Genomic DNA, 111,420 nt, shown 5'->3' with positions numbered 1-111,420 from the left:
CAGCCGGCCGGCTGGTCCCGGTGAAACGTTACGACCTGCTCATCGAGGCCTTCGCAGTCGTGTCTGCAGAACACCCGGACTGGCATCTGCGCATCTACGGCAAGGGCCAGGAGCACGCTCGGCTGCGGCAGCTCATCGCAGATCTCGGTCTGTGGAACAACGTTTTCCTGATGGGGGCGGCGACCCCAATGGAGGCAGAGTGGGTCAAGGGCTCCATCGGCGCGGCTGCCTCCAACTTCGAGCCGTTCGGCATGACGATCGTCGAGGCGATGCGTTGCGGCCTGCCAGTGGTGAGCACCGACTGCCCCTATGGACCCGGTGAAATCATCGAAGACGGCGTCGACGGCCGACTGGTGCCGGTCGGGGACCGTGACGCGCTGGGCGCTGCCCTGCTGGACCTGGTCCGTGATGACGAGTTGCGCCGTCGTGCGGGCCGTTCGGCCTTGGAGAACGCGCGGCGGTTCGCTCCCGGCCCTGTGGTCGAGCAGGCCGAGCGGCTGTTCGCCGAGGCGGTCTCGGCGAGAAGGGCAGGGCGACCGATCGCGCAAGAACGCGCCCGCGTTCACCGCGTCCTGGCCGGCCAGGGCTTCGCCGCCCGCGATGCCGCATTCACCGCGGCCGGCCACGCACTGCGCATGGTTCGGAGGGGACAGCGGTGAGCACGGAACACAATGGGCAACCACGCGTTGGCTGCGCCGTCGATGCGAACGGCCGGATCACCTTCGACCTGCCGCCGGGGCCGGCCGACGGACAGCAGCTGCTGCTGCGCTGGCGCCCGAAGAAAGGACAGTCCGAAAAGGCCTTCCTTACCCTCGACCTGGAGCCCGCCGCCGACGGTCGCCGACGCGCCGCCCTTGGCCCGCAACCCGTTCTCCCGGAGGGCCGGTGGGATGTCTACCTGCTCCGGGACCCGAGTTCCGAGCGGCAGCGTGTGCGCCCAGGCCTTCGCGATCTGCGGGCACTCGTTGTGGGACACCTCCGTGATTGGCCCTCACCACTGGCCGTCCGGATCCCGTACGTCACCAAGGACGGATACCTCGCCGTGCGAGCCTGGCTGCGCCCCGCCCACGCGGAGGTCGACGTCATCAATGTCACGGACCGGTCGATGACGGTCGGCGCACGCCTGCACGGCACCCCGCTCCTGGAGGGAGCCGTTGTGCGCCTGCGCCGACGGGACGGCGGCACGGTACGCGCACTGGAGCCACGGGCCGGAAACGACGACCGAAGCTTCTCCTTCACGGTCGACTACGAGGAGTTGGCCGCCGAGGTGAGCGCCGGGAGCGGCGTCTGGGACGTCTTCATCCAGCCGGCATCGGAAGCACCTCTCATCCGGGTCGCTCGTCTCCTCGACGACGTGGCGGACCGCAAGGAGGTGTTCGTCTACCCACCGGTCACAGTCGGCGGTGCCATCCTGCGCCCCTACTACACAGTCGACAACGACCTGGCCGTAGAGGCAGGGAGGGCTGGCTGAGGCTGCGGGGAGGGCAGAGTGGTGTCGCCGTGGATCGTGCCCGCCGGCGACGACGGCACCATCCGCTGCCCCGGCGACACCGGACGCGCCCCAGTTGTGGCCCATGACGACATCGCCGCCACGCCGGCCGACCCGTCCGGGCGCGGCACTCCCGAGTGCATGACCGGCGTCATCACGGGCTGCACCAATGGCGTTCCCGGGGCGAGGACGGGCCGTTGCAGTCCATCAGAGAAGACCTCATCGACGAACAGAGCGAGCACGCGCGCACGAAGCCCGCGTACGTCGCTTCAGGCAGGCAGCTCTCCGCCTACGCCGCGTTCGCCATCGGGGCGGCCGAAGCCGGCGATCACGATCAGGCACGGTGGGCCCTCGACGCCCTGGAGCGGCTCCATGACACAGCTCCTCGGAGGCGCACACGGGGCGCGGGGATAAACACACCGACGATCACGGGTGTGATGGACCAGACCTCCATAGCGAGTGGTCGGACCGTGCGTATGAGCGTCCCGTTCGCCGACTGGCGGATCGACATCGACTCGCCTGGACCACGGAATCGCGCGCATGGCCGAGGAGGAGTCCCGCCGCCGCAACCGACGTCAGTGGGGCCCGACCCACCTGGAGGGATACAAGTCCGTCAATCACCATTACGGCCTGGCCGAGGCGCTCGGCGGGCCGTACAGTCTGGCCCAACTCCGCGCCGGGCACCTGGAGAACCGGGTGATCCGTTGCATCGCCCACGCTCGGTGCGCGCTGGCACTCCACCGCGTCGGCGCCTCGGACCAGGCGTCCGCCCGCTTCGCCCGCGCCCTGCACGAGGTCTCCGGTCTGCCCGCCGAGCGCGGCGCGGCCGTCGCCGCGTTGCTGTCGGCAGCCGGTGAACTGGACGCCACCCAGGACGCGAACGCCTCCCTCACCACCTACATAGCGGACCAACTTCAGTTGGAGTGGGCCAAGGCACTGGACCTTTCGCTGGATGGGGCCCATGGCGCCTTCGAACTGGCAACCACAGCCGCGTCACTGCGCAGTAGGGCCGGTGACATCGAGGGCCTCAAGCTCATCCGTTCCCGACTGAGGGGGCACGCGAGTCCGCCTGTCGTTCGCGCGAGTCTCGCCTGCCATCTGGCCTGTGCCGGGCTCGCCCGCCGGGCACGGAGTCTGGCCTACTCGGTCCGGCGTCTTCCGCCCCGGTTCAACACCGTCGACTTCGAGAGCCCCGCCGCCCTGGCCCTGGCTGCGGACGCGCTGCGAGCCGCCGGGCGGCCCCGCGCCGCTCGGCGCAGACTGCGGTGGGCCGGCGAGGCGACCAATCTGCGCCTCCTATTACCAGAGGAACTCGCCCACGCCTGCACGTTGATGATGCGGCCCGCCCTCCTGTACGACGACCAAACGTTCCTCCGCCGCATCCTCGGTTGGCTTACCGACGTCGAACGCCCGGACCTCGAGGTCGCCGCACTCTCCTCAGGGATTCGCCAATGGCACACCACCCAATGCGACGACGGCACGCCACAGCTGTCCGACGGGATGCGCCGGCTGGTCCACGAGGCCGCTCTGACCGCCTTCGGACGTTACGACGCCACCCGGCCCGGCCCCGGCCAACGCACCGCCACGGCACGGCTGTTCTTCCGACTGCTGGAAGAGATCAACGATCCGCGCGGGGTGGAACTGCTCGCTACCGCACTTGGCACGGACCGCGACGACTGCGACACCACCATCCGGTTCAGCGCGACACTCGCTGCGATCGCCACCGGGCGGCCCGAACTGATCGACGCGGCCCTGACCGCCGCCGAGTCCCACACTGCCTCGCCCGATCACCCATGGATGGTGGACAGACTCACCTCGCACATGGCTCAGCACCCAGGTCGACTGTCACCCGGACACATCACCCGCCTGCTCACGCTGATCAGCACCAACCCCACGGCGTCTCAAGTCAGAGACCTCATTGATCTCGGCGCGGCCCTCCCCTCCGGACCCGACCGGCAGAGGATCGTCGACGCCGCCACCCAGCGCGAGCAGTTCCACCGTTTCCGCCGGGGCCCGCCGCTGCAGAAACAGCAGGCATCGGCGCCCAGTTCCGGCGCACGACAACCTTCTCGTCCTACCTGCTGGCCGCGGCACCCGCCCTGCGTGCGCTGGACCCCTCCGGCGCGCTGGTGAGAACCGTCTGGCGCGAGATACACCTCCTGCGTGACTTCCGTCCCGACCAACCACGCCGCTACCGGATGCCCTACCGGGTGATCGCCCAGTACGTCGGCGAGTTCGCCGCCTCCGCGGCGGCATGGATGGCGACTATCTACCTCCTTCAGGTCCTTCTGGCCTGGGCGGGTATCTGGTTCATCAGCTGGCTCGGCAACGGTTCCTTCGGCCCGTGGTGGCTCGGCCTCGGCACCGCGGGGGAGATAACGGCGATCCGCGGGTTTCGGACCACTGCCCGAGATCTGCTCACGCCCACCAAGTGGGTCGCACCGATCGTCGGCACCGCGCTCTGGCTCCTGTGCCTGCCCGGTGCATGGTGCTCCTCGAAGGGCCTGACCACCTACTGGGTCCCCTCCCTGCTCGGCCCTTCCACGTTCCCGATCGTCCTGATCTGCCAGGTCGTCACCAGGGCCTTGGTCGCCGTGGACTTCTCCCGACGACTCTGGTTCAGCGATCCCACTCGCTACCTGGGCGCAGCCGCGTAGATGTGATGAGAACTCCTGAAAAATTTCAAGAATCGCCATCATTGATCCCTCTCCGTGTAGATCTGCATCCGGGCACGCTGCTCCTGGTTGAAGGCTGACCTCGCCGAGCGATATGACCAGCTCGTTACAGTGCGGCTTGAGCAGCCCAGAACCTCGTCGATCAGCATGCCCACACATCCGTGCAACGACTGATGAGGCTCAGGCGAAGTCGAACAGTTGCGTGGGAGCGGATGGGGGCTGCGGCGCGAACGTATCGGACCGTCGAGGAGTCCGTGGATCAGAGCTCAAGGGCCAAGATCCTGAGACAGGATGGCGCGGCCCGAGAATGAGACAATTCGGCGAAGCCCAGGTCACCGGACCGGAAAATCTGGCTCACGAAGATGCGGTCCGTGAGGGCATCCGCGATTGCTGGGTCCCGTAATGTCGTGGGCACGCTGGGTCCAGAGCGTCGGTGCAGGGCCTCGTCGTCGCCGTGCGCCGGTCGGCACGGGAGCCGGTCGTGAGTCAGTCGGTGTCTTTGGTGAAACAGCCGCGCCAGACTTCAAGGGAGCCGCCTGCTAGGGCGGTGGCGTAGTTGATGACGCGGGTATAGCCGTCGTCGAGGAGCATCGGTAGTGCGGGTCCGGCGGGCAGGCCGTTCGCGAAGGTCTTGGCGATCCAGTCCTGGACCCATGTCGACTCGTTCGTCCATTCGACCGTGGCGAACCCCGCGCCCTTGACGCAGGCGAGCAGTGTTTCGGCGGACACGACGTAGCTGTCGGCGCCGTCGAGTGACCAGGGCATGGGCCAGGGCAGGTCAGCCTGGTGTGGTTGGCAGACTTCCCAGACGGCCAGGCGCGCGCCGGGGGCGATGCGTTCGGCGATGTGACGGAACCAGGCGGTCTTGTCCCGCACGTTCATCTGGACGTGCATGGTCAGCGCGGCATCGAAGGCCGGATCGGGCTGGAAGCCGGCGATGTCCCCCGCGTGGAACTCGACGATGTCGCCGAGTCCGGCCCTGGCGGTGAGGTCGCGTGCGGCGTCGACGTAGGCCGGGGTGATGTCGATGCCGACAACGTGATTGCCGGTGCGGCGGGCGATCTGGCGCGCGGGTCCGCCGAATCCGGAGCCGACATCCAGGACGACACCACCGTGCGCGAGGGCGAGGGTGGGGATGAGCCGTTCGACCGCGTCGGCGCCACCGATGTGGAACTGGTCGAGGTTGTCCAGGGCTCCGTCGGCCGAGGCGTCGAGATCGCGATGGTCGCTCAGGAGTCGGTCGATGGTCTGGCGGACGGCAGCTTCTCCGTAGGTCATAGCACCGGGTCCTTTCGGTTGCTGGGGGTGTCGGCGAGCTCCGCTGGCTGGTGTTCCGGTCCGGGTTGCTGCGGGGGTTGAGCGGGCAGGAAGACGCCGGCGAGCAGCGCACCGGCGACCGCGACGACTCCGGCCACGACGCACCCGACACTGAGACCGTGGTCGAAGGCGCCGGTCGCGGCCTGACGTACGACGTCGGCCGCGGCGGCCTGGCCGTGGGCGGCGAGCTGGCTGGAGACGCCGACCGCTGCCCCGACGGACTGATGGGCGAGGTCCGTCAGCGCGGGGGGCAGTGTCGCTGGGAGCGTGGTGTTGAGCCGCGCGTCGTACAGCGAGGCGTACACGCTGCCGATGACCGCGACACCGAGGGTTCCGCCGAGCAGGCGGGTGGAGTCATTGACGGCGGATCCCACGCCGGCCTGGTCAGCTGCGACTGCTCCCATGATGGACTCGGTCGCGGGGGCGGAGGTCAGGCCCATGCCCAGGCCGTAGACGACCATCTGGATGGCGATGATCCCGTAGCTGAGTGTCGGGGAAATGTCGCTGGCGACCCAGAAGTAGAAGATCGCCTGGAGGGCCAGCCCGGCGGTGACGATCGCCTTGGTGCCGGCACGGACCGCCAGCCGCGTCCCGAGGGTGGATCCGACAGCAACGGAGACCGCGACCGGTAGCAGGTGGACGCCGGTGGACAGGGGGCTGTACGTCCGGACGAACTGGAAGAACTGCGTCATCAGGAAGATGAACCCGAACAGGGTGAAGAACGCGACCGTGACCGCGGCGCTGGCGGCGCTGAAGCGCATGTCCTTGAAGAGCTGCACGTCGAGCATCGGGTCGTCGGTGCGGCGCTCGGCGACGATGAACGCGATCAGCAGGACCACGGCACCGGCGAAGCCGACGAGCGACGCCGCTGATGCCCAGCCACGCTCCGGGGCCTCGATGATGGTGTAGACGAGCAGCCCCATGAAACCGCCGGACAGGCCAAGGCCCAGGAAGTCCAGGCGGTGCGGGACAGGGTTCTGCGACCTGGGGACGAACCGTGCCGCCAGGGCGATGACGGCCAGTGACACCGGGCCGAGGGTGTAGAAGATGCTCGACCAGCTGTAGTGCTCGAGCAGGAAGCCGCCCACGATCGGCCCCAGCGCGATGGCCATACCGGCGGTCGCGCCCCACAGGCCGATGGACAACGCCCGCTCCTTGCGGCTGGTGAAGACGCCGGTGAGCAGCGAGAGCGTGGCCGGGAACGTCATTGCGGCCCCCAGGCCCATCACGGCCCGGGCCCCGATCAGCTCCGCCGAGGTGTTGGCGTACCCCCCGACGAAGCTGGCCACGCCGAACACCAGCAGACCGGCCATGAGTATGCCCTTGCGGCCGAAGCGGTCGGACAGGCTCCCCGAGGTCATCAGCAGAGCGGCGAACACGAGGTTGTAGGCATCCACAACCCATTGCAGCTGCGCGGTGGAGGTACCCAGCTCACGCGTCAGCGTCGGCAGTGCCACGTTGACCAGAGTGGTGTCGAGGTTGATCACGAACGAGGCCATCAATAGCGCGACGAGGACGAGCGGTTTCGATGGTGTACCAGCCATGGTGGAAGATTACTCACATGTAGTTGATTTTTTCTACTGCATGATTTGGAAAATAAACTAATCACGGGCTAGGCTTGGCGTATGCGGAGCTATGGCCAGTACTGTTCGATCGCCCGGGCCCTCGACGTCGTGGGGGACCGCTGGACGCTGCTGGTCGTCCGGGAGCTGCTGCTGCGGGGCCCGTGCCGGTTCACGGACGTGAAGAACGGGCTGCCGGGCGTCGCGGCGAACCTGCTGTCGAGTCGCCTCAAGGAACTCGAGGCCGCCGGACTGATCACTCGCGAGGACGCGCCGCCGCCGGTCGCCACCGTCCTCTACTCCCTGAGCGAGACGGGTCTGGAGCTGGAGCCTGTGTTGAAGGCGCTCGGGCTGTGGGGTCTGCGGTTCATGGCCGTCGAACGGCCGGACGACGCGTTCCAAGCACAGTGGCTGGCCTACGCCCCGGCGTGGTTCACCACCGACGCCGACCCCGACGCCCCACCCGCAGTCATTCAACTCATCGCGTCCGACGAGTTGGCGGTCATCGAGCTGCGAAGCGGTCAGATCCACACCCGGCTCGGTCGTGCCACCGACCCGGACCTCGTCCTGGACGGACCGCCCCGTGCCGTCCTCGGATTGCTCAACGGCATGATCGATCTCAAACGCGCAGGCCAACTCGGTCTGTCCGTCCGTGGCAGACGCGACCTGCTCGCCCGTCTCCGCCCAATCGCGCAAGACCGGGCGCCCACTCAGGACGAGGTCCGCCCATGAGCAGCGACGCCGACCTGTCGGCGATGACCGTCGACTGCAAGAGCCCGCACGCGCACGTGTGTCACCGCGGGCCCAACCCGAACCGGGCGTCGGCCAAAAGGATTGGCAACTGCAGGACGGTGTGATGACCAGCGGGGAGATCTACCGGGTCAGCCCGGCGATGATCAGCAGCTACTTCACCTCTCGTCATTGCCACCCTGATCGCTACCGGGGTGCCGGAGGAACGTGCGAGTGTCGTGGTCGTCGACGTCTCTTCTGTGATCAATGCCAAGCCCAGCTTTGGTGATGGCACCTGATTCCGGTCGCTGCGCCTCCATCGAGCCGAGCCGCGCCGCGGCCACGAGGTGGGAGGCTGCTCCTGCTCGCAGACTCCGGCCTCGGGTGACTGCTGTCATGGCACACCGGGTCGAGAGACATCAGAGCTGTGGGTGACTTTGCCGCGACCCACCTCGGTGAGCTGTAGCTTCAGGCGCAACCCTGGATGGCTTGCTCGGACCAGATCGTCTTGCCGTTCTGGCCATGGCGGCAGCCCCATCGTCCGCCGAGTCGAGCAACGAGGAACAGGCCGCGTCCCCCCTCGTCGGTTGTGCGGGCACGCCGCAGGCGGGGCTGGGTGCTGCTGGAGTCGGTGACCTCGCACACCAGGACGTTGTGGCGGATCAGACGGAGATCCATCGGCGGACGACCGTAGCGGATGGCGTTCGTCACCAGTTCGCTGACGATGAGTTCGGTGGCGAAGAGGAGGTCGTCCAGGCCCCACATCGTGAGTTGGCGGGTTGCCCATTCTCGGGCCTTGGAGACGGCGGCCGGGTCGGCCGGGATCTCCCAGTGAGCGGTGTCCGCCGCTGGGACGGCGCGGGTGCGGGCCAGCAGCAGGGTCGCGTCGTCGCGCGGCACTTGGTCTGCCAGGTCGGCGAGGAGAGCCCGGCCGGTTTCGTCCAGGGCACGATCCGGACGGCAGGACGCGGCAAGGGCATCCGTCAGGTGCCGCAGACCCTGGCCGAGATCGCGGTCGCCCCGTTCGACCAGGCCGTCGGTGTAGAGAGCGAGGACGCTGCCCGGCTCAACGTCGATCATGGTGGTCTCGTACGGCATGCCGCTGAGGGCGAGTGGTGGCCCCGGGGAGATCCCGACGACTTCGGCGGTCCCGTCGGGCCGGACCAGGACGGGTGGCGGGTGCCCGGCACTGGCTATGGCGCAGCGCCTGGTGACCGGGTCGTAGACCGCGTACAGGCATGTGCCGCCGACGATGTCGTGGTCGCCGGGTGGGGCTTCGGCCGCGAGGCGCTGGATCAGGTCCGCGATCCGGGTGAGCAACTCGTCCGGTTCGAGTTCCAGGTCCGCGAGCGTCTGGATGGCGGCGCGCAGGCGGCCCATGGTGGCGCTTGCGGGCATGCCGTGGCCGACCACGTCTCCGGCGACAAGGGCCAGCCGGAGAGAGGGCAGAGCAATGGCGTCGTACCAGTCGCCGCTGCTGCCCGCTCCGCCGCCTGCGGGCAAGTAGACGCCGGCGGTCTCGGCTGCCGGAGTGTCGGTCGTGGCCGGGGGAAGGAGGCGTCGCTGCATTGCCACGGCCGCCCTGTGCTCGCGCGTGTAACGGCGGGCGTTGTCGATGGCGAGCGCACCCCGTGAGGCGATCTGCTTCATGAGATCCGCCTCGTCCTCGGTGAAGCGGTCGGATCGGCCGCAGCGCCAGGCCGATATGGCGCCGAGCGTGAGCCCTCGGGCATGCAACGGTGCCACCATCACCGAATGGGCGTCCTTCGGGACGAGATACTCGACCAGCTGCGGGTCGCTGACCATGGCGATGAAGTCGTCAAGGCCGAAGACGACTGTCTCGCCGTGTCGGACGCTGCGCATGAGCGGGTGGTCGGGAAGGGGCGGGATGGGGTCGCCGCGCTTGATGCCGGACGGCCACACTGCGGTGGCCGGTGCCATGGCCGCGTTGCTCATCTCTCCACCGCCCAGCTGCTTCGAGGGTTCTTCCCCGTCGAAAACGGAGTGCGCAAGGTCGACTGCGGCGAGATCCCCGAACGCGGGTGCGAGAACGTCCGCAAGGTCCTGAGCAGTGCGCACGACATCCAGGGATCCTCCTACTCGCTCGGCCACCTCGCGGGCGAGATCCAGATGACGGCGGGCACGCAGCTGGTCGGCGCTGTCGATGTACAGGGCAGCGACCCCCGTGGGGCGTCCTCGCGCGTCCTCCAGACGGAAGGCGGACAGCGACAGCGTGTGCTGCTGCGCCGGATCGTGCCGCCAGCTCACTTGCTGGTCTCTGCGGACCACCGGGACACCCGTCTCGAGCACCTGACGCAGTACTGCCTCGAGGTTCTCGGCGTCCTCGGCGCACAGCACGTCGCACAGCCGAGCGCCGGGCTGTACTGGACGGCCGTCGAGAGTGCCCGGCATGGCGTTCGTTTGCACAGTGGTGAGATCCGTGTCGTGCAGGGCGATCGTGATCCGGTTCTGTGCGGACAGTGCGCGCAGGAGCGCTGCGCCCTGCTCGTGGTCGGCGACGTGGTGTGTGGGTGCCGCCAGGACGAGGACCTCCGCGGAGCCCTCCACCTTTGTGGTCCGGAAAGTGACATCGATGGTGTCGCCGCACTGGTGCCACAGCCGTACCCGGCCGGATTCCGGCATCTCCGCGGCGCCACGCAGTTCGTCCGGGAGGTCGGCCACCAGTTCCCGCACGGGCCGGCCGCAGACCTTCTCCGCGGGGAATCCCGTCAGGTCCGCCGCTGTTCCGGTCCACCGCACCACCGCACCTCGTTTGTCGAGCACGGCGGCTGCCAGGCCGTCGAAGGTGTGCAACCTGCCGCTGGGACCGGAACCGGAGACGCCCGTCGATCCTTGGGAGGCGCCTGGCGAGTTGGCGTTTCTGACATTCTCTATATCCATGTCTGGCTTCCTTTACGAGAACGTGCGGCTCTGAGATATCGGCATGCGGTGGCGGCCGTCGGCCGCCCGCCCGGTCGGCAGCTCGTCACACCGCAACGGCTGTGGAGAGCAGGTCTTGTTCGGCCCAGACGACCTTGCCGTCCGTCGCTGAGCGCGAGCCCCACCTGCGGGACAGCTGAGCGACGAGGAAAAGACCGCGGCCGTTCTCGTCGAGGATGTGGGGATGACGGGGGCGTGGCTGGCTGGTGTTGCCGTCGGAGACTTCGCACGTCAAAACCTGGTGCTGGATGAGCCGTAGGCGGCTCGGTCCCGCGCTGTGGCGGATGGCGTTGGTGACCAGTTCACTGACGATCAGCTCCACCGTGGTCACCAGATGCTCAAGCCCCCATTCGCCGAGCTGACGGGCAGCCGCCTGCCGGGCGGTACAGACGGCGTTCGGCTCGTTCGGCAGGTCCCAGGAGGCGACCTGGGCTGGTTCGAGGACTCGAGTCCGTGCAAGGAGCAGGGTGACGTCGTCGGCCGGGGCCTGAGTCGGCAAGGCCTCGATCACCTGCGAGCACAGGTCTTCCAGGGACGAACCGGTCTGTGCCAGGGCGGCGCTCAGGCGATCCAGGCCCGCGTCGATGTCGTCGTTGCGGGACTCGACCAGGCCGTCGGTGTAGAGCGCGAGCAGAGTTCCCTCGGGCAGTTCCAGTTCCACGGACTCGAAGGGGACCAGACCGAGGCCGAGGCCGAGCGGGGCTCCGGCGGGCATGTCGGGGAAAGTGGCATGGCCCTGCGGGTCGATGATCGCGGGCGGGGGGTGCCCGGCCCGCGCCATCGTGCACCGCCGGGTGACCGGGTCGTAGACGGCATACAGACAGGTGGCGCCCACCGCCGCGGGGACCTGGTCCGGAGCGTCGGCATCTTCCTCGCTCAGCCGCCTGACCGTGTCATCGAGGTGCGTCAGCAGTTCGTGGGGAGGCAATTCCATGTCCGCGAGCGTGCGGACGGCGGTGCGCAATCGGCCCATCGTCGCCGCGGCGTTGATGCCGTGTCCGACCACATCTCCGACGACGAGGGCCACCCTGGCGCCAGACAGCTTGATCACGTCGAACCAGTCGCCCCCCACGCCATGGTCCGTGTCAGCCGGCACATAGCGCGAGGCCACATCGACGGCGGCGCCTCCTCCCACATGCTTGGGGAGCAGGTCGCGTTGGAGCGTGAGGGCCGCGGTACGTTGGCGGGCGTACTGGAGAGCGTTGTCCAGGCTGAGCGCGGCCCGGGTGACGAGCTCCTCGGCGAGGAGCAGGTCATCGTCCTGGAACGGCGTCAGTTCCTCGGAGCGGCCGAACAGCGCCAATCCCAGCACGCAACGCCGCGCACGGATGGGTACGACCATCAACGAGTGGATCCCGCTTTCACGGACCTTCTGCGCCCGCGTCGGATCGTGGTCGACCCAGGGGCCGGCATAGGGGTCCAGCACCGGTTCCAGGTGAGACCTGCCCGTGCGCAGGGCGGCGGCGAATGACGAGGCCGGGGGGACGTGGATCACCTCTTCGCGCACAGCCGGCAACTCCAGGACACCCAGGTCGATGGAGGCCACCCCGGCGCGGCGCAACACAGGGCGGCGGCCGCTCGTCGTGCCGATCCGTGTGGAGGGCTCGAGTCCGAGCGGAACCGACTCCAACAGGTCGACGACGGCGATGTCGGCCAGCAGGGGCACGGCAAGGTCGGCCAGTTCCTGACCGGTCTGCATGAAATCGAGGGTGCTGCCGATGCGCGTGCTGGCTTCGCTGAGGATGGCCAGGCGCTCCCGGGCCCGCCGGTTGCCGGTGACGTCCACGCTCATGGAGCACACCCCCATCGCCTGGCCACCTGCGTCCTGGAGGCAGAAGAATGAGGCCGAGAACGCGTGTTCCCGGCGCCTGTCCGCCGACGACCACGCCCGGTACTCGTGGACCATGGTGGTGCCACTCGCCAGCACCTGCCGCATCACCACCTCGAGGGCTTCGGCCTCGACGGCGGGCAGTGAGTCCCGCAGGCGGCGTCCGAACCGTCGCTCACGAGGAGCGCCGTCGTGGCGCTCCATGGCGTCGTTCACCCAGGTGCAGCGCAGCTGCGGGTCATAGACGGCGATGCCGATCGGTGCGTGGGCCAGGAGCGACTCCCGCACGGGTCCGTTGGACGCCCCCGAGGACAGGGTGCCTATGTCGGTCACGGACACCAGCCACCGGGTGCCGGCGTCCTGTCCCCACAGGAGCGAGATCCGCAGCGTCAATTTGATGGCGTGGCCGTCGCGGTGGCGGACCGTCACGGTGCCGGACCAGCCATCCTGGGCACGATACTGCTCGGCGAACGCCGAAGCCCTCAGGGTGTCCTCGGCGGGCGGCAGCACGTGTACGGCGGAGCGGCCGACCACTTCCCCGGCCGAGTACCCGACAAGCTGCTCAGCAGCTTGCGTCCACCCCACCACGGTCCCCTCCGCATCGATCATGGCTATCGCCGCGTCGGGTATCTCGCGGGGGCTCACCGGCTCGGCGAGTGGCGTGTGGTCGGTGTTCATCCTTGCGATTCCTTCTATGGGGGTGCGGAGTAAGTGCGCGACGGCCGAGCGGTTGAGCGGCCACAAGCGCGGCACCTCGCAGATCGAGGCCGCTTTGTCCCAAATTCTGATGAAAGCATCACCGACGATTGCTTAATCGTCAAGACCGCCAAGATTGATCGAACAATCAGGCGTGAGTCACGCGGGACCGGCAGCCCGGACGCCCCGGCACCTCGACCGGAGCAAGGTGCAAACCCGGGCGGCACTGGTCGGCATCGCCGCGCCCTGTAAGTGCCCCTGCAGCGGTTACCGGCCCGTCGAGGGTGGTGTCCCGGGGTGGACAGCCGAGGCTGGCGGTGTGATGATGAATTCATCAGAACTGCTGCTCTTATTTACGGAGCATGCCGATGCCAGCCTCACGCAGAAACCGATTCGAACGCCGTCGTGCCGAGACCCGGCAGGCACTCGTCCGCGCCGCGCGGCAGATCCTGGCTGAGTCGGGCGACACCAGCGCCAGCATCCGGGCCATCGCGGAGCGCGCGGACGTGGGCTTCGGCTCCTTCTACAACCACTTCACGTGCAAGCCGGACCTGTTCGACGCGGCCGTGGCCGACGCAATAGAGGAGTACGCCCAAGCCGTCGACGAACGCCTGCACGGCGTCGACGATCCCGCCGAGCGTCTCGCTCAGGGCCTGCGGCTCAGCGCACGCATGGCCGAGTCACACCCGGAGATCATGCGGATCCTGTGCCACAGCGAGCTCGGTCGCATATGCGCCGGCCACGGACTGGCTCCGTGCGCGAAGCGCGACGTGGAGCAGGGCATGGCCTCGGGCCGCTTCACCGTGGTCGACCCGATCATTGCCCTGACCGCGCTGAACGGCAGCCTGCTGGCGCTCCTGGAGCTGTGGTTCAACCGGCCCGGGACCGACAGCGACCAGGCCGCAGGCAAAATGGCCGAGATGCTCCTGCACATGCTCGGCCTCTCCCCGGATGAGGCCCGCGACCTCGCCCGACAGCCTCTTCCCGCTGCAGCGTGAAGAGAACCCTGTCGCGCACCAGCCGACTGGCGCTGGCGACGACTGCGCTTGCCTGCTGTCTGCCGCCCCGCAGCCTCAGAACTGGATCGGCAGGTGGCGGGGTCCGCGAAGCATGGCGTTCTGCCGGTAGGGCGGCGGGTTCTGGACCAGGCGTGCCGTGCCGAGGTGGGGGAGCAGCGCGCCCAGCGCGGCCTGGGCTTCGATGCGGGCGAGGGGGGCGCCGTAGCAGAGGTGGATGCCGCTGCCGAAGCCGAGGTGCTCGTTGTCCGGGCGGGTGGGGTCGAACCGGTCGGGATCGTGGAACCGCCTGGGGTCGCGGTTGCCCGAGGCCAGCACCAGAACGACGGGGGTACCTTGGGCGATCGGTGTACCGGCGACGTCGATGTCGGCGCGCGGGAGGCGCTCACGGATGTGGACCGGAGGTTCGTAGCGCAGCAGTTCCTCCACCGCTTGCGGCAGCAGGCCGGGGTTGCGGCGCAGCTGGTCCAGGCGCTCGGGTTGGCGCAGCAGGGTGAGCACCCCGTTGGTGATCAGGTTGACCGTGGTCTCGTGTCCCGCGATGAGGAGCAGCACGGCGGTTTCCGCGAGTTCCTCCTGGGTGAGCCGCAGGTCCGGGTCCGGCTCGTTGACGAAGGCGGAGAGCATGTCGTCGCTCGGGTTGCCACGACGCTGCTCGGCGAGGTTCACCAGGTATCCGCCCATCTCGATGCGCGCCTGGTCGCCCGCCTTGTCCGTCTCGGTCGTGTCCGCTTCGGGCCTGACGTCGGCGGATGCGACCAAAGCGTCGGACCAGGCCCGGAACAGCGGCTCGTCCTCGCGCGGTACCCCGAGCAGGCGGCAGATCACCGTGACGGGCAGTGGGTAGGCGAAATCGTCGACGACGTCGATCTGCCGACCCGCCTCGAAGGGCTCCATCAGTTCCTTGGTGATCTGGTCGATCTCGTCGCGCATGGCATCGACCCGGCCAGGGCTGTGCGGCGGGCCGAACGGCCGCATGGCCAGGGTGCGCAGCCTGTGGTGCTCCGGGTCGTCGAGCCGTAGGAACGGCGGCTTGTGTGTCACTTCGCCACGGCTGCGGGGGTCGACACTCATCCGTGGGTCGTGCAGCAGAGCCGCAATCTCGTGGTAGGTGCCGACCAGATAGCTGCCGTCCGCCTGCCGCACCACGGGGCCGGACTCGCGGAGTTCCGCGTACAGCGGCCAGGGGTCGGGACGGTTCGCGTAGTCGGTGATCCGTGCCAGCAGGGTCTCGGAGTCCATGGTGGCTCCTCGTCGTTGGACGGGACGTGGGTCAGCCCCCGGGCTGCACCACGGTCAGTCGGCGGTCAGGCAGGTACCCGGTCAGCGCCACGGTGGGGCCGTGGGACAGCCCCTTCGGATCCGGCACGTCGGACGGAATCGCGATGTCGGCCGCGATCGCACGGTCCTGGGCGCCGGGCGGGGGCGGGAACGGAGCAGCCGTCTCGATCAGGTGCCGGTAGTAGTCGAGCGACTTGGCCATGTCGACGGTGACCGCGGCGGTGACCCGCCCCTGGTAGCCGTAGACCATTGCCAGACGGCGCGCCTCCAGGGAGCCCTGCGCGATGACCACGTGGTCGGAGTAGGTGGGCACGCCCACCGATTTGATGTTCAGCCCGAACTGGGTCGACCAGAACGACGGGACGGCCAGGTGCGGGCGCTGCAGGGGCCCCGGATTGACCATGTTGTGTGCCGCCACCTCGGCCTGCTCGACCGCGTTTCCCCAATGCTCCAGGGAGAGCATCTGGTAGCCGAACAGCGGGTGGGGGAAGCGGGAGACGTCACCGGCCACGAAGACGTCGTCGGTGACGATTCCGTACATGTTGAAGGCCCGGCATCCGGCGTCGCAGGCGATCCCGCGCGGGCCCGCCGCCAGCCCGGACTCCGCCAGCCACTCGACGTTGCGTACCGCACCGAGCGCCACGACGCAGACGTCGGCGTCGACGCGGCTGCCGTCGGACAGCTCCGCACCGGTGAAGCTGCCGTTCCCGCGCAGGGCGGTGACCGTCACCCCGGTGCGCAGGTCCACGCCGTGGTTGCGCTGCATGACGGCCGCGAGCTTCGACAGGGTGCCGCCGAGCGCGCCCACAAGGGGTGCGGGGCCGCGTTCGGCGACCGTGACCTCCAGCCCTCGTTCCCGGCAGGCCGAGGCGATCTCCGAGCCGGTGAAACCCCCGCCGATCACCAGCACCCGCTCCGGCCCGGCGGCCAGCCGCTGGGCCAGCCCCCCGGCGTCCTCGCGGGTCCGCAGCGTGAACACCCCGTCCAGGGCGGCTTCCTCCGGGTTGGGCCAGGGCCGCGCGCGGGTCCCGGTGGCGATCAGCAGCCGGTCGTACGGCAGTGACTCGCCGTCCTCCAGCAGCACCTGTTTCGCGAGCAGATCCACGCCCGTGGCGCGTACGCCCAGCCGCCAGTCGGCGTCCGGATCCCGGTGCATCGGCAGCCCGGTGGTGTCCGCCGTCGCCTGGCCGAGCAGCACCTGCTTGGACAGCGGCGGCCGGTCGTAGGGCGGGTGGGGCTCGTCCCCGACCACGGTCAGTGAGCCGGTGAAGCCCTCCTCGCGCAGCGCCTCCGCGGCCCTGAGCCCCGCGAGCGATGCTCCGACAATGACGATACGGCCGTCCTTGAGGTCACCGGGCACCGGCGCTCACCTCCTCACCGAGGAGGATCGCCTGCACCGGGCACGCCGCCGCGGCCTGGCGCACGCGCTCGACCTGGTCGTCGGGGACGGCGGTGGCGTACAGCAGCCCCTCCTCCCCGTGCAGCTGAAACACCTCCGGCGCGAGGAACACGCACTGCGCATAGCCCTGGCAGCGCGTGAGATCCACAACGGTCTGCATCCCCACCACTCCCTCCGTTGTCTCACCCCCTCGTTTCCAGCATGGGGCCGGACCCGGGCGCCCGCACGTCACGGCTCCGGAGACGGAAATCCCGGGCAGCTCGTCCTCCGGGGCGACGGCTCAGCCCAGACGTGGTGGAGTCCGAAGGCCGCGCCGATGAGGGAAGGGAGGGTGAATGCCCGGGAATTGCTGCCCAGTTGCCCGCCGGTCTGGCTGATCTCCTCGGTGTAGAGCCCGAGATGGTCGGTGCAGGTGAGCATCTTCTCGAAGGCCAGGCGGACTTCGGCCAGGCGGCCGACGCGGTCTGGGCGAGGACGTCGAGCTGTTCATGCCGCTGCCGGCCGTGCGGGCCATTTTCGCCGCCTCGACATTTCCATACGTCGTATGGTAATCGTGGTAGGGCTCTTCCATGCGCCGTATGGAAGAGGAGTTTGCTCTGGCCACGCCAGGCGTCGCACATCGCCTGCATGCAGCCGATGGCGCACGTCGACCCAATCGGGAAGGAGAGACCATGAACAAGCTCACGAGGCTCGTTGCCGTCACTGCTTCTTCCATGGCGGTCGCGGGTGTCGCCGTTCTCGGTGCCGGGGGCACCGCTTCGGCCGCGACTTCTGCATCCGCGCACGTCCAGCGCCCGGCCGTCATCGTCAACGCCGGCGACTACCGCTGGGATCACGGTATCGGCCACCTGCTCGAGCTGGGCTACAGCTGGGATGAGATCCGTGGCTGGCACCACGACGGCCGGGAGGAGATCAGTGGTCGCTGACCGCCGCCCAGGCGGCCGTCGCGCGGCGCCAGGGCCCTGCTGTAACTCCTCTCCCTTCGTTGCCTTTTCGCTGCCGGCCCAGCGGCGGTCCGGCGGCGCAGCGCAGCCGAGGCAGAGACACCTTGGAGGGAAAGTCGATGGAGTCTTTGAAGACCGTGATGCAGGGGGTGGCTGTGCAGCTTGTCATCTCGCGCACCTACTCGCTGTCCACGTGCATGAGCCTGCGTTACGAGCCCACTGATCCCTATGTCGTCCGTGCCGTCTTTTTCACCGACACCGACGAGCCGGCCGAATGGGTCCTGGGACGTGATCTTCTGGCCGATGGCCTGAGGAGTTCCGCAGGCTCTGGGGACATCCGGATCTGGCCGGCCGTCGGCCGTGGCGACCAAGCGATGTACATCGTCCTCGGGTCTCCCGCGGGCACCGCCTTGCTCGAGGTTCCCGTGCAGGACGTCAGGACCTTCCTGGACAACACGGAGGCGCTGGTGCCACGGGGTACCGAGTCCGGACACATCGACTGGAACCTCGAACTGCCGAACTTGCTCGCGAAAGGCTGAGAGAAGTCTCCCCACCGCCGTGCGGATGGGGATCTTTGTCCCGGCCGCAGAAGAGAAGGGAAGATAGTTCATGTCCCAGTACCAGCTTCGTGTCTACACACTGTGCAGCCCTGAGGCGCTCGTCGCCTACGAGAGCATCTGGTCCAAGCACATTCCCGGTCTGGCCAAGCACTGGATCACCACACACGGCGTCTGGACGGTGCCAGCAGCTCCCGGGAGTGAGGCGCCCCAGCTGTACGCCCTCGTTTCCTACAGCGACGCCGACGACGTGCAGGAGCGGCTGGAGGCGTACCTGTCCAGCCCTGAGTTCCGCGCCGACATGGAGGGCTTCGACATCAGCCAGATCATCGACGTCACCGAGTCCGCGCTGACGCCCACCGCCGACTCACCCTTGCGGTGAGAGCGAGCAGCACGGCAGTGTCCTGGCCACCGCCAGGCGCTGCGGCTCCTGGGACCGTACGAGACCGGGGGCCGTGCAGACCATTCAGTCGAGCGAACCAGCGGCAAGGGTGAGCACGAGGTGGCCTGGGATGTCGGCGAAGCGCTGCGGAAAGAAGGCGCAGCCGGCGGAGACGAACGTGCCGACGACGTGCCCGGAGCGCTGATCCGGGTGGCCTCGCGCACGAGTCTGTGAGCAGTGGTAAGGAGGGCCGCCACGGCGCCCCGGACCGCGGTGCTGCGGGTGGACGGCCGCGGTTGCCAGCCCACCCGCCCACGATATAGCGAGCACCACACAGGCCAGGGCGCGGGCAGCGTAGGGCAGGCTGTGCCCGTAGAGCGCGCACATGGATCCGCCGACGGTGTACATCATCAGATCGATTCGGCCCAGGGTCAGCGGGACCGGACTGGGCCCGGCTATCGCGTGCTGGGCACTGATTGTTGTCTTGGGACGAAGATCGGCTCGTCCGACCGCGGGCCTGCCTCAGGCACACCGCCTCGGTCGGCGCCCTGGCCGTCACCATCGGCGGTGAGCCGACCCTCCAGGCCCGTGATGATCGTGTCCAGCACCAGGCGGAACATGCGGTCCTCCTCAGGGCCTGCGTCCGCGGGCCCGTCGTTGCCTGCGGCGGGCGCGGTGGGCTCGAGGTTCGACCACTGGTGAAGCGCGCCGTTGAGTTCGGCGGTGAGGACACCGATGACGACCGCGCACATGAGAGCGGCGATCGGCCGGATCTCTGAGTGCGGTACCCCTGCGGCGTCCAGTGTCGCGGTGAGCGCGGCCCAGAACGGGTCTTCGGGCTGGATGAAGTCCGGCTGGCTGAACGAGTAGGCCATGAGGTTGGGGTGGCGGTGCGCCAGCGTCCGGAAATCTGTGGCGAGCAGGCGGATGCGCTCCTGCCAGGGAGCGTCTTCCAGCGTCACGGTGCGGAACTGGGCGCCGACCATCCTCGCCACACCGCGCAGCAGAGCGTCCTTGTTCGGTACGTGGTGGTACAGCGACATCGGGTTCGCATCCAGCGCGGTCGCGAGTTTGCGCATGGTGAGCGCCTCGACCCCGTCCGCGTCGATGAGCCGCAGGGCGGCGGCATAGATCCCGGTCTCGGTCAGAGGTACGTCTCTCTTCCTTGTTCCCCGCGGGGGAGGCTTCGCCTTTGTCATACGCCGTACGGTAGCGGTTTCGTACGGCGTATGGAAATGAACTCGATCACACGGTGACGGAGCAGTCGCTCCCGCGGCCCGGGTTGCGCTCGATGTTCCATACGGCGTATGGTTCTTTTCCATACGACGTATGTTTCTAGTGCACTGCGGCATCGACCGGCGCCCTTGCCCATCCCTCCTCTCCGCACAAAGGAGCAAGCCATGACCACGCCATCTGCGAACGACCTTCGCCCCATTCGGTCCCCGCGCGGGATACCCCTGCTCGGCCACACGCCGCAGATCCCCAGCACCAACCCGGTGGAGTACTTCGGCGAGCTGTCCAAGCAGTTCCCCGAGGGCATCTATGGCATGGACATCGCCGGCATCGAGCAGGTCTTCGTCTATGACCCGGACCTGGTGGCCGAGGTCTGCGACGAGACACGGTTCTTCAAGCAGATCGAGAAGACGCCGCTGCACCACGTCCGGGACTTCACGGGGGCGGGTCTGTTCACGGCCCACCAGCACGAAGAGGAATGGGGCATGGCGCACCGTGTCCTCCTGCCGGCCTTCAGCCAGCGGGCCATGAAGGCCTACTTCGGGCAGATGCTGGAGGTCGCCCAGAACCTGGCGGGCAAGTGGGAGCGCAGGGAGGGCCAGCCGGTCAACATCACCGACGACTACACCCGCCTGACGCTGGACACCATCGCCCTGTCGGGGTTCGGCTACCGGTTCCAGTCCTTCGACAAGGAGGAGCTGCACCCCTTCCTCAACGCGCTGCTGGAGGCGCTGATCGAGTCGATGCGGCGCTCCCAGGAGCTGCCGATGATGACCAAGCTCCGTAAGGCCGACGACAAGAAGTACCGCGAGAACATCCAGCTGATGCGCGACCTGGTCGAGAGCGTGATCAAGGAGCGCCGTCAGGGCAAGGGCAGCGGTGAGGAGGACCTGCTCGGCCTGATGCTGGAGGCCACCGACCCGGAGACCGGCAAGCTGCTGGCGGACGACAACGTCCGCGACCAGGTGGTGACGTTCCTGATCGCAGGTCATGAGACCACCAGTGGTCTGCTGTCGTTCGCCACGTACTCGCTGATGCGCAACCCGCACGTGCTGGCCCAGGCCTACGCCGAGGTGGACCGCCTGCTGCCCGGCGACACGGTCCCGGACTACGACACGATCATGCAGCTGGACGTCATCCCGCGGATCCTGGAGGAGACCCTGCGCCTGTGGGCTCCCATCCCGCTGATTGCCAAGGCGCCGCTGGAGGACACCGTCATCGGCGGCCGGTATGAGATGAAGAAGGGAACCAGGGCCAACATCCTCATGGGCGCGCTGCACTCCCACCCCAAGGCATGGGAGCGACCGCACGAGTTCGACATCGACCGGTGGCTGCCGGAGAACCGCGCCCAGCAGCACCCGCACGCCTACAAGCCGTTCGGCAACGGCGTGCGTGCCTGCATCGGCCGGCAGTTCGCACTCACCGAGGCCCGTCTGGCCCTGGCGCTGGTGCTGCAGAAGTTCAAGTTCTCCGACACCGGCGACTACAAGATGGACGTTCGAGAGGCGCTGACGCGCAAGCCCGGCGACTTCCAGCTGGTCGTCCGTCGCCGTCAGGAACACCAGCGGACCGTTTTCGGCGCCGCGGACCTGCAGACCGACGACACGCAGGCGCAGGCCGCGGTCAGCGGTGTCGGAGTGAACCTGACCGTCGCCTACGGCTCCAGCCTTGGCTCGTGTGAGGACCTGGCGCGTACCATCGCCGACCGCGGCGAGCGCTCCGGCTTCGGCACCACGCTGACGAGCCTGGACGAGCTGGGCGACAATCTGCCCACCGAGGGCCTGCTCGCCGTCGTCGCCGCCAGCTACAACGGCAAGGCCCCCGACAACGCCCAGCGCTTCGACGACCTGATCGCCGCCGGCCTGCCCGAGGGCTCGCTGTCGAACGTGCGGTACGCGCTGCTGGGCGCCGGTAACACCCAGTGGGTGGCCACCTACCAGGCCTTCCCCAAGCGGATCGACGAAGCACTGCTGGCCGCCGGCGCCACCCCCGTCATCGAGCGCGGCATAGCCGACGCCGCCGGTGACTTCGACGGCATGGCCACTCGCTGGATGGACACCCTGTGGACCACCCTGGCCGAGGAGTACGCCGCCGACACCTCCGACGCGAGCGGCCCGCGCTACCAGGTCCAGCTGCTCACCGAGGCGGACGTGCGCCCCGCCATCGTCTCCGAGCAGGCCTACCCCCTCACGGTGGTGGCCAACGACGAACTCGTGGCCGACGCGACCGGCCTGTGGGACTTCAGCATCGAGCCGCCGCGCCCGTCGGCGAAGTCCATCACCATCGAGCTCCCCGAGGGTGTCACCTACGACACCGGCAACCACCTGGCCGCCTTCGCCAAGAACGAGCCGGCCCTGGTCAACCGCGCGCTGACGCGGCTCGGCGTCGACCGCGACCAGGTCCTGCGCCTGGACCAGCCGGCCGGCGGCCGCACCCACCTGCCGGTGGGCACCCCCGTCACCGCAGGCCTGCTCCTCACCGAGTTCCTGGAATTGCAGGACGTGGCCACCCGCACCCAGGTGCGCATCCTGGCGGAGTACACCGAGTGCCCGTGGACCCGGCCGCAACTGCAGGCCTACACCGCCGACACCGAGGAAGCCGAAGAGCGCTACCAGAACGAGATCCTCGGCAAGCGCGTCTCCGTGCTGGGCCTGCTGGAGCGCTTCCCCGCGGTCGAACTGCCGCTGGCGGTCTTCCTGGAGATGATGGGGCCGATCCGTCCCCGCTTCTACTCCATCTCCTCCGCCCCGCTGGCCAACCCGCGCCACGTGCGCCTGACCGTGGGCCTGCTGGAAGGCCCGGCCCTGTCCGGTGACGGCCAGTACCGCGGCACCTGCTCGTCCTACATCGCCGGCCTCGAGCCCGGAGACGTCTTCTACGGCTACGTGCGCGTGCCCTCCCCGACCTTCGCCCCGCCGGCCGACCCCGCCACGCCGCTGATCCTCATCGGCCCCGGCACCGGCATCGCGCCGCTGCGCGGATTCCTGGAGGAGCGCGCCTCGCAGCACGCGAACGGCACGCAGGTCGGCGTGTCGCAGGTCTTCATGGGCTGCCGCCACCCGGAGCACGACTACTTCTACCGGGACGAGATGGAGATGTGGGCGCTGTCCGGCATCGCCCAGGTCCACACCGCCTTCTCCGCGGTGACCGGCCACCCGGCCCGGTTCGTGCAGAACGCCATCGCCAACGCCGCCGACACGGTGTGGCAGGCCATCGAAGACGGCGCGTACATCTACGTCTGCGGTGACGGCCGCCGCATGGCGCCCGCCGTCCGTGAGGCCCTCGCCGCGATTCACCGCCAGCAGACCGGCAGCGACGACGAAACCGCCCAGCAGTGGCTCGCCCAGCTCGAGGCCGACGAGCGCTACCAGCAGGACGTCTTCGCCTGACCCCAGACGCCGGGAGGCCTGCGGCCGACCTGCCACCCGCACGCCTCCCGGCCACCACAAGCCCCCCAGACACCACACGGCACCGACCGGCTCGAATCGCCGGGAGTGCCACTCACCGAAGGAAGAGCACCATGGACACCATGCTCGCCGGACGCTTCCACCTGGACAGCAAGAAGTTCGTCGTGGAGGAGGTCCCCGTCCCCGTGCCGGGTCCGGGCGAGGTCCTCATCGAGGTGAAGGCCGCCGGCGTCTGTCTTTCGGACGTCCACCTGATCGACGGCTCCCTCGTTCCGCTGTTCGCCACCTCCGACGTGGTCACCGTCGGCCACGAGGTTTCGGGCGTGATCCACACCCTCGGCCCCGACCTCAAGCGCGGCCTGACCGTCGGCGCCCGCGTCACCCTGGAGGCCGGCAAGACCTGCGGCCAGTGCGCCGGCTGCGTGCGCCGCCGCCCCTGCACCCAGATGCTCACCGCCGGCATCGACTACGACGGCGGCTGGGCCCAGTACACCCTCGCCCGCGAGGACACCCTCATCCCCATCCCCGACAGCCTCCCCTTCGACCAGGCCGCGATCATCCCCGACGCGGTCTCGACCCCCTACGCCGCCGTCGTCACCACCGCCGGAGTACGCCCCGCCCAGTCTGTCGGCGTGTGGGGCGCGGGCGGAGTCGGTGCGCACAACGTACGCCTCGCCCGCCTGGTCGGCGCCGCACCGATCATCGCCGTCGACCCGCTGCCCAGTGCCCGGGAACGCGCCCTGGCCTTCGGCGCGGACATCGCACTCGACCCGACCGCCGACGACTTCGCCGACCAAGTCCGCGCGGCCACCGCCGGGAAGGGCCTGGACTTTGCCTTCGACTGCGCCGGCGTGCCCGCCGTCCGCGAGCAGGCCGCCTCCGTACTCGGTCTGGGCGGCTCCCTCATCCTGGTCGGCATCACACCCAGGCCCCTCACCATCACCGAGGGCCTGACCTTCAACTACCTGCAGAAGCAGGTGCGCGGTCACTACGGCGGCACCCCCGAGTCCGTCACCGAGCTCGTGCAGCTGACCGCGGCCGGCCGCCTGGACCTCGCCCCCTCCATCACGGACCACATCCCGCTCGCCGAGGCTGCCGACGCCGTCCACCGGCTGGAGAACAAGATCGGCGACCCGATCCGCCTCATCCTCGTCCCCTGACACGTCCAGCGGGACTTCAAAGCCACCTCGGGCAGGGGTGAGTGGGCGCCGGTGCTTGAGGGAGCACCGGCGCCCACGGCTTTCGGGTATCTGCTGGCCGGGCATGTGCCGTGGAACCCCGCTGCCGCCGACTCGTTGTCGGGCGCCAGAACCCGGCGTCCTCCGTAGCCGCGCACATGATCCGGAAGTGGAGAGGGGAGTCATGCAGATGACCGACGTTCTGGGCCGCACTCCGCAGCGCAGTGATGCTCGCTCAAACCGCACACGTATTCTCGCGACCGCTCGGCAGAAACTGGGGGACGATCCCGATGCGAGTCTCGACAGCATCGCTCAGGCGGCCGGCGTCGCGCGGCGCACCCTCTACGGACACTTCTCCAGCCGGCAAGCGCTGGTCACCGCCCTGACGCAGGAAGCAGGCCAAGCGCTTCAACAGGCGTTCGCCACGGCCCGCATTCCAGGTGCCGACCCGCTGGAGGCGATGGCGCGGATGGCACTGGCGGCATGGGCGGTGGGCGACCAGTACCGCATGCTCATCTCCTTGGGGCGCCGCGATCTGGGAGACGAGGTGATCCGAGCCACCCTGGCACCGGCGCGCGCAGAGGCCACCGCGACCGTGCGACGTGGTCAGGACGAAGGCGTGTTCGCGGATCATGTCCCCGCGCCTGTCCTCGCCCTGACGCTGGAAGCACTGATACTGGCCCTCGCCGAGGAGAACGCCACGTCCACCTGGGCGGATCCCACGGGTGAAGCTGCGGCGACCGCGCTCCTCGTCGCGGCCGGCGTAGCACCACAGGTTGCTGCGCTCCGCGTGCGGGACGTTCTGTCTGAGTCAGAGCGGCAGGAACGCCTTCCGACAACGGCGCGGCCTGCTTGAACATGTCGACAGCCTCCACCCCCGATGGCTGCCACCAGATCGGAAGGCGGACCTCTGTCCCACCGTGGCCTGGAGACGCGCGGCCCAGCCGTACGGCAGCCAACATCGCTCTCCGAAAGGGCAGTTGACGCTGAGTGAGGCCGACGAGGCCCGAGTGCGATCACCCCTCCCGCCTAATCGACCTGGACGCCCGCACGGCCCTGGCAGGGAGGACGGAGGCCGCGTGCAGCTCCCTCCACCGGAGGCGGCGGTCAGCCCAGGGCGCGGTCGAGGTTGAAGGCGGCGCTGATGAGGGCGAGGTGCGTGAACGCCTGGGGAACATTCCCCAGTTGCTCTCCGGTGTGGCTGATCTCCTCTGCGTACAGGCCGAGATGGCTGGCGTAGGTGACCATCTCCTCGAAGGCCAGACGGGCTTCGCCCAGGCTTCCGGCCCGGGTGAGGGCCTCGACGTACCAGAAGGAGCAAATGGAGAAGGTGCCTTCGTCGCCTTCCAGGCCGTCGGGGCTGGCCTTGGGGTCGTAGCGCCAGACCAGGGAGTCGGAGACCCTGGTCAGTCACCTGCCGCTCGACCGCACCGCGGTCGGCAGCGAAGAAGTGTGCGTCAGCCGAGCCCGCGACAGCCGCTCCGCTCCGTCACGGCTCCTCGCGGGTTCGTGCGATGTGGCTCTCCAAGCCGACGATCGTCGCGTCCAGCGCACAGTTGAACATCGCGTCGATCACGTCCTTCGCGGGTGCGGGGGCGTCTTCTCCGCCGGGGCCGGCTGGTGCCGGCGGCAGGGTGGTCCACCGCTGCAGCGCTCCGGTCAGTTCGCTGACCAGCAGGCCCGTGAAAACCGCGCACAGGGAGGCAGCGACGCGCGGGATCTCCGAGGCCGGCACTTCCGCGGCGGACAGGATGTCGATGAGCCCCTGCCAAAAGGGGTCCTCCGGCTGGACGTAGTCGGCTCGCGCGAAGGAGTACGCCATCAGTTTCGGGTGGCGGTGCGACAGTTTACGGAAGTCCAGAGCCAGTTGGCGCAGGCGGTCCTGCCAGGGGAGGTCCTCCCACTCCCTCGCGCGGAACTGCGAGCCGACGCGCTCGGCCACGCCATGCAGCACGGCGTCCTTGTTCGGCACGTGGTGGTACAGCGACATCGGATTCGCATCCAGCTCGGTCGCGAGTTTGCGCATGGTGAGCGCCTCGACACCGTCGGCGTCGATGAGCTGCAGCGCCATGGCGTAGATGCCGTCCTTGGTGAGCGGGACGTCCCTCTTCCTGGTCCCCCGGGGGGCCTTCCTCTGCTTTTCCATACATAGTATGGTACAGCGGCACTCCCGAGGAGTCCGTCACCGAGCTCGTGCAGCTGACCGCAGCCGGCCGCCTCGACCTCGCCCCCTCCATCACCGACCACACCCCGCTCGCCGACGCCGCCTACGCAATGCGCCGGCCGGCAAACAAGATCGGTGACCCGGTCCGCCGCAGCCTCGCTCTGACGAGTCGTCCAGAGGTCGCCTCGGGCGGGGGGTGGGGGATCAGGTGAGGTCGGGCAGGGCGCGCCGGGTGACCTCATGGGCGTCGTCAGCGGGGACACCCAGCATGCGCAGGACCATCTCGGCCAGGTCCGAGGCGGCCTCGTCGCCGTCGAGATCGGGGCGGGCCAGCCTCAGCGCCACGAGGGACAGCAGGGTCCCGCCGAGGGCGGACAGGGCGATGGTCGGGTTGGTGCAGGTGAAGCGGCCCGTGGCGATGCCGATCTCCAGGTCGCGGAGCGCTCGTGGGGACAGGCCGATCTCGGCGTGAATGTGGGCCAGACCGCGATCACGCAGGATCCGCATGAGTTCCGGGTGGGAGTCGGCCATCCGGGCGGTGAGCCGGAAGCCCGCCGCGACGAGTTCGGCCGGGTCCTCGATCCCTTCGACACGCTCGTCGATGGCCTGACCGAACTCCTCCAGGGCGTCCGTCACCGCGGCGTCGAACAGCTCCGTCTTGGACTCGAAGTGGTTGTAGAAGGAGCCGAAACCGACGTCCGCGCGCTCGGCGATTGCCTGGATGCTGGCGCTGGTGTCCCCGGTCTCGGCGAGGATCTGCCGGGCCGCACGGACGAGCGCCTGACGGGTCTCGGCGCGGCGCCGTTCGAATCGGTTGCGGGGCGGGGCTGACGTCGGCATACGCCGAGTGTAACAACCATCGCGATGAGTCTGCCATTACTGATGAGATCCTCAATTATTTGGCCTCATCCTATTGACGATGGGTTACGGCAAAGTTGATGATTTCCTCATTACAGCAGTGTTGCTTGGAGGACACCATGTCCCACACCCCCGTTAACAGGGCCGATCCTCAGACGCCCCACCAAGACCTCCACAGTGAGCAGGGCGCCCTGCGCGGAGAGCACCCCGGACGTTCCCGGAATCCCGTGATCAAGGTGGTGGATCTGGCCTGGCTGGAGTTCGAGAAGCCGGACCTGGACCGGGCCGAGGTGTTCGCGCGTGACTTCGGGTTCGCGATCGCCGCCCGCACCGAGGGAGAGCTGTGGCTGCGCGGCACCTTCGCCGGCTCACCTTGCATGGTCATCCGGCGGGGGCGTACGTCCCGGTTCATCGGGCCGGCGTTCCGCGCGGCCGAGCGGACCGACCTCGACCGGCTGGCCCGCGCCACCGGCACTACCGTCCGGGACATCGGCGTACCGGGCGGTGGGCAGTCGGTCGCCCTGCTCGATCCCTCGGGCCTGCCGGTCCGGGTCGTGCACTGCGCCGAGCAGCTGCCCGCGCTGCCCGAGCAGCAGCCTCTCCTCCTCAACTTCGGCACGGACCACCGTCGTACGAACGCCACCCAGCGTCCGTCCCGTGAGCCGTCCCGTATTCAGCGGCTGGGCCATGTGGTGCTGGAGACACGGGTGTTCGCCCGCACCCTGGACTGGTATCTGGACACCCTCGGGTTGATCGTTTCCGACTTCCTGTTCCTGGACGGGCAGCGCGGGCGCGGGCCGACGATGGCGTTCATTAGGTGCGACCAGGGGAGCGTGGCCGTCGATCACCACACGCTGGCCCTGCACCTGGGGCCCGGAACCGGCTACGTCCACTCGGCCTACCAGGTCACCGACCTCGACGCGATCGCCGCTGGCGGGGAGTACCTGGCCGAGCGCGGCTACAAGCGCAGCTGGGGCATCGGCCGGCACATCCAGGGCAGCCAGCTGTTCGACTACTGGCGCGACCCCGACCACTTCATGCTGGAGCACTTCGCCGACGGCGACCTCTTCTCCTGCGACCTGAAGCCCGGCTGGGCGCCGATGTCGGCGAGCGGCCTGGCCCAGTGGGGCCCGCCGGTCACCCGCGACTTCCTGGGCGCCAGCCCGTCCTCCGCCAAGCTACGCGAGGTCATGTCGGCCCTGCGCGGCGACAACGAACTCGACCCCGCACGCCTGCTGGGCCTGATGAAAGCGATGAGCTCATGAGTACCAATGTTCTGCGCACCGCCGACGGCTGGTGGGTCGTCCGGGACGAGCGCGCCGTCCGCATCGAGACCAAGGCCGTCACCACCGCCGAGCTGCTCGCCGACCGGGACACGGTCCGCGAAGCCGCCGCCTCCGCCGAGAGCGGGACGCCCGTCGCCGGCCTGGTGGCGCTGCCTCCGGTCACCACCCCCTGCCGGGTGGTCGCCCAGATGGTCAACTACCGCAGCCACGCTCGCGATTCGGGCTTCACCGGCGACATCCCGCCCGCCTTCTTCCGCAAGGCGTCCGGCTCGGTCAGCGGTCCGCACGAGAAGATCGTCCGCCCCGCGCATGTGAAGTTCCTCGACTACGAGGTGGAACTCGGCCTCGTCATGGGCGCCCCGCTGCCCGTGGGCACTGTCGTCGAGGAGCGGGACCTGCCGCGCTACGTCGCCGGGCTCGTCCTGACCAACGACGTCAGCGCCCGCGACGTCCAGTTGACCAAGACCCAGTTCTACGAGAGCAAGTCCTATCCGACCTTCACGCCGACGGGGCCGTACCTGGCCCTGTTGGAGCCCGGGGACTTCGACCAACTGCTCAACCTACGGCTGCGGCTGTCGGTCAACGGCGCCCCGCGTCAGGACCGCACGCTGGCCGACATGATCGTACGACCCGCACAGGCGCTCACCCTGCTCGCCCGCTTCCAGACGCTCGATCCGGGCGACCTGCTGCTGACCGGCACGCCCGGCGGCACCGCCCTGAAGGCCCCGCCCAAGCCTGTCGAGAAGATCGCCGCCCTGCTGCCGCCCGCGCTGAAGTGGAAGGCGTTCTTCAAGGGCCAGGCCAAGAACCCCCTTTACCTGCGCGACGGTGACCTCATCACCGCCACGATCGCCACCCCCGACGGGCAGATCGACCTTGGCGAGCAGCGGACCCCCGTTACGGACGCACCATGAAGGACGCATCCCGGAGACCGGTGGTGATCATCGGTGGGGGACCCGTGGGGGTCACGGCCGCCCTCCTGCTCGCCCGGCGCGGCGTGCGCAGCGTCGTCCTGGAACGCCACCGGGACGTCTACCCCCTGCCGCGCGCCGTTGTCGTGGACGACGAGGTCCGCCGGATCCTGCAGAGTGTCGGGGTCCACGAGGAGTTCGCCGCCCTCACCCGCCCGGCGCGCGGGCTGCGGCTGCTGGACGCCCGGCGCCGCATGATCAGCGAATTCCCGCGGTCCCTGCACGGGCACCACGGCTTCCCGCAGACCAGCATGTTCGACCAGCCCGAGCTGGAACACCTGCTTCGCGACGCCCTGGTGCGCCGCCCGGAGTGCGAGCTGTGGGGCGGGGTGGAGGTCGTGTCCGTCACCCAGGACACCGACGGATCGAACGATCCCACGGGTCCGGTCCGGGTCACCTTCCGCCGCGACGGCAGCGACGAGGAGGAGCACCTGTGGGCCGATGCCGTCCTCGGCTGCGACGGTGCGGGCAGCCTCACCCGCGACGCCATAGGCACCCTCTGGGAGGACCTGCACTTCGAAGAGAGCTGGCGAGTCATCGACGTGCGCACCAGCCGCCCGGTACGAACCTGGGAAGGCGTCGAGCAGATCTGCTGCCCCACCCGGCCGGCCACGTTCATGCGCGTCGGCGAGGACCGCTACCGCTGGGAGTTCCGGCTGGCCGACGATCAGCACCTGGACGGCCCGGACGGATGGGAGCGCCTGCGCGAGCTGGTCTCCCCCTGGGTGGACCTGCCGCCCGACGCCTCGTCTGGCGACGACTTCGAGGTGATCCGGCAGGCGCAGTACACCTTCAAGGCCCGCCTCGCCGACCGGTGGCGGAGGGGGCGCGTCTTCCTGCTGGGCGACGCCGCCCACCTCACCCCGCCCTTCGTCGGCCAGGGTCTGTGCGCGGGTCTGCGCGATGCCCACAACCTCACCTGGAAACTCGCCCGCGTCCTCCAACAGGGCGCACACGAGGGGCTGTTGGACACCTACGAACGCGAGCGCAAGCCGCACGCCCGCCGTGTGATCCGGATCGCGGTCGCCGTCGGCTGGGCCATGACCGGCGGACAGGACCGCGGTGCGGCGTTCCGCCGGGCCGCCGTGGGTACGGCCTGTCGCATCCCCGGGCTGACCGCGGCGGTGAGTCGTGACCTCAGCCCCGCTCTGACCGCCGGTCCACTCGTACGGCGTCGCTTCAGGATGACCGGCCGCGTGCTGGCCGGCACTTCCTGCCCGCAGCCCTGGGTACGGCACGACGGCAGGCGGGTGCGTCTCGATGACGTCCTCGGGGACTCCTTCGCCGTCCTGACCGGTGTGCCGCCCACGGCGCAGATGACGGCCATGGCCACGGCACTGGGCGCCCCGACGATCCACGTCGACGACCTGGGCGACGACGGCAACCTGGCCGCCTGGCTGGCACGCGGCCGGTCGGACGCCGTCCTGCTGCGCCCCGACCGCGTCGTGATGGACACCGTCCCGGCCGGCACCGGCGACTTCACGGACACTGCCGCCTGGGCGCCCCTGCTGTACATGGCCCGCCATACCGCCGATGTCCGGCCCGTCCCCTGACGAGGAACAACACACCATGACCAGCCCGCACCCCACGCCGTACCCGGAACCGTTCTTCACCCCCGATCCGAAGACGGCCGCCCACAGCCGCATCGCGGACTTCGCACGATGGGCGGCCCGGCACCAGGGCGCCGAAGGGATCCAGGACCCCACCGACTACCAAGCCCTGTACCGCTGGTCCGTCACCGACCTGGAAGGGTTCTGGGCCGCGGTGTGGGAGTACTTCGACATCGACGCGACGACTCCGTACGAGCGGGTGCTGGCCGAGGAGACCATGCCCGGCGCCCGCTGGTTCCCCGGTGCCACCCTCAACTACGCCCACCACGCGCTGCGCAACCTGCAGCCGGACGCTCCCGCGATCACCGCGCTGGACGAGACCGGATCCGGCTATGAGATCACCGGCCGGGAGCTGCGCTCCCGGGTCGCCTCCGTCGCAGCCAGCCTGCGCGACCTGGGCGTCGGACAGGGCGACCGGGTGGTGGGCTATCTGCCCAACACCCCCCACGCCGTCATCGCCTTCCTCGCCACCGTCAGCCTGGGCGCGGTGTGGTCGGTGTGCGGCCAGGACTACGCACCCAAGGCCGCCGCCGACCGCTTCGCCCAGCTCCGGCCCACCGTCCTCATCACCGCGGACGGCTACCTCTTCAACGGCACCACACACGACCGCCGTGCCGCCTCGCTCGAACTGGCCGCCGCCCTGCCGACGTTGAAGGCCACGATGCTCGTGGAGCACGTGGGCCTTGCCTGGCCCGAGGACAGGCACACCAGGCTGACGGTGCCCTGGGAGGACGCGGTCGCCCGTGTCGAGTACCTCACCATCGCCCCGGTGCCGTTCGACCACCCTCTGTGGGTCGTCTTCTCCTCCGGCACCACCGGCCTGCCCAAGGGCATCGTCCACGGGCACGGCGGGGTCCTGCTCGAGCACTTCAAGATGCTCGGCCTGCACAGCGACCTGGGCGTCGGGGACCGCCTGCTGTGGTACACCACCACCCACTGGATGATGTGGAACCTGGTCGTCTCCACCCTGCTGACCGGTGCCACCACCTGCACATATGACGGCAGCCCCGCACCGCTTGCGCGACCGGACATCCTGTGGGAGCTTGCGGCCCGCCACAAGGTCACCGTCTTCGGCACCAGCCCCCAGTACCTGCTGGCCATGACCAAGCTGGGCATCGACCCCTCCGTGCACGAACTGTCGGCCATCCGCGTCATCGGCTCCACCGGCTCCGCTCTGCCCGCCTCCGCCTACCCCTGGGTCCGCGACCACGTGGGCGCCGGCGTCCAGCTGGCCTCCACCAGCGGCGGCACGGACGTCGTCTCCGGCTTCGCCGGCAGCGCCTCCACGACCCCCGTCTGGGCGGGGGAGCTGTCCGCCCCCAGCCTGGGCGTGGCGCTGGCCGCCTACGACGCGACGGGCACCCCTGTCCTCGACCAGGTCGGCGAACTGGTCGTCACCCGGCCCATGCCGTCCATGCCGCTGTACTTCTGGAACGACCCCGACGGCAGCCGCTACCGCGACGCCTACTTCGGCGCCTACCCGGGCGTGTGGCGGCACGGCGACTGGATCACGCTCACCTCGCACGGATCGCTGATCGTCCATGGCCGCTCCGACGCCACCCTCAACCGCAACGGCGTGCGCCTGGGCAGCGCCGACATCCACGACGTCGTCGAACGCCTCCCCGAGATCACCGAGGCCCTCGTCATCGGCGCGGAGGAACCCGACGGCGGCTACTGGATGCCGCTCTTCGTGGTCCTCGCCGACGGGGTCGGCCTGGACGATTCCCTGCGCGACCGGATCCGCGACGCGATCCGCGCCAGCGCCTCACCCCGCCACGTCCCCGACGAGATCATCGCCGTACCGGCCCTCCCACACACGAAGACCGGCAAGAAGCTCGAGGTTCCCGTCAAGCGCCTGCTGCAAGGGGCCCCCGCCGAGCAGGTCCTCAACCCCGCGGCGGTCGACAACCCCGACCTGATCGCCTACTTCGCCCGCCTGGGCGCGGAGCGGAACAAGCGGTCGACACACCACACATGACGTCGGCCAGGGGACACAGGCCCACGTGACAGCACCGGGTCCTTGTTCCCCCACCCGGCCCCGCAAACCCCGTCCCCACCGCGTGGTGCCGGGGCGGTCCACCCGCCCCGGCACCACGCCATCCGCACAACCGAAGTAAGAGAGAAACCATGAGCATGACGGACCGCGAACCGCAGGCCCTCGATGTCCTTGAGGACGCCGGGCGAAAGGTGCTGTTCACCGAGGCCCGCACCGCGAACACCTTCGCCGAGGTGGCCGTTGCCGACGACGAACTCGCCATGATCTGGGAACTCGCCCGCTGGTCGCCGAGCGCCGCCAACGGTCAGCCTCTGCGGGTGCTCTTCGTGCGCACCCGTGAGGGCAAGGAGCGACTGGTCCGGCATCTCGACGAGGGCAACAGGGCCAAGACGCTCAGTGCGCCGGCCGTGGCGATCCTGGCGTACGACGTCGACTTCCACGAGCAGATGCCGACCGTCTTCCCGGCCCGCGGCGACATGCTGCGAGCGGCGTTCGCCGACCAGACGGAGAAGCGCGAGAGCCTCGCGGCCTACAACTCTGCACTGCAGACCGGGGTCTTCCTGCTCGCGGTGCGCGCGGCGGGGCTCGCGGCCGGTCCCATGGCGGGCTTCGACAAGGCCGGCGTGGACAAGGAGTTCTTCGCCGGTACCAGCTGGCGTTCGCATCTGGTGGTCAACATCGGTCACCCCGGCGCCGATCCGTGGTTCCCACGGCTGCCCCGCGTGCCCGTCGAGGACGCCGTCGCCTGGGTCTGATGGCGCTGCCGCCGCCTGGTCGCGCGGGATATTCCGAAGTCCGATCAGCCCGAGAGTGGGCGGCGGTAAGAGGTGCCATGCCGTGGGCGCCGGTGCTCTCCTGAGCACCGGCGCCCATTTCTTCTCCCCGGCCCGAGGTGGCTGTGATGGACCTTCTGGAAGCGACCGGCCTCATAGCAGCCATCAACGAGTGGCTGCAGCCAGGGTGATCAAGAGGGGCCGAGTTTCCTGCGGAGAGTGCCTGGAGGGGCAGTTCGATGAGGGTGTAGGCGAGGATCGCATCCCCCCTGCCGTGTTGCATTCGTACAGCGCCCCCGAACTGCACCAGTGACAGGAGCACCCGTTGCACTGGCGGATTGCTCTGAGCCGAAGGAGAAACCCGTGAGTAACTTCACGAAGCGCATGTGTATCGCTATCACCTCCGTGGTGGTGCAGGCGGAGCCGTAGTCGATGCCGGGGGTACCGCGTCGGCGGCGACGTCCGAGCATGTCCAGCGCCCGGCCGTCAGTGTCGCGGCCGACAATCACCGCTCGGGCGGCGGCCACGAGCACAACTGGGACCGGAGCGACGACCGCCGGTGGGGCCGCGACCACGACTACCGCTCGGACCGCGACCACCCAACTGGCCCTGCCCAGCCGCCCAAGTCCTATCGGCGCGGGCGCCGGACGCTGATCCGCACCGACTTGGCGGGCGGCACCCACGAGTTCGTGGCCTGGCTCGCGAAACGCGGACGGTGGCTGTCGTATTCGGTCGGCATGACCATCACCGACGCAATTCACCAGGCCGTACTCAAGGTGCCGCTCGCGGCATTGACGCCGGCCGTCGAGCCCGACGGAGAGATCCGCGACGGGGCCTGGGTCGCCGAACTCACCGGCGGCATGCTCGACGGCTGGCCGAAGGGCATGCGGCTGATCGTTCGGAAGGAACGACCGCACCCCGGCGCCCAGTTGAGGATCACGGATGCCGACGGCATGCGGATCACGTGCCTCGCCACCAACACTCCCGGCCGGCCCATCGCCGAGCTCGAACTCCGCCACCGCCTGCGGGCACGGGCCGAGGACCGCGTCCGGGCTGCCTGCGCGACCGGCCTGCGGAACCTGCCCCTGCACGACACCGCGCAGAACAGGGTCTGGCTGGAGATCGTCCAGATCGCACTCGACCTGCTGGCCTGGATGCCGATGCTTGCACTGAACGGCCAGGCCCGGCTCTGGGAGCCCCGCCGCCTGTGGCTCCGCCTGTTCAGCTCGTCACCACCGGCCGCCGCCAGATCCTCCGCCTCGCTCACCACTGGCCATGGACCGATGTCGCCACCAGCGCCCTCGGACGGCTCGACCAACTGCCCAACCCAGTCTGACCAGTAGCTTTCCCGTCCCTGCGAGCAGCACCACGTCTCCGGAGCAGTGGAACCCCGCGCCCACCCGACACGTCAGTCGGGCTACTGGCCTGCCCGCCAAAGCCACGGAACGCGAAACGGTCTGCCGACTCTGTCGGCAGACCGTCACGAAAGATCGAGGTTAGCGTGGCCATCCTGAGGCTGGCACACTGAATGTGTGTCCCCGTTGATGACCGCTGCTGATCAGATTGCGTCCTCATCGATTTCCGGCGCCGCAGTCGTGTCGGTCTGTGCATTGGTCTTCACGGTCGCCTCATTCTGGTGGCTCAATGCCAGACAAGGGCGCCTGAAGGCATGGGAGCCTCACTCCTTTGCAGCGATTTTCAACTACTCTCTGGTTCGCCTGCGGCTCCCCCTCGTCCTTCACAACACCGGCGCCACGCCGATAGTTGTGCAGGATGTCAGGCTCACCTTCCCTGATGAGCCCGCCTCTCATCTACCACTCTTGTGGATGTCTTCGCCGTCTCGTCTCCAACCCGGGCCGGACGAGGAACTGAAGTTGCCGGCCGGATTCGTTGTGGCCGGCAGAGAAGCTCAACAACTCTTCTTCGAGTTCGAGGCACCGTTTCCTGGGCTCCTTCCGAAGGCCCGTGACTACAAGGTCCAAATTCAAGTGAGGGTTGGCCACCGCAAGGGGTGGCGCCCGCTTCTGACGTTCACGTTGAGAACCACCAACATCATTGATCCCGACCGGTACGCCGTCTACAACAACGCACCTATTGAACTGACGAAGGAGGATCAGCAAAAGGCAGACGTTGCGCTCCTGGAGCTCCTGGACAAGCAGGAGAAGGACTCTTCCGCTCAGGGCGAGCCCAAGCCGCGAGACTCTTCGAGCGACGATGGCAACGCCGGTACCGACCTGTAGGCCGGGAAGATGGTCATGAGCTCGGCAAGGGCGGACGGGTTGGTGCACTGCACGTCCTAGGTCCTTCGCGACCTCGGGGACCGGCTTTCCCGTCCCCGTCGCGATGCGTACCGCCCCCTCACGAAACTCCGCCGTGAACTTGCGACGCTTCTCCGCCATGACGACCAACATCCCCTGCTGTCACGGACTCCACGCTACGAAGGGAACCTCACTCCAGGAACGACTCGAAGGAGCCCGCTCCAACCTGTGGTTCGCCGACAAGCGTGTTGCCGATCTTGAGATCCAGCTACTGGAACAGCAGCAGGCCGCCCGCGCCGCCGTCGTGGCTCGTAGCGCTGCTCGATGTGCGGACTGACAGTAGTTGTGTCGATACTTTGTGCCATGAACGAACGATTTTCCGCCATTCCCGGGAGTGAGCGCTCGGCCGCGCCCAGGGCGCTCTACGTAGGGCCCGTCGATGGCTCGACGCCGATCGAGGCCACGGTCATGCTGCGCCGTCGAGCGGAGGTTCCGCGCGATCTGATCGTGGGGACCGAGACGATTTCGCAGGCCGAGCTGGCCGAGCGGTACGGTGCCGACCCGGCCGATGCAAACCTGGTGCGCGATGTGCTGGGCCGCCAAGGTCTTCGGGTCACCGATGTCGATCTGGCCTCCCGGCGCGCCAAGGTGACGGGCACTGCGGACGAGATGGCCGCGGTGTTCGGGACCCAGCTGTCCCGGGTTTCCAGCCCGGACCCGACCGGCGGTGCGCCCATCGAGCACCGCCATCGCGAGGGCCCGTTGCGTGTGCCCGAAGAGCTGGACGGTGTGGTCGTTGCGGTGCTCGGACTGGACGACCGGCCGCAAGCCCGTCCCCGTCTGCGGCGCGCACGGGCTAGGGGGCGCCAGATCTCCTACAAACCGAATCAGCTCTCCAAGGTGTACCGGTTCCCTCCCGGCACCGACGGCAGCGGCCAGACGCTGGCGATCATCGAACTGGGCGGTGGCGCCGACCCGGCCGAACTGGAGACGTACTTCACCTCCCTGGGCGTGCCGACGCCCCGGGTGACCATGGTGAGTGTCGGAACCGGCCGCAATGTGCCGGGCGCAGACCCGGACGGCGCCGACGGGGAGGTGCTGCTGGACATTCAGGTCGCGGGCGCGTTGGCACCCGGCGCCCACCAGCAGGTGTACTTCGCGCACAACGACGACCAAGGCTTTGTCGATGCGGTGAGCGCTGCGGTGCACGCCACCCCGACGCCGGCCGCGTTGAGCATCAGCTGGGGCGCACCGGAGATCTTCTGGACGGACCAGGCCCGCGCGGTGTTCGACGAGGCGCTCGCCGACGCCGCGGCGCTCGGTGTGACGGTGTGTGTCGCGGCCGGTGACGACGGCAGTGACGACGGGGTCGGCGATGGTCTGGCGCACACCGACTTCCCGGCGTCCAGCCCGCATGCGCTGGCCTGCGGAGGTACCCGTCTGGACGCCGACCCTGACACTGGTGCCGTGAGCAGCGAGAGAGTGTGGGGCGGCGACGGAGATGGCGCCACCGGCGGCGGGGTCAGCGAAGCGTTCAGCCTTCCGGCCTGGCAGACCACCGTTGGCGTTCCGCACAACGGAGGTGCTCCGGGCCGCGGTGTACCGGATGTTTCGGGCGTCGCTGACCCGGCCACCGGTTACGAAGTGCTGGTGGACGGTCAACGCCTGGTCATCGGCGGCACCAGCGCCGTCGCCCCGCTCTGGGCTGCCCTGACCTGCCGACTCGTCGAGGCGCTCGGCCATCCGCTCGGCATGCTCCAGCCCCTGCTGTACGCCAACGCCACGCCCGGACACACCCCGCGCGGATTCCGTGACATCACTGTGGGTACGAACGGTGACTTCCGTGCCGCCCCCGGCTGGGATGCCTGTACGGGCCTGGGTGTCCCCGACGGCACAGAACTGCTCGCCTCTCTACGGGAGGCGGTGCCAGGCTGAGGCTCCCGGAGTCGGGCCCGCCGGGCGCCTTTGAGGGATGCCGGGCGGGCTTTCGGCAATCTGATGCGTGACGTGGCTATGCCTGAGCGAGTGCGGGGTCAACTCCGGCGGCAGGCCGATCGCGTTGCGGTAGACGGTGAACCGGTCGTTGATCTCGCGCGGCTGCAGACGGCCCCGCCGTTCGGTCAACCACAAGGCCGCATGATCCGGTGCACCAAACCGCGGGCGGACCTGACTACACAATGGTTGCCCCTGTACGGCGCAGGACTGGCCGTCGTCATATTCGGGGGTGCGGTGGCATTGCCGGGGGTCGCTCGGCGATGGTGTAGAGAGGCCGCGCGAAGTGTCACTTGCCAGCCGTCCCCTGACCTACCGTCAACAAGCCGGTCCTACACCGCGGTCCAAGTCGACAACCTGCAGTCGAACAAGACATCTGGCTTGAGGTGGTGGGTAGAAGGACGCAGCCGTGGGCACCTCCGACTTCGATGCTCACGGAACTGCGGACGGAGCGATTTTCAAGGAGCCCCAACAGCTGCTCAGGCTGGGTTGATTGGTGCGCTGGCACTGGCGATGAGCTGCTCCGCATCGGGCAGGAAGGCCTTGAGGTCGGTCTGGTCCTGGCCTTCGATCCCGATGGCGAACAGATGGCTTCTGCCCCCGTACCTGACATCGGACAGGTACAGCCGCAGCACCGCTGGCTCCGCGAGACCGTAGATATTGTCGCCGGAATTCGGCCAGGTCAGGAAGTCCGCGCAGGCCCGCGCCGGGCAGTCGGAGGCTTCGTTCACCGCCTTGCCGGAGATCGCGATGTCGACCACCTTCGCCGGGAGCGCGCCGGTGCCGATCGTGCCGCTGCGAGGTTCGGAGACCTGTAGGTTGGGGCGGCTCCTGAGCCAGGCCAGAAGCCCTGATGCGGTGCTGGGCACTCCGGCGGCACGCTTCCGGTCCTTGCCCACGGGGATGATGTCGGACCAGAACAGGACCCGGTGCGTATCCCAGTTGCCCTCCGGCGCCACGGAGAACTCGACGGGCTGGTCCTCATGGCTCTCCCACTGGCCTTTGAATATTACCGTCAGCTGCCCGTTGAAGAAGTGTGAAGTCCGGTACGGGCCCGCCGACAGGCTTCCGGGATCCGAACCCCCTGAGAGGCACGCCGGTGCGCAGCCCGGGATCCGTGCCGATGCCGTGGTCGTCGGAGTCCCGGATGACCTACCCGAGCCGCTTGCTTCGCCCGAGCCGCTGGTGCTGCTGCACCCGCTGACGAGTACTGCGGACAGCAGGACCGGAATGAGCCCGACAACGGATTTCATGACGGACTCCCCTTGTCCGGCGGCCAGGTCGACCTAAATGCTTACAGAGGTGCTGAAGGAAGTGAAGGAGGGCGAAGTCGCACATCCATGGGTATTAGCTCGCACGGCACGTTCCCCCCGGCCCACGAACTCCCCGGGCCCAGCGGACAGTAGGCGGCGATTACAGCCACCACAGCTGGTTCCGGCAAACCGCCCCACGACGGACGGTCACCTGCTGCCGATCACAACCCCGACCGGTATGAGTAGCACCGACTCGACCCACACCAGCCCCGTGACCAGCAAATTCAAGATGGAACCTCCTCGTTGGGAAGCCGGTGTGAGTCGGGGAGGGGCACGCGGTCTGGTGCGCACTTCATCGGCTCCAAAAGAGCCAATCTGCTTGTGTGAGGGGATGTTCACCGGTGCTCGGGGCGGGCGCGCGGGTGTATCGCGGCGGCCGCGGGAACGAGGGGGAGGGGGAGTGGGTCATGACGAGCGGGGATGAGACTCAGGGGGCGGTCTTCGGCTTGGGGCCGCTGCAGACGCGTGCCCTGGCCCGTGAGGCTGGGCGGGCGCGGGGGTTCCTGGCCGCAGGGGAGTGGTGTCCGGCCGCGGCGGACTGCGAGGCAGCGGCGGCTGTCCTGGGCCGTCTCGTGGCTCCGCTCCCGGCCCGGCGGGCTGCGACCGTACGGACGCTGGCCACGGACCGGGACCGGCGACTCCAACGCCTCCTGCGCACGACCCTCTATCACCTTGACGCAGGCACCGTCAGCCCGCCGGCAGCCGCCCTCTTGGCCGCCGTGGCCCGCGCTTTCCTGCCTTGGTACGCGACCCCGAACCCGCCGGCCGCGGCGGCGGCCCCGAGATACGGGACCCCGGCGGGGACGGCAGAGGGCTTGGCCGTGCCGCCGACGGAGGCTGGCGAGGCCCTGCTCCCCGATTTGATCGCGCTGTTCGCCGTGCTGGCCTCGGCGAGCCTGCCCGGGACCGTCCCGCTCACGCCGCCGGTCGAGCCCTGGCAGCTCCGGTACGCGGGCCGCTTCCGTCGGTATGGCAGACCCGCTTTCGGGGTGTGGACGGCTGAGACCGTCGCCTGCCGGCGTGCGGGGGTAAGGCCGGCCCGTGGACCGTGACCTGCGACTGGCGTCTGATCTCGCTGGGCTGCCCGTGCGGGGTGGTGACCCACGAGCACGGCCTGGCCTTCTCCGAAGTCTGGCTTCTTCTGCCGGATATGTGACCAGGTGTCGTGGCCGACCGCCCGCGCAACGACGCTCAGTCACAGCCAGCAGGTTGGAAAGGGCTCAGTGGCGGTATTGGGTCCGATGGAGATCGGTGTGCCGGCGCCGAGGGCGTCTTCGAGGCACTCGCGCAACACGGTGTCCTCGCTGTCCCGCGGGACTGGGGGAGTGCCGCTCATGGTCACGGCTCGCGCCGTGGGGGGCTGCGGCTTGCTTCCGGTGCAGCACCGTCGAAGGGGCTGCTGGGCCCGATTGCGCGGGCTGAGCGGGCGGTTGTGTAGCTTCACCGGATGCGTGACATCGGTTTGCAGTGGCCGGTGAGATTCTGCTGCATCCTGGCACTCCCGGAGTTGGGGATGCTGTTCTTGCGGTATCCCGAATTCCGGTATTCTTGATTTGTTCTGTGGTAGGTGGGCTTGAGTGACCGTCAATGACGAGCAGGCTGAGGGGGCGAGGTGCCGGAGAGGAATGTCGAGTTCGGGAAATACGGGGCTCGTGGTCTTAAAGGGCATGAGGCGGTGGCCCGTCGGCTCGACGCACTCGCCGGCTTTGTCGCCACTCCGGTCACGGTGCGGCGTGGTCTGCTGGCCCGGCTGCACTACCTCACCCGCAGCGACCATGCCCGCGCTGCTGCCCGCGATGCGGGTCTGACCGTCACGGAGCGCACGTTGAAGGCGTGGCTGGATGGCAGGCGGAGTCCGTCGGCGAAGAACCTCGACAGGATCGAGGCCGCTTACCGTACTGTGCGACGGCACAACGTGGCCCGGTACTTGCTTGCCCGCCTGAATCGTGAGGGTCGTGGCACCCGTGTGGAGTTCCACCCGCTGAACCAGTCCCAGGTTCCGAGGCCGCGTCAGCGGGTGATCGAGTACCGCACGCTCAATGTCCGTCACTGGGACCGCATTGTGCTGGCCTGGGTCGAGGACGACGACGAAGCACTCGACGATGCCTGGGTCAACGACGCGGTCATCGACTTGGGTTCCCAGTGGGGCGAGTACGAGTATGTGACCAACGTCGGGTTCGCGGCCTGATCCCCTTGTAGAGTCTCGGATTTCGTGTCGGAATGTCATTGTCGATGTCATTGTCGATGTCGATGTCGATGTCGGATCGGAGCCGGATCCGACGCGGGGCTGAGATCCGCAGGTCGCTGCCGAACCTCGTTTGAATGAAGCCTTTGCGGGTGTGCTCCCGTCGACGTGTCGGCGGGAGCACCGTGCTGTTGAGGGCAGGCCTGTTCTGTCGCATTGAAGCTGTCGGATTTTCGTCGCGTCACGTGCTGGGCGGCTGACCGGTGTCATCGAAGTCGGTCGATCACGGCGTCTTGACCTGCGGTGATGAAGTTCGATGACATAACGTCCGAGTGTCGCGTGATGGGCCGGACTGTTCCGAACCGCTACGAACGTGATTCCCATGCGGACGGCCTGCCTGTTGTGGCGGCGCCGCCGAAAAGGCTCCGCGGTCACCCTGAGATTCGTCTCGCTGAGCTGAGTGCTGTGGGGTCATAGGCTGTGGGCGATGGGGTGCAGCGGTTCGTACAGCGGGAGTTCGGCGCCGCTGGGGAGCCGGATCGCAGTCAGTTTGCCCCAGCGCTGTTCGCTGATCGGGCGGGTGATTTCGACGCCCCGCGCGCGGAACTCGCCGAGCTGGGAATCAAGGTCGTCGCACATCAGGTAGAACTCGTGCTGGGGCGGGCCGTCGGTCGGGTGCACGGCGATCTCGGCCGGGGGCAGCTTGAAGATGAGCCAGCCGCCGCCCGCGTCGACGCCGGGAAAGTCGAGGACGTCACGGATGAAGGCGCGGTCCGCCTCGGCGTCCTGGCTGTAGAGGATGACATGTGCACCGCTGATCATGGCTGGCTCCTGCCCGTCGATGTGCTGGCGGTCGTGTCCCCGGCATCCTGGCACGATCAGATCCCAAAGACCTTCGACTGCATTCGACGACACGACGACTGAGCGGGGGTGTCTTTTTCTTGGGTCTTCCACGATTTTCGTAGGCGTTGATCGCCTGAGTCCGGCAGGCAGTTGAGCCGGATGAGCTGGCGGGGAGTGCGTGTCCGGCGCGTTCGTAGGTCGGGCGTTTGAGCAGTTTGATCTTGTTGTTGACGCCTTCGGTCCGGCCGTTGTGGTGGGGCGGGGGCAGGGCGGCATCGACGGCGGCGCGGTCACGTTCGAGGCCGTTCGTGAAGGAGTGCAGGAGCGGCAGATCGGCCGCGCGGACGTCAAGGATCCAGCTGGTCGGGGCTTCATCATTGCCGTCGGCCGGGACCAACAGGTCGGCGAAGGCGCGGATCTGGGTCGCGAGGGCTGTCATTTCCGGGCAGGCGCTGGCGACTTGGCCGAGCAGGGCGTGCTGGTCGGTGTCTTTTGTGTGTGGCGAAGCCGTGGGTGCTGCCGTGTTTTCGTCTCCGGGGTGCGGTGTCGCGCCGTTTCCGGGGTGCCGGCTGCTGGGTGTGAACGTCGCTGCGGGCGGGGGAGTCGTGTGGCGTGCCGGGTCCCGGTGAGGCTGGGGTGACGACTCCGGGGGTTGGCTGCCAACTTGGTGGAGTTGGGTGAATGTGGTCATCCGTTTTCCGGCCGGTTCGGGCATGAGGGGAGCCCGGCAGTCGGTGGCAGCCGGCCCGTAGCGACAGAGGGCGGCCGGCCGCGCAGTGTGTGGTCTTGCCGGTTTCCGACCGGGCCGGGTCATGGCGCGGGTCCTGCCGGGAGACGTCTCGCCGCGCGGGCGGTGGAATGCAGCATGAGACCCGTCCGTATTTCCTCCTATTTGGGGGAGTTGAGTAAGGGTCGGTGGCGGGGTGGTGGATCGTCGCTGGCTGGTGTTGTGTGGTGCTGTCCGTGCCGGTTTCGGTCCGCCAGGTGCGGGGTCCGGCCCTTGCTGGAGTGCGGATTGCCGGCCGTGAACTTCGTTCCATGGGCGGGGAGTCGTGCGGGACAGGTTTATGGATCCCGGTGGAGTGGGGACACTATCCGTAAGAGTTGGTTACCAACTTGGTTAAGTTGGCCCGAGTTGGTCCTCCGTTTTCCTGTCAGCCCAGGTGGAACAGAGGTTGCCGGCCTGTAGCAGCAGGCCCGCAGGGGGAGTGTCAGCAGCCCCCGAACAGACGTGTGTGGCCCCGCCGGATCCCGATCCGGCGGGGCCACTGTCGTAGAGGCCGCACGCAGGATGCGGCAGATACGCCTCCCGCACCTGCATGTCTTCTCTCTCAGCCACGTTCTGACGTGCCGTCGGCAGGGCATCTCTGGGAACACGCATATGCGGCTGCTACCGCACGTGCACGGTTGACTGCCTGACCGTCTCACCTGGGCTGACACGAGAGGAAACATGATGAGGACCCGCCTGCCCGACATACACCGTCCCCCTGCCGCACCAGCACGTGACGAACGCCCCGCCGCCGTGGCGCAGCTTCCCGTGGCAAACGCGGTGGCCGCCGTGGTGATCGCCGTCGCCGCACTCCTGGGAGCCATCGCCGTCCTGCTGGTGATGCCCGGCCAGCTCGAAGCGCTGGGCACGGCCGTGACCCTCGCCGGCTCAGGCTTCACCCTCGCCGCCAAGATCGCAGTCCCACGCTCAGCCTGACACCTGACACCTGACACCTGACACCTGACACCAGGCCCTTGACGCCAGACATCAGACCCCAGCGGCTCTGGCTCGGCTCCCGGCTGCGGACCCGGGCTGGCGGTGACGTTGTTCGGCGGGTTCTGGCAGCGATCACCGAGGGGGCGCGGTCCGTGGTGGGGGCGTTCGATTCCGGACCGTGAGCCGGGGTATGCCCCGCCGTGGTACGCCGGTTATGACGCACCGTCATGTCCCGGTGGGGCGGGCTGAACTGTGCCGTCGGCGTCGACGTCCAGGGCATGAACCATGACGAACTCGCGTGGCAGGATGCGCTGTTCAAGGGAGTCGAGGTACTGGCCACCACGGCGGTGCACGGCGCGTGCGGGATGGTGGTGCGACTGAGCGGCAGCCGTGACGCGGGCTCGTGTCCGGCCTGCAGCCGGGCGTCGATACGCGTGCAAGACCGCTGCGAGCGTCGCTTGCAGGATCTTCCGCTGGCTGGGCACGCGGTACGGATCCTGTTCTCGGTGAGGCGCTTCGCATGCGCTGACGGCGCCTGTCTCAAGCGCACATTCGCTGAGCAGATACCAGGGTTGACCAGCCCATACGCCCGCGTTACTGATCGACTCGGCGCCTTGCTCGACCGGATCGCGCTCGCGTTGGCCGGCCGTGCCGGGGCGCGAATGGCCAATGCCCTGGGTCTGGCAGCGGGGTGGGGGCGCCGCGCTCGGCGCTATGGATGCCCTGCTGGTCGCAGACCGGTTCCATCTGTGGCAGAACCTCGGGCAGGCGGTTGAGGAGTGCGTCGCGGCTCACCGCGACCAGCTGCGCGCCCTCACCCTGCAGTCCGAGGAGGAGGCCGCGATCTCGACCCGCAGCACCCGCCAGGAGACGTCGATTACCGCCGATGCGTTGCCGACCGGCCCATGCCGCGCTCCCTCCGGAGTCGCGTCGGGAGCTCAAGCCCCTGGGCTTCTCTCGATTGCGGCCGAGCCGCCGGCGTCGATGCGCAGACGGTAGCCGGAGAGGTCGGGCCGGGCCGCTTCGTACAACTCATCCGGCAGGTCCACCTCGTGAGCGACTCTGCCTTCCGACAGAACAACCCCGGTCTGCGGTGGGGCGCCCTCAGACTGAACGCCGGGCCATGCCGCCGACACGATGTTTCCGGACTCGTCGGCCACAACGAGCAGCTTGGATGTTCGCAGTACACGCTCCATGGCCGAATCCTCCCTAATCCACTCTCTGCCCGCGAAGGACAAAATTCGAGTCAGAGGCGCCGGAGTTCACAACGGTCACCCAGTAGGAAGTGCGCGGAGGGGCACCGAATTGCGGGATGCTCTGAATACCGTAGCTAGTAACATCCATCTTCGGATCCTGCCCGACGCCGCGGGGTTCTGCCGCGATGAACTGAACGCCCTGCCATGTGTCACCCCATGACACCCAATACGTGTCCGACCCTCCAGCCGGCAGCCAGTACCAGCCAGCTTCCCAAGCCATGGCTACCTCCAGTTGACTCAGAGGTTTCCCCCGATTTGCTCACATATCGACCATACTCGGATGCATCCGACTCGGCAGGTCGGCGGCATGTTTCGAATCTTTAGCGGTAGTGATCCTTCCTTCCGGTGCTGCGGTCTGTGCAGCAAACGGAATTTCCCTGTCTTGCCGTAACGAGAATGACCCGATAGCCCGAAACATGATGGATCATCAGATGCGGGTTGGCGTCAGGCGGAACTCCACGTGAAAGCGAACTACCTCGACGGATGGTTCGACGTCGCCGGGCTTCTCCCGCCTGGAGGCCATCCGCGTGCTGCGACCCGGGACGGGGCGACGTCGTGGACGGCCGCTGAGGGTTCGGGGTGGCAAGGGCGTACTGCTCGCGCGCCAACCGGGCCTACTTACATCGGCGCAGGATCCGCTGCACCATTCCGGAACCAGCGGACCAGGCCGGCCACCACAAGCGCCGCGGCAGCAGCGGCGGGCACCCTCCCGCCTTCGACCGCGAGGACTACAAGGCCTGCCACGCGGTCGAGTGCGGGATCGACCGCCTAAAACGCAAACGAGCGGTGGCTACCCCGCTTCGGCAAGCTCTCCGTCCGCTTCGAGGGCCCTGTCGGGAGATGTTGTCAGGATCGATGCGGTTGGCGAGTTCTTCTGCGGGCGCGAGTTCGCGGTTGTGCTGGGCGAGGGTGAGCAGGCGGATGGCGTAGGCACGGCGCTGGATGCCGGTGCCGTGCTCGGCGATGAAGCCGACGAGCTGGCGGGCTTGGTCGATGTTGCCGTCGGCCAGGGAGAGGACGGTGGCGAACAGTGCCCCGGGGGCACCGGTCAGGGCAGTCCCGGCAACATGGCCACATGAGTGACTTCGGGGGGCGGGGACGGTCGAGCGGTCTCAGCGACGCCGCATCCCCCGTCCGTGGATGAGCCAGGGCGGTTTCAAGTTCCGTGATTGGTCTGGGTGTTGGGGATGCCGAGGATTGTGAGGGCTCGTGTGGGTTCGTCGCGGATGGCTCGGGTGGTCTTGGCAATGTTGTCGGCTCCCAGGATCTTCAGGGCGCCGGTGGCGAGGTTGCGGAAGGTGGCCATGGCGCGGGGTGCGGTGCCGGTGTGCATGCGGGAGGCGTCCTCGGCGAAGGTTACATCTCGGATGTTGCCGTGATCGCGGATCCGGAACCGCCCCGAGGTGAACGCGCAGGTCAGCGACCCTGCCCTCGTCCAGCGGACCCAGGTTCTCCAGCACGGCAGGGATAGGGGAAGATGCAACAGCAGGCACGGGACACTCTCATGATCATCGGGCTGAGACACCGCCCAATATCCTGCGCGAAGTATGGACTGGAGGTTCCGGTCGGCGGCGGAGGCCCAACACTAATGATCACCGGAGTCACCAGGGAGCCCGCAGCATGACCGGCACCACGGAGGCCCTTGGCGGGTCGGCTGTAGTCGACAATGCAGCACGAAGTGTCACGCGCCCGTTCTACGTATACGCCGTGCTCGCCAACACGCTGTTCCAGCGCGGCGTATTCGTCCTCTTCCTTTATCAGCGAGGCTTCTCCGCTGGGCAAGTGGCCCTACTGCAGACACTGCTCTACCTGGTCAGCGGACTTGCGGAGTTGCCGACGGGAGTCATCGCCGACCGAATCGGCAGGCGTGCCAGCATCGTGATCGGCCAGGTGCTGATAGCTGGATGTCTGCTCGGTCAGGTGGCGTTCTCCAACTACTGGGTGTTCCTGGCGCTGTTCATCGGGCAGGGCGTGGGCATGGCATGTGTGTCCGGTTCGGACACCGCCCTGCTGTACGACCTGCTCGTGCGTCGTGGTGCAACGGCCAGCTACGTCAAGATCAAGTCCCGGTTCACCATGCTCGGGACGGTCACCTCGGGAGCCGCCATCGTCCTCGGCGGCCAACTGCAGCAGATTTCCTGGGGAGTCGTCTACGTCGGCTCGGCGGCGTGCCTCGTCCTGGCCGTGGTGGTGCTGATGTCACGGGTGCCCGAGATCCGCGGCGCGGACGCGGTGGACGAGCAGGACGGAGCCGAGGAGCACGGCGACGCCACAGCATGGCGGGCGATGCTTCGGGTCGCCACGCCGGCGCTCGTGACGCTTGTCGTGGTGTCCGGATTGATGCATGCGACTTTGACGCCGTACATCATTTTTACGCAGAAGACCCTCTCCGATCAGGGAGCGGGCACCGCATTGGTCAGCGTGGTCATATCGGCGGGATTCTTCGCTGGCGGGCTCACTCCGCTGCTGTCGGACCGCGCGGACCGGCGCATCGGGTATCGGGTCATCGTCCCGGTGTCTCTCCTGACGCTCGCCGCGGCGCTCGGCCTGAGCGGCCTCGGCCTTGTCTGGGTCACCATCGCCGCGTTCCTGGGCCTGGTCGGAATTCCCGAGATCACCGCCGTGATCGTGGACAACGTGTTCAACGAGGCAGTGCCGTCGCGCCACCGGGCGAGCCTGCTGTCGATGATCGCATTCGTGGAGTCGGCGCTCATCGGCATCGGCTATCTCGTCCTCGGCGCGCTCATGGAGGGGCTGGGCTCCAGTGTGGGCATGGCCACCTACGCTGCGGTCCCCCTGCTGGCATGTCTCCTGTGGCTCCCGGTGCTCTTCCGAGGGGCACGGGTGACCACCGAGATCGAGAAGCCCGCCGACCAAAAGGCATCCTGAAACAGACCATCTCGAGCAACGCCCTGCCCGATGGCAGGGGCGTTGCTCGCTGACATGCCGCTCCCAGTCGGCGACGGAGCTGTCATCGCGACGATCAGCGCCGAAGGGGATGGGAAGAATCGCCTCCCCTGCCTGGCCACCCGTCCCCGTGCAGGCGACGGCTGAACGCCGACGGGCATGGTCCGGGCGCCGTTGTGGCCCGCTCGCCGGGTTGCTTCTTCGGGTTCCGCTCAGCCGATGAGGGCGCGCCGGTACGCCTGTTCGTCCTCGTCTCCGAAGACGGTGAAGACGACGCGGTCCAACCGGCCGGGGTGCGCGTCGAGCCAGTCGGCGACGGTGCGCAGGGCGACAGGGGCGGCCTCGACCTTGGGGTAACCGAAGACCCCGGTGCTCACGGCGCAGAAGGCGAGGGTGCGAATCATCTCCACCTCGGCGGCCACGTCCATGCAAGCCCGGTAGGACGAGGCCAGGGCCTGCGCGTCACTCGCACGGGGACGGCCGTCGATGACAGGGCCGACAGTGTGCAGGACGTACCGGGCCGGCAGATGGTACCCGCGGGTGATCTTGGCGGTGCCGGTCGGTTCGGACGCGCCCTGCAGGGTGATGATGGTGTGGCAGTCGTCGCGCAGACGGGGGCCGGCGGCGCTGTGGAGAGCGTTGTCGATGCAGGTGTGCAGAGGGTGGAAGCAGCCCAGCAGCGCACTGTTGGCGGCGTTGACGACGGCGTCCGCCGCGAGAGTCGTGATGTCTCCCCGCCACAGCACCGTCTGACCCGCCGCTCGGAAGACGGAGCGGGGGAACTCCTCTGCGACTGTTGGAAGTCGATCCACCGAGACGGTCGGCCGCAGATGCCGCTCCGCGCCGAGGACCGCGTCCACAGCGTCGGACGCGCCCTCGGGCAGCGGGCTTGGAGCACGGGTGGTCAGCAAGGCGCGCAGTATCCGCCGGGCCGTCTCCGCGTCGACGCCGACCGGACCTCGCAGGGAGTCGGCCCGCGGCCCCAGCCGGGGCACGGCCGGGTCGACGCTGAGCAGTCTCAGTGCCGAGCGCACCTGCTCATCCAGCCGGTCGGCCGGGGCGGGAATCGCCGCCGGTCGGAAGGGATCGTCCAGAGTGATTGCCGCGCGGTAGGCGGCAAGGGACAGCATCGAGGGTTGCGCCTTGTGCTCGGCGAAGCCGCCGGACTGGGCGCCGAAAGGGGTCATGGAAGGCTCCGGGTGTCACGGACGAGGATGAGCCGATGGCCCGGTGGGAACACGTCGCTGCGTACGTGCCGGGCCATCGGCTGGATCAGGTGAGGCCAATCTGCTGGAGGAAGGTCTGGTTGTCCCAGAAGCCCTTTCCGTCCGGCATCGGCCGTGAGAAGGTGCCCTGCAACACGCCGGTCACGGCCGTCAGATAGGGCGGCTTCTGCCGCGGGCGTTCGACGTCCTCGCTCGCCCTGTGTCGGGGCCGGCGGCGGTCTGGTAGTGGAGCGTGGCGCCGTCGGCGCTGTACGTGCTGTGGAAGACGACGCCGTTGCCGACGCTGAAGCAACAGGGCTACAGCAACAAAGAGGCGGCGAGACTCGTAGGCGTCCATCCCCGGACTGCCCGGGGATGGCGCAACGGCCGCGTCAACAGAGGCAGGGTCTGGCTGCCCGTTCGTTCAGAGCGGGCAGCCGTCCCTGCGTCGGCGGGCCGCTACCTCCGCGAAGATGAACGCATCCATATCGCGGACCGACTGCGGGAGAAGGCATCCATCCGCGCGATCGCCGCCGAGCTGGGCCGCAGCCCCTCGACGGTCAGCCGGGAGATACGCCGCAATGGCGCTCTCTGGCGTGGGACCCAGTGGACCTACCGGCCCCACGCCGCCCAGGCCCGCGCCGAGGCCCGCCGGCCCCGCCCCAAGCCCGGCAAGATCGGACAGAGCCCGAGGCTGCGGGACTACATCCAAGAGGGACTCGAACGCCGCTGGAGCCCCGAACAGATAGCCCAGCAGCTCCGCCGGGACTTCCCCGACGACCCGGAGATGCACGTGACACACGAGACCATCTACCAGGCTCTCTACGTCCAGGGCCGGGGCGAACTGCGCAGGGAACTCACCCGCGCCCTGCGATCGGGGCGGGCGCGGCGCAAGCCGCACCGGCAGTCCAACAAACGCCAACCGCGCTTTACGGCACCGATGGTGATGATCAGCGAGCGGCCCGCCGAGGCGGAGGACCGCGCTGTCCCCGGGCATTGGGAAGGCGACTGCATCGTCGGCCCCGGCCACCGCTCCGCGATCGGCACCCTCGTCGAGCGCTCCACCCGGTTCCTGATGCTGGTCCACCTGCCCGACGGGCACCGGGCCGAGCGCTTCCACCTCGCCCTGGCCGACACCGTCAAGCAGCTCCCGCCCCACCTGAAACGGTCACTGACCTGGGACCAGGGCAACGAAATGGCCGGCCACCAGGTCTTCTCCACGGCTGCGGACATGCGGGTCTACTTCTGCGACCCTGCCAGTCCCTGGCAGCGCGGCTCGAACGAGAACACCAACGGCCTGCTGCGGCAGTACTTCCCCAAGGGCACCGACCTCGCCGTCCACACCCGCGAGCACTTGGATGCCGTCGCCGCTGAACTCAACAGCCGCCCACGCAAGACGCTCGGCTGGGAAACCCCAGCCGAGCGTCTGTCTAAACTGCTCGCCACCACACGTCAGTGATCACGTGTTGCGACGATCATTGGAATCCGCCCCGTGGGGTGCGGGCGCTCTGTCATGTCACCGACGGATGGATCAGAAGGGGTAGTGGGCCTGCTGGGTCGCGATGGTCACCCAGCGAGTGCTGGAGAATGCCTCGCCGCGCGGCGGAAACCCCTGGCAGCGGTGCTATGTGCGCCGCTTCGCCGTTTGACCTCGGCCTGCGGCGTGGATGCACCAGCCGAGCGCGGCTCCGACGGCGTACCAGAACAGGTCGGGCGTATGGAAAGTGGAACCCAGAATGAGGTGGGCGACGACGCTCCGCCGGGACAGCTCCGCGGGTACCCCGCTGAGCTGGAGGAACTCGACCGCCCAGCTGATCCCCAGTGCGACCCCGGCAGCCGTCAAGGGCTTCGCCCGGGGCGCGGCCAGGACGACAAGGGTGTAGACGAGGGTGGTGTAGAGCGCGTCCCCGGAGTACTTGGCGACGTCTCCTTCCATCCCGGCCCTGGCCCCGAGCCCCACGGCAACCGTCAGCACGGCCGCCCCGGACGCCATGAGGCGGGTGCGCACCGGGCCGCCGCCGGTCACCAGTGGATCAGTCACGCGGACACCCTCTCATCCGGCCGCGTCGGGGCTCAGCCGCTCTCGTCGTGCTCCTGCCCATGTCAAGGCGCTCGGCGGCAAGTTGAAGATCGTCGCTGACTTCGGTGATGAGACCTACGTCCTCGGCTGACCCGATGCGGCGCCACCGGCCGCTCCGTACGTCTGAGCGTCCCGTACCGGGGCGCAAGGCGCATGCATCGCTCGCCCCCGGCGGCCGATTCCTCTGAGCGGCGGGGCCCCGGCCCCCGTACGGCGAATGGGCGGGCCGGGTGGCGGTCACGTGGACGCCGCGCTGGGATGGGAGGATGAGTCGTCGGACGGTTCGCTGGGATCCCGAATTGCCCGCAGCGGCCGGTGCCGCGGCCATGGCCACCGGCATCGTGTCCGTCGGGCTCCAACTGGCCGGCCACCGGACGCTCTCGTTGATTGCCCTCGCCGTCGACATGGCCCTGTGGCTCCTGCTCGCCACAGCTTTCACCAACGAGCTGCTCCGGCACCGGGACCGCTGGACCGCGCAGGCCGCCACCCCGCCCGCGCTCACCGCGGTCGCGGCCACCACCGTGCTGGGCACCCGGCTGTCACTGCTCGGGTGGCAGGAGGTCGCGACGGCCCTGCTGGCGATGGCGGCGCTGGTGTGGCCACTGCTGCTGGTGAACGTCCTGCGGCACGAGGGGCACCGGATGCCGGGTGCCGTCTTCCTCATCTGCGTCGCCACTCAGGGACTCGCGGTGCTCTGCGGGAGGCTGTCCGCCGCGGAGGGCGGTACCTGGCTCGGCTGGGCGGCCCTGGTCTTCTTCTGCCTCGGCCTGCCGCTGTACGGGGTCGCGCTGGCCCATTGCGACTACCGGCAGGTCCATGATGGGACGGGCGACCAGTGGGTGGCCGGCAGTGCACTGGTCATCTCGGCCCTCGCCGGGTCCGTACCTGACCGGTTCCACGCTGTGGACCGGGGGCGCGCACACCGTGCTGCGGGCCGCCGCGCTGGTGCTCCTCGCCCTCTCCCTCGGCTGGTACGCCGTGCTGATGTGTGCGGAGATCCGACGGCCGCGCCACATGTACGGCATCATGCGCTGGTCCAAGGTCTTCCCGCTCGGCATGACCGCGGTGGCGTGCCTGTCCCTGTCCACGTCGGCCGGCGTCGCGTGGCTGGAGCCTCTGGGGCTCGTCCTGCTGTGGATCGCGGCGGGCGCCTGGCTCCTGACGTGCGCCGCGCTGATCCGGATGCGCACCCGGGCGCAGCGAACATCACAGGGGCGAGGGCCGCCCCGGGCGCATACGAATATACCCGGCTTGTTGTCCGTTTCCGCAGGTCATGCGGCCTGTTCTGTTTGGAGGGTCACTTGGTCGCCGAGTTGGTTGAGCCGGCTCACCAGTCGTCGGGTCCGGCGGGTTCGGCCGGTGCATTCGAGGAAGTAGCCGCCGCTGAGGTCGGCGTACTCGATGTCGTGGGTGAACGTGCGCCAGACCTCGATGAGGATGGAGTGTTCCAGGACGACCAGGGCGCGTTTCTTGCCCCGGCGGCAGCGGATGTGTCGGTACCGGGCAGCGAGGCAGGTGTCCTTGGTGCGCGAGGCGCTGACGGCGGCCTGGCCGAGCGCCGCCTTCAGCCGTGGATCGCCGTGACGGGTCTTGCCGGTGGGCTGCCTGCCCGCGGACTCGTGGTTGCCGGGGCAGACGCCGACCCAGGCCGCGACCCGATCCCGAGCGGCAGCCGACCATGACCGGACACCACCCCTCCCATACGAACGATGCGAGCAATCCGTACTCCGAGGCCCGCTGGCCGATGGCCGGAGCCGTCCTCGCCGCCGTGGTGTTGACTCTGGTGCTGCCTGACGACCTGCGCCTGGGACCCCGCTGGGTGCTCCCTCTCGTCGAAGGACTGCTCCTGGTGGCGCTGATCGCGGGCGACCCCGTTCGGATCAGCCGCCGTTCGGCTGCCCTGCGCGCAGTAGCGATCGCCCTGGTCAGCGTGCTGATCTGTGGCGCCATCTGGTCGACGGTCCGGTTGATCGACGACCTCGTCAGCGGCGGGACCGAGACCAACTCCGCTTCCGCCCTGCTGCAGGCCGGCGGCAGCGTCTGGGCCTCCACCGTCCTCGCGTTTTCCCTGCTGTACTTCGAACTCGACAGTGGCGGAGCAGCCGCCCGGGCCCACCACATGCCCCCCACCCCCGCCCTCGCCTTTCCCCAGCACATGAGCCCCGAACTGAACGCCGCGCACTGGCGCCCCCGCTACATCGACTACCTCTACCTCGGACTCACCAACTCCACCGCCTTCAGCCCCACCGACGTCATGCCACTGGCCCCTTGGGCCAAGATCGTCATGGCCGTCCAGTCCCTCGTCTCCCTGCTCGTCCTCGGACTCATCATCGCCCGAGCCGTCAACGTTCTCGCCTGACAACCCGCCGCGGCAGACCACCGCACGGCGAACCGCTACGCCTGAACCCGCCTAGCCCGGAAGACCATGGCCGATGGGATCACGAGCGTTTGGCAATGAGGGACGACATCGTTGGTCGGCGCGGTCCGCCGATGGGAGTGCCGCACGGCACTCCACCCGCTCGGGACGTGGAGCTGCGCCCTGTGTGTGGACAGCGGTGGGCCCTCGCATCAGGGCCGAGGCAGTCACGGCGTGACCGGCAGGACGCGTCGGCCGCAGCCGGTTCTGTCGGCCGGCCGGGTTCCACGCGCTGAGAGTGTGCGCGCACGTTCGGCCCGCCGGGGATCGCGTGCCTCTCGCGAGAGAGAGGCCCCGAGGTGGCACAGGTGTCCGCGTTCGAGCTGTGGTTCAAGACCCGGAGCCGGGAATTCGAGGAGGTCGACGCCGCCCTGCAGGAGTGCTTCGGTCGCCGGGGCGGCCGGACGGCCCAGTGGCGCGAAGTTGAGTCGGCGAAACCGGTCTGGCCGTGCCGATGCGCGTTCGTGGCGCAACACAGCTGTCCGCGCCGCTTCCGGCGCCTGGAATCGGGTGACTGCCGACACGGGGGTGTCCGACGGCTGGCCGTTGAACGCCGGATCGTGGCTATGCTCGGTGTAGACGCGCTGTCCTGCGAAAACGGCCACGCAGTGGCTGGAAGGGAAATCCGCTGCGGGCGGGTTCGAGACCCGTTCCCGAGCCGGCGCGATCGGCCCCGATGCCTTCGGTCCGATCCTGAAGGGCCTCATTGAGGCCGTGTTGAGGCCGCAAGGACAGGAACAGACTGACAAGGATTGAGTAGTACCGGCATGGATCACCCCTTCTGGCCTGGGAAAACGCCGTAGATGGGCGTGGATCGGCAAGGGCCGCCAAGATCCTCAAAGGACTCATCATCCGTCGGCCGTGGGTTCGAGTCCCACCCGCCCCTCCTGTGCAGGTCTCTGACCTGCGGAAACGTTCATTTTTGGGTGTCGGAGCGTCAACTTTGCCTGAACGGACTGAATCCGCTGCGCGCGGGTTTGGAGTCCGGCGGTGGTCGGGGGAGTTCCCACCCCTCTGACCTGCGGCGAAGTAGGTGATCGAGGTTGTCGCTCGCTGTCCGGGCGACTGCCCTGAGGGGTGATGCCAAGATCCAGGGGCCGTACAGCGGCCGGGACGGCGCAGCCGTGGCTGCGCCGACGGTGTCTTCGGGCCGGTTCGTTGTCCCATTTGTTTGTTGTGTGGGCATGGGGCTGCAATCCACAGCGCGGCCAGTCGAGTACCGGGCCGGCAGCGGAGTCGGCGCAGATGCCGGTACGTCTGGTGCGCAGGCAGGGGTAGGACGACGCCAGCTGCTGCCTGCGCTGTGGAGAGGCTGTCGCCTTCGTGCCGCTCTCCCGTGTTCTGGGCACGGCCTCGCTTGGTGTCGGGGCCGGTCACCTCTCGTCCCGTCGGGACGAGAGACTGAGGACGGATACGCTGGTGGGATGATCGAAATTCTTCCTCCCTGTCCGAAGTGCTCGTGTGAGTACACGTACGAGATGAACGCTCTTGTGGTGTGCCCGGAGTGCGGCAATGAATGGGTGCCCGCCGAGAGCGGTGCCGAGGGCGGCGACGCCGCTGGGGAGCGCGTTGTCAAGGACTCTGTCGGCAATGTGCTGCAGGACGGCGACTCCGTGGTTGTGGTCAAGGCGCTTAAGGTCAAGGGGAGCCCGTCGGGGATCAAGGCCGGCACGAAGGTGCGCAACATCCGGCTGGTCGACGGGGTCGACGGCCACGACATCGACTGCAAGATCGACGGTTTCGGGGCGATGCAGCTGAAGTCGAGCGTGGTCAAGAAGGGCTGACCTGCCCGCCCCGCCCGCCGGGGCGGCCCGGCAGCGGCAGGATGCTGAATTGCAAAATTTCGCAATTGGTTAGATGCTGTGTTGGCTGTGCTCGCAGGTAGCCGCGGGTACAGCCCTTTATGTCTGCCCCGGTGGGGCGCTGTCGGGGAAGCCGAGGGGTCGTGTCTGTTCCGCTGTACCAGGCCAAGGCCGAGTTCTTCCGGATGCTGGGGCATCCCGTGCGGATACGGGTGCTGGAGCTGCTGCAGGATGGGCCGATGCCGGTACGCGATCTGCTGGCCGAGATCGGCGTGGAGCCCTCAGGTCTGTCGCAGCAGTTGGCGGTGTTGCGCCGCTCGGGCATCGTCCGGTCCAGGCGCGAGGGCTCGACGGTCGTCTACGAGCTGGCCGGCGGGGACGTAGCGGACCTGATGGGGGCCGCGCGCCGGATTCTGACCGAGATGCTGGCCGGGCGGAACGAGCTGCTGGCCGAGCTGCGGGAAACCGAGGTAGCCGCGCGATGACTTCCGCCGTCACCCGGATCTGGGGCCGACTCGCCGCGCTGCTGCCTGGCCGGACCGATCTGGGCGAGATCCGTCGCGACCCGCGCCGGGATCTGCTGGCCGGCCTCACGGTGGCGATCGTCGCGCTGCCGCTCGCGCTCGGTTTCGGCGTCTCCTCCGGGCTGGGCGCCGAGGCCGGACTGGCGACCGCGGTCATCGCGGGTGCGCTCGCCGCGGTGTTCGGCGGTTCGAATCTGCAGGTGTCGGGGCCGACGGGTGCGATGACGGTGGTGCTGGTGCCGATCGTCGCTGAGCATGGGCCGTCCGGGGTGCTCACGGTGGGGCTGATGGCGGGCCTGATGCTCATCGCGCTCGCCCTGCTGAGGGCCGGGAAGTACATGCAGTACGTGCCGGCGCCCGTCGTCGAGGGCTTCACCCTCGGCATCGCCTGTGTCATCGGTCTGCAGCAGATCCCGAATGCCCTCGGGGTACCCAAACCGGAGGGCGACCGCGTGCTGGTTGTCACCTGGCGCGCGCTGGCGGAGTTCGCGAAAGACCCGAACGGGACCGCCATCGCCTTCGCCCTGGCAGTTGCCGGCGTGATGCTGGTCGGCGCCCGCTGGCGGCCCACGATCCCCTTCTCCATCCTCGCGGTGATCGCGGCCACCGTCGTGGCGCAGGCCGCCGGCCTGGACGCGGCGAAGCCGATCGGTGACCTGCCGTCCGGCCTGCCCGCGCCTTCCCTCGCCTTCCTCGACCCGGGCGCGCTCGCTTCCCTGCTCGCCCCGGCGGTGGCGGTGGCGGCGCTGGCGGCCCTGGAGTCGCTGCTGTCGGCCTCGGTCGCCGACGGCATGACGGTGGGGCAGAAGCACGACCCGGACCGGGAGTTGTTCGGGCAGGGGGTGGCGAACATCGCCGCCCCGCTGTTCGGAGGCGTCCCGGCGACGGGCGCGATCGCCCGGACCGCGGTCAATGTACGCACCGGCGCGTCCTCGCGGCTGGCCGCCCTCGTCCATGCCGCCGTACTCGCGGTGATCGTCTTCGCGGCCGCCCCGCTGGTATCCAGGATTCCGCTGGCCGCGCTGGCGGGCGTGCTGCTGGCCACCGCCATCCGGATGGTCGAGGTCGGCTCACTGAAGGCGATGGCCAAGGCCACCCGCTCCGACGCCCTGATCCTGGTGCTGACCGCCGTGGCCACGCTCGCCCTCGACCTCGTGTACGCCGTGATCATCGGCCTGGTCGTCGCCGGTGCCCTGGCCCTGCGTGCTGTCGCCAAGCAGGCGCGCTTCGACCAGGTGCCGCTGGACAAGGCGGACCACAGCGCCGAAGAACACGCCTTGCTGGCCGAGCACATCGTGGCGTACCGCATCGACGGCCCGCTGTTCTTCGCCGCCGCCCACCGCTTCCTGCTGGAACTGACCGAGGTCGCCGACGTCCGCGTCGTCATCTTGCGCATGTCCCGGGTGTCGACCATGGACGCCACCGGCGCCCTGGTCCTCAAGGACGCGGTGGAAAAGCTCAACCGCCGCGGCATCGCCGTCATGACGTCCGGGATACGCCCCGGCCAGCGCCAGGTCCTGGACTCGGTCGGCGCGCTGGAGCTCCTGCGTCTGGAGGGGCGCGAGTACGCCACCACGCCCGAGGCGATCCAGGGCGCCCGCACCTACCTGGAATGCGCCGGAGTCATGCCGCCCCTGCCCGCCCAGACGTCCCGGCCCATCAGCGAGGAAACAGAGGAAACCGTCGGATGAGCACTGCGCCCGCATCGCTTCGCATGGTCGAGGTCTCCGGGGCCGAGGCCCTGTGGCTGCTGGAGGGCAGCGCGCTCGGCCGGCTGGTGTACACGCAGCGGGACCTGCCCGTGATCCGGCCCGGCTGGCACACATGGGAGTACGGCCGCCTGGTGGTGCGCGCTCCGGTGCAGGCGGCAGCGGTCCCGCTGACGGCGACGTACCAGGTGGACGAGGTGCGTGCCGCGACCGGCACCGGCTGGACGGTGACGGTGGCTGGGCCTGCCGAGGTGATCACCGATCCGAACGAGGCCGCCCACTACCGCCGTACGCTCACCGGCTGGACGTACGGCCCCCATGACACCATCGTCCGCGTCCATCCCCAGAGCGTCTCCGGCTTCCGGCTGGCCCGGGGGACGGAGAGCTGATGTCCACGCGGCTCGAAGCCCTGCCCTACCGGCATGTGCTCACCCTGCCCAGCGAGCCGTCCGCCGTCCGGCTGTCCCGGCAGACCGCCGAGCGGGCGCTGATCGAATGGGGCATCAGCCTGCGCCACCCCGCGGTCGACCCGGCCCTGCTGATACTCGGCGAGCTGGTTACCAACAGTGTCCGGCACGCTGCTGTGCTCTCCCCGCAGGTGACCGTCATCTATGCGGCGGGCGCGGACTGTCTGGCCTTCGCGGTCCATGACCGTCACCCCTACCAGCCGCCTCTGTACAGCGCGGTCACCGGCACTGGGAGCGGCGGCCTGGCCACGGTCATGGAGCTCACCCTCGGCCTGGGCGGCACCGCGGTCGTCCGCGCCGATGCCGACGGCAGGGGCAAGAGCATCTGGATCACCCTGCCCCTGTGATCCGAATGGGCAGACTGCGTAAGGAAGTTCACGACATGACCATCGAATGGCAGTACACCTCTGGTGAGGACTTCGGTCTCCTCTCCCTCGCCGGTTACCTCGGCTCCGAGGGCGCTCATCGCTTCTCGGGTGCCATCGGCTGGGTCCTGGCCCGGGGCACCGGACCTGTCGTAGTCGACATGACCGGGCTGCGTGGCTGGTCGATAGAGGGTCAGCTTGCTGTCACCGAAGCCGCCCGCCGTCTCATGGCGCATGACCGCAGCCTGGAGCTGGCGGCGATTCCGGCTGACGGGTCCCTCGTCCCCGACGGGGACTGCCCGCCCATCGCCGTCCACTGCGACCTCGCGGCAGCCCTCGCAGCACATGGGGCAAGCGACCTGGCCGACGACGGCCGACAGGACTGGCGCACCAGCGGCTGGCCCACCTGATCGCCGTGCGGCACACCCACCCGGCTTGATCGACTCGGACAACGGAGCATCAGCATATGACTCTTGGCGTGAGGGCCATCAGCCGTGATGAGCATCTGGGATTCGTCGCGTCTCGCCACTCGGTCAGCCACATGCAGGTGCCCTCGTGGAGCGAGGTGAAGCCGGACTGGCGTGCCGAGAGCCGGTCCAGCCCAACAACGCCATCCAGCGGCGCATGATGACCGACACCCATGAACTCGGCGCCGCCGTCTACGACTTCCGCGGCATCACCGACACCCTGGACGAGTCCAACCACCTCCTCGGCCTGCTGCGCCTGAAGGTCGGCTCGGGCGGTGAGGCCGTTGAGTACCTCGGCGTGGGGGAGGGACTTCCCCTCAACCGCCTGCTGCACAAGGCGCTGGACCTGTACATGGCGCGCCGCTGACGGGGGCAGGACCGGCTGGACGCGGTGCTGGCGATCGTCCGGCCGATCGTCGAGTGCAACCGCACCCAGATCGACAACGGACGCACTTACCTGCGAGAGATGGTCTTCGGCGACCCCGAGGAGCCCCGGCACAGCGCAGCACTCGCCATCGTCGCGCAGACCGAGGAGGCCATCGCCGCCGTGCTGCGCCGAGACGAGCGGGTCGCAGAGGGCGACGCCGCGACGCCGGCACACATCGTGTCCGCCGTGATGTTCCTCAGCACGGCGGCGAGCGTGAACATCGCCTTGAGCGTCGAGGAGATCGCGCAGGACATCCGCAGGCAGGTCGATGTCCTGCTGCCTCGCTGAAGCGCGGCCCAGCCTCAGGCCCAGGCGACCATCCGGATAGTCCTCGGCTGCGGCATGGCCCGAATAATCCCTAAATGGCAGGTCATCCGGCCGTTGCTGCCCATTCCGGCATGGCCGGAGGGGTGGGGCGGGCAGCCGGAGGGCTACCGCCACCGCGTGCTGCTGGGATTCCGGAGATTGCCTACCTACGTGGCGTCGGGTCCCACTCGCGCAGTCTCTGTCCCCAGGAGTCCGGGTCGGGGCCCGTGTGGTGCGGTCAGGGCTTTGTGGGTCGATTCCAGGATCTTTTCCGACAGTTCTGTGCCCGCCGTGGCGCGGGCGAGCAGGATCGCGCCGACCAGGGTGGCCACCATGGGAAGGCCGTCGTCGGCGTCGGTTGACAGCCACGCGGCGAATTCCTGGACTCCGGCCGCGTACGTTTCACGTACCTCCCCGGCTGTGGGCTCGCGAGCCATGTCCCCTGCGAATCCGGCGGTGGGGCAACCGGTGCCGGGCTGGTCACGGTGCTCGGCCGACAGGTAGAAGTCGACGAGGGCGCCGCGTGCGGTGGCGTGATCGCCGTGGGCCGTGTCGAACGACGCCAGGAGTAGGTCAAGGTCCCCGAAAGCCGCTTGGGCCGCCTCGGCGATCAGGGCCTCCTTGGAGGGGAACTGCTTGTAGAAGCCGCCCGTGGTCAGCCCGATGGACTTCATCAGATCGGCGACGCTGATGCCGTTCACGCCGCGCTCCCGGAAGAGCTGGGAGGCCGCGGCGACCGCGCGCCTGCGGTTTTCGAGCGCTTGTGCCTGCGAAACGCGACTCATCAGTCACCTGCTCACGTTAGATAGTTGGATGCATCTATCGTACGCGAAGTGCCGGACGGTCGGCCGTAGAGCCCTCTTCCCGTACGACTCTTTCTCGCTCTGGCAAGGCGAAAGGCTCGCGGGTCCGCCCGGCCTCCGGTTGTGGACGGGTGGCTGGCGGCGTCGCAGCGATTGACCGGATCTCTTTAGATAGCTATCGTAATCTAAAGCGCGGCCGACGCTCTGGCCCCTACTCATCCGCTCATCCGTCAGACCAGAAATGAGATCCACCCCATGACCACGCAGAACAAGACCGCAGTCGTCACCGGCGCATCCGCCGGCCTGGGTAGTGCCTACGCGCAGCGGCTTGCCGACCGGGGCTACGACCTGATCCTGGTGGCCCGGAACGCTGAGCGCCTGGAAACGCTGGCGTCGGACATCCGCAGCCGCACGGGCCGTGCAGTGGACGTTGTCACCGCCGACCTCACCGATGCGGCGCAGATCTCCGTGGTCGAGGAGCGTCTGCGGACCGACGAGAGCATCGAGGTGCTGATCAATAACGCCGGCGGGGGGCTGTTCACCCCGCTGGCAACCTCCGACGCGGCGGCCTCCGAGGCACTGATCAACCTCAACGTGACCTCGCTGACCAGGCTGACCACCGCCGTCCTGCCGGGCCTGACGGCCCGCGGGCACGGCACCGTGGTGAACATCTCCTCTGCCCTGGCTCTCAACATCCTGCCCGTCAGCGCCGTCTACAGCGGTACCAAGAGCTACGTGCTGACATTCACCCAGGCCCTTCAGCAGGAACTCGCCGAGAGCCCCGTCGTGGTGCAGGCCGTACTGCCGGGCGCTGTCCGTACGGAGTTCTGGGACGGCTCCGGCGCCGACCTCGGGGCGTTCCCCGACGAGTGGATCATGAGTGCGGACGACGTCGTCGACGCGGCGCTCGCCGGCCTCGACGCCGGAGAGCCCGTCACCATCCCCTCACTGCCGGAGATCAGCGACTGGGAGTCGTTCGAGAAGGCTCGTCAGACACTCGTCCCGAACCTGTCGCTGAAGGTCCCGGCCGATCGCTACCGCGGCTGACCACCGCACCGACTCCCGTGCGGGAGTCCCTTTGCGACAACGGCACGGCCGCTGCCGCACAAGACCGATGCGTCATGCGGCGTGGGGGAAGACCGACACACTCGCCACCTTCCCCTCGCCCACCCAAACAGCCGGGGGACGGCACCGCAGTGGCGGCGGTCATGTGCGCGGCAAGCCCGTCCGCCCCGTCGACTGCCCCTCCGCGCAGTTGCCTTCCATGGTGGAAGGACCCGGGCCCATCAGGCCACTCACCGCGTACACGCTACTCCCGGCAACCCGCCACCCCGCAACTCTCTCTCACCCTTCGTTTGAGGAAACATCCATGTCGAACGCCCTGTGGAACCCAACGACCGTCGGGGAGATCTCCCTGCCGCACCGGCTGGCCATGGCCCCCATGACGCGCAACCGGTCCACCCCCAACGGCGTGCCGACCGAGCTGAACGCCGAGTACTACGCCCAGCGTGCCTCGCACGCCCTCGTCATCACCGAGGGCACCCAGCCCAACGCCGACGGACAGGGCTACCTGCTCACCCCCGGCATCCACTCCGAGGAGCACATCGCCGGCTGGCGCAAGGTCACCGACGCCGTGCACAAGGCCGACGGACGCATCGTCATCCAGCTCATGCACGCAGGACGGATGTCCCACCCCGACAACACCCCCCACCACCGGCAGCCGGTCGCCCCCTCCCCGGTCCAGCCGGCGGGCGAGATGTTCACCCTGTCCGGCCCGCAGGAGATGCCGGTACCGCGCGAGCTGTCCACCGAGGAGGTCGCCGCGACGGTCGACGACTTCCGGCGCGCCGCCGCGGCCGCCGTCGCCGCCGGCGCCGACGGCGTGGAGATCCACGGCGCCAACGGCTACCTCCTGCACCAGTTCCTCGCCGACAACACCAACCAGCGCACCGACCGCTACGGCGGCTCCGTCGACAACCGCATCCGCTTCGCCGTCGAGATCGCCACCGCCGTGGCCGAGGAGATCGGCGCAAGCCGCACCGGCCTGCGGATCTCTCCCGGCAACCCGTTCAACGACATCGCGGAGAGCGACACCCACGACCTGTACCCGGCACTCGTAGGCGCTCTCGCCCCCCTCGACCTCGCGTACCTGCACATCGGAAACCACGGCGGCGACGACGCACTCCTGTACACCCTCCGCAGGCTGTGGCCGACCACCCTCGTCCTCAACCGGGCCGGCACCGACATCGCCACCCGCGCCAAGGACATCGAAGACGGCATCGCCGACGTCATCACCGTCGGCACGATGGCCCTCGCCAACCCCGACCTGGTCGAGCGCGTACGCACCGGCGCGCCGCTGAACACCCCCGATTTCGCCACCGTCTACGGCGGCGGCGAGGCCGGCTACACCGACTACCCCACCCACACCGCCTGACAAACCCCGGCCGGGCGCTTCGCCTCCGCGAGAAGAAGCAGCCGCTGCCCGGCGCCATCGCCGGACCCTGCTCGTCCAACCCGCCAGTTCGACCCGATTCCACAGTCCATCACCGGGGCCGAGCCGCTCCGTCCATCCACATTGGAGAAGCACATGTCTTCCTCGAACGTCGAAACCCGAACGTCCACCGCCGACTTGCACCGACTTGCCGATGAGTACGTCAAGCTCGTCAACCTGCGTGACCTCGACGCCCTGTTCGCCCTGTACGCGCCGGACTTCCGCAACCACGCCGCCGACGGCACCGCCACCGGCCTCGAGGAGACCCGCGCGGTGCTGGCGTCGTTCCTCGACGCGGTCCCCGACTTCGCCGCCACGCCGGTTCGTGTCGTCGCCGAGGACGATTGGTTCGCGATCAGCTTCATCCTCACCGGCACGAACACCGGGCCCTTCAACGGCACTCCCGCCACCGGCCGATCGATCAAGGTGCTGGAGCTCCGCATGTTCAAGGTGGCAGACGGGAAGCTCACCGAGCACTGGGGCCTCATCGACCTGGCGACGCTCTTCGCCCAATTGCAGTCCTGAGCTGAGTCCAGACCCTCCCGTGCAGCCACAGGAAGTTGAGGAACAGGCAGACGTCCGCTTCGTCTCTCTCGTGTAGCCCCGGAACGGACTATTGCGCGTGTACAGGCTGAGGAGCTCGTCGACGCGGTAGTCCGGCGAAAGCAGAATCGGATCACCGGGTCGGATACCGGTCGACTCTTCGCGCTCCGCCAGACCTGCCCACCTCTCCAACACGGGCACTTGTGGCGACACGCTCGGCGCCGTCTTGGGAACTAAGAACACACGCCACTGCTCATCAGGCCACCCTGCCAGATCGGCTTCAACACGCCGATTCAATAGGGAATTCGCAACGACACCTTCGATCCCGACTCCGCCCCAGGCGGGGTCCAACCAGTCCTGTGCCGTGGCGCGGTCGGTCGTGTTCGGGCACAGCGTGAACGGGGCACCGAGCCCTTCGCGGGCGAAGAGATCCTCCAGGACAGCACGCCGTTCGCGATAGGGCCGAACCATCTGACGTGGGCAGCGACGATTCGGTCGCTGCCGCGGTCGAGCGGTTCGGGCGGATCAACGTCCTGGTCAACAACGCGGGCATCGGCAAGCCGAGTCCCTGGACCACGAGATCCGCGTACACGGGGTCCGGGCTCGTCCAGCCTGGCGGTACCAAATCCTCGTTCGAGGCGAACACCGTCGAGCCCGACATGCCCATGCAAATCTACGCGGAGCAGCGGCGCATCGCCGACAAGGTGGCGCTGGCGGTCAACGAGGACGGCGACGACCCCGCCACCGTCGCGAAGGCGATCGTCGCGGCCGCCACCGACTCCAAGCCGAAGGTGCGGTACACAGCAGGCCGGAACGCCCGGCTCCTCAGCGCGGCGCACCGCGTCCTTCCCGCCGGGGTCTTCGACGGACAGGTCCGCAAGGCCAACAAACTTGCCGGCTGAGATCTGCAGACAGTGAACCGCTCCGATACCGGTGGAGGTTCCGGACTGCCCCGAGTTGGGTGGAGTGGAGTAGCCGGGGACGGCATGGTCGGGGGTTCCCCTCGCGCCCGTCCACGGGCCCGACCAAGACCGGTCCGGTCATCGGTCACCCGGGCGGCCGACCACCTGGGTGGAAGGCATGAAGCGTGACGTGGACGCGGCCGGAGCCGATGTTGTCCACCCGCGCGCCTGATCCTGCTCTGCAGCCGGGATGCTGGCACCCCGGTCAGGCGACCGAGTTCGACGGTGCCGGCTGGCCCTGTCTGGGCTCCGCGGTCTGGGCTCCGCGGTCTGGGCCCTGCGCAACCACCACCGGCTTCGAAGCTGCGATACGCGCGGCAGGCCACCCCTTGCCTCCTGGCGGTGAGGGCCTCTTGTGATGCACGCAGGACTGGAGCTCGCGGTTCGCCAGCGCGCTGACCAGGCAGGCACATGGGGAGAAAAATCAGCAAAATGGACCAAAAGAGGCTCTACATGCAAGATCAACCGCCGACATCGACTCGCCCTCCGCTCGCGATCTTTCCCATACCGCACCCCACGCCTCCCGGACCCTTCTCGAATCACCGGACGCGACCACTTGCCATCGACCGGCGACCACTCTATGGTCGTACAACCGTAAGGCATACGGTCGTACGACCATAGGGTCGTACTCCAAAATCAAGGGAGACCGTGATGGCGGCAACCCAACCGGTGGCGCTCGTGACAGGTGCCTCATCGGGCATCGGCAAGGAGACGGCCCGCGCCTTCGCCGCGGCGGGCTTCGAGGTGATCGGAACCGCTCGCAACACCGCGCGGGTCACCGCGCCCGCCGGGGTGACCTACCTCGACCTCGACGTGACCAGCGACGATTCGGTCGCCTCCCTGGTCAAGCAGGTGATCGACCGGTTCGGGCGCATCGACGTCCTGGTCAACAACGCCGGCGTCGGCGCCAACGGCGCCGCCGAGGAGTTCTCCGTCGCCCGGACGCAGGACGTCTTCGACATCAACGTCTACGGCATCATGCGGATGACCAAGGCGGTTCTGCCGCACATGCGCGCTCAGCGGCGCGGACGCGTCATCAACGTCTCCTCCCTCAGCGGGTTCGTCCCCAGCCCGTTCATGGCCATCTACACCGCGACCAAGCACGCGGTCGAGGGCTACTCCGGGTCGCTGGACCACGAGGTCCGCGAGCACGGCGTCCGGATCCTGCTCGTCGAGCCCGGCCCGATCAACACCCCGTTCGGGGACCACAGCGTGCAGGGCGACACCCCGTTGCCGCTTTATGCGTCGGGACGGCGCACCTTCGACGAGGTGCTGGCGAAAAACACCAGCGGCGGCGACGATCCCGCCACCGTGGCCAAGGTGATCGTCGCGGCAGCCACCGACCGGAACCCGAAACTGCGGCGCACCGCCGGCTCGACGGCCGCAAGCATCAGCGTGCTCCACCGCATCCTTCCGGCCCGGATCTTCGACCGCATCGTCCGCAGATTCAACCGGATGCCGAACTGACGCTCACCTTTCGCGTACCCGAACCCGTCCGAAAGCGGCGGCGTGTCTTCGACGAGGTGATGGCGCAGGTGAAGGACGGCGATGACCCCGCCGTCGTCACCAGAACGATCGTCACCGCGACCACCGACAAGAAGCCGAAGCCGCGCTACACCGCCGGCCTGCTGGCCTCACGCGTCACCGCGGCCCGCCGCCTCGGCCCCGCCGGAACGTTCGACAAGCAGATCTGCAAGAAACACCGCCGCCTCCCGCCTGGCCTCCCGGTCCGGCCTCAAGGGCGTCGTTTCCGCCCGAGTGCTTCTGATGTGTAACTCGTTGATTTACCGAGGAGAGTCATGCAGCAGCAACGCCAGCAAACGGCCCGGCGCAGTGCATCGGGCGCACGGCGTTTTGTGAAGAGGAACGTCGGGATCGCGCTGGCGGTCACCGCGACGGCGGCCGTCCTGGTCTCGGCGCCATCCGCGTCCGCGTGGACGGGACACGCGTACAGCGGTTCCGTTGTCACCGACGTGAAGACCGCGGCGACATTCGACTTCGCGGCCGGCGAGATCCCCGAGAACATCACCGCCAACCTCGACGGCTCGGTGACCCTGTCCATGCTCGGCAGCTGCGCGGTGTGCGAGCGCACCCACGGACCGGAGCTGATGCGTATCTCCCCCTCCGGAGAGCGCACGGTGCTCGCCACCGGGCAGGTGGGCGAGGCGATCAGCGGCAACGCCCGCGGCAGTGACGGCACCGTCTACTACGCGTTGTGGGCCCCGGGCAACGCGGCCAGGAACGGCGTGTACAAGCTGCTTGCGGACGGCACCCCTGAGCGCATCGCCGCGCTGGCCCCCGACTCGGGCCCCAACGGGCTGGCTGTCGACCCGGACGGACGCACGCTCTACGTCGCGGACAGCCTCAAGGGCATCATCTGGTCCGTTCCCGTCGCGGGCGGATCAGTGACACCGTGGCTGACCGACGCCGCTCTCGCGCCGGTGCCCACCGAGGCCCTGCCGATCGGTGCCAACGGGCTCAGGTTCCACAACGGCGCCCTGTGGGTCAGCAACTTCAACAAGGGCACCCTGCTGCGCGTACCGGTCACCACCACCGGCGTGCCCGGCCCCATCCGCCAGGTCGCGGGCGGCCTGCCCAACATCGACGATCTCAGCTTCCTGACCCCCAGCTCCGATGTGGTGTTCGCGGCGCAGAACGGCTCCTCCTCGAACAACGGCCCGGACCGGGTCGTGGTGATCTACCCGAACGGCACCTACAAGCCCGTCCTGACCAGCGCGGACGGTCTCGCCTCACCCTCCGCCACCGCCGTCCGCGGCAACCGGCTGTACATCACCGACGGCGGCGTCCCCGAGCCCCACGACCCGAAACTGCAGACCGCCAGGATCAACTTCCCCGCTCTCCTCGCCGGCGCGGCACACTGACCCGACCAGCAGCAGCCGGGGCACAAGCCCCGGTTCCCAGGAGGAACACATCGTGCGGTACACGAAAGAACACAAGCAGGAGACACGGCAGCGGATCATCGCAACGGCCGGTCGCCGGCTCAAGCAGGACGGCATCGACGGCTCCGGCGTCGCCACGCTCATGAAGGACGCGGGCCTGACCAACGGCACCTTCTACGCCTACTTCGCCTCCAAGGACCACCTCGTGGCCACCGCGGTCGCCGACCAGATGCGCGCCCAGCACGAGAACATCGTCGCGCAGGCGGCGCCCGGCCGTGCCGGACTCGAACAGATCGTGCGCTGGTACTTCTCCCCCGAGCAGCGCGACAATATCGAGGACGGCTGCCCCAACGCCGCCCTGCTCGACGAGATCGCACGCTCCACGGATCCCACCCGGCAGGCCTATACCGACGGCGCGCTGGTCCTCATTGACGGTTTCGCCGCCCGCCTGGCACCCCACGATCCACCTTCGGCACGTCTGCGGGCACTTGGCCTCCTCGGCATGATGGCCGGGACACTGCAGCTCTCCCGTGCCCTGACCGACCGGCAGCTCGCCGACCAACTCCTCGAACAGGGCATGCGCAACGCCCTCGCACTGCTGGATGCCGAGCAGCACAACTGAGACGCCATCCGCGTACCGATCAGAAGCCGGCTCGGTCGAACAAGGGCGGCGGCTCCCTCGACATCCGCGGTAGACCTTCGAGCCGACTCGAAGGTCAAGCTCAGTACGCAACCCGTATCGGGATGGCCACCAGTCCCTCACCGGCGCACGGGTTCGCTTAAGGACTGCTCCAGGATTCCGCGAACCCGCGCGCTTCTCTCTTTGGCCTTCTGCCCGTGCCGGGCGTGTGCGAGGTCATGGGCGTCGCTGGTGGTGGTCGCGGTCTCCTTCACACCCCAGTCGATGCCGATCACGCGGCCGGTCTCGGGGAGCGGCTGCACCTCGGCGGGGACGACGAAGCTGGCGTACCAGTGCCCAAGGCTGTCCTGATATACGCGCACCGATGACGGGTCGGCCGGAAGGTCTCGCGACCACACCACCGTCAGGGCGATGCCGCCCGCCAGGTGCAGCTTGCCGTCCTTGAGACGGAAGCCACGCCGGGTGTAGTTCAGCGTTGGCAACGTCTCGCGCTTCTTCTTCCACTGCGGCATCCCGGCCCGGTGGTGCTGCGGAACCCGGTCACGGATGTCCTTCTGCGCCTTGGCCTTCGACTTGCCGAAATCCCGGATGAGCTGCTGCTGCGGAACACTGGAGCCCTCACGCACCCACGGCGTGCGCGCACGGGCGTCGGTCAGCATCTTGTCGAGCTGCGCCGGGCCGCAGGTGCGCTTGTCGGTGCCCTCGGGACGGTTCTTGTTCCAGGCATGCACCTGCTTCGACTTGGCCACGCACTCGTTCCACACCCAGCGGCACCGGTCCCGCTCCGCCGCCAGCAGCGTGTGGGCGGTGGACGGCACGCGAAGCCGGAAGGTGTACCGGGCGTGCCCCGCTCCGTCGGCCCCTGCTGCTTCCGCCACGCCCTCACCCCGTCCAGGTTCCGGCCGCCCAAGCCCTGTCGGACGACCGAATGTGCGAGATCCGCACATCCGCGCCCCGCTCCCGCCGCGATCACCCCCATCGGCGAACACGGGCACACGCGTTCGCCTGCACCCGGCTCCGCCGGGCAAGCCGCAGCGGCGCTCCGCGCCCGGGAAGCAGGATGCGGCGACGCTCCGCGTCGCTGTCACTGGAGGCGATTCCTCCCCGGCGTGAACGCCGGGGCCTCCTCGCAAGGGACCAGGTGAATGGAGCCCTGCGCAGGTGGGCTGGGGGAAGCGACCACGGCGAGTGGCGCGTGACAGCGCTTCGCCCGACCGCCAGTTCCGCACCATGTTGTGCGGCGAAGGCAGCGGCGCTTCCGTCCCCGTGCCGGAAGGGAAAGACCCGCGTGCCCATCTGAACAGCGACACTGACCGTCGTGGTGAAAGACAGCACGTCCACGATGATCAGGCAGGCGGCTTCCGCGGCGAGGCGGTCCGCTCCGGCAGGCCCCCACTCGAAGCGGATCCCGGCGCCCGATTGGGCGGCCCAGTCACCCATGATCCTTTCCCCTGTGGATCCGCGGCCGTGTGAGGGTCAGCTCCCGCCGCCGTCCGACGAGGACACGGTGGCCCGGCCGCCGAAGGACAGCTTCAGCATGCGGGCCTCGCCGCACCGCGGGCACTGCCCGTCCGGGCCGACGGCGGTGGGCCGGCACTTGAGGCGGCACGCGGGGCACTTCAGCCAGGCGACTCCCGCGCCACGCAGCGGAATGATTCTCACGCAAGCCTCCCTCACGTAACGTATGGAGTTGCTAATCTTAGCAATTGTTGAGGTTGGCACTGCTGATTTCAGGCGGTTCGGTTCTCGTGCGCGGATTCGGCATGGCCGCTGTCGCACGCGAGGATGGGCCGCATGTGTGTGACGAGTGGGTGGATACGATGCGCCGAGGATGGTCTGGTGCGGCCGTGCTGCTGTACCGGGGAGGCGGCGACACGATGAGCACGCCGCTGTACCAACTGAAGGCGGAGTTCTTCAAGACGCTCGGCCATCCGGCGCGCATCCGTGTGCTGGAGCTGCTGAGTGAGCGCGAGCACGCGGTGGCGGAGATGCTGCCCGAGGTGGGGATCGAGCCGGCCCACCTGTCTCAACAGCTCGCGGTGCTGCGCCGGGCGAACCTGGTGGTGACCCGCAAGGAGGGTTCGACGGTGTTCTACTCGCTGACCAGCCCGTATATCGCCGAGTTGCTCACGGTCGCCCGCACCATCCTGTCCGGAGTGCTAGCCGGGCAGGCCGAACTGCTCGCCGATCTGCAGGCTGCCCAGACGCAGGCGAAACCGCCGTCGTAACGACGGCCCTCAATCGGCGGCCGTCTTCCAGGAGTTGACAGCGCTCTGCGGTGCGGGAGACGGCCGCTACACCTCCGCGTGGCATAACTCCGGTCCAGGGTGGCCTGTTGGGCACCGGCGGACAAGTCCTCACACGCTCAGGGAGGGTTCATGGGCCTGCTGCGCAAGATCCGCGGCGCCGGGCGGGTGGCCGAGCCCGCCCCGCCCAGGCCTGCGGGTGAACAGCCGTCCGCAACCAAGTAGTTCGGCGGATCGGTGCAGGTCAGGTGCGTGGACGCGGGATCGTGCAACGGTTGCGAAATCGAGATCGCGGGCGCCTTCAACCCGGTGTACGACGCCGAGCGGTACGGGGCCCGGCTGGTGGCCTCGCCCCGGCACGCCGACGTGGCGCTGGTGACCGGGCCGGTGACCCGGAACATGGCCGAGCCGCTGCGTCGCACGGTCGCCGCGATGCCCGAGCCCCGGCTGGTCGTCGCGATCGGCGACTGCGCAATCAACTGTGGTGAGTTCGCCGGAGGTTACGGCGTCGAGGGCGCCGTCTCCGATGTCGTACCGGTGGATCTGGCGGTGCCCGGGTGCCCGCCGGAGCCGGGCGAGATCGTCGCGGCGCTGAGGAGAGTGACCGGCCGGTGAGCCTGATTCCGGCCGCCCTCGAGACGGCCACCACGTTGGGTGTGGCGGGCGCGCCGGCCGGGCTGGTGCTGCCGGAGCGGGTGCGCGGCGCGGTGGTGGGCGTCTTGACGGCGGGTGTGGGGGTGACCGGTGTCGCGGCGGGTGTGGCCGCACTGGGCGGAAGCCTCTGGTCGGCCGACGTACCCGGACTGCTCCCACTGGCCGGAACGTATCTTGCGGTGGACGCTCTGTCCGGACTGTTCATGGCGGTGGCCGGGGTCGTGGTGGCGGCGGTGGCGATCTACGGCATCGGCTATGTGTCCGGGCACGGTGCGCACGGAGAGGGTTCACACGGGCTCGGCTCGCGGGGCGCGCAGGCACTGCTGCCGCTGTTCGCGCTCACGTTGATCCTGGTGCCGGCGGCGGCCTCGGTGTCGACGTTCCTGCTGCTGTGGGAGCTGATGGCGCTCACCTCGCTGCTCCTCGTCCGGGCAGAGCACCGCGCCCGGCCCGCCGTACGGGAGGCGGCTGTCTGGTACGCCGTAACGACGCATCTCGGGCTCGTCCTGCTGCTGGCGGGCCTGTCCGCGTACGCCGCCCAGGCCGGGGGCGAGACCTTCGCCGACCTGCGTGCGGGTACGGCGGCAGTGTCGCCGGCCCTGCGCGGGCTCGTCTTCGTGCTGACCGCCGTGGCCTTCACCTCGAAGGCGGGCCTGGTGCCGCTGCACGCCTGGCTGCCACGGGCGCACCCGGAAGCGCCCAGCGCGGTGTCAGCGTTGATGAGCGCGACCATGGTCAACCTCGGTGTCTACGGTCTCGTACGCGTCGGATTCGATCTGCTCGGCGGGGGACCGGCCTGGTGGTGGCTGCTGGTGATGGTCATGGGCGGGCTTTCGGCGGTGTACGGGATCCTGCAGGCCGCGATGGCCTCGGACCTGAAGCGGCTGCTGGCGTATTCGACATCCGAGAACATGGGCCTGGTGGTTCTCGGCGTCGGTGCGGCGGGGCTGTTCGCCCACGCCGGTGACACGGCGCTGGCCGGTCTGGCGCTGGCGGCGGCGCTGCTGCACGTCGTCAATCACTCTGCTTTCAAGGCGCTGTTGTTCGGCGCGGCGGGTTCGGTGCTGCGTGCCACCGGGGAGCGGAACCTGGACCTGCTGGGCGGGCTGCGGGCCCGGATGCCGGTCACGGCGGGGCTGTTCGCCCTCGGCGCGCTGGGGGCGGTGGCGCTGCCGCCGGGCAACGGATTCATCAGCGAGTGGCTGTTGCTGCAGTCGATGATCCATGGGCTGGCCGTGCCCGGGGTGACCGTGGCGATCGTGCTGCCGCTGGCGGTGGCGGTGATCGCCCTGTCGGCAGGGCTTGCGGCGGCGGTGTTCGTCAAGGCACTCGGCGTGGGCTTCTTCGCCCGGCCGCGCGCCGAACAGGCCGCCGCGGCCAAGGAGTCGCCGCCGCTCATGCTGGCGGGGATGGGGCTGCTCGCCGTTTTGTGCGCGGCATGCTTGGCTGAGACCAGTCCGCGGCCCGCCAGGGCCTCGTCGAAGGCGGTCCGGGCCGCCTCCACGCCTCCACGATTCCCGGATCGGGCAACCGGCATCCGGCCGGTCATTCCGCGCACTCCAGTCGCCGCGGGCGGGGCCCTCCGGGGTAGCGCGACTCTTGATCAACTTGAAATACCGACTCGAAGGTATTTAATATCGGGGGCATGGGAAGGCCAGTGGATCAACTGACACCGAAGGGTGCGGCGACGCGCCGGGAGATTCTGCGCGCCGCCGCCCGTGTCTTCGATGCCAAGGGGTATGCCCTGGCGCGGATGGACGACGTGGTGAGCGAGACCGGCCTCACCAAGGGTGCCGTGTACTTCCACTTCAAGAGCAAGGCCGCCCTGGCCCATGCGGTCGTCGACGATCAGAAGCAGGGGATGCTTGCGCATGTGCGCAGGCAGCTCGAGGGGCTGGGAGGGCCGGCCGCGCAGGTACGCGGACTCGTCCCCGTCCTCGTGGACCTCGTCATCGCCGAACCCGCGGGATGGTCCGTCGTACGGCTCGACCGCGAGCTCACCACCGAGTCACCGCAGGAGCACGCCCAGGTGTCCGTTCTCGCAGAGTGGGTCGACCTGGTCGAAGAACTCCTCCTGGCCGGCGCCCGTGCGGGCGACCTGCACCTTCCGGCCGACGCCCACACGCTGGCGACCGTATTCGTGGGCGCGTTCGACGGACTGAAGGGCGTCCTCGAGGCCACGGGGCGCGCCACTCCCGAAGAGCTGCGCCGTGCAGCGGGCGCTCTCGCCGAAGTCATTGAGGCGACCATCGAAGCTCACTGAACGCAGGCAGGCCGGACATCACACACGTCGGCCACCTCGGCCTTTTCATCGCCAAGAAAAAAACCTTCAAGTCGGTATGGAGACAGACATGAACTACTCGGACACTTTCACCTCCCAGCTGGCCGTCGTCACCGGCGCTTCGTCAGGGATCGGCGCCGAGTTCGCCCGACAGTTGGCCGCCCGCGGTGTGGACCTGGTCCTCGTCGCCCGTTCGAAAGACAAGCTGGAGGAGCTCGCCTCGACCCTGCGGACCAAGCACGGCGTGACCGTCACACCCATCGCCCTCGACCTCTCCCTGCCCGACTCCTCCGAGACCCTCGCTCGCTCGCTCGACGAGCAGGGCGTCGCCGTGGACATCCTCATCAACAACGCCGGCTTCGCTTCCCACGGCGACCTCGCCGAGGCCGACCCCGGCCACATGGCCTCCCAGGTGCAGCTCAACGTCGGCACGCTCGTCGGCAACACCACCCGGCTCCTGCCCGGCATGGTCGAGCGCGGGCGCGGCACCGTCATCAACGTCGCCAGCACGGCCGGATTCCAGGCGGTACCGCACATGGCGGTGTACTCCGCGACGAAGGCATTCGTCCTGTCCTTCACGCGTTCCCTCTGGGGCGAGACCCGCGGCACCGGTGTGACCGTCCTCGGGATCTGCCCGGGCGCCACCGACACCCCGTTCTTCGACGTGGCCGGTGACAACGCGTCGGTCGGCAGCCGGCGCACACCGCAGCAGGTCGTCGCCACAGCACTCGCGGCGCTCGGCGGACGCAAGGCGACCGTCGTCGACGGCGCCGGCAATGCACTGGTGTCACGCGTCGTCAGCCGCCTGGTACCGGAGCGCCCCCTGATCCGCATCGCCGAACGCAGCGTACGCCCCAGCGCGTGAAAGGCCCGCCGGCGAGCCGTGAACGCACCCCACCTCGCCGCGCTCGTCCGCGCCGAGCCGGCTTCGAACGCGGCCACCTCATCGCACGCCCCGGAACGAACTCAACCCCTCCACGGGTGTGGACATCTGCTCGGCCCTCTTGTTCCAAGGCGTGCATCAGTGTGCGTCGTAGATGCCCCGGTAGTGGCCGAGCGCGCTCTCGCGGATCTTCTCGTTGCTCCAGGGGGCGAAGCGGCCGGGTGACAGGCGATCGGGGGCGACGAGGAGGTTGCCGGCTTCCAGAAGCATGTTCGCGAGTTGTCGGCCGACGCCGCCGGCATGGGTGACCCAGGAAGCTTCCGCGAACCACAGGCCGGGTACCCCCGCAGCGGGGCCGACCAGGGGGAGTTCATCAGGGGTCAGGGCGAACACACCGTTGAGCCTCCGTCCCTGGGGTACCTGTCGGAAGGCCGGGACAAGGGCGGTGGCCTCAGCGATGGCGGTGCCGAAGGCTGCTTCCTGGAAGGGAGGTTCGGCCGATGTGAGCGTCGGGGACGGAGTCAGTGGGAGCGCGTCGTGGGCGTAGCTGCCCAGTCCGTAGCGGCGGCCGTGGCGGCGGGTGTAGACCGCGTGGTCAGGGTGGCGGACGATCGGTGTGTCGATGAGGGTCTCATCTAGGCACTGTTTCTCGGATCACGCTCGCAGCCCTCGCCATCTGGCTCCGAACATGACCCGAGAAACAGTGCCTAGTGCGGAACCCCGGGCGTTCACGCCCGGTCGGAACGGGCGTCCGCCCATCACCGGGCCGGCTCCGTGGCACGCAGCTCCTCCAGCAGCTCCTGACGACCCGACAGCAGAAAGGACAGGATCCGTCGCGCCGCGGCCAGCAGCTCGGCCACGTCCCCACCTGCCAGCTCGTAGACCACGGTCGAGCCGGTCCGGGTGGCGGTGACGATCCCGGAGCGGCGCAGCACTGCCAGCTGCTGCGACAGGTTCGACGGTTCCACCTCGATCGCGGCAAGCAGGTCGCGCACCGGCAGCGGCCCGTCCTGCAGCAGTTCAAGCACCCTTATCCGCACCGGATGCCCGAGCATCCGGAAGAACTCCGCCTTCGCCTCGTACAGCGGAACCGGCATGCCGATCACTCCTCGTCCGCCCCTGCGACCTCGACGTCGAGCCCGTAGCCGCAGGCCAGCCGCACCGCGTCGTCCAGTTCGTCCCGCGCCACCGCCACGGCGTACGGGTCGTCGGCCGCCACGGCGGCCGCCAGCCCGGCGCGCGCCGCCCTCACCCGCGCCAGCAGCGCCTCGACGACTGTGCCCACCCCGACCTCCACACCCTGGATCATCTATCAACCGCCGCAACTAACCAATTGAAGAACTCTTCAATTGTAGGCGCCGGGAAGCGTCACAGTCGCGCCCTCACGCGACGGCGTTCCGAGGTCTCACACGTCGGCCAGCTGCGCGCAGACGGAGAACTCGCGCAGTTCGGCCCCGCAGGCGCACTGGCGGGCGAAAGCGATGACGTCTCCCCGACGCAGAGAATCGAGGCACAGCACGTCGGTCAGTTCCAGCGCGCGCAGGGCCACCCAGCCGAGCTTGCTGACCGGACCGGTCTCCGCCTCGCGACGCAGTCGTGCGAGTTCGCGCACGGCCATCGGATCGGTGCCGGATGCCTGCAACTCCGCCAGAAGCACGGACGTCTCCCCGACGAGATACTGCTGCGTCAATCCGACCACCGCCCAACCGGCGAGCAGGGCAACAGCACCATTCTCCGCTCCCGCATGCCGTCCGGCCAGCTCCGCGGAAGAGCCTCAGCGCTGCCGTGCCTCCGGGAGCCACCGGGCGCTCCAGGGAGGACACTGAAAGTGTGTGATGGCGGCGCTGGCAAGGGGGTGCCGACCGATGGCGAGGACGCAGCGCTCGACGGTGTGGCTGTGGCGGTGGCGACGCAACCCGCTCAGGCGACGCAGCGACGTCCTCGAAGCCTGGGTCCTGCTCACCGCGTGCGTTTTGGCGCTGGTAGGAGGTCTCCTGGCCGGTCTGGTGACCCAGGGGGCAGTGGAGCGTGATCTCGACCGGCAGCGGGTGGAGCGACAGGCGGTCACCGCCGTGCTCGTCGAAGACGCGAAAGGCAAGCTCTCCGCGGGTGCGGCCGACGACGACAGGGTGTGGGCCACGGCCCGCTGGACCGCACCGGACGGCTCGACACGCACCAGCCAGACCAAGGTACGGCCCGACACCCCGGCCGGAACCCGGGTCACGGTGTGGACGGACCAGCACGGCGTGCTCACCTCGAAGCCCGTGACGCACGAGGAGGCACGCTTGCAGGCGGACCTGGTGGGCGTGCTGGCCGCAGTGACCGCCAGCGGACTTGCGGCAGCCGGGGCCCATGTCACAAGGGCCTGCCTGGATCGGCGGCGCATGGAGCAATGGGCCGCGGACTGGGCGCGGACCGACACCCGGCGGGGTGGCAAGACCACCTGACGCCCGAGGCGGTAGACGCCCCGGACTCGTCCTCCAGGTCTTCGTCCGGCGGTTCGATCGGGAACGGGGGTGAAGGCAACCAGAGCTGCAGCCGCCACGGCCGTACAAATCTTGGCCTCACACATACTCGGGCCCTACCAGCCCCGCTTGCCGTCCAGCTTGCCGCCATCGAAGCCGCGGCTGTCGGATCCGACGACGGCGTCCGCCTTTACCGACTGGGAGTCGATCACGCCCGCGATCGGCTCCGGATCCCGCCCGGCCAGCCGCCGGACCTTGCGGCGGAGGCGGTCTTGACATCCTCCCCCTCTTTTAAGAGGGGGAGGATGTCAAGACATGCGGGCACGGATGAACCGTCTGCAGACACTGAAGACCCTGCTGATGCAACAGGAGGCGAAGGGCTGGCCGACCCGTCCGACGCCTGGGCGAAGTTGCCAGCCGCTCGAGTTGTTGAGCGGGTCGACCCGCTGACTCTCACCCCAGACGAGATCACGCTCATGGATCTGCTCGGACCTCCACTGCTGGTGTCTGCGCCACGGGCAGCCAAGCGATTCGCCAATAGCTACGGACTGCTCACAGCGATGCGCCACGCACAGCGCGACACTGATCTCGCCGAACAACACGCTGCCACTCCGGACGCTGAGCGGGGTGGACAACGTGTCGGGGCCTACTGGCCTTACCGGAGCAGCATGATTCTGCTCCCCGCGCTCATGGCCTATCCGTCACTTGGGCCAGCATTGTTCCTGCACCTGCACCACGCCGCTGCGAGTGACCCTCATCAAACGTGGACGCAGTTCCGGTCCACGCTGACCCCGCGCCGCGAGCCTGGGGGCTGGTGCAACGACTCCGACCCGCGCATGACGCCTGTCCGGGCGCAGCAGTGGCAGGCGCTGCTTCGCGGCTTGGATCAGGCTGCTGCCGCCGTTGCCGACGCCGGACTGCCCCTGCCGGAGCCGCTGTCCGCGTGGGCGCAATGGGTCGTCCCGGTGGGACGGCTGTCGTTCCCGACCGGCCGCATCGTCAGCGCCCTTGAGCGGCAGCATCCGCTCCCGTAGGAAACATGTGACACAACACCAGATACTGCTCCCGCCTAGCCGTTGGCGGCATGTCCAAGCCACCAGCACGGCGGTAGGCGTGGAGACGCAGAGCACCACGTAGCCCTCCGCACCCATGGCGGGCCACAGGACGCTCTAGGCGGCACTGTTCGGAGCATTCACTGCGGCAGCCCGCCCTCACGAACCGATCCCGCCGGTGATCTCCTAGCTCTGACAGCTATTACGCCGTAATAACCAGGCCTCCTCTACCCGCGGTCTGCAGCACCCCGCACGCTCGCCCGGTGTCCATCTCGTCTCACCGGTCCAAGAGCGGTTGCTCAGCCGTCCGCACGCAGCGGGTAGTTGGGGGCAGAAACGCAGAAAGGCCCCCGTACCTCCGGGATCCGGAGGTACGGGGGCCTCGTCATGAGGTCCTGAGAGATGAGACCGGCACCGGCCTTGTACCCGCGCATGCTTGAGGGGACGGTACGCACAAAAGGCCTGTACCCCCTGCGAGTTCGCAGGGGGTACAGGCCTTTGCCGTGCTTGGGTGGTGTGCGTCGGGCCGCGCAGGTCGCGGGCGCGCCATGGTCGGGGTTCGGAAGGCCGGCGGTGGTCGCCGGGGCGGCCGGGTGGCGCATCGCGGTGATCGGGACGGCGCCTGGCTCGGTGGGCGGACTGGTGAAGAGGCGGTGTTCTAACCCTGCACTGTTCAGTCGGGCCGGCAGGTGCCACTCGATGTCGCGCACTTGGACCGCAGGCGCGCGTCCTGTCGGTACGCACGATGCCCCGCGCCGCCTGAGCCTTACGCACCCACGCGCCCGGCACGTCCCGGGGGCGAGGGCCCGGGCGACGGCAAACTGAGGGCTGCGGCCAGGCACGGGTCGCGGTCGACGAGGTTACGAACCCTCCGTGAACGCGGTGGCGTGGTCGACGGCCCACTGGCGAAACGTTCGCGGCGCCGTCCCGAGGATGTCGGCCACCGCAGTGGTGATGTACGCGGGCTGTCCGACCGCCGCGCTCCACGCGGCGAGCAGCATGTCGACGACCGAGCTGGGCACCGTACCCTCCGACAGGCTTCGGAACTCGTCCGGCGTCATCTCCTCGAGTGCGATCCGGCGCCCCAGGGCGTCACCGATGACGTCCACTTGCGCGGCTTGGGTCAGCGATTCGGGGCCCGTAAGGACGTAGTCGCCTCCGGCGTATCCGTCCTGATAGAGCGTCCGCGCCGCGACGGCTGCGACGTCGCGGTCGTCGACCGGTGCCGTCTCGGCAGCGCTGTAAGGCCACCGGACGACCTCGCCGGCCCGGATCGCGGGCGCCCACCAGGCCAGCGAGTTCGACGCGAACATCCCCGGCCGGAGGATCGTCGACTCGAGTCCGGTGGCCGCGATGAGCCGCTCGATGTCGGCGTGCAGCACCGCCATGGGATTGGGCTGCTGGAAGAAGGGGTGCGGCGTCTGGTGCGGGGAGGAGAGGAAGACGACCCGCCGCACGTGGGCTGCCAGCCGCTCGACGACTGCCGCGGCGGTCTGAGGCGGGGCGGTCCAGACGAGGAAGACCGCAGTGGCGCCATTCAATGCCGGGTCGAGCGACTCGGGCACGGTGAGGTCGCCGGTGAAGACCTCGACCTTCGCCGGCAGGGTCGCCGCCGCCTCGGAGCGATGGGTGAGGGCGCGGACCGGCACGCCCGCGTTGAGGAGTTGGTCGATGACGACGCGGCCGACCCGGCCCGTCGCCCCGGTTACGAGCACGGGAGGAATGTCCATCTGATTCATGCCGCCCATGAAAACGTTACTTGGTTAAAAAAGCAACCTGGTCACGAATGTTACTGTGGTCATGTGAGCGAGCCGACGGGACTGCGGGCCCGCAAAAAGGAGCGGACGCGCGACGCCATCGGCGACGCGGCCGTCTCGCTGTTCCTGGAGCGCGGCTTCGACCGCGTCTCGGTCAACGACGTCGCCGCGGCGGCCGAGATCTCCAAGCCGACCCTCTTCCGGTACTTCCCCACCAAGGAAGACCTGGTGCTGCACCGGTTTGCGGACCACCAGGGCGAGGCGGCACGCGTCGTACGTGACCGCAGGTCCGGCATCAAGCCAGTGACGGCGCTGCACCGGCACTTCCGGGCCGGCCTCGATCGGTACGACCCCGTCACCGGTCTCAACGATCATCCCGAGGTGGTGGCGTTCCATCGGCTGGTGTTCACCACACCGAGCCTGGCGGGACGGCTCACGCGGTACCAGCTCGAGGACGAGGAGGCACTGGCGGACGCCCTCGGCGAAGGCATCCAGGCACGCCTGCGAGCCGCCCAGGTACTCGCGGTCCAACGGGTGCTCGCCCGGACCAACTGGCAGAAGATCGCCGACGGTCGAACCGCCCACGACGTCCACCCCGAGGCCGTAGCCGATGCCGACCAGGCATTCAGCCAGCTGCGGTGACAGGCGACGCTCCCGGTCGAAGAAGGCTCCGCGGCCCAGTGCACGCGTTGCCACGAGCCTGGTCAGGCCGTGACCTGTGACAGGGATCTTGGACTGGTTGTCATCGGAGTTGGGCCAACGCTAGTGCCGCATCAGGCAACGTTCGCCCCTTGGGGACGTCGACTTGGCAGTTGGCCAGACGCCCACACCTGGTCGCAGGAAAGGATCTGTGACGGCCAGTACGCACGTAGGGTGCTTGGGTGTTCAATCGGCTTGAGGTCAGTGCGTTGCCACCGGGCCCCCGATGGGCTGCCCAGTTGCAGTTCCGGATCGACGGTGAGGAAGTGGTGGCAGAGGCGGTCGGAGAGGAGTGATTGGCGCGCCACGGGTCCTGTCCTGGGTGGCACGTGACCGTCAGGCTGTGCGGGTGGCTGAACGAGTACGCGTCCGTGAGATCGATGACGGTGAGGGCCGGTGGTTGCTGCGGACTTCCGCCGCGGCACGGGGTCGGTGGTGACCTGGCGGCGGGCCCAGATGGTGTTGCTGTCGGCGCAGGGCATGGAGGTCACGTTCACCAGCACAGACCGGGTCTGAGACGTGATCCACAACTTCAACACCGACGGCTTCGATTCGCTCTACCCGAAGTACAAGGGCGGCCCGGCCGAAGACCTCCACGCTGCCCGAGCGGCGCGAGATCAAGAAGATTGCCAAGGCCAGGCCGACTGAGCACGGCCTGCCGTTTTCGACCTGGAGCCTGGCCAAGCTGGCCGACTTCCTGGCGCTGAGGGGGTGGTTGGCGACATCAGCCACGAGGGCCTTCGGGTTCTGCTCCGAGAGGAGGGCGTCTCGTTTCAACGCATAAAGACCTGGAAGACCTCCCGCGACCCGGACTACGCCGCCAAGAAGGCCCGCGTTGAACTGTCGCCCGCAAGGGAGTTGAGACCTCACAGCGTTTGGGACGTCATCGTTGGACCATCGAACGCACCATGGCCTGGCTCGCCGGCTGCCGCCGTCTCCATCGTCGCTACGAGCGTAAGGCCGAGCACTTTCTGGCCTTCGCGAGTATCGCCTGCACGCTCATCTGTTACCGGCGGCTCGCCCGCTGATGTGGGCTCGCAGCAGCTTCACCGCCGGGTCGTGGCCGTAATGATTGGCCATGTCCATGGGGGTGCGGCCGTCTGGATCTGCGAGTTCTGGATCAGCCCCGAAGGCCAGCAGCACTGCAGTGGTATGCACAGTCAACGGTTGGCGGCTCTGCAGGGAGCCATCGCCCTCGACGTCGATAGCGTGCGTCAGCAGCGTCATGTTGCTGAAGGCCTCATCGGGATCGGAACCGTTGGCTAGCAACCGCGCCAGGGTCTCTGCATCCTCGTGCTCGACCGCCTGATGAGCGGGCGTCCAGTAGTCACTCACCAAGGCATTCAACCGCCACCGCAGAACGTCTGCCAGCGACTGTCTACGCCCCCGAGCACACCTTCCGCCTGTCCAAACAGACCCTCGGCTGGACCTCCCCGAAGATCCGCACCCCCGAGGCGGCGGACCGGTGGACCTGGCTGATCCTCGCCGCCTACACCGAACTGCGGCTCGCCCGCCCGCTGGCGGCCGACCTGCGTCGGCCGTGGGAGAGACCAATCCCGCCGGACAGGCTCACCCCCGCCCGAGCCCGCCGCGACTTTCGGCACATCCGCCCACAAGCCGCCTGTCCGGCCCAAGCACCGAAACCCACCCGCCCCGGCCCCGGACGGCCACCGGGCCGAAAGAACACCCGACCCACACCCCGCCACGACGTGCACACACCCCGCAAAACACCATCGGCGAACCAGCGAACGAAGAAGTCAACCACCTCACGACCCCGCCGCACGGGTTAAAGATCAAGCTGGCGTGCGAGCAGCTGGAGGGATATGTCCCAGAGGCGCTCGGCGGACTCGGGGTCCAGGGCGTAGGGAGCCACGCCGGACGGCTCCGGACTCTGGACGGCCGTAGCCGGGTCGATGGGGAGAGCCTCGTTGCTGTTCTCGAAGTAGCGCCCGCCGACCCCGTCCACCAGCGGTGAACCGGCGAGGAGGGCGGACGTGGCGGCGCCCTGCTCAGGCGTGCGCCAGGGCACCGCGTCGAAGATCTCCTTGGTCGCCTGGTCCAGGTTCTCGCCTTCCAGGTGACGCTGGAGGGCCGTGCGGATGCCGCCCGGATTGAGGGAGTTGACGGTGATGCCGTCACCGGCCCAGCGCCGGAACGCCTCGACGGCGAAGAGCGTGACGGCCGTCTTGGACTGGCCGTACGCGGCCCACGGCTCGTAGGCGCGACGCTCGAAAGGGAGATCGTCGAAGTCCACCGGGGCGAGTAGGTGGGCGGAGGAGCTGACGGCGACGATGCGCCCGCCCTCGGCCGCCAGGGCGTCGTGCAGGCCGAGGGCGAGCTGGAAGTGGCCGAGGTGGTTGGTGGCGAACTGGTACTCGACACACTCGGGCGTCAGGCGCAGCTCGGGCAGGGCCATGACGCCGGCGTTGTCGAGGAGGATGTGCAGCGGTCCGGACCAGGCGTCGGCGAACGCGGCCACGGAGGACCGCTCGGTGAGTTCCAGGGCGGCGACCTCGACCTTGGTGTTCCCGGTGGTGGCGGTGATGTCGGCCGCGGCCTTCCGGCCGGCCTCGGTGTTGCGTACGGCGAGGGTCACCTCGGCGCCCGCGCGGGCCAGGGAGCGGGCGGTCTCGATGCCGATCCCGGAGGCGCCGCCGGTGACGACGGCGCGCTTGCCGGTCAGGTCGACGCCGGCGAGGACCTCGTCAGCGGTGGACTCGCGGTCGAACGGGGTGGTCAGACGGGTGGTGTCAGGCATGGTGTTCCTGGATCTGTGCGGGGTGGTTCAGGGGGTTCCGGGTGGGTGGACCGGGGATGCGGCGGTCGCCGTTCCGGCACGGTGCGGCGGGACCCGGCACGGGTGTCGGGTCCCCGCACTTGGTGGCCGACGACGTGTGTACGGTCGCTGCCGCCACGGAGTGAACTAACGGAGTGGACTAGCGGATGAGGTCCTCGGACACGGTCCACAGGCGGGCGGCGTTGTCCTGGTCGAGGGCGTACGGGGCGACGCCGCCGACGTTGCCTGCGCGCTCGGTGACCGGCTTGGCCTCCGCGCAGTCCTCGTAGTAGCGGCCGGTGACGCCCTCGACCGTCGGGGAGGCGGCAAGCAGCACCGAGGTGGCGGCGCCCTGCTCCACGGTCTTCTGCGGTGGCAGCGCGAGATCGCCCGAGGCGATGAAGGCGGTCACCTGCTCCATGTCCATGTGCCGGGCCAGGGACGTGTCCGCGATGTTGCCCGGCATCAGGGCGTTGGCGGTGATGCCGTCGTCGGCCCAGCGCTCGGCGGCACCGACGGCGAACAGGGCATTGGCCGTCTTCGACTGGCCGTAGGAGGTCCACGGATCGTAGGGCCGGAAGCGGTAGTCCAGGTCGTCGAAGATGACCGGGGAGAACTGGTGGCCCACGGAGCTCACCGACACGATCCGGGCGCCGTTCGCCGCCGCGAGCGCGGAGTGGAGGCCGGTGGCCAGGGCGAAGTGGCCCAGGTGATTGACGCCGAACTGCCATTCCCGGCCGTCCGCCGTGTGGGCGATCTCCGGCGGGGCCATCACCCCGGCGTTGTTGACGAGGATGTCCAGCGGGCCGGTCCAGTCCGCGACGAACGCCGCGACGGTCGACCGGTCGGACAGATCGAGTCGGCCGACCGACAACTTCCCTGCGCCGGATGGCAGTTCCGCCTCCAGGCGCGCCGCCACCTGCGCACCCGCGTCGGTGTTGCGGACGGCCAGGGTGACGTCGGCGCCGGCCGACGCGAGCGCGCGGGCCGTCTCCACGCCGATGCCGGAAGTGGCGCCGGTGACGACGGCGCGGCGGCCGTGCAGGTCGACTCCGTCGATCACCTCGGCGGCAGTGGTGGTCGCACTGAACGTGCCGGGGTTCCGAGGTACGGACATAAGGGTGTCTCCTGATGTGAGCGCACGTGAGTGCCGTGTACGACGTGTGTGATGTGTGGCGTCCGTGACGTACCTACTCGGCAGCCAGCAGCGGAGTGGTGTCGAAGTAGAAGACGCGCATGCGCCACACCTTTCCGTCCCGCAGAGTCCAGTGTTCGACGATGTGCAGATCGTCGCCCTTGGTGGATTCCGCCGTCAGCAGGCCCGCGACGTGATCACCGTCGGCCGAGAGGCTTTCGAGGCGCATGGTGCCGAAGTCGAGCGCCTCGCTCAGCAGCGGGAGCACCTCGTTCTTGAACGCGTCCGGGCCCCGGCGGACGCCGCCCCATGGAAGCACCGGGGGGATGTACTCCTCGAAGTCCTCGTGCATTGCGGCGGCGAACGCGTCCATGTCACCCCGGAACGCTGCTTCATACACTCCGCGAACGATGTCCAGGTTTGTCTGAGTCGGTGCTGTGTCGGCCATGATGAGTTCTCCTTCTACGGTGCGAATGCGGGAAGCCGCTGCGTGCGGCGGCGTGCCCGGTCAGCCCTGCGCGATCCGGGAAACGTGCTGCCAGTCGTTCCAGGTCTTGAGGCGTTGGGCGTAGAGGGGCTCGACGACCTCGATGGGCTCGGTGCCGAAGAACACGCGCAGCGGCGGGTTCTCCGCGTCGACGATGTGCAGCAGGGCGGCGCCGGCATCGCCGGCTTCGGCGTAGCGGGCTTCACCGAAGCGGGCCGCGATGGCCTCGCGGACCTGGTCGTAGGCGGGGATCGGCTCGGTCTGGGCGGCGGAGGAGCCGCCCCAGTCGGTGGCGAAGCCGCCCGGCTCGACGATGGTGACCTTGATGCCCAGGCCGGCGACCTCCTGGGACAAGGAGTCGCTGAACCCTTCGAGCGCCCACTTCGAGGCGTGGTAGGCGCCGAGCGACGGGAACGCGCCGATGCCGCCGACGGACGAGATCTGCACGATGTGGCCGCTGCGCTGTGCGCGCATGATCGGCAGCACGGCCTGACTGACCCAGAACGCGCCGAACAGGTTCGTCTCCATCTGGTCGCGCAGCTGCTGCTCGGTGATCTCCTCGACCATGCCGAACAGTCCGTAGCCGGCGTTGTTGACGACGACGTCGAGGCGGCCGAACTTCTCGTGTGCGGCGCTCACTGCGCCGGCGACCGCCGCCTTGTCGGTGACGTCGAGGGCCAGGGGCAGTACGGCCTCGTCGCCGTACTTGGTGACCAGGTCGTCCAGTGTGGCCACGTTCCTGGCAGTGGCGGCGACCTTGTCGCCGCGCTCCAGGGCGGACTCGGCGAACGCGCGGCCGAGGCCGCGGGACGTACCGGTGATGAACCAGACCTTGCTCATGATTCCTCCTTGAGGGGCGGGCTTCGGGGGCTGCCCCCCGGTGCCTCATTCACCGTAACGCAGAAACTTAGACTCGTCCAAAGATAGGCTGCTCTAGAAATATATTCGTCCAGAAAATAGGCCGTAGGATGGGGCTCATGGGAGGAACCATGAGCCTGCGCGAGCGCAAGAAGCTGGCGACCTGGCGCGCCATCCAGTCCGCCGCGGTGCGGCTCTTCGAGGAGCAGGGCTACGAGGCGACGACCGTCGAGCAGATCGCGGCCGCCGCGGACGTCTCGCGCGCCACCTTCTTCAACTACTTCGCCAGCAAGGACGCCGCGGTCCTGGACCAGGACCCTGCGGAACGGCTCAACTGGCAGGCCCTGATGGACGAGCGCCCCGCGGACGAACCGCTCTGGGACTCGCTCACCACGATCCTCACGGGGTTCTGCGAGAGCCTGCGCGAGCGCGTGCCTCTGCAGCGGCATCTCAAGGCGCAGTCGCCCGCGTTCGCGCAGTCGGCCCAGAGCTTCGGTGAGCAGTTCTTCCAGGACCTGAGGCGGTGGGCCCGGTCCCGCGTCGCCGGGTCCGACGACCTGACTCCCGTCCTGCAGCTGAACCTCGCGGTAGCCGCCACGATCACCGCCTACGAGACCTGGCCTGCGGAGGAGTCCTTCGACGGGTTTCTGCGACGGCTTGAGCGCTGTCTGAGCCAGGCGGGCCCCGGCACGCCCGTCGAGTGACATGTCCAGTGACGTGTCTGATGACATGTCAGTGGACATGTCCGCCGTGCCGCTGTGTGACGTGGTCACTGCAGCGCGCCGCCGGTCACCACCAGGCCCTGTCCGCTGACCCAGGCCGCCAGGTCCGACGCGAGGTACTCGGCCGCGTCGGCGACGTCGTCCACGGTCCCCATGCGGCGGCCGATGCGCCCGGGCTGGGCGATGAACTGCCGCAGCGGGTCATCCGGGTTGGGCTCGGTGAAGACGCCCGCGCCTTCGATGCCGGTCGGCATGATGGTGTTGACGGTGACGCCCCGGTCCGCGAGCTCCTGCGCCGCCACCCCCACGACGTAGTGCGGCGCCACCTTGCTCGAGCCGTAGAGCGCCTGACCGGCGAACGGAACGACCGCAGTGCTCGAGCCGATGCTGATGATCCGGCCGTTGTCGACGACGTGCCGGGCCGCCGCCTGGAGGGTGAAGAACGTGCCCTCGGTGTTGATGCCGAACTGCCGGTCGAACTGATCCTCGGTGATCTCGACGAAGGGGACGTTGATCAACTCGATGCCCGTGTTCGCGACGACGATGTCGATCTGCCCGAACTGCTCCATGGCCTGGGCGAAGAGGCGCTCGATGTCGGGCACCGCGGACATGTCGGCCTGGACGGAGAACGTCTTCACGCCGAGCTGCTCATGCGCTACGAGCCGGAAGACGCCCTCGCGCTCGTCATGCGCGCAAACCACAAGGGCGCCCGCGTTCAGGAAGTCGCCGCCCAGCTCCGCGCCTGGGCCACGGACTGACACCACCTTCGGGCACGCGCCAAACCCGCGGCGAAACGGGATGTGCGCGAAGCGCTACCGGGCGATTACGACCGTGATGGGCTCGTTGGGGCAGTGGCTGAGTGACTCGGCGAGCGCAGCCTGCTCGGTGGGATCGACGGCGAGCCCGTACCGCGTCTTGTCGGCGACCCGATCAGTGACGTACTGGCAGCGGTAGCCCGCAAAGGGCGGCAGCCATGTACTGGGGTCCTGGTCGGACTTGGAGCGGTTGCCGGCCGCGGACACCGTGATCAAGGCGCGTGCGTCGTCGAGGCCATGGGCGTACACCTCGCGCTCCTTCGCCGGCCATTGTGACGCCCCGCTGTCCCAGGCCTCGACGAGCGGGACGAGGTGGTCGGCGTCGAGCTTGCGCGCGTTGTCTGACAAATCCGTCAATGATCACTATCCCGATGGTGCCCGCAGCCAGATCCCGCGCTTCAGCGGGGAGAACCTCGCGCTCGATGCGGCCCTCGGCTCGGTTGCCGGATGCCTTGGGGCATCGGTCGTCCAGGTCGCCGTCGCGTGGGTGCTCTCCCGCGGCGTGGACATCGTGCCGGTTGTCGGGGCGCGGCGGCCCGAGCGGCTCGCGGGCGCCCTCGCCGCGGTCGGCCTCACTCTCGCTTTCGAGAGCCTCGCGGAGGTGGAGCGTGTCGTGCTGGTGGGCGTGGCGGCCGGCGACCGCTGTGCGGCGCGCCATATGACCGGTCTCGGCAGCGTGAACTGACGGGCGGTCCAGCGTGCCGACTGGCGGTCTGCTTTCGGGGGAAACAGGATGAACATGAATTTTGAGGAGGTTCATTCGTGTCTGATACGCAATATCCCTCACGGGTGGCTGAGGCCCCCGTCCTGCCGGAACGTGGCCCCGGCCCGGTGAAGGTCATGCTGTCGGTCAATGGCACCGAGCATGGGTTGGAGATCGAGCCGCGGGTCAGTCTCCTGGACGCGCTGCGCGAACACCTGCATTTGGCGGGCGGTAAAAAGGGGTGTGACCAGGGCACCTGTGGTGCGTGCACGGTGTGGGTCGACGGGCGCCGAATCCTGTCCTGTCTCACGCTGGCCATCACCTGCGAAGGGCGCGAGGTGACGACCATCGAGGGGCTGGCCGAGGGTGATGAACTGGATGCCATGCAGAGCGCGTTCATCGAACAGGATGCCTTCCAGTGCGGCTTCTGCACACCCGGCCAGATCATGTCCGCGGTGGCGCTTCTGAAGGAGGGCCACGCCTCGGACGACGCCGAGATCCGGGAGTGGATGAGCGGCAACATCTGCCGCTGCGCCGCGTACCCGCACATCCGGGCCGCCATCCGCACCGTCCGCGACCAGGCCTAGGGAGATCTGCCGTGCGGCCCATCAGCTATTCCCGCGCCGGCGACATCGCCGGCGCCATCGCCACCGTTTCCTCGGACCCCACCAGCGACTTCCTGGCCGGGGGCACGACCGAGGTCGACCTGCTGCGCCAGAACGTCCTTTTGCCGCGCCGGCTCGTGGACATCAACGACTTGCCGCTCACTCAGATCGAGGACCGGCCCGACGGCGGCCTGTACATCGGCGCCTTGGCGCGCATGAGCGACGTGGCAGAGGCGCCCATGGTGCGCGAACGGTTTCCGATGATGGCCGAAGCTCTCGTCCTGGGAGCCTCCGCGCAGCTGCGCAATATGGCCAGCATGGGCGGCAACATGATGCAGCGCACCCGCTGCGGCTACTTCCGTGATGGCGTGTCGCCGTGCAACAAGCGCGAACCCGCCAGTGGGTGCAGCGCCCTGGACGGCTTCAACCGCGGCCATGCCGTCCTCGGCGTCAGCGACCACTGCATTGCCACCCACCCCTCGGACGTCGCCGTGCCCCTGATGGCCCTGGACGCTCGCATCCACACCGAAGGGCCTCGTGGCCGACGCGTCTACGCCATCGACGACTTCTTCCTGCAGCCCGGTGACACCCCGCATCTGGAGCACCCCATCGAGCACGGTGAGCTGGTCGTCGGCATCGAGGTGCCGGGCATGGCGGCGGCCCGTACGTCGATGTACCTGAAGGTGCGCGACCGCGAGTCGTACGAGTTCGCCCTGACCTCCGTTGCAGCCGTGGTGCCCCTGGCGGACGGCGTCATCGGCGACGTACGACTGGCCCTGGGCGGAGTGGCCACCAAGCCCTGGCGGGCCCGCCGAGCGGAGGAGGTCCTGCGCGGAGCGCCCGCCGACCGCGAGACCTTCGCGCGAGCCGCCCGCGAGGAACTGGCCCCCGCCCGCACCACGCAGCTCAACGCGTTCAAGGCTGAGCTGGCCCGACGGACCATGGTCCGCGTCCTGGAGACCATCACCGCAACGGGGAGCCCGTCATGACCACAGTCCTCGCGATCGGACAGCCCACCGACCGGGTCGACGGCCGCCACAAGGTCACCGGCGGCGCGCACTACTCGGCGGACATCCACCTCGACAACCTGGCCTACGCCGTCCTGGTCGGCGCGCGGGTGCCCAGCGGACGGATCACCCACATCGACACCACCGAGGCGATGGACGCCCGGGGAGTGCTCGTGATCCTCACCCACGAGAATCTGCCCAAGATCGCGACGCAGCCTCCGCTGATTCCCTCGCTCGCGGGCATGCCCGCCCCGGGCCAGACCTTCTTCCCTCTGCAGGACGAGGTCGTGTATTACACGGGCCAGCCCGTCGCCGTCGTGGTCGCCGACACCCTCGAGCGGGCCCAGCACGCCGCCGCCCTGGTGCGCGTCGGCTACGAGGAGACACCCTCGGTGACAACCCTGGACCAGGGTCGCGAGCAGGCCTACGAGCCCGAGGCGATCTTCGCGGGCTTCATCCCGGGCCGGAACCAGCGCGGGGACGTGGAGGCGGGCCTGGCCCAGGCCGATGTGCGCATCGACGCCGCGTACACCTACGCAGCCAACAACCACAACCCCATCGAGCCGTCGGCCACCACCGCGGCCTGGGACGGCGACCAACTCACGCTCTACGACGCCACCCAGGGCGTGGCGGCCACCCAGCTCACCGTCGCCGCACTGCTCGGTCTCACCCCGTCGAAGGTCCGCGTCATCTCCCACTTCGTCGGCGGCAGCTTCGGCTGCAAGGCCATGATCTGGGCCCATCCCGCACTGGCCGCACTCGCCTCCCGCATGACCGGATGCCCGGTCAAGCTCACCCTCACCCGTGAGCAGATGTTCACCTCGGTCGGGCACCGGGAGGAACAGGAGCAGCGCATCACCCTGGGCGCGACGACGGAGGGGCGGCTGACCGCGCTGCGGCACCACAAACTCTCGCCCACCTCGCACTTCGACGACTGGGCCGAACCCTCTCTGGGCGTGGCCGGCCAGATCTACGCCTGCCCGAACTACGAAGGCGTCTACCGGCTCATCCGCGCCAACACCATGACGCCCACCTTCATGCGGGCCCCCGGCGAGGCCTCGGGCATGTTCGCCCTCGAGTGCGCGATGGACGACCTCGCCCAGCAACTGGGCATCGACCCCATCGAACTGCGCCTGCGCAACTACACCGACACGGATCCGAACACCGGCAACCCGTGGTCGAGCACGGGCCTGAAGGAGTGTTACCAGCGCGGTGCAGAGCGCTTTGGCTGGCAGCGCCGCAACCCCGAACCCCGCTCGCACCGCGACGGCCATTGGCTCATCGGCTACGGCATGGCCACAGCCGGCTATCCGGTCTACGGCCCGAACAACCCGCAGCGGGCCCGCGCCCGGCTGTACGCCGACGGCACCGCCGTGGTCCAGGCCGCCACGCCCGACTTCGGCACCGGGGTCGCCACGGTGATGACGCAGGTCGCCGCCGACGCGCTGGGCCTGCCCGTCGAGCGGTGCCGCTTCGAGGGCGGTGACACCACGCTGCCCACCATCGCGGCCGCGGTCGGCTCCTCGGGAGCCGGCATGATCAGCGCCGCCGTCCACACCGCGGCCACCAACCTGCGCGACCAGCTCGTCGCCCAGGCCGTCGGCGATGCCCAGTCGCCGCTGCACGGCGCCGATCCCAGCACCGTCGTCGTGCGGGACGGCCGCATGACGCTGCGCGACCAGCCCAACATCGGGGAGAGTTACGGGGACCTGCTCCACCGCAACTTCCTGCCCGACGTCGAAGCCGCGGGCGCCTGGTCCCCCTCGCACATCGTCAACAACTACGGGATGATGACGTTCGGCGCCCAGTTCGCCGAGGTCGCCGTCGACCCCGACCTCGGCCTCGCCCGGGTCCGGCGGATGGTCGGCGCCTTCGCCCCTGGCAGGGTGCTCAACGCCAAGACGGCCCGCAGTCAGTTGATGGGCGGCATGCTGTGGGGACTGGGCCAAGCTCTCCTGGAGGCCAACTACATGGACTCGCGGCGCGGCCGCTGGGTCGCCTCCAGCCTGGGTGACTACCTCGTCCCGGTCAACGCCGACGCCCCCGAGGTCGACATCGAACTCATCGAGGTGGAGGACAAGATCGTCAATCCGCTCGGTGTCAAGGGCGTCGGGGAGGTCGGCCAGGTCGGCGCCGCAGCGGCCATCGCCAACGCCATCCACCACGCGACGGGGCGCCGCATCCGCAAGATGCCCATCACGATCGAAGACCTGCTCTGATACATCGTCGGACCTGCTCCGGCACACCGCCGGCACAAGCACAAGCCTGTCCGACGCCCGATTGACATCCTCCCCCTCTCAAAAGAGGGGGATTCCAACCCAGGGGGGTTGAGGTTCACGGGCGCTCGACCGCTGTGTGGGCGGTGTCGTCCCTCCGGCACCGGCTGAGCGCCGGGGGCGGGGAATGCCGCCCTGTCCTGCCGCGACGTTGGTTGATGCGTTGGTGTCCGCGTTGCAGGTGAAGCCACAGGAGGAGCAACAGAATTCGGCTTGGCTCTTGCGCGATTTCTTGTCGATCCATCCGCAGGCGCTGCATCGCAGGCTGGTGTAGGGGGCGGGGACGTCTTCGACACGACCGGGGGCTTTGTGCTCGGTGCGCTGCCGGAGCAGGCCCCAGCCTTGGGCGAGAATGGCCCGGTTCAGTCCGGCTTTCTGCCGCACGTTCTTGCCGGGCTGCTCGACGGTGCCCTTCGCCGAGCGGGTCATGTTCTTGATGTTGAGCTTCTCGAATCGCACCAGGTCGTAGGTGCGGGCGAGCATCGTGCTGGTCTTCTCGCACCAGTCCTTGCGTCGGTCCGATTCCCGGGCCTTGAGCCGTGCAGTCCTGGCGTACTCGGCCGTCTTCTGCACGCTGCCCTTGGGCGCGCGTGCGGCGCGCCGCTGGTGCTTGCGGACCTGTGCCCGTTCCCTGACCGTGAGCTGCGGGCAGTTCAGCTTCCGGCCGTCCGACAGCGCGGCCGTGATCGTCACGCCCCGGTCGATGCCGATGACTTCGCCCGTGCCGGGGGCGCCGAGTGGTTCGGGGATGACCGCGAAGGCGATGTGCCATTGGCCGTTGCGCCAGGTGACGCGGAACGTCTTCGCCTTCGGCAGATCACCTCGGGTGGGTCGAAAGCGGACCCAGCCGCAGCCGGGCACCTTCACCTGCGCCCACCGCCTGTTGAGCTTCTGCACCACCACCGAGCGGCCCATAACCTGCCTGCCGGTCTTCGCGTTGAGCTTCGGCGAGCCGTTCGGCTCAAACTCCGGCACGCGGTCGGTGCCGATGACCCGGAAGCCCTCGTGCACATGCTTCTTGCGCCACGTCGGCTCACCGAACCCGGACGTGAACCGGGCGTTCTTGGCCTGGGCGAAGTCCTTGAGTGCCTGCTGCTGAACATCCGCGCTCCCGGCACCCAGCCATTCGTTGTCGCGCCGGGCCTCGGTGAGCTGGCGGCACTGTTCCGCGAAACCCGGGGCGGCCTTGCGGCCCTTGGACCAGTGCGAGTGCTGCTCGACGGCCAGGTTCCACACGTACCGGGCGTGCGCGCAGTGGCCGAGCATGACGCTCTCCTGCGCGGGCGTCGGGTACAGACGGAATCTGGACATGGCCCCACTCTAGGGCCAGACTTGATGCATGATCAAGCTGAATCTTCGACTTCCGGATGACCTGTACGCCACGGCCAAGGTGCTTGCTTCCACAGACGATCGCTCCCTCAACTCATGGCTGGTGTCGCTCGTGCGACGTGCGGTTGAGGAAAGCGAACGCCGTTCCGCCCCGGGGGCGTAACGGCTGTCCCTGCCCTGCTCCGCAGGGGCTCGCATTCACCCCCGGCCTGAAGGCCGGGGCACCCTGCGAGGAAACAGGGTGGACCGGGCGGGCCGCGCCGACCGGTGGACGGAGACAGCTTCTCCTTGTGGCCGATCCAGAGAAGTTTTGTTTGTCCAACGCGCGAACCGGCAACGCGGCCGCTGGCAGGCCGACCGAGCCGCCCTGGCCTCTGACTACCTGGCCGTGATTCCCCTCGCCCACAGGCACCCAACACCCAGGAGCAACGACGAGCCATGAACGCGTATAAACCCGTCCATCGCGTAGCGATCGTCGGCACCGGCACCATCGGTGCGAGCTGGGCGACGCACTATCTCGCTCGGGGCTTTGACGTCACAGCAACCGACCCTGCCCCCGCTGCGGAGGAGGCTGGGTTCGCGGTTTGTGTTTGTGGCCTCTCGCGTTCGGGTCAGGACGTGGGAGGCACGGCGCGCTTTAGAGGTTCGAGGTCTCCGTGTAGGGCGGCGTGGAGTGCGGCCGCGAGTTCGCGGGCCCGCTCTTCGCTCAACACGCTGTGCATCATGAAGTAGATCGGTCCTGTGTAGGCGTCCGCATCGACCTCGCGGTTGTGAACCATCCGGATGATCGCGGCCCGGACAGCTTCGTTCACGGTGTCGTCGACGGAGTGTCCGGGGCCGGCGGTGAGCGTGTCCGCCTTCACGGTCCAGTGCGGACCGTCGGATTCGATGGCGACGAACACGGCTTGGTGCGCCATGGCCTGCCTGTATACCTTGTGGAAAGCAGCGGTGCCGGAAGCGTCTGGGATGAGATGGGCGGGGCAGGGAACCGGCAGCGGCTGCATGAGGATATTTTGCAAGATGTCGGGAACATTCGCGTCCGTTGACACTCGAAGATCGCCCTGGTGCTGCGGAGCATCCTCAGGGCGCCGATGCTGACCAGTAGAGACGGCTCAAGCGGCTGGCGCCGGTTTCCTCGGCCAGCTGGGGGTGGCGCCTTTTCTCGCGAGGCGCCTGGTCATGAGGGTGATAGCGGCCCAGGTGATCAGTGTTTCGGAGTGCTGGATGAGCCGTTCGTAGTCCCTCGCGTGGCGGCGGGCGTGCATCATCCACGCGAGCGACCTCTCGACGACCCAGCGGCGGGGCAGCACGACGAATCCGGAGGCGTCCTTGGGACGGCTGACGGGCTTGATGGTGAGGTTGAGGTGCTGTTTCGCCCAGTCCACGAGTTTCCCCGCATAGGCGGAGTCGGCCCACACGATCGTGATCTCGGGGTGCATCAGTCGCAGGCGGAAGAGGACTTCCTTGGCGGATGCGGCATCGTGCAGGTCGGTGGGGGTGACCATGACCATGAGGGGCAGGCCGCGGGTGTCGACGACCAAGTGGCGCTTGCGGCCGTTGATTTTCTTGCCCGCGTCGTAGCCGCGGGTGGCCTTGGAGACGGTCTCCGCCGCTTTCACGCTCTGCACCCTTGTGCATAGGCGGTCAGTGACCAGTCAGTGGTGCCGGAGATGCGGGGTAAGCGCGTGGAGGTTGATGGTTCCGCGCTGCAGTTTCGCGTCGTGGGGTGCGTTGAATCCGGCATTGGCGATGTACAGCTGGTTGCCGCGTACGGCGGTGGTGGTTGGAGAGGCGAGGTCGTCGTCGACGGTCAGGGCGGTCTCGTGGGTCCCGTTCGGGTGCACGACGCTGACCCGGTCGGTCGGGTCGTTCTGCGCGGCGAAGACGGTGTCGGAGTGGTTGTTGAGGAAGGCGAAGTCGTCGAAGTCGGGGATGTTGTCGGCGACGGTGTGGACGCGGCCGGGGGCCCCGTGGGCGGTGACCGGGATCCTCAGCAGCTTGCCCTGGCTGTAGTTGCTCACCCATACGGCGCCCTTGTGGAAGCGGACGCCGTTCACGCCCAGCGGCGGGGAGCCGTCGGGGTCGGCTGCGAGCGCCGGGCCGTTCAGCCAGATCTTCGCCGGGTCGCCGGAGGTGGGCACGGCCCACACCGTGCCGTTGTAGCTGTCAGCGGCGTAGAGGGTACGGCCGGCCGCATCGATGGCCAGGCCGTTGGGCCAGACCATCGGGCAGGGCGGCCAGACGCTGGGGACGGCCGTGCGGGGGCAGTTTCCAGGTCCCGTTCCGGGAGGCGCCGTCGGAGTCCACGTTGTAGTAGACGGTGCCGTCGTTGCTGCGGGTGTTGCCGGTGATCTGATCGCCCAGGTGCCCGCTGACGAGGGTAGTGCGCTGCCCGGACGAGGCGATGCGCACGAGCTTCGGCGGCTTGTTCGCGGGGACGCCCAGCAGGGACACGGTCAGGGAGCCGTTCGGGTTGACGTTGATGTTCTCGGGCGAGTCGCCGGCGGCGAAGTCGAACGCGGCCGTGGTCTTCACCTGAGTGATGACCGGCTGCGTGCCGTCTCGTCCGGTGGTCGCGGACGCGGACGGGGTTGAGACGAGAACGGTCGCGAGAGCGGGGACTGCTGCGACGTGAGCAAAGCGAATGCGCATGATGTTGCTTCCTGTGAAATCGGCTGGAGGACGACGGAGCGGTGCCGCACGTCTCCGGGCCGAGCGGTGCCCCGGCTGACCACCTGGTGGCCGAGGAAGGGACTGCGGGTGGGTGACTACGGGAGTGAGGCGCGACGCGGCATCAGGTGTTGAACCGCATCCCGCCGAGTCACGTGACCTTTTCGGGGTCGTGGTGGTGGAAGATGTGGCTGCGGCCCGTGTCCAGGCCGGCGATGCGTGCCATCTCGTCGGCGGTGAGCTGGAAGTCGAAGACGTCGAGGTTCTCTGCCATGCCTTCGGGCCGCACCGACTTCGGGATCACGACGATCTCGCGCTGGACGAGCCAGCGAAGGGCGATCTGGGCGACGGACTTGTCGTGGGCGCGGGCGATGTCGACGAGCACGGGGTTGTCGAAAAAGCCCTGGCCGCCTTCGGCGAGGGGTCCCCAGGACTCGTGCTGGACGCCGTGCTGACGCATCAGGTTCTGGTCATCGGTGCGCTGGAAGAAGACGTGTGTCTCGATCTGGTTGACCGCGGGGACGATCTCGTGGTGGGTGATGAGGTCGGCGAGCCGGTCGGGGTAGAAGTTGCTGACGCCGATCGCCCGGGTACGGCTGGCCCGGTTGAGTTCCTCCATGGCCCGCCAGGCGCCGTAGTAGTCGCCGAAGGGCTGGTGGAGCAGGTAGAGGTCGAGGTTGTCGAGACCGAGGCGGTGCAGCGAGCGGTCGAAGGCGCGCTTGGCGCTGTCCTGGCCGTAGTCCTGAACCCACAGCTTGGTGGTGATGAACAGTTCGTCGAGGGGAATGCCGCTGGCGGCGATGGCCCGGCCCACGGCTCGCTCGTTCTCGTACGCCGCGGCGGTGTCGAGCAGGCGGTAGCCGGCTTCGAGCGCGGCCTCCACCGCCTGCTGGGTCTGGTCTTCGGGGATCTGGAAGACGCCGAAGCCGAGAATCGGCATCTGCACGCCGTTGTTGAGGGAAATCTGGGGGATCTTGCTGGTCATGGCTGAGACCTTCGCTTTCTGGCTGTGGGGGGCGTCGGCCGGGCAGCAGTCGTCTGCTCAGCGGTGCTTGACGCCGGCCTGGGCGGAAGTGGCGAGGGTGGGTTCGGTGACGGGGACGTCGCCGAGGGCCTGGTCGACGGTCGCCAGCAGGTCGTCCGACAGCTTCACGCCGGAGGCGGCGGCGTTGGCGTGGACCTGTTCGGGGCGGGAGGCGCCGGTAATGGCGGAGGCGACCTCGCTGCGGCGCAGGACCCAGGCCAGCGCCAGGGTGGGCATGCTCATCCCCGCCTCCTCGGCGATGGGGACCAAGCGCTGGACCGCCTCCAGGATGGCGTCGCTGTAGACGAGGTCCTGGGAGACCGCCATCGTCTCGCTGGCGAACCGGCTCCCTTCGGGGACGGGCCGGCCGGGCTTGTACTTGCCGGTCAGCACGCCCTGGGCGAGGGGGGACCAGACGATCTGGGAGATGCCGTTCGCGGCGCACAGGCCGAACACCTCGGCCTCGGGGGGCCTGCCAGAGCATGGAGTACTGCGGCTGGGAGGAGACGAACAGGTCGGGGCCGGCGATGTTGATCGCGGCCTGGATCTGCTCGGGGGTCCACTCGCTGAAGCCGAGGTAGCGGGCCTTGCCCTGCTCGACGACCTTCTGGAACGCCTCGATGGTGTCCTCGATCGGCACGGATGGGTCGAAGCGGTGCGCCTGGTAGAGGTCGACGTAGTCGGTCTTCAGGCGGGTGAGTGAGGCGTCGATCTGCTGGGCGATCTGGGCGGGAGACAGGCCCTTGTCGGCCGGGTCGTCGGACATCGGGCCCCAGACCTTGGTGGCCAGGATGTAGGAGTCGCGGGGGTGGGCCGAGAGGATCTCGCCCCAGGCCGTCTCGGCGGCTCCCTGTCCGTAGACGTTGGCGGTGTCGAAGAGGTTGATGCCGGCGTCGAAGGCCGCTTCGGTGCAGGCGCGGGGCGCGTCGGCCTCGATGCCGCCGGCGTAGGTCAGCCACGAGCCGAGGGAGATCTCCGAGACCTGAAGGTCCGAGCTGCCGAGTGTGCGGTACCGCATGGATGCGCCTTGCTGGTTCGGTGTTCGGTGCAAGTCCCCTGGTCAGCGTCGGCGGGCCGCCGGTTCCAGGGCGGGGTTGGCGAAGCTGCTGTCGGCCGGGTTGATGACCGTGCCGGGAGTGACGATGGCGTCGATGCGATCCAGGACCACGGAGTCCACGTCGGCCGCAGGATGGTCGCCGGACGGGGAGGGCCCGGCCTCCCCAAGCGGTGTCAGCTCCGCGCTGATTCCGTCTTGCGGTGGGAGGCGGCCAGCAGGCCGAGGGGCAGCAGGGCCGCGAGGGCGAAGGTGAAGCCGACCATCGACGGGCCCTTCAGGCCCAGGCCGGAGGTCAGGGCGATGCCGCCGATCCAGGAACCCGTGGCGATGCCGATCTGGAAGGCGGACGTGGCCAGGGCCATGGGCAGGGACCGGCCGGCTCCGGCGATGTGGACGACCTCGCCGACCACGATGGGGTTGCAGGCGAAGCCGGCTGCGCCGAGCAGCACGACCAGGACGACGGCCACGACGCTGTTGGTCGCCCACAGGGTGATGGCGCCCAGGATCACGGCCGTGAGGGCGGTGGCCGGGATCAGCGTGGTGTAGGGGCGACGGTCGCCGAGGCGCCCGCCGACCGTGGTGCCGGCCAGCGCGCCGATGCCGAAGCCGAGTATCGCCAGCGGCACCACGGCCGTCGCGAGGTGGGCCCGCTCGGTCAGCAGCGGGGCGACGTAGTTGTAGGCACCCATGATTCCGGCCTGGATGAGCGCGGTGGCCAGGTAGACCAGCCACAGGCGCGGATGCTTGAGCGCGGCCGTCTCGGCGCGCAGGGGGGTGTCGGCACGTGTGGTGTCGGCGGGCACCCGGCGGGCCACCACCACGGCGGCGGCCACGGCGAAAGCGGCGAGCATCCAGAAGGGGGCCTGCCAGCCGCCCAGCTGGCCGGCTGCCGTACCGAGTGGGACGCCGACGATGTTGGCGAGGGTGATGCCGCCGACCATGACGCCCGTGGCGCGAGTGCTGGCGGCCGGACATTCAAGGCTTCGTACATCGCGCCGTGGCCGCGCCGGTGCTCGGCCGTGAGCGTGAGGTCCACCGGCGCCTTCACCGCTCCACCGAACGTCTTACAGTCCCCTCCTTCGCCTGCGGCAATGCGGACTGGCGACCGGTGGAACCGTCGGAGGCTGGATTGCAGAGCCTGTCAGTGGCGCTTAGCGTGATGTCGGGGACTCCAGGGGCTCTCGGGTGCGGTGCGTGCGGCGGACTTCGCAGGGCATGCGCCCGGGTCCAGTCCATCGAGGTGATCAATGATGACTGACAGCACACAGACGCTCGTCAAGAATCTCACCGACACCTTCAGGCATCCGATCCGTTCGCCGATTCTCCACTCTGACCTCAGATCAGTGCGCTGCGGCGAGCGGTCCTGATCACGGACCTCAGTAGGCCGCACGAACCCAGCTCGCTCACATGATCATGCTGAGCGAGTCGGTAAAGGCCTAGAGGGGACCCGACGCCGATGACACTCTGCGCACGCGCCTGCTCCATCGAGAAAGAAACGTCCGGAGCCTGGTCGCCGACGAGGATGCCGCCACCGGCATTGTTCCTGTCCAGAACGCCCGCCGAGTTCGTCGGGCGCTGAAAGACGAAAGGTCACTCGTGCCACAATTCATGCGCGCGCTCGTAGCCGGAAAGGTTGGCGAGCCGGCCGATGTCCTGCGGCTGGAATCCCGTCCTGTTCCCACGCCAGAAGCCGGTCAGGCGTTGATCCGTGTGAAGGCGACACCTATTCACGCCAGTGATCTGCATGTGCTGCGTGGCCGCTACGGTTTCTCCCCCGAGTTTCCCACTGTGGGGGGTCACATGGAATGCGTGGGCCGTATTGAGGTCCTGGGCCCGGATACCGAGGGACTGAAGATCGGCGAGCGCGTGGTGGCCGTTGCTGTCCCGGCGGTACCCGGGCCGCATGTGGCCGGCACTTGGCAGGAATACCTTGTTGCCGATACACGAAGGCTCCTGCCGGTCCCCGACCATCTGAGCGACTCCAGCGCCTGTCAACTCGCCGTCAACCCGTTGACCGCGCTGCTCCTGGTGACTCGCGAACTCGACGTACAGCCGGGTGAATGGTTGTTGCAGACGGCCGCGGGCTCCACCGTCGGCCGGCTCGTCATTCAGCTGGCCAGGCATCTGGGTATTCGCACGATCAATGTCGTGCGAAGGCGCGATGCCGTCGAGGAGATCAAGGCGCTTGGTGGTGACGAGGTCATTTGCACTGAGGACGAGGACCTGTGGCAGCGTGTGGCCGAGATTGCAGGATCGGCTGGCGTGCGCAAGGCCATCGACTGCGTCGCGGGCCACGTGGGTGCCCAGCTATCCCAGGCATTGGCTCCGGGAGGAGAGGTCGTGGTCTACGGCGCGCTCTCTACCCATCGGCAGACTGACCCGGCAGCGCTGACGATCCCGCTGCAGGCACGCTCGGTCATCTACGAGAGCAAAGCAGTCCGTGGCTTCTGGCTGAACCGCTGGTTCGGCACTGCCTCACCTGCGGATGCGCTGCGCGCGCTGTCCAAGGTTCGCAGTCTCGTCGCTGATGAAGTGCTGAGCATCCCCCGAGGCAAGCCGTTCCCGCTCGAACGCTTCACCGAAGCCATCTCGTTCGCCGAAGCACCCGCACATGGCGCCAAGCCGCTCTTCGTCTTCGAGGATGGCCGGGACGAAGACGACAGGTAGGACGCGGCCCGTCCGGTGCTGGCGGCGGTGCGGCTGCGGCGGGGCAAGGTCGCCGACGCCCGCGGCGCCGCCCAGCTCGGGCAAACCCCACCGGCGAACTGTGACGGAGCAGCGTTGTTTGCGAGTGATCGCTGGGAAGGGCCTGGTCGGGGGCCCGGTGGTGCGCGATAGTTTGCGAGTTTGGCGGGCCGAAGTTCGCGAGCCTGCAGTCGCGTTGGTCACCCGCCGTAACTGAGTGGCTGTTGTCGTTCCGATCTTGAGGGGTGTGCGTCGAACGGGAGTCTCGGTCGGGTGACCGCGGCTGGTCACGGGCATGAAGGCAGGGCCTCTTGGTAGCTCGGGGTTGCGAAGCCAACCGAGATCCAGGAGACCCTGTTGCCGCAGTTGTGCGTGCTCGCGCCGGTGGAGTTCAACTCGGCGTCTCCGTCGTGTGATTGTGTCGCTCACCGGTTCGGGAATGCGGCCGATCATCCGGAACGTGTTCGGCGGTATCCCTCGGATATGACGGACGCGGAGTGGGCCGTGGTCCGGCCGCTGCTGCCGGTGCCGACCTGGATGCGGGGCCGGGGAGGGCAGCCGGAGGTGTACTGCCACCGGGCGATACTCGATGCGATCCGCTACCTCGTCGACAATGGCATCAAGTGGCGGGCTATGCCGGTGGACTTCCCGCCGTGGGACCGGGTCTACGCGTTTTTCCGCCGCTGGCGCGATCACGCCCTGGTCAGGGAGTTCCACGACGGGCTCCGGTCGAAGGTCCGCGAGCAGCTGGGCCGCGACGCGGAGCCGAGTGCGTGTGTGATCGACTCGCAGTCGGTCAAGGCGGACGCCGTCGTCGGTGCGGACAGCCGTGGCTTCGGCGGCGGGAAGCTGGTCAACGGGCGCAAGCGGCATGTCGTAGTCGACACGCTCGGCCTGCTGCTGGGTGTGATGGTCACCGCCGCGGACACCGGTGATCGCGCCGCCGCGCAGGTCATGCTGCGGCAAGTCGCCGACGCACAACACCAGTTGGAGCTGGTCTGGGCCGATGGCGGCTACACCGGCAGCCTCGTCGAGTACTGTCTGGCCACGCTCGCGCTGGTCCTGGCGATCGTCAAGCGCAGCGACGACATGCGCGGCTTCGTGGTGCTGCCCAAGCGGTGGATCGTCGAGCGGTTCTTCGCCCACCTGATGCGCACCCGCCGCCTGGCCCGCGACTACGGACGCCGCACCACCAGCGCCGAGGGGATGATCTGCTGGTCGATGACCCTGCTCATGACGCGCCGCCTTGCCCGGCCGGGCCCTGTGCCAGGGTGAACCGGCCCGGCTGCCGCTCGGCCAACCAGCCCCGCGCGACCAGGCGCTTCGCCTTCGACCGCAGCGCCTCCACCCGCGTCGGCACCGCGTCCAGGCCGAACGCCACGGCCATCTCCTGGCAGGTCAGCGGCCCTTGATGGAGCCGATGCCGGTCCGCGAGGGCCTGAAGGATGCGCTGATAGTCCACCGACAACACCGACCAGGTCAGTCCCTCACGCCACACCGGCACCTGCGACTTCGGCTTCGCCGCCTGGCCGGGCGCTGAGCGCGCGTCCGCGTCCCGTGGGCCGGAGACAGCCTCCTCATCAGCAACGCTGCCGCCGTCCGGAGACAGGGCCGTGCCCACTCGTCTGCGGGCGATCACCCACTCCTGCCATTCCTGCTCGGCTGCGGCCAGTTCGGCCTGGATGCGATCGGCTTCCTCACGCAACCCGTCGACCCGACGGCGAGCGGCGAGCTCGTGCTGTTCCAGCAGTCCGACGACCGACGGCATTCACAACCTCCCGGGGAGCGATGACACGACACGCCACCACTCCCACCGAATCACCGCCCCTATGCCTGACCAGCGAAAACACCGACCTCAGATTCGGAAAGACAACAGCGTCTCAGGCGTCCCGAGGTGGGCGTCACGCTGCGGGTCTGGGGCAGCAGGTACTGGGTGCCCCCCGACGCAGGGCCTTCCTACGTCGGCTTCCTCCTCGACGCCGCACGCCACGCCAGCGTCACCGCCGGACGCAGGTACCTGAGCCGTCTCGCCCGAGGGGGGGCTATCAGCCTGGGAGTTCATCGTCTCCCTTCACCGCCTTGGCGCCTTCGTCCCCGATGGTGTCCTCCACCGGACCGCCAACCGTCTACACAGTTGTGCCGACAGCACCGGGTTTTACAGTTACGACAGGGTGCGGGCGGCCGAGTCGCTGGCCGCGCTCGGCGACTCTCGCGGGGTGGACCTCTTGTACGCTCTCGCCCGCGACACCACGCTCTACGGCAGCGACCGGGTTCGGGCGGCCGAGGCCTTGGGCCAGCTGGGGGATTCCCGCGCCGTGGACCTTTTCCACAACTTCGCCCGCAATACCACGTACAGCGTTGGCGTGGACCGGGTCGCGGCGGCCGAGTCGCTGGTCGGGCTCGGCGACTCTCGCGGGGTCGACCTCTTGTACGCTGTCGCTGTCGCCGGCGACACCACGCCCTACGATGGCGTTCGCGTACGGGCAGCCGACGCGCTGGCTGGTCTGGGGGACTCCCGCGAGGTGAACCTTTTGTACGCCCTCGCCCGCGACACCGCCCTCAGCGGCGACGCACGCGTGAGCGCGGCCGAGGCGCTGGCCGGGCTCGGTGACGCTCGTGGCGCCAACTTTCTTACGTGACAAGAGTCTTCGCAACGAGCAGTGTAGTCGCCGGCAGCAGCTGGGCTGGCCGACTGAACACCCTCCTCCGCCTCGGCGAACCGCTGTCCCCGGCCTCCGAACTACTCGCGGAACTTCTGCTCCGCTGGATCGACAGCCTGGACAACATGAACACCGCGACCAGCCAGGCATGCCCGCCGCATGGTCGCGATCCGGCACCACGTCCTGGAGATGCCCGAACCGGTCGTCGCAGAAGCTCTCGGCCACCGCCACGTCACCACAGCCAAATTCGCTGCTTGTCAACGGTCTTTGGGATTTCTGGCTGGGCGGACAGTGGATGTCCATACTGGCGGACAGGAGTTGCCCTGGCTGGCAGACAGCGTGTCTCCGCTATGTGAGGTGTAGGTGTTGACGCCTTAGCGGCGCGGGCTGGAGGGTCAGGTCATGTCGACTGAGGGCGTGAGCCGTGAGCCCGGCGTGGTCTGGGAGGAGCTGCTGGACTCCTATCGCCCTCCGCATCGAGAGGACGACTGGGTGGCTCCGGCCATGTGGCCCCTGGTGCAGGCGGCCATGCTCGATCCGGTGCTGCGGTCGAAGTATCCGTGGACCTCGATGAACCAGCTGCAAGTATCGTCATCCGACGACTGGGAGGACTTCGGCTCGGAGACGTTTCCCGGAATTGCCGCCTGGTCGGGCGGGTATTCGCTGGTCGCTCATCCGTGGGGTGAAGGGCGGATCGTCTTGGAGACGACCGCGCCAGGCGAAGCGGTCGCCTTCCTTGCCGCCGTTGTTCGCGAGCAGATGCCGGACCGCGGGACCGAGTAGGCGGACGGATCAATTCGGGGGGATCACCCCCTTCCCGCGATGGCCACGGTGAGACGGTGGGAGTCGCCCTTGGTCGGGGCGAGGTGTGCGTGGTGCAGGAGCCGGTCAACGGTGGCGGTGGCCAGCGTCTTGGGCATGATCGAATCGAAGCCCACTGGATGGGGCCCTCGTGGCGGCGGGCTAGAGTCTTCGCCGATCACCGGTATGGCGAGGGGCGGGCGAGAGTGACGACGTCGGGTTCTGGCAAGGTGAGTGGCCTGCCGGTGCCGAGCCGGAGCCGCATAGTCATCGGGTGGCTCCTGGTCTTGCTGCTGGCCGTCCTGACCACGTCGCTGCTGGGCGCCTTCGACGCCGGCCTGGGCGGGGTCCTCGGAGTCATCGCCCTCATCGTGAGCTACCACTTGATCGTGCGGCGCCTGATCCTGCGCCGGAACGCGGTGCCCAAGCGGGTCAAGGTCTGCTTCACGCTGGCGTCGATCGCGCTCGCCGTAAGCGCCGTCTACGCATCACCCGCCAGGCTGGTCGCCTTCGGCAAGGAGGGCGTCGGCTCCATCGACTACCAGGACCGTCAGCAGGGCAGCCATGGCGCGTACTTGCAGTGCTACGTCCAGGACCCCGACGGCAATGTCGATCAACTGCCGTCTGGCGGCGCCTGCCCGCACCCGGATGGAACGCCCGTCACCATGGTCTACACCGCCGACGGGATCGGGGGGCCGTTGCTGGGCACCAAGTCCTCCTACACGTATGCGGTCGTCATCTGCGCCGTGGGCGAGCTGACCGGCTATTCCCTGATGGTCGCCGCCGCCGTCATCACGGGCCGCCGGTTCGCAGCCTGACGGTGCGCGGCAAGCTGACGTACCAGCTCCGGTCGCCCACGCCGCAAGACTCGCTGCTCCGGTCGCGTTCAGCGCGCGAGCCTGACCGGATACTCCCCGCCGAGGACTGGCCGCCTCCTCTCACCTCAAGGGCCACGACCAGATCGTCATCGCCAGGCAGAACATCGCCACCACCTCGGACGGCCAGATCATGGCCGGGCGCGCACTGAACCGGGGACGGGAGCGCGAGCGCACCCTGCGGACCAAACTCCAGCGCAAGAACACCCCCTCCGCCAGACGCCGCCTGAAGAAACGCCGCCGCAAGGAGGCGCGGCGGGCCACAGACATCAACCACAAGATCGCGAAACACGTGGTGGCCGAGGCAGAACGCACCGGTCGCGGCATCGCCCTGGAGGATTTGACGGGCATCCGTGAGCGGGTACGGCTTCGCAAGCCCCAACGGGCCACCCACTCCTCCTGGAGCTTTGCCCAGCTGGGAGCGTTCATCGCGTACAAGGCTCGCAACGCGGGGGTGCCGGTGGTGCACGTCGATCCGGCGTACACCTCCCGCACCTGCGCCGAATGCGGCCACACCGACAAGGCGAACCGGGTCTCGCAGGCCTGGTTCGCGTGCCGGAACTGCGGATTCGTTGATCACGCGGACCGGAACGGCTCCCGCAACATCCGCGCCCGCGCGGAACAGTTGTGGCGACGCGGGGCGCAGTCAACCGTCCCAGACCCACCCCCGAAACCCGGCCGTGGGACAAGACGCAAACCCAGCACCACAACCAGTGGCGCCCGTTGTGCAAACCCGGGACTTTCAGTCCCGGGTCGTTGACATCTTTCGGCCGTACCGGCGGCACCGCCGGGTTCGGTGAGATCCGTTGCGGACGGTGGGCGGCCGCGACATCAGACCGTACGACACGGGATCCGGGCAGCCCGGTGTCCGGCTGCGCTGCCTGGACGTGCGCCAGGAGCTCAGCACGCAGCCCCCGGCGAGGTGTTGTAGTGCGCTGACCTGCCGTGGTCGGGCCGGTAGTCGGGTGCGTACGCGCACTCGGTTTGCCGACGGGCGGGCCGGGTGGAAGGCATGGGCTGTGACGTGGACACTGCCGGAGCCGATGCTCGCCGCACCTGTGTCCGCCCCCACGCTCCGCCCCGGGCATGTCCTGGCATTCGACCTGCTCCGGGCGGGCGCCGACCTGACCGCGAAGCCCTACCAGGCTCGCCGCGCACCCCGGACGCGCCCGAGCTGGACGAGGACGACGAAGGCGTGGACTGAACGCCCACATCGGGTGACGCGGGCATATCAGGTGGTCGGAGTGCTCGGAAATCGCAAGCGCCGGTAGGGGAGCTGATGTCAGGCTGCCTGGTATGTCTAACTAAGCCTTGATTGATGCGGCCGACCTGGCGGCCTGCTCGATCTTCGCGCAGTAGGCTGCACGGGCTTCCTCGTCGATCTGCTGCTCGTGTTCGGGGCGCATCCCGGTCCGGCCGTCGAGGCCCTCGCGCAGGATGTCGGCGTGCCCGGCATGCCGGTTGGACTCGCCGAGGACATGGACCATGATGGCGAACAGGTTCGTGTTGGGATAGGGCTCGGGCCACCACGGCACGTGGCCGGGGGCGTCGAGGGGAAGCTCGTTGATCGTCGCGTCCGAGTGTTCCCACGTACGCCGGTAAAACCCGATGATCTGATCGCGGGTCTCGTCCTCGGCGGCCCACTGATCGCTGCCGTTGTAGTCCTGCCATCGGGGCAGCGGTTCCAGGGAAGGGCGGTCGAAGACCTCGCCGAAGTACCTGGCCTCGACGGTGGCCACGTGTTTGACCAGGCCGAGGAGGTTGGTCCCGGTCGCTGTCAAAGGTCGGCGGGCGTCGTATTCGGACAAGCCGTCGAGTTTCCAGAGCAGCGCCTCGCGGTCCCGCCGCAGTCTCCCGTGCAGGTTGTCCTTGGCGAATTTATCGATCATGCGGCATGAGCCTTCCATGGGCTGTTCGTGCTCTCAAGATCCCATACGTGGTCCGCAACGGCTGGCAGAGCCGAGGCTTAGGACTCTTAACACAATGAGCTGCCGGGATTGATGGTCTGTCAGAGAGACGTGGGGGTGGGGTGCGTGACGGCTCGCGGCCGACCCGACCTGCGACGGTTACTGCGCAGGAGAACTACACGCATGCTGTTCGGTGCTGTTCTCTGATCCCGTTGAGTAGTTGGGGACGGGGACCGGGGAAGTGGGCGGGTGCCAGGTGAGGATCCAGCCGGCGGTAAGCGCCGCCGCGCCGCCTGCCAGGGCGATTGCGCCGCCTGTTCCGATGCCTGCGGCCACCGAGCCGAAGCAGGCCGGCCCGACGCCCTGCAGCGTCATGCTGCCGGAGCCGAGCAGACCGAAGGCCTGGCCCTGGCCATCCTGAGGCAGGGCGTCCAGGAACGGCCGTTGCAGGCCGAGACCGTAGGCGAATCCGAAGCCGCAGAGCAGCAGCAGACAGGACGAGACGCCCACTCCGGGCTCGGCAGCGAAGCCGACCAGCGGCAGTCCCGTCAGCGCAATCAACGGGACTACCAGTCGCTCCCGGGTGGGTGGCCGTAGGAGTCGACCCACCAGCAGGTCACCGACAAGCATGCCGACCGGCAGACAGCCCATCAGCACCGCGTACCAGCCGGGCGCGAAGTGGCGTCCTCCCGCGTAGGCGACGATCAGGCCTTCCGCGCCCGCTACGAACGCTGGCGGTAGCCACTGGGCCAGCATCAGTCGTCGCACCGTGTGTCCGCGTAGCAGCAGGCCGGCACCGTGCAGGCTTGCCCGGACGGCCCCGCCATCGCCCCGAGCGCTGCCGGGTGTGCCGCCGAACTCTCCCAGCTGCAGCCGGGGTAGCCGGATGCGGATAGCGAGCGCGCAGCCGAGGTAGAGGGCGGCGCTTACCGCGAGCGCCCGGTGCGGGTCGAGTACCGCGACGGCCGCACCTCCCAGCGCCAGACCGAACAATTGCGCGCCGGAGGAAGCGATGTTGTTCAGTGAACGGCCCAGTACATAGGCGTCGCCCTCCAGCCACTGCGCGACCAGCCGACTCGACGCGCCGCCGAACACCGGTGTGGCGAGGGCGACCAGCGCCACGACACTGAGGCTTGCCGCGATCGGCATCCGCACCAGGGCGAGCAGCAGGGCGGCGGCGCACTCCAAGGCGTAGCCGCCGGCGATGAGCGCGCGGGGCGGCAGTTGGTCGGCCAGTGAGCCCAGCAGCAGCGAGCCGAACAACTGCGGGAGAAAGCCGATGCCGAAGGCCAGTGCGCTCAACAGCGCGGAGCCGGTGGTCGCGAAGACCAGCACCGAGAACGTGGTGATCCGCAGCGAGCCCGCAGTGATCGCGACGGTGCGGGTCGAGAAGAGCAGCCGGAATCGCGGCTCGGCCAGCACCTCCCGGTAGGTGGCACGGTGGTTGCCCTGCGCGGGTTCGGCGGTTGGGGTCATGACGTCCAGCCTCGCCGTGCGCCCACGCCACTCACCAATGATTCGTCGCTGGACGAATCGGAACAGACGTCCCGCGGTAGCATGGCAGGGTGGTCCGCTTCGAAGTCTCCGTCGAGGACCTGCTGCGCAGCCGCTTCGCACTGTCGCCCGCGATGGATCTCTGCTTACTGCTGCGCTCGCTCGCCGGCCAAAACCGGCCGCTGCCGCGAGCCTGGGCCACCCGGCTCCTGCCGACCTTTGAACGTCTTCGCCGCGAGACCGAACTGAACGCCGCCCTCGCCCTGCAAACCCCGCAAGGCGGACCGAACTTCGTCGCCCCGCCCCCGCGCGGCCTCAACCAGACCTGGGCAGACGACCTGGCCATGATCCGGGCCACACCGCTGGAAGCGGCCCGCTACGAATTCGCCACCACTGCGACCGGCCCGTCCGCCCGTGATCCCCGCGTACGCGCAGTGCTGGACTCGACGGACGCCGTCTCCAGGATCGCCGAGGCGATGGACCAGGCGTGGCACGAGCTGCTCGCCACGGACTGGCCGCAACTGCGCACGATTTGTGAGCGCGATGTCGTGCACCGGGTAGGTGTGATCGGCGAACACGGATGGGCCACGACCATCGAGAGCCTGCACCCGGGCATCGCCTGGCGCGCCGGCGGTATCGAGATCGGCTTCTTCCGAGGAGGAACAGTCCGCCTCGCCGGCGACGGGCTACTGCTGATCCCTTCGGTCTTCGTCGGAAATATCGCCGCCCACCTCGAAGACCCCTGGCCCAGGACCTTGGTCTATCCTGCCCGCGGCACCGCCGCCCTGTGGGGCGAACAGGAGACCGTCCCCCAACCGGATGCACTGACCGCTCTGGTCGGCCGGGCCCGAGCCCGGCTGCTGGTGGCGCTGGACGCCCCGGCCAGTACCAGCCACCTCGCCCGAAGCCTCGCCATGGCACCCGGCGCGGTAGGAGACCACCTCGCCATCCTGCGAGGCGCAGGGCTGCTCGTCCGCGCCCGGTCCGGACGGTCGGTGCTCTACCGGCGCACCCCGCTCGGCGAGGCACTGGTCGGCGGTTCGGGCTGAGGGCGCAGATCAGCACTGTTTTTTGAGGCGCCGCCAGCAGATGATTGCGCAGCCGAGGGTGAGAAGGTCTGGTGGATGTCGGCGCGGATTTCCCAGCGGATACGCAGTCGGCGGAACCGGCGCAGAAGTGCGAAGGCCGTTTCATCGACCCAGCGGTTCTTGGCCAGGCCGCTTCCGTGCTCGGTGCCGCGCCGGGCGATGAGCGGGCGGATGCCCAGCTCACGGACCTGATGGCGGTAGACGTTGTGGTCGTAACCGCGGTCGGCGTAGAGGACGTCGGGGCGCTGACGAGGTCGTCCGCGCTTGCCGCGGATGGCCGTCGAACTGCAGCGGGGAGAGCACGGGCGAGCAGCTCGTCGGTGACGGGGAAGCCGTCGGCGGCGAGCTGCTTAACAGCGGCGTCGATGTAGAGGCTGTTGAACAGCACTACGGCATTCAGCGCCAGGCCCAGGGCCTCGAGTTGACGAGTTCGGCCCGCTCGGCGGCCGTCCGACTGCCGGGACCTGCCGGGCCAGGCAGGACAGGCCGGACCAGCTCCCGGCCACCTTCCACCGCACACACGGAGTGCGCTACTTCCACGGCTGCTACTCCGTCGGCGACGACACTCTCTGGGGTGTCAACCACCTCCGCAAAGGCGCCGACCACAGCCTCACCGCGCTCAGGAGCATCCGGGCCGCCCGCCCGGACGGCGCCCCGATCTACGTCATCCTCGACTGATGGCGCTCTTTGAACTTGGGTCTGGGTGGAATTTCGTGACGGTCACGATCGCGTAGTCCTCGGCGTCGTGTTTGGCCTCGGGAATGCCCTGGACATGGGGGTTCTGTCCGCGTTGAAGGACGTGCTGTTCCCGGATGCCGTGGGGATGGTTCTGGACCGGTTGGCCGAGGTGAACGGGGTGGTTGTGGCCGAAGCCCACAGCGTCGTACCGGAGTTGGCGTGTCCGGACTCATGTCTCAGGCCAGGAGCGAGGTGTAGTCAAACTTTGCGGACGGCGCTGGTATAGCCGGCGATGAACAGAGTGGCAAATGCCCAGGCGATGACTTGAAGGCTCCAGCCGCTGAGGGCGAGGGCGTGGCCGGTGGTGGTGTCGGTGACATCGCAACGGTTACGGGCCCCGGTTGCGATCAATGGAAGGCCGAGGTCCAGGCCCACCCCGACACGGTCGGTCCAGGCGCAGGGTGTCCCCGCCGCCGCTGCAGAAGTGCTGACGGTGCCGGTGGTCTTGGTGCGGGCGAGACCACCGTGGTTGCCGGGGCCAAGCGCGGCCAGGATGATCGCGAGGGCGGCGGCGGCCAGGAGGCCGAGCAGGGCCCGCCAGGTCTGGTAGCCGTAGCCCAGGGTGAGCCAGGTAAAGCGGCCCCAGGCCCGTTCGCCGCGGCTGGCGACCGCCCGATGTAGTTGGTCCCGCCGTTGGGCGATCAGGACATTGCGCACGTCGCGGTCGTGGCCTGCGGCTTTGTGGACGGCGGCCAGTTGCCGGTAGGGCTGCGCGGCGTAGACGGGGGTGGCTTCGCGTATCAGCTTCAGCCAGATGTGCCAGCTTTCGGTGGGCAGGCCCGGGAACTCCAACCCGTCCAGGGCCAAGCGGTGG

103 protein-coding genes and 18 pseudogenes (2 of these 121 running past the window's edge) are annotated in these 111,420 nt (G+C 68.7%); 71 read left to right on the top strand and 50 right to left on the bottom strand.

Features of this window, described 5'->3' with window-relative positions; genetic code table 11:
- The 4 genes from AB5J50_RS02565 to AB5J50_RS02550 form a co-directional block, all read left to right on the top strand.
- A protein-coding gene (locus AB5J50_RS02565; protein WP_369254486.1) for a glycosyltransferase family 4 protein crosses the window boundary here: on the top strand, window positions 1–659 show its 3' portion. 607 nt of this gene lie to the left of the window's left edge; the window shows 659 of its 1,266 coding nt (coding positions 608–1,266); its start codon lies off the left edge, out of view; it ends in the stop codon at window positions 657–659.
- Window positions 656–1,471 (top strand): hypothetical protein, encoded by an 816-nt coding sequence (locus AB5J50_RS02560; RefSeq protein ID WP_369254484.1) that lies wholly within the window; start codon window positions 656–658, stop codon window positions 1,469–1,471. Before AB5J50_RS02565 ends, AB5J50_RS02560 begins: the two co-directional genes overlap by 4 nt.
- A gap of 558 nt (window positions 1,472–2,029) precedes the next feature.
- On the top strand, window positions 2,030–3,622 hold the full coding sequence (locus AB5J50_RS02555; RefSeq protein WP_369254482.1) for a hypothetical protein: 1,593 nt from the start codon (window positions 2,030–2,032) through the stop codon (window positions 3,620–3,622).
- Window positions 3,619–4,146, top strand: a complete 528-nt coding sequence (locus AB5J50_RS02550) for a hypothetical protein (protein ID WP_369254480.1) — start codon at window positions 3,619–3,621, stop codon at window positions 4,144–4,146. Before AB5J50_RS02555 ends, AB5J50_RS02550 begins: the two co-directional genes overlap by 4 nt.
- A 504-nt stretch (window positions 4,147–4,650) precedes the next feature.
- Here the strand turns inward: AB5J50_RS02550 and AB5J50_RS02545 are convergent.
- Both AB5J50_RS02545 and AB5J50_RS02540 read right to left on the bottom strand, forming a co-directional pair.
- On the bottom strand, window positions 4,651–5,442 hold the full coding sequence (locus AB5J50_RS02545; RefSeq protein WP_369254478.1) for a class I SAM-dependent methyltransferase: 792 nt from the start codon (window positions 5,440–5,442) through the stop codon (window positions 4,651–4,653).
- Window positions 5,439–7,025 carry a DHA2 family efflux MFS transporter permease subunit gene (locus tag AB5J50_RS02540; protein WP_369254476.1) on the bottom strand — a complete coding sequence of 529 codons (1,587 nt, stop codon included), beginning with the start codon at window positions 7,023–7,025 and terminating at the stop codon, window positions 5,439–5,441. The genes AB5J50_RS02545 and AB5J50_RS02540 overlap by 4 nt, the downstream gene beginning before the upstream one ends.
- Before the next feature lie 81 nt (window positions 7,026–7,106).
- On the opposite strand from AB5J50_RS02540, the gene AB5J50_RS02535 reads away from it, so the two are divergent.
- Window positions 7,107–7,775 carry a winged helix-turn-helix transcriptional regulator gene (locus tag AB5J50_RS02535; protein WP_369254474.1) on the top strand — a complete coding sequence of 223 codons (669 nt, stop codon included), beginning with the start codon at window positions 7,107–7,109 and terminating at the stop codon, window positions 7,773–7,775.
- A 465-nt stretch (window positions 7,776–8,240) separates the two neighbouring features.
- Here AB5J50_RS02535 and AB5J50_RS02530 read toward each other — a convergent pair whose 3' ends face one another.
- Both AB5J50_RS02530 and AB5J50_RS02525 read right to left on the bottom strand, forming a co-directional pair.
- Window positions 8,241–10,673 (bottom strand): SpoIIE family protein phosphatase, encoded by a 2,433-nt coding sequence (locus AB5J50_RS02530; RefSeq protein WP_369254472.1) that lies wholly within the window; start codon window positions 10,671–10,673, stop codon window positions 8,241–8,243.
- 85 nt (window positions 10,674–10,758) lie between these two features.
- Entirely contained in the window at window positions 10,759–13,218 is a 2,460-nt protein-coding gene (locus tag AB5J50_RS02525; RefSeq protein WP_369254470.1) for a SpoIIE family protein phosphatase, read from the bottom strand.
- 380 nt (window positions 13,219–13,598) lie between these two features.
- Here AB5J50_RS02525 and AB5J50_RS02520 point away from each other — a divergent pair, with 380 nt between their 5' ends.
- Window positions 13,599–14,234 carry a TetR family transcriptional regulator gene (locus AB5J50_RS02520; RefSeq protein ID WP_369254468.1) on the top strand — a complete coding sequence of 212 codons (636 nt, stop codon included), beginning with the start codon at window positions 13,599–13,601 and terminating at the stop codon, window positions 14,232–14,234.
- A 75-nt stretch (window positions 14,235–14,309) separates the two neighbouring features.
- Here the strand turns inward: AB5J50_RS02520 and AB5J50_RS02515 are convergent, their stop codons facing one another.
- The 3 genes from AB5J50_RS02515 to AB5J50_RS02505 are packed head-to-tail and all read right to left on the bottom strand — an operon-like array spanning window position 14,310 to window position 17,092.
- Entirely contained in the window at window positions 14,310–15,494 is a 1,185-nt protein-coding gene (locus AB5J50_RS02515) for a cytochrome P450 (protein ID WP_369254466.1), read from the bottom strand.
- Between the two features lie 31 nt (window positions 15,495–15,525).
- On the bottom strand, window positions 15,526–16,893 hold the full coding sequence (locus tag AB5J50_RS02510; protein WP_369254464.1) for an NAD(P)/FAD-dependent oxidoreductase: 1,368 nt from the start codon (window positions 16,891–16,893) through the stop codon (window positions 15,526–15,528).
- Entirely contained in the window at window positions 16,883–17,092 is a 210-nt protein-coding gene (locus AB5J50_RS02505) for a ferredoxin (RefSeq protein ID WP_010982020.1), read from the bottom strand. Before AB5J50_RS02505 ends, AB5J50_RS02510 begins: the two co-directional genes overlap by 11 nt.
- A gap of 511 nt (window positions 17,093–17,603) precedes the next feature.
- On the opposite strand from AB5J50_RS02505, the gene AB5J50_RS02500 reads away from it, so the two are divergent.
- From AB5J50_RS02500 to AB5J50_RS02490, 3 genes are all read left to right on the top strand, one after another.
- Window positions 17,604–17,858, top strand: a complete 255-nt coding sequence (locus AB5J50_RS02500) for a hypothetical protein (RefSeq protein ID WP_369254462.1) — start codon at window positions 17,604–17,606, stop codon at window positions 17,856–17,858.
- A 137-nt stretch (window positions 17,859–17,995) separates the two neighbouring features.
- Complete coding sequence (locus AB5J50_RS02495) at window positions 17,996–18,415, top strand: SsgA family sporulation/cell division regulator (protein WP_369254460.1); 420 nt, start codon at window positions 17,996–17,998, stop codon at window positions 18,413–18,415.
- A gap of 70 nt (window positions 18,416–18,485) precedes the next feature.
- Window positions 18,486–18,815 carry an NIPSNAP family protein gene (locus tag AB5J50_RS02490; protein WP_369254458.1) on the top strand — a complete coding sequence of 110 codons (330 nt, stop codon included), beginning with the start codon at window positions 18,486–18,488 and terminating at the stop codon, window positions 18,813–18,815.
- Between the two features lie 84 nt (window positions 18,816–18,899).
- On the opposite strand, the gene AB5J50_RS02485 is transcribed toward AB5J50_RS02490, so the two are convergent.
- Complete coding sequence (locus AB5J50_RS02485; protein ID WP_369254456.1) at window positions 18,900–19,226, bottom strand: hypothetical protein; 327 nt, start codon at window positions 19,224–19,226, stop codon at window positions 18,900–18,902.
- A gap of 44 nt (window positions 19,227–19,270) precedes the next feature.
- Window positions 19,271–20,014: a TetR/AcrR family transcriptional regulator gene (locus tag AB5J50_RS02480; RefSeq protein ID WP_369254454.1), complete on the bottom strand. Its 744-nt coding sequence runs from the start codon at window positions 20,012–20,014 to the stop codon at window positions 19,271–19,273.
- 201 nt (window positions 20,015–20,215) lie between these two features.
- On the opposite strand from AB5J50_RS02480, the gene AB5J50_RS02475 reads away from it, so the two are divergent.
- The 3 genes from AB5J50_RS02475 (at window position 20,216) to AB5J50_RS02465 (ending at window position 25,489) form a co-directional block, all read left to right on the top strand.
- A complete protein-coding gene (locus tag AB5J50_RS02475) occupies window positions 20,216–23,437 on the top strand; it encodes a bifunctional cytochrome P450/NADPH--P450 reductase (RefSeq protein WP_369254452.1) in 3,222 nt (1,073 codons plus the stop codon).
- 131 nt (window positions 23,438–23,568) lie between these two features.
- Window positions 23,569–24,615, top strand: a complete 1,047-nt coding sequence (locus AB5J50_RS02470; protein ID WP_369254450.1) for a zinc-binding dehydrogenase — start codon at window positions 23,569–23,571, stop codon at window positions 24,613–24,615.
- Between the two features lie 202 nt (window positions 24,616–24,817).
- On the top strand, window positions 24,818–25,489 hold the full coding sequence (locus tag AB5J50_RS02465) for a TetR/AcrR family transcriptional regulator (RefSeq protein WP_369254448.1): 672 nt from the start codon (window positions 24,818–24,820) through the stop codon (window positions 25,487–25,489).
- 251 nt (window positions 25,490–25,740) lie between these two features.
- Here the strand turns inward: AB5J50_RS02465 and AB5J50_RS02460 are convergent.
- The 3 genes and pseudogenes from AB5J50_RS02460 to AB5J50_RS02450 form a co-directional block, all read right to left on the bottom strand.
- Window positions 25,741–26,034: pseudogene (locus AB5J50_RS02460) on the bottom strand (glycoside hydrolase family 15 protein); the annotation flags it as partial.
- Window positions 26,035–26,122: 88 nt separating this feature from the next.
- Window positions 26,123–26,779, bottom strand: coding sequence for a TetR/AcrR family transcriptional regulator (locus AB5J50_RS02455; protein ID WP_369254446.1), 657 nt, complete (start codon window positions 26,777–26,779; stop codon window positions 26,123–26,125).
- A 222-nt stretch (window positions 26,780–27,001) separates the two neighbouring features.
- Window positions 27,002–27,637: a TetR/AcrR family transcriptional regulator gene (locus AB5J50_RS02450; protein ID WP_369254444.1), complete on the bottom strand. Its 636-nt coding sequence runs from the start codon at window positions 27,635–27,637 to the stop codon at window positions 27,002–27,004.
- A gap of 137 nt (window positions 27,638–27,774) precedes the next feature.
- Here AB5J50_RS02450 and AB5J50_RS02445 point away from each other — a divergent pair, with 137 nt between their 5' ends.
- From AB5J50_RS02445 to AB5J50_RS02405, 9 genes and pseudogenes are all read left to right on the top strand, one after another.
- Window positions 27,775–28,920 carry a VOC family protein gene (locus AB5J50_RS02445; protein WP_369254442.1) on the top strand — a complete coding sequence of 382 codons (1,146 nt, stop codon included), beginning with the start codon at window positions 27,775–27,777 and terminating at the stop codon, window positions 28,918–28,920.
- Complete coding sequence (locus AB5J50_RS02440) at window positions 28,917–29,855, top strand: fumarylacetoacetate hydrolase family protein (protein ID WP_327425939.1); 939 nt, start codon at window positions 28,917–28,919, stop codon at window positions 29,853–29,855. Before AB5J50_RS02445 ends, AB5J50_RS02440 begins: the two co-directional genes overlap by 4 nt.
- Complete coding sequence (locus tag AB5J50_RS02435) at window positions 29,852–31,465, top strand: bifunctional 3-(3-hydroxy-phenyl)propionate/3-hydroxycinnamic acid hydroxylase (protein WP_369254440.1); 1,614 nt, start codon at window positions 29,852–29,854, stop codon at window positions 31,463–31,465. Before AB5J50_RS02440 ends, AB5J50_RS02435 begins: the two co-directional genes overlap by 4 nt.
- Before the next feature lie 16 nt (window positions 31,466–31,481).
- Window positions 31,482–33,500 carry an acetoacetate--CoA ligase gene (locus AB5J50_RS02430; protein WP_369254438.1) on the top strand — a complete coding sequence of 673 codons (2,019 nt, stop codon included), beginning with the start codon at window positions 31,482–31,484 and terminating at the stop codon, window positions 33,498–33,500.
- Between the two features lie 149 nt (window positions 33,501–33,649).
- Window positions 33,650–34,273, top strand: a complete 624-nt coding sequence (locus AB5J50_RS02425; RefSeq protein ID WP_369254436.1) for a malonic semialdehyde reductase — start codon at window positions 33,650–33,652, stop codon at window positions 34,271–34,273.
- Window positions 34,274–34,885: 612 nt separating this feature from the next.
- A pseudogene (locus AB5J50_RS02420) lies at window positions 34,886–35,627 on the top strand (transposase); the annotation flags it as partial.
- Window positions 35,628–35,823: 196 nt separating this feature from the next.
- Window positions 35,824–36,531: a hypothetical protein gene (locus AB5J50_RS02415; protein ID WP_369254434.1), complete on the top strand. Its 708-nt coding sequence runs from the start codon at window positions 35,824–35,826 to the stop codon at window positions 36,529–36,531.
- Window positions 36,532–36,688: 157 nt separating this feature from the next.
- Entirely contained in the window at window positions 36,689–36,886 is a 198-nt protein-coding gene (locus AB5J50_RS02410) for a hypothetical protein (protein ID WP_369254432.1), read from the top strand.
- Window positions 36,887–36,912: 26 nt separating this feature from the next.
- A complete protein-coding gene (locus tag AB5J50_RS02405) occupies window positions 36,913–38,484 on the top strand; it encodes a protease pro-enzyme activation domain-containing protein (RefSeq protein WP_369254430.1) in 1,572 nt (523 codons plus the stop codon).
- Window positions 38,485–39,020: 536 nt separating this feature from the next.
- Here the strand turns inward: AB5J50_RS02405 and AB5J50_RS02400 are convergent.
- Complete coding sequence (locus AB5J50_RS02400) at window positions 39,021–39,794, bottom strand: hypothetical protein (RefSeq protein WP_369254428.1); 774 nt, start codon at window positions 39,792–39,794, stop codon at window positions 39,021–39,023.
- Window positions 39,795–40,261: 467 nt separating this feature from the next.
- Between AB5J50_RS02400 and AB5J50_RS02395 the strand changes: the two genes are divergently transcribed.
- Together AB5J50_RS02395 and AB5J50_RS02390 are read left to right on the top strand one after the other, a co-directional pair.
- Window positions 40,262–40,906, top strand: coding sequence for a hypothetical protein (locus tag AB5J50_RS02395; protein WP_369254426.1), 645 nt, complete (start codon window positions 40,262–40,264; stop codon window positions 40,904–40,906).
- A 560-nt stretch (window positions 40,907–41,466) separates the two neighbouring features.
- Window positions 41,467–42,042 carry a transcriptional regulator gene (locus AB5J50_RS02390; RefSeq protein ID WP_369254424.1) on the top strand — a complete coding sequence of 192 codons (576 nt, stop codon included), beginning with the start codon at window positions 41,467–41,469 and terminating at the stop codon, window positions 42,040–42,042.
- Window positions 42,043–42,510: 468 nt separating this feature from the next.
- Here AB5J50_RS02390 and AB5J50_RS02385 read toward each other — a convergent pair whose 3' ends face one another.
- On the bottom strand, window positions 42,511–42,861 hold the full coding sequence (locus AB5J50_RS02385; protein ID WP_369254422.1) for a VOC family protein: 351 nt from the start codon (window positions 42,859–42,861) through the stop codon (window positions 42,511–42,513).
- Between the two features lie 202 nt (window positions 42,862–43,063).
- A pseudogene (locus AB5J50_RS02380) lies at window positions 43,064–43,378 on the bottom strand (transposase); the annotation flags it as partial.
- 1,041 nt (window positions 43,379–44,419) lie between these two features.
- Between AB5J50_RS02380 and AB5J50_RS02375 the strand changes: the two are divergent.
- Together AB5J50_RS02375 and AB5J50_RS02370 are read left to right on the top strand one after the other, a co-directional pair.
- Window positions 44,420–44,587 (top strand): hypothetical protein, encoded by a 168-nt coding sequence (locus tag AB5J50_RS02375; RefSeq protein ID WP_369254421.1) that lies wholly within the window; start codon window positions 44,420–44,422, stop codon window positions 44,585–44,587.
- Between the two features lie 227 nt (window positions 44,588–44,814).
- Window positions 44,815–45,363 (top strand): transposase family protein, encoded by a 549-nt coding sequence (locus AB5J50_RS02370; protein WP_369254419.1) that lies wholly within the window; start codon window positions 44,815–44,817, stop codon window positions 45,361–45,363.
- 162 nt (window positions 45,364–45,525) lie between these two features.
- Here the strand turns inward: AB5J50_RS02370 and AB5J50_RS02365 are convergent, their stop codons facing one another.
- The gene (locus AB5J50_RS02365; RefSeq protein WP_369254417.1) at window positions 45,526–45,783 is read right to left on the bottom strand and encodes a hypothetical protein; all 258 of its coding nucleotides are present in this window, start codon (window positions 45,781–45,783) and stop codon (window positions 45,526–45,528) included.
- A gap of 1,216 nt (window positions 45,784–46,999) precedes the next feature.
- Window positions 47,000–47,176 carry a hypothetical protein gene (locus AB5J50_RS02360; RefSeq protein WP_369254415.1) on the bottom strand — a complete coding sequence of 59 codons (177 nt, stop codon included), beginning with the start codon at window positions 47,174–47,176 and terminating at the stop codon, window positions 47,000–47,002.
- A 287-nt stretch (window positions 47,177–47,463) separates the two neighbouring features.
- On the opposite strand from AB5J50_RS02360, the gene AB5J50_RS02355 reads away from it, so the two are divergent.
- Window positions 47,464–48,732, top strand: a complete 1,269-nt coding sequence (locus tag AB5J50_RS02355; RefSeq protein WP_369254413.1) for an MFS transporter — start codon at window positions 47,464–47,466, stop codon at window positions 48,730–48,732.
- A gap of 230 nt (window positions 48,733–48,962) precedes the next feature.
- Here the strand turns inward: AB5J50_RS02355 and AB5J50_RS02350 are convergent, their stop codons facing one another.
- Window positions 48,963–49,937 carry a protein-ADP-ribose hydrolase gene (locus AB5J50_RS02350; RefSeq protein ID WP_369254411.1) on the bottom strand — a complete coding sequence of 325 codons (975 nt, stop codon included), beginning with the start codon at window positions 49,935–49,937 and terminating at the stop codon, window positions 48,963–48,965.
- 430 nt (window positions 49,938–50,367) lie between these two features.
- Between AB5J50_RS02350 and AB5J50_RS02345 the strand changes: the two genes are divergently transcribed.
- Window positions 50,368–51,414: an IS30 family transposase gene (locus AB5J50_RS02345; RefSeq protein ID WP_369265282.1), complete on the top strand. Its 1,047-nt coding sequence runs from the start codon at window positions 50,368–50,370 to the stop codon at window positions 51,412–51,414.
- 165 nt (window positions 51,415–51,579) lie between these two features.
- Here AB5J50_RS02345 and AB5J50_RS02340 read toward each other — a convergent pair whose 3' ends face one another.
- Window positions 51,580–51,948, bottom strand: a complete 369-nt coding sequence (locus AB5J50_RS02340) for a DUF2809 domain-containing protein (protein WP_369265281.1) — start codon at window positions 51,946–51,948, stop codon at window positions 51,580–51,582.
- Window positions 51,949–52,301: 353 nt separating this feature from the next.
- Between AB5J50_RS02340 and AB5J50_RS02335 the strand changes: the two are divergent.
- Window positions 52,302–52,802 (top strand): annotated as a pseudogene (locus tag AB5J50_RS02335) (hypothetical protein); the annotation flags it as partial.
- A gap of 49 nt (window positions 52,803–52,851) precedes the next feature.
- Window positions 52,852–53,412: a hypothetical protein gene (locus tag AB5J50_RS02330; RefSeq protein WP_369265280.1), complete on the top strand. Its 561-nt coding sequence runs from the start codon at window positions 52,852–52,854 to the stop codon at window positions 53,410–53,412.
- Here the strand turns inward: AB5J50_RS02330 and AB5J50_RS02325 are convergent.
- A pseudogene (locus AB5J50_RS02325) lies at window positions 53,307–53,636 on the bottom strand (IS110 family transposase); the annotation flags it as partial. The gene AB5J50_RS02330 and the pseudogene AB5J50_RS02325 overlap by 106 nt on opposite strands.
- 77 nt (window positions 53,637–53,713) lie before the next feature.
- On the opposite strand from AB5J50_RS02325, the gene AB5J50_RS02320 reads away from it, so the two are divergent.
- The 9 genes and pseudogenes from AB5J50_RS02320 (at window position 53,714) to AB5J50_RS02280 (ending at window position 60,500) form a co-directional block, all read left to right on the top strand.
- On the top strand, window positions 53,714–54,394 hold the full coding sequence (locus AB5J50_RS02320; RefSeq protein ID WP_369254409.1) for a hypothetical protein: 681 nt from the start codon (window positions 53,714–53,716) through the stop codon (window positions 54,392–54,394).
- 1,481 nt (window positions 54,395–55,875) lie between these two features.
- Window positions 55,876–56,235 (top strand): zinc ribbon domain-containing protein YjdM, encoded by a 360-nt coding sequence (locus AB5J50_RS02315; RefSeq protein WP_369254407.1) that lies wholly within the window; start codon window positions 55,876–55,878, stop codon window positions 56,233–56,235.
- 161 nt (window positions 56,236–56,396) lie between these two features.
- Window positions 56,397–56,738 carry an ArsR/SmtB family transcription factor gene (locus AB5J50_RS02310; protein WP_369254405.1) on the top strand — a complete coding sequence of 114 codons (342 nt, stop codon included), beginning with the start codon at window positions 56,397–56,399 and terminating at the stop codon, window positions 56,736–56,738.
- On the top strand, window positions 56,735–58,468 hold the full coding sequence (locus AB5J50_RS02305) for a SulP family inorganic anion transporter (protein ID WP_369254403.1): 1,734 nt from the start codon (window positions 56,735–56,737) through the stop codon (window positions 58,466–58,468). Before AB5J50_RS02310 ends, AB5J50_RS02305 begins: the two co-directional genes overlap by 4 nt.
- Window positions 58,465–58,875 (top strand): pyridoxamine 5'-phosphate oxidase family protein, encoded by a 411-nt coding sequence (locus AB5J50_RS02300; RefSeq protein WP_369254401.1) that lies wholly within the window; start codon window positions 58,465–58,467, stop codon window positions 58,873–58,875. Before AB5J50_RS02305 ends, AB5J50_RS02300 begins: the two co-directional genes overlap by 4 nt.
- The gene (locus AB5J50_RS02295) at window positions 58,875–59,300 is read left to right on the top strand and encodes an ATP-binding protein (RefSeq protein WP_369254399.1); all 426 of its coding nucleotides are present in this window, start codon (window positions 58,875–58,877) and stop codon (window positions 59,298–59,300) included. Before AB5J50_RS02300 ends, AB5J50_RS02295 begins: the two co-directional genes overlap by 1 nt.
- A gap of 35 nt (window positions 59,301–59,335) precedes the next feature.
- The gene (locus AB5J50_RS02290) at window positions 59,336–59,728 is read left to right on the top strand and encodes an anti-sigma factor antagonist (protein ID WP_369254397.1); all 393 of its coding nucleotides are present in this window, start codon (window positions 59,336–59,338) and stop codon (window positions 59,726–59,728) included.
- 184 nt (window positions 59,729–59,912) lie between these two features.
- A pseudogene (locus AB5J50_RS02285) lies at window positions 59,913–60,152 on the top strand (peptidoglycan bridge formation glycyltransferase FemA/FemB family protein); the annotation flags it as partial.
- 24 nt (window positions 60,153–60,176) lie between these two features.
- Complete coding sequence (locus AB5J50_RS02280; RefSeq protein WP_369254395.1) at window positions 60,177–60,500, top strand: hypothetical protein; 324 nt, start codon at window positions 60,177–60,179, stop codon at window positions 60,498–60,500.
- Window positions 60,501–60,685: 185 nt separating this feature from the next.
- Here AB5J50_RS02280 and AB5J50_RS02275 read toward each other — a convergent pair whose 3' ends face one another.
- Window positions 60,686–61,303, bottom strand: a complete 618-nt coding sequence (locus AB5J50_RS02275) for a TetR/AcrR family transcriptional regulator (protein WP_369254393.1) — start codon at window positions 61,301–61,303, stop codon at window positions 60,686–60,688.
- A 273-nt stretch (window positions 61,304–61,576) separates the two neighbouring features.
- Here AB5J50_RS02275 and AB5J50_RS02270 point away from each other — a divergent pair, with 273 nt between their 5' ends.
- The 8 genes from AB5J50_RS02270 to AB5J50_RS02235 all read left to right on the top strand — a co-directional run bounded on the left by AB5J50_RS02270 (window position 61,577) and on the right by AB5J50_RS02235 (window position 68,839).
- Complete coding sequence (locus AB5J50_RS02270) at window positions 61,577–62,368, top strand: SDR family NAD(P)-dependent oxidoreductase (RefSeq protein ID WP_369254391.1); 792 nt, start codon at window positions 61,577–61,579, stop codon at window positions 62,366–62,368.
- 322 nt (window positions 62,369–62,690) lie between these two features.
- On the top strand, window positions 62,691–63,755 hold the full coding sequence (locus AB5J50_RS02265; protein WP_369254389.1) for an alkene reductase: 1,065 nt from the start codon (window positions 62,691–62,693) through the stop codon (window positions 63,753–63,755).
- A 153-nt stretch (window positions 63,756–63,908) separates the two neighbouring features.
- Window positions 63,909–64,337, top strand: a complete 429-nt coding sequence (locus AB5J50_RS02260; protein WP_369254387.1) for an ester cyclase — start codon at window positions 63,909–63,911, stop codon at window positions 64,335–64,337.
- Between the two features lie 494 nt (window positions 64,338–64,831).
- Window positions 64,832–65,257 carry a hypothetical protein gene (locus AB5J50_RS02255; RefSeq protein ID WP_369254385.1) on the top strand — a complete coding sequence of 142 codons (426 nt, stop codon included), beginning with the start codon at window positions 64,832–64,834 and terminating at the stop codon, window positions 65,255–65,257.
- Window positions 65,258–65,968: 711 nt separating this feature from the next.
- On the top strand, window positions 65,969–66,784 hold the full coding sequence (locus tag AB5J50_RS02250; RefSeq protein ID WP_369254383.1) for an oxidoreductase: 816 nt from the start codon (window positions 65,969–65,971) through the stop codon (window positions 66,782–66,784).
- A 59-nt stretch (window positions 66,785–66,843) separates the two neighbouring features.
- Entirely contained in the window at window positions 66,844–67,092 is a 249-nt protein-coding gene (locus AB5J50_RS02245) for a hypothetical protein (RefSeq protein ID WP_369254381.1), read from the top strand.
- A gap of 24 nt (window positions 67,093–67,116) precedes the next feature.
- On the top strand, window positions 67,117–68,199 hold the full coding sequence (locus tag AB5J50_RS02240; protein WP_369254379.1) for an SMP-30/gluconolactonase/LRE family protein: 1,083 nt from the start codon (window positions 67,117–67,119) through the stop codon (window positions 68,197–68,199).
- Between the two features lie 49 nt (window positions 68,200–68,248).
- Window positions 68,249–68,839: a TetR/AcrR family transcriptional regulator gene (locus AB5J50_RS02235; protein WP_060905528.1), complete on the top strand. Its 591-nt coding sequence runs from the start codon at window positions 68,249–68,251 to the stop codon at window positions 68,837–68,839.
- Between the two features lie 200 nt (window positions 68,840–69,039).
- Here the strand turns inward: AB5J50_RS02235 and AB5J50_RS02230 are convergent.
- Together AB5J50_RS02230 and AB5J50_RS02225 are read right to left on the bottom strand one after the other, a co-directional pair.
- A pseudogene (locus tag AB5J50_RS02230) lies at window positions 69,040–69,735 on the bottom strand (RNA-guided endonuclease InsQ/TnpB family protein); the annotation flags it as partial.
- A 598-nt stretch (window positions 69,736–70,333) separates the two neighbouring features.
- Window positions 70,334–70,519 carry a hypothetical protein gene (locus AB5J50_RS02225; RefSeq protein WP_369254377.1) on the bottom strand — a complete coding sequence of 62 codons (186 nt, stop codon included), beginning with the start codon at window positions 70,517–70,519 and terminating at the stop codon, window positions 70,334–70,336.
- A 215-nt stretch (window positions 70,520–70,734) separates the two neighbouring features.
- Here AB5J50_RS02225 and AB5J50_RS02220 point away from each other — a divergent pair, with 215 nt between their 5' ends.
- The 5 genes from AB5J50_RS02220 (at window position 70,735) to AB5J50_RS02200 (ending at window position 74,903) form a co-directional block, all read left to right on the top strand.
- On the top strand, window positions 70,735–71,085 hold the full coding sequence (locus tag AB5J50_RS02220; RefSeq protein ID WP_369265279.1) for an ArsR/SmtB family transcription factor: 351 nt from the start codon (window positions 70,735–70,737) through the stop codon (window positions 71,083–71,085).
- Window positions 71,086–71,355: 270 nt separating this feature from the next.
- Window positions 71,356–71,718 carry an NADH-quinone oxidoreductase subunit B family protein gene (locus tag AB5J50_RS02215; protein WP_369254375.1) on the top strand — a complete coding sequence of 121 codons (363 nt, stop codon included), beginning with the start codon at window positions 71,356–71,358 and terminating at the stop codon, window positions 71,716–71,718.
- Window positions 71,715–73,427: a proton-conducting transporter membrane subunit gene (locus AB5J50_RS02210; RefSeq protein ID WP_369254373.1), complete on the top strand. Its 1,713-nt coding sequence runs from the start codon at window positions 71,715–71,717 to the stop codon at window positions 73,425–73,427. Before AB5J50_RS02215 ends, AB5J50_RS02210 begins: the two co-directional genes overlap by 4 nt.
- Window positions 73,403–74,020 (top strand): TetR family transcriptional regulator, encoded by a 618-nt coding sequence (locus tag AB5J50_RS02205; RefSeq protein WP_369254371.1) that lies wholly within the window; start codon window positions 73,403–73,405, stop codon window positions 74,018–74,020. The genes AB5J50_RS02210 and AB5J50_RS02205 overlap by 25 nt, the downstream gene beginning before the upstream one ends.
- A gap of 88 nt (window positions 74,021–74,108) precedes the next feature.
- The gene (locus AB5J50_RS02200) at window positions 74,109–74,903 is read left to right on the top strand and encodes an SDR family NAD(P)-dependent oxidoreductase (protein ID WP_369254369.1); all 795 of its coding nucleotides are present in this window, start codon (window positions 74,109–74,111) and stop codon (window positions 74,901–74,903) included.
- Between the two features lie 156 nt (window positions 74,904–75,059).
- On the opposite strand, the gene AB5J50_RS02195 is transcribed toward AB5J50_RS02200, so the two are convergent.
- From AB5J50_RS02195 to AB5J50_RS02180, 4 genes are all read right to left on the bottom strand, one after another.
- Window positions 75,060–75,533, bottom strand: coding sequence for an FAD-dependent oxidoreductase (locus AB5J50_RS02195; protein WP_369265278.1), 474 nt, complete (start codon window positions 75,531–75,533; stop codon window positions 75,060–75,062).
- 146 nt (window positions 75,534–75,679) lie between these two features.
- The gene (locus AB5J50_RS02190; RefSeq protein WP_369254367.1) at window positions 75,680–76,018 is read right to left on the bottom strand and encodes an ArsR/SmtB family transcription factor; all 339 of its coding nucleotides are present in this window, start codon (window positions 76,016–76,018) and stop codon (window positions 75,680–75,682) included.
- 5 nt (window positions 76,019–76,023) lie between these two features.
- Entirely contained in the window at window positions 76,024–76,206 is a 183-nt protein-coding gene (locus AB5J50_RS02185) for a hypothetical protein (RefSeq protein WP_369254365.1), read from the bottom strand.
- 120 nt (window positions 76,207–76,326) lie between these two features.
- Window positions 76,327–76,611 carry a hypothetical protein gene (locus tag AB5J50_RS02180; RefSeq protein WP_369254363.1) on the bottom strand — a complete coding sequence of 95 codons (285 nt, stop codon included), beginning with the start codon at window positions 76,609–76,611 and terminating at the stop codon, window positions 76,327–76,329.
- 175 nt (window positions 76,612–76,786) lie between these two features.
- Here AB5J50_RS02180 and AB5J50_RS02175 point away from each other — a divergent pair, with 175 nt between their 5' ends.
- Together AB5J50_RS02175 and AB5J50_RS02170 are read left to right on the top strand one after the other, a co-directional pair.
- A complete protein-coding gene (locus AB5J50_RS02175) occupies window positions 76,787–77,368 on the top strand; it encodes a hypothetical protein (protein WP_369254361.1) in 582 nt (193 codons plus the stop codon).
- Between the two features lie 854 nt (window positions 77,369–78,222).
- Window positions 78,223–78,420 carry a hypothetical protein gene (locus AB5J50_RS02170; protein ID WP_369254359.1) on the top strand — a complete coding sequence of 66 codons (198 nt, stop codon included), beginning with the start codon at window positions 78,223–78,225 and terminating at the stop codon, window positions 78,418–78,420.
- Window positions 78,421–79,298: 878 nt separating this feature from the next.
- On the opposite strand, the gene AB5J50_RS02165 is transcribed toward AB5J50_RS02170, so the two are convergent.
- Window positions 79,299–80,177: an NAD(P)H-binding protein gene (locus AB5J50_RS02165; protein WP_369254357.1), complete on the bottom strand. Its 879-nt coding sequence runs from the start codon at window positions 80,175–80,177 to the stop codon at window positions 79,299–79,301.
- 63 nt (window positions 80,178–80,240) lie between these two features.
- Here AB5J50_RS02165 and AB5J50_RS02160 point away from each other — a divergent pair, with 63 nt between their 5' ends.
- From AB5J50_RS02160 to AB5J50_RS02150, 3 genes and pseudogenes are all read left to right on the top strand, one after another.
- Window positions 80,241–80,837 carry a TetR/AcrR family transcriptional regulator gene (locus AB5J50_RS02160; RefSeq protein ID WP_369254355.1) on the top strand — a complete coding sequence of 199 codons (597 nt, stop codon included), beginning with the start codon at window positions 80,241–80,243 and terminating at the stop codon, window positions 80,835–80,837.
- 576 nt (window positions 80,838–81,413) lie between these two features.
- A complete protein-coding gene (locus AB5J50_RS02155) occupies window positions 81,414–81,542 on the top strand; it encodes a hypothetical protein (RefSeq protein ID WP_369254353.1) in 129 nt (42 codons plus the stop codon).
- A gap of 182 nt (window positions 81,543–81,724) precedes the next feature.
- Window positions 81,725–81,922 (top strand): annotated as a pseudogene (locus AB5J50_RS02150) (transposase); the annotation flags it as partial.
- Here AB5J50_RS02150 and AB5J50_RS02145 read toward each other — a convergent pair.
- The gene (locus AB5J50_RS02145) at window positions 81,894–82,229 is read right to left on the bottom strand and encodes an ankyrin repeat domain-containing protein (protein ID WP_369254351.1); all 336 of its coding nucleotides are present in this window, start codon (window positions 82,227–82,229) and stop codon (window positions 81,894–81,896) included. The pseudogene AB5J50_RS02150 and the gene AB5J50_RS02145 overlap by 29 nt on opposite strands.
- Window positions 82,230–82,282: 53 nt before the next feature.
- Here AB5J50_RS02145 and AB5J50_RS02140 point away from each other — a divergent pair.
- Window positions 82,283–82,684, top strand: a pseudogene (locus tag AB5J50_RS02140) (transposase); the annotation flags it as partial.
- On the opposite strand, the gene AB5J50_RS02135 reads toward AB5J50_RS02140, so the two are convergent.
- The 4 genes from AB5J50_RS02135 to AB5J50_RS02120 all read right to left on the bottom strand — a co-directional run bounded on the left by AB5J50_RS02135 (window position 82,681) and on the right by AB5J50_RS02120 (window position 86,132).
- Window positions 82,681–83,652 (bottom strand): SDR family NAD(P)-dependent oxidoreductase, encoded by a 972-nt coding sequence (locus AB5J50_RS02135; protein ID WP_369254349.1) that lies wholly within the window; start codon window positions 83,650–83,652, stop codon window positions 82,681–82,683. The pseudogene AB5J50_RS02140 and the gene AB5J50_RS02135 sit on opposite strands and share 4 nt — an antisense overlap.
- Window positions 83,653–83,830: 178 nt before the next feature.
- Window positions 83,831–84,787, bottom strand: coding sequence for an SDR family NAD(P)-dependent oxidoreductase (locus tag AB5J50_RS02130; RefSeq protein WP_369254347.1), 957 nt, complete (start codon window positions 84,785–84,787; stop codon window positions 83,831–83,833).
- Between the two features lie 73 nt (window positions 84,788–84,860).
- Complete coding sequence (locus AB5J50_RS02125; protein WP_369254345.1) at window positions 84,861–85,205, bottom strand: nuclear transport factor 2 family protein; 345 nt, start codon at window positions 85,203–85,205, stop codon at window positions 84,861–84,863.
- 108 nt (window positions 85,206–85,313) lie between these two features.
- Window positions 85,314–86,132: an SDR family oxidoreductase gene (locus AB5J50_RS02120; protein ID WP_369254343.1), complete on the bottom strand. Its 819-nt coding sequence runs from the start codon at window positions 86,130–86,132 to the stop codon at window positions 85,314–85,316.
- Window positions 86,133–86,269: 137 nt separating this feature from the next.
- On the opposite strand from AB5J50_RS02120, the gene AB5J50_RS02115 reads away from it, so the two are divergent.
- The gene (locus tag AB5J50_RS02115; RefSeq protein WP_369254341.1) at window positions 86,270–86,854 is read left to right on the top strand and encodes a TetR/AcrR family transcriptional regulator; all 585 of its coding nucleotides are present in this window, start codon (window positions 86,270–86,272) and stop codon (window positions 86,852–86,854) included.
- Between the two features lie 65 nt (window positions 86,855–86,919).
- Here AB5J50_RS02115 and AB5J50_RS02110 read toward each other — a convergent pair whose 3' ends face one another.
- Window positions 86,920–87,633, bottom strand: a complete 714-nt coding sequence (locus tag AB5J50_RS02110; protein ID WP_369254339.1) for an SDR family NAD(P)-dependent oxidoreductase — start codon at window positions 87,631–87,633, stop codon at window positions 86,920–86,922.
- Window positions 87,634–87,684: 51 nt separating this feature from the next.
- Window positions 87,685–88,035, bottom strand: a complete 351-nt coding sequence (locus tag AB5J50_RS02105; protein ID WP_369254337.1) for an HNH endonuclease family protein — start codon at window positions 88,033–88,035, stop codon at window positions 87,685–87,687.
- Between AB5J50_RS02105 and AB5J50_RS02100 the strand changes: the two genes are divergently transcribed.
- The 4 genes from AB5J50_RS02100 (at window position 88,025) to AB5J50_RS02085 (ending at window position 92,221) form a co-directional block, all read left to right on the top strand.
- Entirely contained in the window at window positions 88,025–88,372 is a 348-nt protein-coding gene (locus AB5J50_RS02100) for an aldo/keto reductase (RefSeq protein WP_369254335.1), read from the top strand. The genes AB5J50_RS02105 and AB5J50_RS02100 overlap by 11 nt on opposite strands.
- Window positions 88,373–88,476: 104 nt before the next feature.
- Window positions 88,477–88,977 (top strand): (2Fe-2S)-binding protein, encoded by a 501-nt coding sequence (locus tag AB5J50_RS02095; protein WP_369265277.1) that lies wholly within the window; start codon window positions 88,477–88,479, stop codon window positions 88,975–88,977.
- Window positions 88,978–88,988: 11 nt separating this feature from the next.
- The gene (locus AB5J50_RS02090) at window positions 88,989–89,984 is read left to right on the top strand and encodes a xanthine dehydrogenase family protein subunit M (protein ID WP_369254333.1); all 996 of its coding nucleotides are present in this window, start codon (window positions 88,989–88,991) and stop codon (window positions 89,982–89,984) included.
- Window positions 89,981–92,221 (top strand): xanthine dehydrogenase family protein molybdopterin-binding subunit, encoded by a 2,241-nt coding sequence (locus AB5J50_RS02085; RefSeq protein WP_369254331.1) that lies wholly within the window; start codon window positions 89,981–89,983, stop codon window positions 92,219–92,221. Before AB5J50_RS02090 ends, AB5J50_RS02085 begins: the two co-directional genes overlap by 4 nt.
- A gap of 78 nt (window positions 92,222–92,299) precedes the next feature.
- Here AB5J50_RS02085 and AB5J50_RS02080 read toward each other — a convergent pair whose 3' ends face one another.
- Entirely contained in the window at window positions 92,300–93,589 is a 1,290-nt protein-coding gene (locus AB5J50_RS02080) for an RNA-guided endonuclease InsQ/TnpB family protein (RefSeq protein ID WP_369254329.1), read from the bottom strand.
- 456 nt (window positions 93,590–94,045) lie between these two features.
- On the opposite strand from AB5J50_RS02080, the pseudogene AB5J50_RS02075 reads away from it, so the two are divergent.
- A pseudogene (locus AB5J50_RS02075) lies at window positions 94,046–94,174 on the top strand (3-hydroxyacyl-CoA dehydrogenase NAD-binding domain-containing protein); the annotation flags it as partial.
- Window positions 94,175–94,218: 44 nt separating this feature from the next.
- Here the strand turns inward: AB5J50_RS02075 and AB5J50_RS02070 are convergent.
- From AB5J50_RS02070 to AB5J50_RS02040, 7 genes and pseudogenes are all read right to left on the bottom strand, one after another.
- Window positions 94,219–94,611, bottom strand: a complete 393-nt coding sequence (locus AB5J50_RS02070; protein ID WP_369254327.1) for a hypothetical protein — start codon at window positions 94,609–94,611, stop codon at window positions 94,219–94,221.
- A gap of 111 nt (window positions 94,612–94,722) precedes the next feature.
- A pseudogene (locus tag AB5J50_RS02065) lies at window positions 94,723–95,232 on the bottom strand (transposase); the annotation flags it as partial.
- Window positions 95,233–95,262: 30 nt separating this feature from the next.
- The gene (locus AB5J50_RS02060) at window positions 95,263–95,832 is read right to left on the bottom strand and encodes a hypothetical protein (protein WP_369254325.1); all 570 of its coding nucleotides are present in this window, start codon (window positions 95,830–95,832) and stop codon (window positions 95,263–95,265) included.
- Window positions 95,774–96,259 (bottom strand): hypothetical protein, encoded by a 486-nt coding sequence (locus AB5J50_RS02055; protein WP_369254323.1) that lies wholly within the window; start codon window positions 96,257–96,259, stop codon window positions 95,774–95,776. The genes AB5J50_RS02060 and AB5J50_RS02055 overlap by 59 nt, the downstream gene beginning before the upstream one ends.
- Window positions 96,260–96,428: 169 nt before the next feature.
- Window positions 96,429–97,250: an aldo/keto reductase gene (locus AB5J50_RS02050; protein ID WP_369265276.1), complete on the bottom strand. Its 822-nt coding sequence runs from the start codon at window positions 97,248–97,250 to the stop codon at window positions 96,429–96,431.
- A gap of 69 nt (window positions 97,251–97,319) precedes the next feature.
- Window positions 97,320–98,319, bottom strand: a pseudogene (locus AB5J50_RS02045) (aldo/keto reductase family protein).
- Between the two features lie 212 nt (window positions 98,320–98,531).
- Window positions 98,532–99,308 (bottom strand): annotated as a pseudogene (locus AB5J50_RS02040) (MFS transporter); the annotation flags it as partial.
- A gap of 658 nt (window positions 99,309–99,966) precedes the next feature.
- Between AB5J50_RS02040 and AB5J50_RS02035 the strand changes: the two are divergent.
- Complete coding sequence (locus AB5J50_RS02035) at window positions 99,967–101,025, top strand: zinc-dependent alcohol dehydrogenase family protein (RefSeq protein WP_369254321.1); 1,059 nt, start codon at window positions 99,967–99,969, stop codon at window positions 101,023–101,025.
- A gap of 501 nt (window positions 101,026–101,526) precedes the next feature.
- Window positions 101,527–102,318, top strand: a complete 792-nt coding sequence (locus AB5J50_RS02030) for an IS5 family transposase (protein WP_369254319.1) — start codon at window positions 101,527–101,529, stop codon at window positions 102,316–102,318.
- Here AB5J50_RS02030 and AB5J50_RS02025 read toward each other — a convergent pair.
- Window positions 102,275–102,811, bottom strand: a complete 537-nt coding sequence (locus AB5J50_RS02025; protein ID WP_369254317.1) for a hypothetical protein — start codon at window positions 102,809–102,811, stop codon at window positions 102,275–102,277. The genes AB5J50_RS02030 and AB5J50_RS02025 overlap by 44 nt on opposite strands.
- 403 nt (window positions 102,812–103,214) lie before the next feature.
- Here AB5J50_RS02025 and AB5J50_RS02020 point away from each other — a divergent pair, with 403 nt between their 5' ends.
- The gene (locus tag AB5J50_RS02020; protein ID WP_369254315.1) at window positions 103,215–103,682 is read left to right on the top strand and encodes a HEAT repeat domain-containing protein; all 468 of its coding nucleotides are present in this window, start codon (window positions 103,215–103,217) and stop codon (window positions 103,680–103,682) included.
- A 423-nt stretch (window positions 103,683–104,105) separates the two neighbouring features.
- A complete protein-coding gene (locus AB5J50_RS02015; RefSeq protein ID WP_369254313.1) occupies window positions 104,106–104,486 on the top strand; it encodes a DUF6193 family natural product biosynthesis protein in 381 nt (126 codons plus the stop codon).
- 23 nt (window positions 104,487–104,509) lie between these two features.
- On the opposite strand, the pseudogene AB5J50_RS02010 reads toward AB5J50_RS02015, so the two are convergent.
- Window positions 104,510–104,647: pseudogene (locus AB5J50_RS02010) on the bottom strand (ATP-binding protein); the annotation flags it as partial.
- Between the two features lie 102 nt (window positions 104,648–104,749).
- Here AB5J50_RS02010 and AB5J50_RS02005 point away from each other — a divergent pair.
- Both AB5J50_RS02005 and AB5J50_RS02000 read left to right on the top strand, forming a co-directional pair.
- Window positions 104,750–105,322 (top strand): hypothetical protein, encoded by a 573-nt coding sequence (locus tag AB5J50_RS02005; RefSeq protein ID WP_369254311.1) that lies wholly within the window; start codon window positions 104,750–104,752, stop codon window positions 105,320–105,322.
- 160 nt (window positions 105,323–105,482) lie between these two features.
- A pseudogene (locus tag AB5J50_RS02000) lies at window positions 105,483–106,139 on the top strand (RNA-guided endonuclease InsQ/TnpB family protein); the annotation flags it as partial.
- 544 nt (window positions 106,140–106,683) lie between these two features.
- Here the strand turns inward: AB5J50_RS02000 and AB5J50_RS01995 are convergent.
- Window positions 106,684–107,268: a DinB family protein gene (locus AB5J50_RS01995; RefSeq protein ID WP_369254309.1), complete on the bottom strand. Its 585-nt coding sequence runs from the start codon at window positions 107,266–107,268 to the stop codon at window positions 106,684–106,686.
- A gap of 177 nt (window positions 107,269–107,445) precedes the next feature.
- Window positions 107,446–108,762 (bottom strand): MFS transporter, encoded by a 1,317-nt coding sequence (locus AB5J50_RS01990; protein WP_369254307.1) that lies wholly within the window; start codon window positions 108,760–108,762, stop codon window positions 107,446–107,448.
- Window positions 108,763–108,851: 89 nt separating this feature from the next.
- Between AB5J50_RS01990 and AB5J50_RS01985 the strand changes: the two genes are divergently transcribed.
- A complete protein-coding gene (locus tag AB5J50_RS01985; RefSeq protein WP_369254304.1) occupies window positions 108,852–109,829 on the top strand; it encodes an ArsR/SmtB family transcription factor in 978 nt (325 codons plus the stop codon).
- Window positions 109,830–109,838: 9 nt separating this feature from the next.
- Here the strand turns inward: AB5J50_RS01985 and AB5J50_RS01980 are convergent.
- Window positions 109,839–110,143: pseudogene (locus AB5J50_RS01980) on the bottom strand (transposase); the annotation flags it as partial.
- 26 nt (window positions 110,144–110,169) lie between these two features.
- Window positions 110,170–110,292 (bottom strand): annotated as a pseudogene (locus tag AB5J50_RS01975) (Tn3 family transposase); the annotation flags it as partial.
- On the opposite strand from AB5J50_RS01975, the pseudogene AB5J50_RS01970 reads away from it, so the two are divergent.
- Window positions 110,292–110,543 (top strand): annotated as a pseudogene (locus tag AB5J50_RS01970) (IS630 family transposase); the annotation flags it as partial. The pseudogenes AB5J50_RS01975 and AB5J50_RS01970 sit on opposite strands and share 1 nt — an antisense overlap.
- Window positions 110,544–110,804: 261 nt before the next feature.
- On the opposite strand, the gene AB5J50_RS01965 reads toward AB5J50_RS01970, so the two are convergent.
- Window positions 110,805–111,420, bottom strand: the 3' end of a protein-coding gene (locus AB5J50_RS01965) for a hypothetical protein (protein WP_369254302.1). Its footprint extends 1,157 nt past the window's final position; 616 of the gene's 1,773 nt are visible here — the last part of the coding sequence; its start codon lies off the right edge, out of view; its stop codon occupies window positions 110,805–110,807.

The organism is Streptomyces sp. R35 (assembly GCF_041053035.1).
In the GTDB taxonomy this organism is placed as follows: domain Bacteria; phylum Actinomycetota; class Actinomycetes; order Streptomycetales; family Streptomycetaceae; genus Streptomyces; species Streptomyces lutosisoli.
The sequence above is the reverse complement of the archived record's forward strand: the minus strand, read 5'-3'. Positions and strand labels throughout refer to the sequence as shown.

Bases quoted from the DNA above. Each gene is read 5' to 3' on its own strand.
- AB5J50_RS02030 (WP_369254319.1), top strand. From the start codon at position 101,527: ATGACGGACGCGGAGTGGGCCGTGGTCCGGCCGCTGCTGCCGGTGCCG.
- AB5J50_RS02395 (WP_369254426.1), top strand. From the start codon at position 40,262: ATGACGAGCGGGGATGAGACTCAGGGGGCGGTCTTCGGCTTGGGGCCG.
- AB5J50_RS01995 (WP_369254309.1), bottom strand. From the start codon at position 107,268: ATGATCGATAAATTCGCCAAGGACAACCTGCACGGGAGACTGCGGCGG.
- AB5J50_RS02365 (WP_369254417.1), bottom strand. From the start codon at position 45,783: ATGGAGCGTGTACTGCGAACATCCAAGCTGCTCGTTGTGGCCGACGAG.
- AB5J50_RS02450 (WP_369254444.1), bottom strand. From the start codon at position 27,637: ATGCCGACGTCAGCCCCGCCCCGCAACCGATTCGAACGGCGCCGCGCC.
- AB5J50_RS02435 (WP_369254440.1), top strand. From the start codon at position 29,852: ATGAAGGACGCATCCCGGAGACCGGTGGTGATCATCGGTGGGGGACCC.
- AB5J50_RS02475 (WP_369254452.1), top strand. From the start codon at position 20,216: ATGACCACGCCATCTGCGAACGACCTTCGCCCCATTCGGTCCCCGCGC.
- AB5J50_RS02515 (WP_369254466.1), bottom strand. From the start codon at position 15,494: ATGGACTCCGAGACCCTGCTGGCACGGATCACCGACTACGCGAACCGT.
- AB5J50_RS02035 (WP_369254321.1), top strand. From the start codon at position 99,967: ATGCGCGCGCTCGTAGCCGGAAAGGTTGGCGAGCCGGCCGATGTCCTG.
- AB5J50_RS02070 (WP_369254327.1), bottom strand. From the start codon at position 94,611: ATGCAGCCGCTGCCGGTTCCCTGCCCCGCCCATCTCATCCCAGACGCT.
- AB5J50_RS02455 (WP_369254446.1), bottom strand. From the start codon at position 26,779: ATGGAAAAGCAGAGGAAGGCCCCCCGGGGGACCAGGAAGAGGGACGTC.
- AB5J50_RS02535 (WP_369254474.1), top strand. From the start codon at position 7,107: ATGCGGAGCTATGGCCAGTACTGTTCGATCGCCCGGGCCCTCGACGTC.
- AB5J50_RS02295 (WP_369254399.1), top strand. From the start codon at position 58,875: ATGTCCACGCGGCTCGAAGCCCTGCCCTACCGGCATGTGCTCACCCTG.
- AB5J50_RS02315 (WP_369254407.1), top strand. From the start codon at position 55,876: ATGATCGAAATTCTTCCTCCCTGTCCGAAGTGCTCGTGTGAGTACACG.
- AB5J50_RS02430 (WP_369254438.1), top strand. From the start codon at position 31,482: ATGACCAGCCCGCACCCCACGCCGTACCCGGAACCGTTCTTCACCCCC.
- AB5J50_RS02270 (WP_369254391.1), top strand. From the start codon at position 61,577: ATGACCACGCAGAACAAGACCGCAGTCGTCACCGGCGCATCCGCCGGC.
- AB5J50_RS02170 (WP_369254359.1), top strand. From the start codon at position 78,223: ATGACGCCTGTCCGGGCGCAGCAGTGGCAGGCGCTGCTTCGCGGCTTG.
- AB5J50_RS02175 (WP_369254361.1), top strand. From the start codon at position 76,787: ATGGCGAGGACGCAGCGCTCGACGGTGTGGCTGTGGCGGTGGCGACGC.
- AB5J50_RS02440 (WP_327425939.1), top strand. From the start codon at position 28,917: ATGAGTACCAATGTTCTGCGCACCGCCGACGGCTGGTGGGTCGTCCGG.
- AB5J50_RS02190 (WP_369254367.1), bottom strand. From the start codon at position 76,018: ATGCCGGTTCCGCTGTACGAGGCGAAGGCGGAGTTCTTCCGGATGCTC.
- AB5J50_RS02400 (WP_369254428.1), bottom strand. From the start codon at position 39,794: ATGAAATCCGTTGTCGGGCTCATTCCGGTCCTGCTGTCCGCAGTACTC.
- AB5J50_RS02520 (WP_369254468.1), top strand. From the start codon at position 13,599: ATGCCGATGCCAGCCTCACGCAGAAACCGATTCGAACGCCGTCGTGCC.
- AB5J50_RS02265 (WP_369254389.1), top strand. From the start codon at position 62,691: ATGTCGAACGCCCTGTGGAACCCAACGACCGTCGGGGAGATCTCCCTG.
- AB5J50_RS02525 (WP_369254470.1), bottom strand. From the start codon at position 13,218: ATGAACACCGACCACACGCCACTCGCCGAGCCGGTGAGCCCCCGCGAG.
- AB5J50_RS02340 (WP_369265281.1), bottom strand. From the start codon at position 51,948: ATGGCGTCCGGGGCGGCCGTGCTGACGGTTGCCGTGGGGCTCGGGGCC.
- AB5J50_RS02370 (WP_369254419.1), top strand. From the start codon at position 44,815: ATGTCCCGGTGGGGCGGGCTGAACTGTGCCGTCGGCGTCGACGTCCAG.
- AB5J50_RS02300 (WP_369254401.1), top strand. From the start codon at position 58,465: ATGAGCACTGCGCCCGCATCGCTTCGCATGGTCGAGGTCTCCGGGGCC.
- AB5J50_RS02165 (WP_369254357.1), bottom strand. From the start codon at position 80,177: ATGAATCAGATGGACATTCCTCCCGTGCTCGTAACCGGGGCGACGGGC.
- AB5J50_RS02500 (WP_369254462.1), top strand. From the start codon at position 17,604: ATGAACAAGCTCACGAGGCTCGTTGCCGTCACTGCTTCTTCCATGGCG.
- AB5J50_RS02245 (WP_369254381.1), top strand. From the start codon at position 66,844: ATGGCGCAGGTGAAGGACGGCGATGACCCCGCCGTCGTCACCAGAACG.
- AB5J50_RS02360 (WP_369254415.1), bottom strand. From the start codon at position 47,176: ATGCACACCGGCACCGCACCCCGCGCCATGGCCACCTTCCGCAACCTC.
- AB5J50_RS02410 (WP_369254432.1), top strand. From the start codon at position 36,689: ATGACGACCAACATCCCCTGCTGTCACGGACTCCACGCTACGAAGGGA.
- AB5J50_RS02320 (WP_369254409.1), top strand. From the start codon at position 53,714: ATGACCGGACACCACCCCTCCCATACGAACGATGCGAGCAATCCGTAC.
- AB5J50_RS02025 (WP_369254317.1), bottom strand. From the start codon at position 102,811: ATGCCGTCGGTCGTCGGACTGCTGGAACAGCACGAGCTCGCCGCTCGC.
- AB5J50_RS02205 (WP_369254371.1), top strand. From the start codon at position 73,403: ATGGGAAGGCCAGTGGATCAACTGACACCGAAGGGTGCGGCGACGCGC.
- AB5J50_RS02305 (WP_369254403.1), top strand. From the start codon at position 56,735: ATGACTTCCGCCGTCACCCGGATCTGGGGCCGACTCGCCGCGCTGCTG.
- AB5J50_RS02445 (WP_369254442.1), top strand. From the start codon at position 27,775: ATGTCCCACACCCCCGTTAACAGGGCCGATCCTCAGACGCCCCACCAA.
- AB5J50_RS02200 (WP_369254369.1), top strand. From the start codon at position 74,109: ATGAACTACTCGGACACTTTCACCTCCCAGCTGGCCGTCGTCACCGGC.
- AB5J50_RS02080 (WP_369254329.1), bottom strand. From the start codon at position 93,589: ATGTCCAGATTCCGTCTGTACCCGACGCCCGCGCAGGAGAGCGTCATG.
- AB5J50_RS02055 (WP_369254323.1), bottom strand. From the start codon at position 96,259: ATGCGCATTCGCTTTGCTCACGTCGCAGCAGTCCCCGCTCTCGCGACC.
- AB5J50_RS02250 (WP_369254383.1), top strand. From the start codon at position 65,969: ATGGCGGCAACCCAACCGGTGGCGCTCGTGACAGGTGCCTCATCGGGC.
- AB5J50_RS02490 (WP_369254458.1), top strand. From the start codon at position 18,486: ATGTCCCAGTACCAGCTTCGTGTCTACACACTGTGCAGCCCTGAGGCG.
- AB5J50_RS02545 (WP_369254478.1), bottom strand. From the start codon at position 5,442: ATGACCTACGGAGAAGCTGCCGTCCGCCAGACCATCGACCGACTCCTG.
- AB5J50_RS02530 (WP_369254472.1), bottom strand. From the start codon at position 10,673: ATGGATATAGAGAATGTCAGAAACGCCAACTCGCCAGGCGCCTCCCAA.
- AB5J50_RS02350 (WP_369254411.1), bottom strand. From the start codon at position 49,937: ATGACCCCTTTCGGCGCCCAGTCCGGCGGCTTCGCCGAGCACAAGGCG.
- AB5J50_RS02115 (WP_369254341.1), top strand. From the start codon at position 86,270: ATGGGAGGAACCATGAGCCTGCGCGAGCGCAAGAAGCTGGCGACCTGG.
- AB5J50_RS02540 (WP_369254476.1), bottom strand. From the start codon at position 7,025: ATGGCTGGTACACCATCGAAACCGCTCGTCCTCGTCGCGCTATTGATG.
- AB5J50_RS02015 (WP_369254313.1), top strand. From the start codon at position 104,106: ATGTCGACTGAGGGCGTGAGCCGTGAGCCCGGCGTGGTCTGGGAGGAG.
- AB5J50_RS02260 (WP_369254387.1), top strand. From the start codon at position 63,909: ATGTCTTCCTCGAACGTCGAAACCCGAACGTCCACCGCCGACTTGCAC.
- AB5J50_RS02240 (WP_369254379.1), top strand. From the start codon at position 67,117: ATGCAGCAGCAACGCCAGCAAACGGCCCGGCGCAGTGCATCGGGCGCA.
- AB5J50_RS02405 (WP_369254430.1), top strand. From the start codon at position 36,913: ATGAACGAACGATTTTCCGCCATTCCCGGGAGTGAGCGCTCGGCCGCG.
- AB5J50_RS02085 (WP_369254331.1), top strand. From the start codon at position 89,981: ATGACCACAGTCCTCGCGATCGGACAGCCCACCGACCGGGTCGACGGC.
- AB5J50_RS02555 (WP_369254482.1), top strand. From the start codon at position 2,030: ATGGCCGAGGAGGAGTCCCGCCGCCGCAACCGACGTCAGTGGGGCCCG.
- AB5J50_RS02385 (WP_369254422.1), bottom strand. From the start codon at position 42,861: ATGATCAGCGGTGCACATGTCATCCTCTACAGCCAGGACGCCGAGGCG.
- AB5J50_RS02135 (WP_369254349.1), bottom strand. From the start codon at position 83,652: ATGCCTGACACCACCCGTCTGACCACCCCGTTCGACCGCGAGTCCACC.
- AB5J50_RS02290 (WP_369254397.1), top strand. From the start codon at position 59,336: ATGACCATCGAATGGCAGTACACCTCTGGTGAGGACTTCGGTCTCCTC.
- AB5J50_RS02275 (WP_369254393.1), bottom strand. From the start codon at position 61,303: ATGAGTCGCGTTTCGCAGGCACAAGCGCTCGAAAACCGCAGGCGCGCG.
- AB5J50_RS02495 (WP_369254460.1), top strand. From the start codon at position 17,996: ATGGAGTCTTTGAAGACCGTGATGCAGGGGGTGGCTGTGCAGCTTGTC.
- AB5J50_RS02425 (WP_369254436.1), top strand. From the start codon at position 33,650: ATGAGCATGACGGACCGCGAACCGCAGGCCCTCGATGTCCTTGAGGAC.
- AB5J50_RS02465 (WP_369254448.1), top strand. From the start codon at position 24,818: ATGCAGATGACCGACGTTCTGGGCCGCACTCCGCAGCGCAGTGATGCT.
- AB5J50_RS02130 (WP_369254347.1), bottom strand. From the start codon at position 84,787: ATGTCCGTACCTCGGAACCCCGGCACGTTCAGTGCGACCACCACTGCC.
- AB5J50_RS02220 (WP_369265279.1), top strand. From the start codon at position 70,735: ATGAGCACGCCGCTGTACCAACTGAAGGCGGAGTTCTTCAAGACGCTC.
- AB5J50_RS02480 (WP_369254454.1), bottom strand. From the start codon at position 20,014: ATGACAAAGGCGAAGCCTCCCCCGCGGGGAACAAGGAAGAGAGACGTA.
- AB5J50_RS01990 (WP_369254307.1), bottom strand. From the start codon at position 108,762: ATGACCCCAACCGCCGAACCCGCGCAGGGCAACCACCGTGCCACCTAC.
- AB5J50_RS02355 (WP_369254413.1), top strand. From the start codon at position 47,464: ATGACCGGCACCACGGAGGCCCTTGGCGGGTCGGCTGTAGTCGACAAT.
- AB5J50_RS02485 (WP_369254456.1), bottom strand. From the start codon at position 19,226: ATGATGTACACCGTCGGCGGATCCATGTGCGCGCTCTACGGGCACAGC.
- AB5J50_RS02120 (WP_369254343.1), bottom strand. From the start codon at position 86,132: ATGAGCAAGGTCTGGTTCATCACCGGTACGTCCCGCGGCCTCGGCCGC.
- AB5J50_RS02505 (WP_010982020.1), bottom strand. From the start codon at position 17,092: ATGCAGACCGTTGTGGATCTCACGCGCTGCCAGGGCTATGCGCAGTGC.
- AB5J50_RS02330 (WP_369265280.1), top strand. From the start codon at position 52,852: ATGATGGGACGGGCGACCAGTGGGTGGCCGGCAGTGCACTGGTCATCT.
- AB5J50_RS02060 (WP_369254325.1), bottom strand. From the start codon at position 95,832: ATGGTCTGGCCCAACGGCCTGGCCATCGATGCGGCCGGCCGTACCCTC.
- AB5J50_RS02470 (WP_369254450.1), top strand. From the start codon at position 23,569: ATGGACACCATGCTCGCCGGACGCTTCCACCTGGACAGCAAGAAGTTC.